91 protein-coding genes, 3 tRNA genes and 2 pseudogenes are annotated in these 103,858 nt (G+C 72.6%); 48 read left to right on the top strand and 48 right to left on the bottom strand.

The features are described from left to right. Positions 1-683 precede the first annotated feature (683 nt). From ACWGKT_RS15240 to ACWGKT_RS15310, 15 genes and pseudogenes are all read left to right on the top strand, one after another. Complete coding sequence (locus ACWGKT_RS15240) at positions 684-1,154, top strand: hypothetical protein (protein WP_453273953.1); 471 nt, start codon at positions 684-686, stop codon at positions 1,152-1,154. Between the two features lie 65 nt (positions 1,155-1,219). Further along, positions 1,220-1,654, top strand: a complete 435-nt coding sequence (locus ACWGKT_RS15245) for a roadblock/LC7 domain-containing protein (RefSeq protein WP_453273954.1) — start codon at positions 1,220-1,222, stop codon at positions 1,652-1,654. A 2-nt stretch (positions 1,655-1,656) separates the two neighbouring features. Further along, positions 1,657-2,028, top strand: a complete 372-nt coding sequence (locus tag ACWGKT_RS15250) for a DUF742 domain-containing protein (protein ID WP_453274027.1) — start codon at positions 1,657-1,659, stop codon at positions 2,026-2,028. Then, positions 2,006-2,605, top strand: a complete 600-nt coding sequence (locus ACWGKT_RS15255; RefSeq protein ID WP_235459241.1) for a GTP-binding protein — start codon at positions 2,006-2,008, stop codon at positions 2,603-2,605. The genes ACWGKT_RS15250 and ACWGKT_RS15255 overlap by 23 nt, the downstream gene beginning before the upstream one ends. Before the next feature lie 63 nt (positions 2,606-2,668). Continuing rightward, positions 2,669-3,244, top strand: coding sequence for a GAF domain-containing protein (locus ACWGKT_RS15260; RefSeq protein ID WP_453273955.1), 576 nt, complete (start codon positions 2,669-2,671; stop codon positions 3,242-3,244). A 30-nt stretch (positions 3,245-3,274) separates the two neighbouring features. Then, a complete protein-coding gene (locus ACWGKT_RS15265; RefSeq protein WP_453273956.1) occupies positions 3,275-3,658 on the top strand; it encodes a hypothetical protein in 384 nt (127 codons plus the stop codon). Between the two features lie 243 nt (positions 3,659-3,901). After that, a complete protein-coding gene (gene tdh, locus ACWGKT_RS15270; protein WP_453273957.1) occupies positions 3,902-4,930 on the top strand; it encodes an L-threonine 3-dehydrogenase in 1,029 nt (342 codons plus the stop codon). A gap of 52 nt (positions 4,931-4,982) precedes the next feature. Further along, positions 4,983-6,182 (top strand): glycine C-acetyltransferase, encoded by a 1,200-nt coding sequence (locus tag ACWGKT_RS15275; RefSeq protein ID WP_453273958.1) that lies wholly within the window; start codon positions 4,983-4,985, stop codon positions 6,180-6,182. A 37-nt stretch (positions 6,183-6,219) separates the two neighbouring features. Beyond that, positions 6,220-7,122 carry a LysR family transcriptional regulator gene (locus ACWGKT_RS15280; RefSeq protein ID WP_235459246.1) on the top strand — a complete coding sequence of 301 codons (903 nt, stop codon included), beginning with the start codon at positions 6,220-6,222 and terminating at the stop codon, positions 7,120-7,122. Between the two features lie 46 nt (positions 7,123-7,168). After that, a pseudogene (locus ACWGKT_RS15285) lies at positions 7,169-7,751 on the top strand (helix-turn-helix domain-containing protein). Continuing rightward, positions 7,748-8,269 carry a GNAT family N-acetyltransferase gene (locus tag ACWGKT_RS15290; RefSeq protein WP_453273959.1) on the top strand — a complete coding sequence of 174 codons (522 nt, stop codon included), beginning with the start codon at positions 7,748-7,750 and terminating at the stop codon, positions 8,267-8,269. The pseudogene ACWGKT_RS15285 and the gene ACWGKT_RS15290 overlap by 4 nt, the downstream one beginning before the upstream one ends. Before the next feature lie 47 nt (positions 8,270-8,316). After that, positions 8,317-8,676 (top strand): MmcQ/YjbR family DNA-binding protein, encoded by a 360-nt coding sequence (locus tag ACWGKT_RS15295; RefSeq protein ID WP_356157712.1) that lies wholly within the window; start codon positions 8,317-8,319, stop codon positions 8,674-8,676. 76 nt (positions 8,677-8,752) lie between these two features. Beyond that, positions 8,753-10,045, top strand: a complete 1,293-nt coding sequence (locus tag ACWGKT_RS15300; RefSeq protein WP_453273960.1) for an MFS transporter — start codon at positions 8,753-8,755, stop codon at positions 10,043-10,045. 99 nt (positions 10,046-10,144) lie between these two features. Further along, positions 10,145-10,218 (top strand) — tRNA-Pro (locus ACWGKT_RS15305). Between the two features lie 304 nt (positions 10,219-10,522). Then, positions 10,523-12,265 (top strand): ABC transporter ATP-binding protein, encoded by a 1,743-nt coding sequence (locus tag ACWGKT_RS15310; RefSeq protein ID WP_453273961.1) that lies wholly within the window; start codon positions 10,523-10,525, stop codon positions 12,263-12,265. 27 nt (positions 12,266-12,292) lie between these two features. On the opposite strand, the gene ACWGKT_RS15315 is transcribed toward ACWGKT_RS15310, so the two are convergent. Beyond that, the gene (locus ACWGKT_RS15315; RefSeq protein ID WP_453273962.1) at positions 12,293-12,949 is read right to left on the bottom strand and encodes a TetR family transcriptional regulator; all 657 of its coding nucleotides are present in this window, start codon (positions 12,947-12,949) and stop codon (positions 12,293-12,295) included. A gap of 57 nt (positions 12,950-13,006) precedes the next feature. On the opposite strand from ACWGKT_RS15315, the gene ACWGKT_RS15320 reads away from it, so the two are divergent. Together ACWGKT_RS15320 and ACWGKT_RS15325 are read left to right on the top strand one after the other, a co-directional pair. Further along, positions 13,007-13,693, top strand: a complete 687-nt coding sequence (locus ACWGKT_RS15320; protein ID WP_453273963.1) for a class II aldolase/adducin family protein — start codon at positions 13,007-13,009, stop codon at positions 13,691-13,693. Then, positions 13,690-14,619: a carbohydrate kinase family protein gene (locus ACWGKT_RS15325; protein WP_453273964.1), complete on the top strand. Its 930-nt coding sequence runs from the start codon at positions 13,690-13,692 to the stop codon at positions 14,617-14,619. The genes ACWGKT_RS15320 and ACWGKT_RS15325 overlap by 4 nt, the downstream gene beginning before the upstream one ends. 10 nt (positions 14,620-14,629) lie before the next feature. On the opposite strand, the gene ACWGKT_RS15330 is transcribed toward ACWGKT_RS15325, so the two are convergent. From ACWGKT_RS15330 to ACWGKT_RS15345, 4 genes are read right to left on the bottom strand one after another with little or no spacing between them, the layout of a single operon-like run. After that, a complete protein-coding gene (locus ACWGKT_RS15330) occupies positions 14,630-15,157 on the bottom strand; it encodes an NUDIX hydrolase family protein (RefSeq protein ID WP_356157752.1) in 528 nt (175 codons plus the stop codon). A gap of 42 nt (positions 15,158-15,199) precedes the next feature. Then, on the bottom strand, positions 15,200-16,339 hold the full coding sequence (locus ACWGKT_RS15335) for an amidohydrolase family protein (protein WP_453273965.1): 1,140 nt from the start codon (positions 16,337-16,339) through the stop codon (positions 15,200-15,202). Between the two features lie 2 nt (positions 16,340-16,341). Continuing rightward, entirely contained in the window at positions 16,342-17,745 is a 1,404-nt protein-coding gene (locus tag ACWGKT_RS15340) for a glutamine synthetase (RefSeq protein ID WP_453273966.1), read from the bottom strand. Between the two features lie 37 nt (positions 17,746-17,782). Then, entirely contained in the window at positions 17,783-18,580 is a 798-nt protein-coding gene (locus tag ACWGKT_RS15345) for an SAM-dependent methyltransferase (protein ID WP_356157735.1), read from the bottom strand. Positions 18,581-18,734: 154 nt separating this feature from the next. Between ACWGKT_RS15345 and ACWGKT_RS15350 the strand changes: the two genes are divergently transcribed. Further along, on the top strand, positions 18,735-19,598 hold the full coding sequence (locus ACWGKT_RS15350; protein WP_453273967.1) for a Cof-type HAD-IIB family hydrolase: 864 nt from the start codon (positions 18,735-18,737) through the stop codon (positions 19,596-19,598). Between the two features lie 25 nt (positions 19,599-19,623). Here ACWGKT_RS15350 and ACWGKT_RS15355 read toward each other — a convergent pair whose 3' ends face one another. After that, positions 19,624-20,430, bottom strand: a complete 807-nt coding sequence (locus tag ACWGKT_RS15355; RefSeq protein WP_453273968.1) for an SAM-dependent methyltransferase — start codon at positions 20,428-20,430, stop codon at positions 19,624-19,626. Positions 20,431-20,749: 319 nt separating this feature from the next. Beyond that, entirely contained in the window at positions 20,750-21,562 is an 813-nt protein-coding gene (locus tag ACWGKT_RS15360; protein ID WP_453273969.1) for an alpha/beta hydrolase, read from the bottom strand. 135 nt (positions 21,563-21,697) lie between these two features. Here ACWGKT_RS15360 and ACWGKT_RS15365 point away from each other — a divergent pair, with 135 nt between their 5' ends. Next, a complete protein-coding gene (locus ACWGKT_RS15365; RefSeq protein WP_356157746.1) occupies positions 21,698-22,882 on the top strand; it encodes a thiolase family protein in 1,185 nt (394 codons plus the stop codon). A 75-nt stretch (positions 22,883-22,957) separates the two neighbouring features. Then, positions 22,958-23,731: a sulfite exporter TauE/SafE family protein gene (locus ACWGKT_RS15370; RefSeq protein ID WP_453273970.1), complete on the top strand. Its 774-nt coding sequence runs from the start codon at positions 22,958-22,960 to the stop codon at positions 23,729-23,731. Here the strand turns inward: ACWGKT_RS15370 and ACWGKT_RS15375 are convergent. Continuing rightward, on the bottom strand, positions 23,728-24,519 hold the full coding sequence (locus ACWGKT_RS15375) for a TIGR01458 family HAD-type hydrolase (RefSeq protein ID WP_453273971.1): 792 nt from the start codon (positions 24,517-24,519) through the stop codon (positions 23,728-23,730). The genes ACWGKT_RS15370 and ACWGKT_RS15375 overlap by 4 nt on opposite strands. A 98-nt stretch (positions 24,520-24,617) precedes the next feature. Between ACWGKT_RS15375 and ACWGKT_RS15380 the strand changes: the two genes are divergently transcribed. Then, positions 24,618-25,376 (top strand): cobalt-precorrin-6A reductase, encoded by a 759-nt coding sequence (locus ACWGKT_RS15380; RefSeq protein WP_453273972.1) that lies wholly within the window; start codon positions 24,618-24,620, stop codon positions 25,374-25,376. 10 nt (positions 25,377-25,386) lie between these two features. On the opposite strand, the gene cobF is transcribed toward ACWGKT_RS15380, so the two are convergent. Both cobF and ACWGKT_RS15390 read right to left on the bottom strand, forming a co-directional pair. Then, positions 25,387-26,160 (bottom strand): precorrin-6A synthase (deacetylating), encoded by a 774-nt coding sequence (cobF, locus tag ACWGKT_RS15385; RefSeq protein WP_453273973.1) that lies wholly within the window; start codon positions 26,158-26,160, stop codon positions 25,387-25,389. Between the two features lie 90 nt (positions 26,161-26,250). Next, positions 26,251-26,784, bottom strand: coding sequence for a DUF309 domain-containing protein (locus tag ACWGKT_RS15390; protein WP_453273974.1), 534 nt, complete (start codon positions 26,782-26,784; stop codon positions 26,251-26,253). A gap of 105 nt (positions 26,785-26,889) precedes the next feature. On the opposite strand from ACWGKT_RS15390, the gene ACWGKT_RS15395 reads away from it, so the two are divergent. Continuing rightward, positions 26,890-26,963 (top strand) — tRNA-Pro (locus ACWGKT_RS15395). 155 nt (positions 26,964-27,118) lie between these two features. After that, positions 27,119-27,784, top strand: a complete 666-nt coding sequence (locus ACWGKT_RS15400; RefSeq protein ID WP_453273975.1) for an NUDIX domain-containing protein — start codon at positions 27,119-27,121, stop codon at positions 27,782-27,784. 33 nt (positions 27,785-27,817) lie between these two features. Here the strand turns inward: ACWGKT_RS15400 and ACWGKT_RS15405 are convergent, their stop codons facing one another. The 6 genes from ACWGKT_RS15405 to iolD form a co-directional block, all read right to left on the bottom strand. Then, the gene (locus ACWGKT_RS15405; protein ID WP_453273976.1) at positions 27,818-29,836 is read right to left on the bottom strand and encodes a beta-galactosidase; all 2,019 of its coding nucleotides are present in this window, start codon (positions 29,834-29,836) and stop codon (positions 27,818-27,820) included. A 118-nt stretch (positions 29,837-29,954) separates the two neighbouring features. After that, positions 29,955-30,851 (bottom strand): carbohydrate ABC transporter permease, encoded by an 897-nt coding sequence (locus ACWGKT_RS15410; protein ID WP_356157799.1) that lies wholly within the window; start codon positions 30,849-30,851, stop codon positions 29,955-29,957. Next, the gene (locus ACWGKT_RS15415) at positions 30,848-31,828 is read right to left on the bottom strand and encodes a carbohydrate ABC transporter permease (RefSeq protein WP_453273977.1); all 981 of its coding nucleotides are present in this window, start codon (positions 31,826-31,828) and stop codon (positions 30,848-30,850) included. Before ACWGKT_RS15415 ends, ACWGKT_RS15410 begins: the two co-directional genes overlap by 4 nt. Before the next feature lie 8 nt (positions 31,829-31,836). Beyond that, positions 31,837-33,150, bottom strand: a complete 1,314-nt coding sequence (locus ACWGKT_RS15420) for an ABC transporter substrate-binding protein (protein WP_453273978.1) — start codon at positions 33,148-33,150, stop codon at positions 31,837-31,839. Positions 33,151-33,419: 269 nt separating this feature from the next. Further along, positions 33,420-34,205 carry a GntR family transcriptional regulator gene (locus tag ACWGKT_RS15425; protein WP_356157808.1) on the bottom strand — a complete coding sequence of 262 codons (786 nt, stop codon included), beginning with the start codon at positions 34,203-34,205 and terminating at the stop codon, positions 33,420-33,422. A 91-nt stretch (positions 34,206-34,296) separates the two neighbouring features. After that, positions 34,297-36,168 (bottom strand): 3D-(3,5/4)-trihydroxycyclohexane-1,2-dione acylhydrolase (decyclizing), encoded by a 1,872-nt coding sequence (gene iolD, locus ACWGKT_RS15430; protein ID WP_453273979.1) that lies wholly within the window; start codon positions 36,166-36,168, stop codon positions 34,297-34,299. A gap of 381 nt (positions 36,169-36,549) precedes the next feature. On the opposite strand from iolD, the gene ACWGKT_RS15435 reads away from it, so the two are divergent. The 6 genes from ACWGKT_RS15435 to ACWGKT_RS15460 all read left to right on the top strand — a co-directional run bounded on the left by ACWGKT_RS15435 (position 36,550) and on the right by ACWGKT_RS15460 (position 42,362). Beyond that, the gene (locus tag ACWGKT_RS15435; protein WP_453273980.1) at positions 36,550-37,569 is read left to right on the top strand and encodes a sugar ABC transporter substrate-binding protein; all 1,020 of its coding nucleotides are present in this window, start codon (positions 36,550-36,552) and stop codon (positions 37,567-37,569) included. Continuing rightward, entirely contained in the window at positions 37,569-38,645 is a 1,077-nt protein-coding gene (locus tag ACWGKT_RS15440) for an ABC transporter permease (protein ID WP_453273981.1), read from the top strand. Before ACWGKT_RS15435 ends, ACWGKT_RS15440 begins: the two co-directional genes overlap by 1 nt. Before the next feature lie 4 nt (positions 38,646-38,649). After that, the gene (locus ACWGKT_RS15445; RefSeq protein ID WP_453273982.1) at positions 38,650-39,558 is read left to right on the top strand and encodes an ATP-binding cassette domain-containing protein; all 909 of its coding nucleotides are present in this window, start codon (positions 38,650-38,652) and stop codon (positions 39,556-39,558) included. A 2-nt stretch (positions 39,559-39,560) separates the two neighbouring features. Next, positions 39,561-40,463: a sugar phosphate isomerase/epimerase family protein gene (locus ACWGKT_RS15450; protein ID WP_453273983.1), complete on the top strand. Its 903-nt coding sequence runs from the start codon at positions 39,561-39,563 to the stop codon at positions 40,461-40,463. Positions 40,464-40,762: 299 nt separating this feature from the next. After that, positions 40,763-42,070 carry a serine hydrolase domain-containing protein gene (locus ACWGKT_RS15455; protein WP_453273984.1) on the top strand — a complete coding sequence of 436 codons (1,308 nt, stop codon included), beginning with the start codon at positions 40,763-40,765 and terminating at the stop codon, positions 42,068-42,070. A gap of 49 nt (positions 42,071-42,119) precedes the next feature. Beyond that, positions 42,120-42,362 (top strand): hypothetical protein, encoded by a 243-nt coding sequence (locus ACWGKT_RS15460; RefSeq protein ID WP_453274031.1) that lies wholly within the window; start codon positions 42,120-42,122, stop codon positions 42,360-42,362. Positions 42,363-42,470: 108 nt separating this feature from the next. Here ACWGKT_RS15460 and ACWGKT_RS15465 read toward each other — a convergent pair whose 3' ends face one another. The 3 genes from ACWGKT_RS15465 to ACWGKT_RS15475 form a co-directional block, all read right to left on the bottom strand. Then, entirely contained in the window at positions 42,471-43,475 is a 1,005-nt protein-coding gene (locus ACWGKT_RS15465) for a Gfo/Idh/MocA family protein (RefSeq protein WP_453273985.1), read from the bottom strand. Between the two features lie 99 nt (positions 43,476-43,574). Next, the gene (locus ACWGKT_RS15470; protein ID WP_356157830.1) at positions 43,575-44,351 is read right to left on the bottom strand and encodes an SDR family oxidoreductase; all 777 of its coding nucleotides are present in this window, start codon (positions 44,349-44,351) and stop codon (positions 43,575-43,577) included. A gap of 15 nt (positions 44,352-44,366) precedes the next feature. Further along, positions 44,367-45,548, bottom strand: coding sequence for a phytanoyl-CoA dioxygenase family protein (locus ACWGKT_RS15475; protein ID WP_453273986.1), 1,182 nt, complete (start codon positions 45,546-45,548; stop codon positions 44,367-44,369). 128 nt (positions 45,549-45,676) lie between these two features. Here ACWGKT_RS15475 and ACWGKT_RS15480 point away from each other — a divergent pair, with 128 nt between their 5' ends. Further along, on the top strand, positions 45,677-46,699 hold the full coding sequence (locus tag ACWGKT_RS15480; RefSeq protein ID WP_453273987.1) for a LacI family DNA-binding transcriptional regulator: 1,023 nt from the start codon (positions 45,677-45,679) through the stop codon (positions 46,697-46,699). Positions 46,700-46,972: 273 nt separating this feature from the next. Here the strand turns inward: ACWGKT_RS15480 and ACWGKT_RS15485 are convergent, their stop codons facing one another. Next, positions 46,973-47,317 (bottom strand): cupin domain-containing protein, encoded by a 345-nt coding sequence (locus ACWGKT_RS15485; protein ID WP_356159533.1) that lies wholly within the window; start codon positions 47,315-47,317, stop codon positions 46,973-46,975. Between the two features lie 212 nt (positions 47,318-47,529). On the opposite strand from ACWGKT_RS15485, the gene ACWGKT_RS15490 reads away from it, so the two are divergent. Next, positions 47,530-48,705, top strand: a complete 1,176-nt coding sequence (locus ACWGKT_RS15490) for a serine hydrolase domain-containing protein (RefSeq protein ID WP_453273988.1) — start codon at positions 47,530-47,532, stop codon at positions 48,703-48,705. A gap of 2 nt (positions 48,706-48,707) precedes the next feature. Here the strand turns inward: ACWGKT_RS15490 and ACWGKT_RS15495 are convergent, their stop codons facing one another. After that, positions 48,708-49,286 carry a TetR/AcrR family transcriptional regulator gene (locus ACWGKT_RS15495; protein WP_453273989.1) on the bottom strand — a complete coding sequence of 193 codons (579 nt, stop codon included), beginning with the start codon at positions 49,284-49,286 and terminating at the stop codon, positions 48,708-48,710. A gap of 167 nt (positions 49,287-49,453) precedes the next feature. Between ACWGKT_RS15495 and ACWGKT_RS15500 the strand changes: the two genes are divergently transcribed. Continuing rightward, the gene (locus tag ACWGKT_RS15500) at positions 49,454-50,881 is read left to right on the top strand and encodes an MFS transporter (protein WP_453273990.1); all 1,428 of its coding nucleotides are present in this window, start codon (positions 49,454-49,456) and stop codon (positions 50,879-50,881) included. A gap of 43 nt (positions 50,882-50,924) precedes the next feature. Continuing rightward, positions 50,925-50,998 (top strand) — tRNA-Pro (locus ACWGKT_RS15505). Between the two features lie 100 nt (positions 50,999-51,098). Here the strand turns inward: ACWGKT_RS15505 and ACWGKT_RS15510 are convergent. The 9 genes from ACWGKT_RS15510 to absR1 all read right to left on the bottom strand — a co-directional run bounded on the left by ACWGKT_RS15510 (position 51,099) and on the right by absR1 (position 59,251). Continuing rightward, positions 51,099-51,791: a GntR family transcriptional regulator gene (locus tag ACWGKT_RS15510; protein ID WP_453273991.1), complete on the bottom strand. Its 693-nt coding sequence runs from the start codon at positions 51,789-51,791 to the stop codon at positions 51,099-51,101. Between the two features lie 46 nt (positions 51,792-51,837). After that, positions 51,838-52,839: a proline racemase family protein gene (locus tag ACWGKT_RS15515; protein WP_453273992.1), complete on the bottom strand. Its 1,002-nt coding sequence runs from the start codon at positions 52,837-52,839 to the stop codon at positions 51,838-51,840. Positions 52,840-52,854: 15 nt separating this feature from the next. After that, entirely contained in the window at positions 52,855-53,751 is an 897-nt protein-coding gene (locus tag ACWGKT_RS15520) for a dihydrodipicolinate synthase family protein (protein ID WP_453273993.1), read from the bottom strand. 110 nt (positions 53,752-53,861) lie between these two features. Then, a complete protein-coding gene (locus ACWGKT_RS15525) occupies positions 53,862-55,262 on the bottom strand; it encodes an FAD/NAD(P)-dependent oxidoreductase (protein WP_453273994.1) in 1,401 nt (466 codons plus the stop codon). Continuing rightward, a complete protein-coding gene (locus ACWGKT_RS15530; RefSeq protein ID WP_453273995.1) occupies positions 55,255-55,554 on the bottom strand; it encodes a (2Fe-2S)-binding protein in 300 nt (99 codons plus the stop codon). Before ACWGKT_RS15530 ends, ACWGKT_RS15525 begins: the two co-directional genes overlap by 8 nt. Then, entirely contained in the window at positions 55,551-56,711 is a 1,161-nt protein-coding gene (locus ACWGKT_RS15535; RefSeq protein ID WP_453273996.1) for an NAD(P)/FAD-dependent oxidoreductase, read from the bottom strand. The genes ACWGKT_RS15530 and ACWGKT_RS15535 overlap by 4 nt, the downstream gene beginning before the upstream one ends. Before the next feature lie 38 nt (positions 56,712-56,749). Next, positions 56,750-57,553, bottom strand: a complete 804-nt coding sequence (locus ACWGKT_RS15540; RefSeq protein ID WP_453273997.1) for a hypothetical protein — start codon at positions 57,551-57,553, stop codon at positions 56,750-56,752. A 92-nt stretch (positions 57,554-57,645) separates the two neighbouring features. Beyond that, the gene (locus ACWGKT_RS15545) at positions 57,646-57,897 is read right to left on the bottom strand and encodes a hypothetical protein (protein WP_453273998.1); all 252 of its coding nucleotides are present in this window, start codon (positions 57,895-57,897) and stop codon (positions 57,646-57,648) included. A 226-nt stretch (positions 57,898-58,123) separates the two neighbouring features. Beyond that, a complete protein-coding gene (absR1, locus tag ACWGKT_RS15550; protein ID WP_453273999.1) occupies positions 58,124-59,251 on the bottom strand; it encodes a beta-glucuronidase AbsR1 in 1,128 nt (375 codons plus the stop codon). 76 nt (positions 59,252-59,327) lie between these two features. On the opposite strand from absR1, the gene ACWGKT_RS15555 reads away from it, so the two are divergent. Beyond that, positions 59,328-61,190: a LuxR family transcriptional regulator AbsR2 gene (locus tag ACWGKT_RS15555; protein ID WP_453274000.1), complete on the top strand. Its 1,863-nt coding sequence runs from the start codon at positions 59,328-59,330 to the stop codon at positions 61,188-61,190. Positions 61,191-61,200: 10 nt separating this feature from the next. On the opposite strand, the gene ACWGKT_RS15560 is transcribed toward ACWGKT_RS15555, so the two are convergent. Then, entirely contained in the window at positions 61,201-63,804 is a 2,604-nt protein-coding gene (locus ACWGKT_RS15560; RefSeq protein ID WP_453274001.1) for a CHAT domain-containing protein, read from the bottom strand. A gap of 132 nt (positions 63,805-63,936) precedes the next feature. On the opposite strand from ACWGKT_RS15560, the gene ACWGKT_RS15565 reads away from it, so the two are divergent. From ACWGKT_RS15565 to ACWGKT_RS15575, 3 genes are read left to right on the top strand one after another with little or no spacing between them, the layout of a single operon-like run. Then, entirely contained in the window at positions 63,937-65,376 is a 1,440-nt protein-coding gene (locus ACWGKT_RS15565) for a S8/S53 family peptidase (RefSeq protein ID WP_356152027.1), read from the top strand. Beyond that, positions 65,373-66,011, top strand: coding sequence for an RNA polymerase sigma factor (locus ACWGKT_RS15570; RefSeq protein WP_356152029.1), 639 nt, complete (start codon positions 65,373-65,375; stop codon positions 66,009-66,011). The genes ACWGKT_RS15565 and ACWGKT_RS15570 overlap by 4 nt, the downstream gene beginning before the upstream one ends. Positions 66,012-66,016: 5 nt before the next feature. Then, positions 66,017-66,553, top strand: coding sequence for a hypothetical protein (locus ACWGKT_RS15575; RefSeq protein ID WP_356152077.1), 537 nt, complete (start codon positions 66,017-66,019; stop codon positions 66,551-66,553). 31 nt (positions 66,554-66,584) lie between these two features. On the opposite strand, the gene ACWGKT_RS15580 is transcribed toward ACWGKT_RS15575, so the two are convergent. The 3 genes from ACWGKT_RS15580 to ACWGKT_RS15590 form a co-directional block, all read right to left on the bottom strand. Then, on the bottom strand, positions 66,585-67,811 hold the full coding sequence (locus ACWGKT_RS15580) for a cytochrome P450 (RefSeq protein WP_453274002.1): 1,227 nt from the start codon (positions 67,809-67,811) through the stop codon (positions 66,585-66,587). Positions 67,812-67,873: 62 nt separating this feature from the next. Next, the gene (locus ACWGKT_RS15585; RefSeq protein ID WP_453274003.1) at positions 67,874-68,671 is read right to left on the bottom strand and encodes an N-formylglutamate amidohydrolase; all 798 of its coding nucleotides are present in this window, start codon (positions 68,669-68,671) and stop codon (positions 67,874-67,876) included. A 125-nt stretch (positions 68,672-68,796) separates the two neighbouring features. Next, positions 68,797-71,016, bottom strand: a complete 2,220-nt coding sequence (locus ACWGKT_RS15590) for an NADP-dependent isocitrate dehydrogenase (protein ID WP_453274004.1) — start codon at positions 71,014-71,016, stop codon at positions 68,797-68,799. Positions 71,017-71,322: 306 nt separating this feature from the next. Between ACWGKT_RS15590 and ACWGKT_RS15595 the strand changes: the two genes are divergently transcribed. Further along, a complete protein-coding gene (locus tag ACWGKT_RS15595; protein ID WP_453274005.1) occupies positions 71,323-72,897 on the top strand; it encodes a M1 family metallopeptidase in 1,575 nt (524 codons plus the stop codon). Between the two features lie 34 nt (positions 72,898-72,931). Here ACWGKT_RS15595 and ACWGKT_RS15600 read toward each other — a convergent pair whose 3' ends face one another. Both ACWGKT_RS15600 and ACWGKT_RS15605 read right to left on the bottom strand, forming a co-directional pair. After that, entirely contained in the window at positions 72,932-73,363 is a 432-nt protein-coding gene (locus ACWGKT_RS15600) for a DUF4186 domain-containing protein (protein ID WP_453274006.1), read from the bottom strand. Positions 73,364-73,441: 78 nt separating this feature from the next. Then, positions 73,442-74,569 (bottom strand): mechanosensitive ion channel family protein, encoded by a 1,128-nt coding sequence (locus ACWGKT_RS15605; protein WP_453274007.1) that lies wholly within the window; start codon positions 74,567-74,569, stop codon positions 73,442-73,444. Positions 74,570-74,660: 91 nt separating this feature from the next. Between ACWGKT_RS15605 and ACWGKT_RS15610 the strand changes: the two genes are divergently transcribed. Then, positions 74,661-75,197, top strand: a complete 537-nt coding sequence (locus ACWGKT_RS15610) for a hypothetical protein (protein WP_453274008.1) — start codon at positions 74,661-74,663, stop codon at positions 75,195-75,197. Here ACWGKT_RS15610 and ACWGKT_RS15615 read toward each other — a convergent pair. Both ACWGKT_RS15615 and ACWGKT_RS15620 read right to left on the bottom strand, forming a co-directional pair. Next, positions 75,184-75,948 (bottom strand): crotonase/enoyl-CoA hydratase family protein, encoded by a 765-nt coding sequence (locus ACWGKT_RS15615; protein ID WP_453274009.1) that lies wholly within the window; start codon positions 75,946-75,948, stop codon positions 75,184-75,186. The genes ACWGKT_RS15610 and ACWGKT_RS15615 overlap by 14 nt on opposite strands. Before the next feature lie 160 nt (positions 75,949-76,108). Then, entirely contained in the window at positions 76,109-77,083 is a 975-nt protein-coding gene (locus ACWGKT_RS15620; RefSeq protein ID WP_453274010.1) for a lysylphosphatidylglycerol synthase transmembrane domain-containing protein, read from the bottom strand. 210 nt (positions 77,084-77,293) lie between these two features. Here ACWGKT_RS15620 and ACWGKT_RS15625 point away from each other — a divergent pair, with 210 nt between their 5' ends. Beyond that, the gene (locus ACWGKT_RS15625) at positions 77,294-79,177 is read left to right on the top strand and encodes an ABC transporter ATP-binding protein (protein ID WP_453274028.1); all 1,884 of its coding nucleotides are present in this window, start codon (positions 77,294-77,296) and stop codon (positions 79,175-79,177) included. A 59-nt stretch (positions 79,178-79,236) separates the two neighbouring features. Here the strand turns inward: ACWGKT_RS15625 and ACWGKT_RS15630 are convergent, their stop codons facing one another. The 5 genes from ACWGKT_RS15630 to ACWGKT_RS15650 form a co-directional block, all read right to left on the bottom strand. Further along, on the bottom strand, positions 79,237-79,422 hold the full coding sequence (locus ACWGKT_RS15630; protein ID WP_453274029.1) for an InlB B-repeat-containing protein: 186 nt from the start codon (positions 79,420-79,422) through the stop codon (positions 79,237-79,239). Positions 79,423-79,693: 271 nt separating this feature from the next. Continuing rightward, a complete protein-coding gene (locus ACWGKT_RS15635; protein WP_453274011.1) occupies positions 79,694-80,293 on the bottom strand; it encodes a flavin reductase family protein in 600 nt (199 codons plus the stop codon). Positions 80,294-80,368: 75 nt separating this feature from the next. Beyond that, positions 80,369-81,568, bottom strand: coding sequence for a serine hydroxymethyltransferase (locus ACWGKT_RS15640; protein WP_453274012.1), 1,200 nt, complete (start codon positions 81,566-81,568; stop codon positions 80,369-80,371). Positions 81,569-81,612: 44 nt separating this feature from the next. After that, positions 81,613-82,068: a nuclear transport factor 2 family protein gene (locus tag ACWGKT_RS15645; RefSeq protein WP_356152051.1), complete on the bottom strand. Its 456-nt coding sequence runs from the start codon at positions 82,066-82,068 to the stop codon at positions 81,613-81,615. A gap of 170 nt (positions 82,069-82,238) precedes the next feature. After that, positions 82,239-83,234, bottom strand: a complete 996-nt coding sequence (locus ACWGKT_RS15650; protein WP_453274013.1) for an aldo/keto reductase — start codon at positions 83,232-83,234, stop codon at positions 82,239-82,241. Between the two features lie 413 nt (positions 83,235-83,647). Here ACWGKT_RS15650 and ACWGKT_RS15655 point away from each other — a divergent pair, with 413 nt between their 5' ends. The 5 genes from ACWGKT_RS15655 to argJ all read left to right on the top strand — a co-directional run bounded on the left by ACWGKT_RS15655 (position 83,648) and on the right by argJ (position 90,280). Beyond that, positions 83,648-85,372, top strand: a complete 1,725-nt coding sequence (locus tag ACWGKT_RS15655) for a thiamine pyrophosphate-binding protein (protein ID WP_356152055.1) — start codon at positions 83,648-83,650, stop codon at positions 85,370-85,372. Position 85,373: 1 nt separating this feature from the next. Then, positions 85,374-86,897, top strand: coding sequence for an asparagine synthase-related protein (locus ACWGKT_RS15660; protein WP_453274014.1), 1,524 nt, complete (start codon positions 85,374-85,376; stop codon positions 86,895-86,897). 42 nt (positions 86,898-86,939) lie between these two features. Then, complete coding sequence (gene speB, locus ACWGKT_RS15665) at positions 86,940-87,968, top strand: agmatinase (RefSeq protein WP_453274015.1); 1,029 nt, start codon at positions 86,940-86,942, stop codon at positions 87,966-87,968. Beyond that, entirely contained in the window at positions 87,965-88,939 is a 975-nt protein-coding gene (cs1, locus tag ACWGKT_RS15670) for a clavaminate synthase Cs1 (protein WP_453274016.1), read from the top strand. Before speB ends, cs1 begins: the two co-directional genes overlap by 4 nt. A gap of 159 nt (positions 88,940-89,098) precedes the next feature. Continuing rightward, on the top strand, positions 89,099-90,280 hold the full coding sequence (gene argJ / locus ACWGKT_RS15675; RefSeq protein ID WP_453274017.1) for a bifunctional glutamate N-acetyltransferase/amino-acid acetyltransferase ArgJ: 1,182 nt from the start codon (positions 89,099-89,101) through the stop codon (positions 90,278-90,280). Positions 90,281-90,376: 96 nt separating this feature from the next. Here the strand turns inward: argJ and ACWGKT_RS15680 are convergent, their stop codons facing one another. Both ACWGKT_RS15680 and ACWGKT_RS15685 read right to left on the bottom strand, forming a co-directional pair. Further along, positions 90,377-91,381: an alpha/beta fold hydrolase gene (locus tag ACWGKT_RS15680; RefSeq protein WP_453274018.1), complete on the bottom strand. Its 1,005-nt coding sequence runs from the start codon at positions 91,379-91,381 to the stop codon at positions 90,377-90,379. A 27-nt stretch (positions 91,382-91,408) separates the two neighbouring features. Next, the gene (locus tag ACWGKT_RS15685) at positions 91,409-92,593 is read right to left on the bottom strand and encodes an LLM class flavin-dependent oxidoreductase (protein ID WP_453274019.1); all 1,185 of its coding nucleotides are present in this window, start codon (positions 92,591-92,593) and stop codon (positions 91,409-91,411) included. 245 nt (positions 92,594-92,838) lie between these two features. On the opposite strand from ACWGKT_RS15685, the gene ACWGKT_RS15690 reads away from it, so the two are divergent. The 3 genes from ACWGKT_RS15690 (at position 92,839) to ACWGKT_RS15700 (ending at position 96,892) form a co-directional block, all read left to right on the top strand. Then, entirely contained in the window at positions 92,839-94,203 is a 1,365-nt protein-coding gene (locus ACWGKT_RS15690) for an aminotransferase family protein (RefSeq protein WP_453274020.1), read from the top strand. A gap of 152 nt (positions 94,204-94,355) precedes the next feature. Next, complete coding sequence (locus tag ACWGKT_RS15695; protein ID WP_453274021.1) at positions 94,356-95,627, top strand: ATP-grasp domain-containing protein; 1,272 nt, start codon at positions 94,356-94,358, stop codon at positions 95,625-95,627. Between the two features lie 59 nt (positions 95,628-95,686). Next, positions 95,687-96,892 carry an MDR family MFS transporter gene (locus ACWGKT_RS15700; protein ID WP_453274022.1) on the top strand — a complete coding sequence of 402 codons (1,206 nt, stop codon included), beginning with the start codon at positions 95,687-95,689 and terminating at the stop codon, positions 96,890-96,892. A 65-nt stretch (positions 96,893-96,957) separates the two neighbouring features. Here the strand turns inward: ACWGKT_RS15700 and ACWGKT_RS15705 are convergent, their stop codons facing one another. From ACWGKT_RS15705 to ACWGKT_RS15715, 3 genes and pseudogenes are all read right to left on the bottom strand, one after another. Further along, on the bottom strand, positions 96,958-100,038 hold the full coding sequence (locus ACWGKT_RS15705; protein ID WP_453274030.1) for a BTAD domain-containing putative transcriptional regulator: 3,081 nt from the start codon (positions 100,036-100,038) through the stop codon (positions 96,958-96,960). Between the two features lie 563 nt (positions 100,039-100,601). Next, positions 100,602-103,502 (bottom strand): BTAD domain-containing putative transcriptional regulator, encoded by a 2,901-nt coding sequence (locus ACWGKT_RS15710; RefSeq protein WP_453274023.1) that lies wholly within the window; start codon positions 103,500-103,502, stop codon positions 100,602-100,604. A 155-nt stretch (positions 103,503-103,657) separates the two neighbouring features. Continuing rightward, positions 103,658-103,858 (bottom strand): annotated as a pseudogene (locus tag ACWGKT_RS15715) (sulfate ABC transporter substrate-binding protein); the annotation flags it as partial.

A 103,858-nucleotide genomic window follows, 5' to 3' on the forward strand; every position in this document is an offset into this window, starting at 1 on the left:
TGGGTGGGTCGGTCGGTTCTCTCGGCGGATCTACCGGTTCCCGTGGCGAGTTGGCCGGTTCGTTGGACGGATCTACGGGTTCCTTGAGTGGGGCCCTTGGTTCGCAGGGCGGGTTCGTCGGCTCTGAGGGAGGATCTGCCGATTTCCTGGGTGGGTCGGTCGGTTCTCTCGGCGGATCTACCGGTTCCCGTGGCGAGTTGGCCGGTTCGTTGGACGGATCTACGGGTTCCTTGAGTGGGGCCGCCGGTTCGCAGGGCGGGTTCGTCGGCTCTGAAGGCGGACCTGCCGGTTCCCTGGGTGGGTCGGTTGGCTCTCTAGGGGGACATGCCGGTTTCCAGGGCGGTCCCGGCGGCTCTGAGGGCGGACCTGCCGGTTCCCTGGGCGGGGCGGCCGGTTCCATGGGCGGAGCCATCGGTTCCCAGGACGCACTCGGCAGTTTCCTCGGTGGATCTAGCGGTTCGCTGGGTGGGGCGGTCGGTTCTCAGGGTGGACGTGGCGGTTCCCCGGACGGGGGCGCCGGCGTCGATTCCCACGGGCGTTCCTCGGTGAGTTCCGGGGGCGGTTCCCGGGACGGGCTGCGTGAGGGATCGGCGGACGCGTCTTCCGGTGAGACCACGCCGTACGGGCCGGCGCCCCTGCCCGTGCGTGGTGCTCGGCAGGCGCGGGCGAATCCCTCCGACGCGGTGCCCGGTATCAGGCCCGAGGAACGGCGGACCGTCGCCGAGAACGCCGTCGCGCCGCCCACCCCGCGCGTCCCCGGCGCCGTACGCGGCACGATGGGCAAGCCCCAACTGCCCCGCCGCCGCGCCCAGGAGCACATCGTGCCCCAGCTGCGGGGCGGTCCGGCACCCCGGCAGGAGAGCGACACCCTCGTCGGCCACGACCCCGGACTGATGGCGGCCTTCCAGCGCGGTGTCGGCCTGGCCGAGGCCCAGCAGCACCTGGAGCAGGAGCCCGCCCGTACGGCCGTGCCGGACACGACCCACACGTCCGCCGACGAGCCGCGTGCGGCATCCGTGGCCCTGCCGTCCGCCCTGGACATACCGCACCCGGACCTACCGCGCCGGGACGCGGCCCGCAGAGCGGAGGCCCGCGTCCATGCGCCCGGATCCGACCTCACCGCCCGGCCCGACGGGAGCGCACCGGCCGGATGACCACCCCCGTTCACACCCCCACCCGCGCTCCCGCGGACCTTCGTACCCCAAGGAGTCGATCCACCATGGCGAGCGATGCGCCGACCGCCCAGGTATCCGACCTCGACTGGCTGATGAGCGGCCTCGTGCAGCGTGTACCGCACACCATCAGCGCGGTGCTCCTGTCCTGCGACGGACTCGTGAAGTCCGTCCACGGCCTGGACCCCGACAGCGCCGACCACATGGCCGCCCTGGCCTCCGGCCTCTACTCCCTCGGCCGCAGCGCGGGCGTCCGGTTCGGCGACGGCGGCGACGTCCGCCAGGTCGTCGTCGAACTCGACTCGACCCTGCTGTTCGTCACCACCGCCGGCTCCGGCACCTGCCTCGCCGTGCTCGCCGGCCGCGAGGCGGACGCGGCGGTGCTCGGCTACGAGATGGCGATGCTGGTCAAGAGCGTCCGCCCGTACCTCGTGACCGCTCCCCGACAGCACGGCGTCGAACCCCCGGCGATGAGGCCTTGAGCGTGCCGGCACTCGGCGACGGGCCCTGGCTCGACGACGCGGCCGGACGGCTCGTGCGCCCCTTCACGGTCAGCAACGGCCGCACCCGGCCCAGCATCGCGTTCGACCTGATGTCGCAGGTGATGGGCACCGGAGTCACCCCGCTCGGCTACCTCGGTCCCGAACACGCCCAGGCGCTCGACCTGTGCCGCGGGCCCGTCTCGGTCGCCGAGATCGCCGCCCAGCTCAAGCTGCCGGCGGTGGTCACCAAGGTGCTGCTCTCGGACCTCGTCGACTGCGGAGCGTTGACCGCCAAGCCCCCCGCGTTCCCACACAACCCCACCGACCGGGCCCTTCTGGAGGCAGTGCTCGATGGACTACGACGACAGCTCTGACCCGTTCCCGACCGCGCTCAAGATCCTTGTGGCGGGCGGGTTCGGCGTCGGCAAGACCACCCTCGTGGGCGCGGTGAGCGAGATCGCGCCGCTCAGCACGGAGGAGCTCCTCACCACGGTCAGTGCCGCCACGGACAGTCTCGACGGCATCGAGAACAAGGTCGAGACGACCGTGGCGATGGACTTCGGCCGCATCACGCTCGATCCGCAGCACGTCCTGTACCTGTTCGGCACGCCCGGACAGGAGCGGTTCTGGTTCATGTGGGACGAGCTGTCCGAGGGCGCGCTCGGCGCGGTCATCCTCGCCGACACCCGCCGCCTGGAGGACTGTTTCGCGGCCGTGGACTTCTTCGAGGAGCGCGGCCTCGGCTTCATCGTCGCGGTCAACGACTTCGACGGGGCCTACCGCTACGACACGGAGGAGGTGCGCGCCGCCATCGACCTGGACCCCGAGATCCCCGTCGTCCGGTGCGACGCCCGCATCTCCAGCTCCGGTGTGCAGACGCTGCTCACCCTCGTACGCCATCTCATCGCCCACGCCCCGGCGCCCGCGCCGAGCCACGGCGCCCACAGGTGATCTGCCCGCACACCGCCCACGGAGCCCGCACATGAGGTACGTCCACAGCCACGGAGCCCGGCCATGAGCTACGAGCCGCCGCGGCCGGCCAGGGGTCTGCTGCTCACCCCCGAGGACCGGGAGGCCCCCGCCCGCACCCACCGGCTGCGCCGGCTCGGCCTCGGGGAGCGTGCAGAGCCCGCCCTGGACGCCTTCGCGGACCGCCTCGCCCGGCTCACCGGCGCGCCGTACGCCATGGTCAACTTCATCGACGAGGAACGGCAGTTCTTCGCGGGCCTGCGGATCCCGACCATCGGGCCGGTGGTGAAGGCCGACGGCTCCCGGCCTCAGGTGGGCCGCTGCATGCCCCGCGACCACGGCTTCTGCCCCCATGTGGTGGTCCGGCGCAAGGCGCTGGTGCTGGAGGACGTGTGCGACTACCCGCGGTTCGCCGGCAATCCGGTCGTCGACGAGTACGGCATCCGCTCCTACCTCGGCGCCCCGCTCATCGACAGCACCGCGATGGTGCTCGGCACCGTCTGCGTCGCCGACGTCGAACCCCGCCCCTGGGGAAGAACCGGCCTGGACACCATCAAGTCCATGGCCGCGGACCTCGCCGTACGACTGGAACGAGGCGAGGACACCGGGATCCCGTGGTGAGACACCTGGGCGGGGTGGGACGATCGCGGCGTGCGGACTTCTGATCCCGCGTGGCCCCGTCGCCTCCTGATGGAGGCACTGACCGTGCTCGCGGCGCCCTCGTCGGTCCAGACGGCATGGCTGGAGAAGCACGGCGTCGCGCCGGACGAGATCGCCCTCGACTTCGACGACGGATTCCGCATGGCCGAGCACCTGGTGGAGCGGGGGCTTCTCGGCCCCGACGCGCTGCCCGACCTGCGCATGATCGATTCGGTCTTCGACGAGATGACCCGCGATCCGTCCCCGGGCCGGTGGGAGACGGCGGCTCTGATCAGCGACACGGGATGGAGCCGGGCCCGCGCGGCGGCTCGGCGGGTTCTCGTGCGCGAAGGAGCCGACGCGGCGGCGCTGCCGGACATTCGCGTGGTGCGCTAGCGGGTCCCGGTGGTCCGGGCGGGGTCCGTCGGTGTGGGCCGTGGTGGTGAATCGAGGAGCGTCGAGGTCCGGGGCGGGTGGGGGATCAGGGGGTGTGAAGGAAAGCTGAGGCGGTGGTTAAGAAAACCTCGATGGACCCCACCTCGTTCAGTACGGCAGATTGCAAGGGATTCCACCCCCTGTCCCCGGTGCGGGCGCCTTCGGCATGCCCGGAACCTGGACCTCACCCACAGGAGCCGTAGGTTGAAGGCGCTGGTCAAGGAGAAGGCCGAGCCCGGGCTCTGGCTCGCGGACGTCCCCGAGCCGGTCATCGGGGCCGGTGACGTACTGATCAAGGTCCTGCGCACCGGGATCTGCGGCACCGACCTGCACATCCGGTCCTGGGACGGCTGGGCCCAGCAGACCATCACCACCCCGCTGGTCCTCGGGCACGAGTTCGTCGGCGAGGTCGTCGAGGTCGGCCGGGACGTCTCCGACATCAAGCCGGGCGACCGGGTCAGCGGCGAGGGCCACCTGGTGTGCGGCAAGTGCCGCAACTGTCTGGCCGGGCGCCGCCACCTGTGCCGCGCCACCGTCGGGCTGGGGGTCGGCCGGGACGGCGCCTTCGCGGAGTACGTCGCGCTGCCCGCCACCAACGTGTGGGTGCACCGGGTCGATGTCGACCTCGACGTCGCCGCGATCTTCGACCCGTTCGGCAACGCCGTGCACACGGCGCTGTCCTTCCCGCTGGTCGGCGAGGACGTGCTGATCACCGGCGCCGGCCCGATCGGTCTGATGGCCGCCGCGGTGGCCCGCCACGCCGGCGCCCGCAACGTCGTGATCACCGACGTGAGCGAGGAGCGGCTGGCGCTGGCCCGCAAGATCGGCGCGAGCCTCGCCCTGAACGTTGCCGAGGGCACGATCGCCGACGGGCAGCGGGCGCTCGGGCTGCGCGAGGGCTTCGACATCGGCCTGGAGATGTCCGGCCGCGCCGAGGCCATGCGCGAGATGATCGCCAACATGACGCACGGCGGCCGTATCGCCATGCTCGGCCTGCCCGCGCAGGAGTTCCCCGTCGACTGGGCGCGGATCGTCACCTCGATGATCACCATCAAGGGCATCTACGGCCGTGAGATGTTCGAGACCTGGTACGCGATGTCGGTGCTGCTGGAGGCCGGCCTCGACCTCACCCCCGTGATCACCGGCCGGTACGACTACCGCGACTTCGAGGCGGCGTTCGCGGACGCGGCGAGCGGCAAGGGCGGCAAGGTCATCCTGGACTGGACCGCATAAGCCGCGGCAGGCACAACTCCCTTTCCGCGCCAGCACTTCTAGGAGCTTTTCGATGTTCGACTCCGTGCGCGACGACCTGCGCGCCACCCTCGACGAGATCCGCGCCGCCGGACTGCACAAGCCCGAGCGGGTCATCGACACCCCGCAGTCCGCGACCGTCACCGTCAGCGCCGGCGGCCGCCCCGGCGAGGTCCTCAATTTCTGCGCCAACAACTACCTGGGCCTGGCCGACCACCCCGAGGTCGTCGCCGCCGCCCACACGGCCCTCGACCGCTGGGGCTACGGCATGGCGTCCGTGCGCTTCATCTGCGGTACGCAGGAGGTGCACAAGGAGCTGGAGGCGCGGCTGTCCGGGTTCCTCGGCCAGGAGGACACGATCCTGTACTCCTCCTGCTTCGACGCCAACGGTGGCGTGTTCGAGACGCTGCTCGGCCCCGAGGACGCGGTGATCTCGGACGCCCTCAACCACGCCTCGATCATCGACGGCATCCGGCTGTCCAAGGCCCGCCGCTACCGCTACGCCAACCGCGACATGGCGGACCTGGAGCGGCAGCTGAAGGAGGCCTCCGAGGGTGGCGCCCGCCGCAAGCTGGTCGTCACCGACGGCGTCTTCTCCATGGACGGCTATGTGGCGCCCCTGCGCGAGATCTGCGACCTGGCCGACCGCTACGACGCGATGGTCATGGTCGACGACTCGCACGCCGTCGGCTTCGTCGGCCCGAGCGGCCGCGGCACCCCGGAGCTGCACGACGTCATGGACCGGGTCGACGTCATCACCGGCACCCTCGGCAAGGCGCTCGGCGGCGCCTCCGGCGGCTACGTCGCCGCCCGCGCCGAGATCGTCGCCCTGCTCCGGCAGCGCTCCCGCCCGTACCTCTTCTCCAACACCCTCGCCCCGGTGATCGCCGCCTCCTCGCTCAAGGTGCTCGACCTGCTGGAGTCGGCGGACGACCTGCGGGTGCGGCTCGCCGAGAACACCGCGCTGTTCCGCCGCCGGATGACCGAGGAGGGCTTCGAGATCCTCCCCGGCGACCACGCCATCGCGCCGGTCATGATCGGCGACGCGGCGCGGGCGGGCCGGCTGGCGGAGCTGCTGCTGGAGCGCGGCGTGTACGTGATCGGCTTCTCCTACCCGGTGGTGCCGCAGGGCCAGGCCCGTATCCGCGTCCAGCTGTCCGCCGCGCACTCGACGCAGGACGTGAACCGCGCCGTGGACGCCTTCGTCGCCGCACGGGCCGAACTCGACGCCTGAGCCGAAACGCAAGGGCGCGTTTGAGACAATCGGTCTCATGATCGAAGCGCGGCGGCTCCACATCCTCCGTGCGGTGGCCGACCACCGTACGGTGACGGCGGCTGCCGCCGCGCTCTATCTCACCCCGTCGGCCGTCTCCCAGCAGCTCGCGGCCCTGGAGCAGGAGACGGGCCACCGGCTGGTCGAGCGCAGCGCCAAGGGCGTACGGCTGACCCCGGCCGGTGAGATCCTGCTCGGCCACACCAACGCGGTCCTCGCCCAGCTGGAGCGGGCCGAGGCCGAGCTCGCCGCGTACGGCTCCGGCGCGGCCGGCACGGTCACGGTCGCCGCCTTCGCGACCGGCATCGCCCAGGTCGTCGCGCCCGCCGTGGCCCGGCTCGCCCGGTCGGCGCCCGGCATCCGCATGCGCGTCCAGGACGCCGAGGGCGACGCCAGCCTCCCCATGGTCCTGGACCGCCAGGTCGACGTCGCGGTCGCCGTCGAGTACCGCGGCGCCCCGTCGGCCGACGACCCGCGCCTGACCCACGTCCCGCTCTACGCCGAGCCGTTCGACGCGGTCGTCCCCGTCAGCCACCGTCTCGCCGACGCCGGCGAGGTCCCCCTCGCCGAGCTGGCCAAGGACACCTGGATCAGCCCCTACCCCGGCAACCCCTGCCACGACGTGGTCGTCCTGGCCTGCGAGAGCGCCGGATTCCAGCCCCGGCTCGAACACTCCTCGGACGACTTCCGCGCGGTCGTGGCCCTCGCCTCGGCCGACGCGGGCGTCGCCCTCGTCCCCCGCTCCGCGCTGCGCGGCATGGATCTGACCGGTGTGGTCGTCCGCCCCGTGGACGGCGTCGCCCCCACCCGCAGGGTCTTCGCGGCGGTACGGCGCGGAGCCGAGGAGCACCCCTTGATCCGGCCGGTGCTCGACGCGCTGGGCGAGGCGGCGCAGGCGTGAGCCTTCCGTAACACGGGCGTCTCATGTTCGGGATGGCGTCCCGGATATGAGACACCGAGGTGACGTCGGCGCACCGGACCCCGTGGATGCCCGGCTCGGCGCCCGCCTGACCGAGCTGCGGGCCGAACGCGGCTGGTCGCTGGGGGAGTTGGCGGAGCGCAGCGGGATCAGCAGGTCGACGCTGTCCCGGGCCGAGATCAGCCCCACGGCCGCGCTGCTCAACCGGCTCTGCGCGGTCCACGGACGGACCATGTCCCAACTGCTCAGCGAGGTCGAGGCGGAACCCGCCCCGCTGGTGCGGGCCGCCGAGCAGACGGTGTGGGAGGACCGGACCGCCGGGTTCGCACGACGTTCGGTGTCGCCGCCGCACGCCGGGCTGCGCGGCGAGCTCGTCGAGGGAACGGCTCGCGGCCGGCGCGGACCTCGCCCACGACCGGCCGCCCGTGCCCGGCCTGGAACAGCACCTGTGGGTCCTCGACGGGGCGCTCGACGTGACGGTGGGGCAGGCGGCGCACCACCTCGACGCCGGTGACTGTCTGCGGATGCGGGTGTGGGGGGCGACGCGCTTTTGCTCCACCGGGCCGGGAGAGGCGCGCTATGTGCTGGCGGTGGTGCGACCGTCGGGGTGAGCCGCTGGGACGCGGCCCAAGTGCACGGCGGAGCCGAGGAATTGGCCGAACTGCTTGTCGACACCGTGGCGGGCGGGGCGTCTGTCGGCTTCCTCGCGCCTCTCGACCGCGCCGAGGCCGCCGCCTGGTGGGAGGAACGGGCCGCCGCCGTGGCCGCCGGACAGCTCGCCGTATGGGTGGCGCGGGGCGAGGACGGGCGGGTGGCCGGAACGGTGAGCCTGGCCTTCCCCGACAAGCCCAACAGCCGGCACCGCGCCGAGCTGGTCAAGCTCATGGTTCACCGAAGCGGGCGCGGCCGGGGCCTCGGCCGCGGGCTCCTGGCCATCGCCGAGGAGGCCGCCGCCGCGGCCGGGATCACCCTGCTGCACCTGGACGCCGAGACCGGCAGCCCCGCCGAGAACCTGTACCGCTCGGCCGGCTGGACGAGGGTCGGCGGCATCTCGGACCACGCCGCGAGCCCGGCCGGGGTGCTGCGCCCGACCGCGCTCTACTACAAGCACTTGGGCACGGGCGCATGACCACGCTGACCAGGTGAGTGTCAGTGGGACGGGCTACGGTGCCTGTCATGCCGGATGCCGAAGACGTACGTCGTATCGCCCTGTCCCTGCCGGACACCACCGAGAAGGTGGCCTGGAACATGCCCACCTTCCGGGTGGCCGGGAAGATGTTCGCCACGCTACCCGAGGACGAGACCTCCATCGCGGTGCGCTGCCCCAAGGAGGAGCGCGACGAACTGGTGCTGGCCGAGCCGGACAAGTTCTGGATCGCCGATCACGAGGCCCAGTTCGCCTGGGTCCGGGCCCGGCTCGGCGCGCTGGAGGGCGAGGACGAGCTGCGCGACATCCTCGCCGACTCCTGGCGGCAGGCGGCCCCGCCCCGGCTCCTGGACGCCCACCCTGAGTTGGGGTTGCCGGGCGGGGCGTAAAACCCGTCGAGCACGGTCGGCGGCCGTGGCATGATCCGGCCGCGGAGGCGGCAGTGGGCGGGAGGAACGGGCGGGGATGACCGGGACGTCAGCACGGGGTGCTGCCGTGGCCGGCACCCGGACCGGCAGGCGCGGCGGTGGCCGGGCCCGCCCCGTGTGGTCGCGGAACTTCGCGCTGTTCTTCGTGGCGCGAGCCGTCGCCAGGCTCGGGGACAGCATGCTCACCGTGGCGCTCGCCGCCGGCTTGGTGCAGCACGGGTACGGCGCGGGCGCGGTCGGCCTCGCCATGGCCGCGAAGGCCGCCGCCTTCGCCGGGCTGGTCGTCCTCGGCGGGGTGTTCGCCGACCGGTTCGACACCCGCAGGCTGATGCTCGGCGCCGATCTGGTCCGGCTCGTCGTCCAGTCCCTCATGGCCGCACTCTTCTTCGCCGGGCACGTGGTCCTGTGGGAGATCTGTGTGATCGGCGTGGTCAACGGCGCGGCGGGCGCCCTCTTCCAGCCCGGCGTGGCGAGCACGGTGCCCCGCGTCGCCACCGACATCCAGGGCGCGAACGGCGCGATCCGCATCGCCGAGTCTGCCGCCCAGCTGGCGGGCCCCGCCGTCGCCGGCGTGCTGGTCGCCTTCGCCTCACCCGGCGGCGTGTTCGCGGCCGACGCCGCCACGTACGTGGTGAGCGCCCTGTGCCTGCTGCTGCTCCGCCTGCCCCCGGCGTCCGAGAGCAGCAGCGCGTCCGGGCCGGGTGCCAAGGCCTTCAAGGCCGATCTCGTCGAGGGCTGGCGGGAGTTCAGGGCGCGGACCTGGCTCTGGGGTGTCATCGCCGTCTGGTGCGTCTACATGATCGCCGTATGGGGGCCGACCGTCCCGCTGGTGGCCACGCAGGTGGTGCACCAGCACGGCCCCCGCGCGTACGGCCTGGTCAACTCCGCCCTCGGCGCGGGCACCGTGGTGGGCGGCCTGCTGGCCGTGCGGCTGCGGCCCCGCCGCATGCTGCGGGCGGGCGCGATCGCCCTGTTCGCCTTCGTCGGCTTCCCGGCGACCGTCGGCGCCGGTCTCGGCGTACCGGCCATGGCGGCCGGGGCCGCGGTCGCCGGGGCCGGGATGTCGTTCTGGGGCGTGATGTGGTCGACCAGCGTGCAGACCCAGGTCCCGGCCGACGTCCTCAACCGCATCCACGCCTACGACGTCGCCGGCTCCCTGGCGATGATGCCCGTCGGCCAGGCCCTCGCCGGCCCGGCGGCCGGCGCGCTGGGCGCGGACCACGTGCTGCTGGCCGCCGGCGTGGTGAGCCTCGTCGTGGCCGCCGCGCTGCTCGCCGTCCCCGCGATCCGCGACCTGGCCAGGGTCGACGCGCCCGCGCAGGGCCACTGAACGTCGCCCCGCGGGGAAAAGGGGGGCGCGACCACCGACCCGAGTGCGGTATTGTTTCCCTGCGCGTTTCGACCAGGGAAACCCCAGGTCAAACGGCATCGGGACGTGGCGCAGCTTGGTAGCGCACTTGACTGGGGGTCAAGGGGTCGCAGGTTCAAATCCTGTCGTCCCGACGGTGCGAAGGGTCTTCGCGGGCAATTGCCCGCGGGGCCCTTTTTCGCGTTCTTCGTGATCGGCGACCTCGGGACGATCCCCGGTCGCGGCACACCCGTGCGGGACCGGCCACTGGCCGAGAAAAACGCGTGGACCGAGCGCTCGCCGGCACGCGACACTGCAAGGCCTGACCTGCCTGTACGCGTACGTCGGTGCGAACCGACGCTCCAGGGACACGGGGTGGGAATGGGATCGCCTGAACCGCGCGGGACCGCGCCGCGCAGGGGCGCGGTGCTCCTCGCACTGCGTCATTACGGACGGGAGATGGCCCGGCAGCGGCGCATGGCGGTGCCCGCCATGCTGCTGCCCGCGCTGGGCAACATCGGCCTCAACTATCTGGCGCCGCTCTTCGTCGCCAAACTCGTCGGCCGCATCGCCGATGACCACGGCCACGGCCTCGGGCTCGGCGCGACGCTGCCGTACGTCCTCGCCTTCGCCGGGGTGCTGCTGTTCTCCGAGGCGCTGTGGCGCGTCGGTCTGCACTGCATGAACCGGCTCGACGCGCGGGGCATGGAGCACCTGTACGTCGTCGGCATGGACGAGCTGTTCGCCAAGGACGCCGCGTTCTTCCACGACAACTTCGCCGGCTCGCTGACCAAGCGGGTACTGAGCTTCGCCTCCCGCTTCGAGGAGTTCGTCGACACACTGATTTTCCAGGTCGTGGGCAGCCTGGCACCGCTGGTGTTCGGATCGGTGGTGCTGTGGGGCTACGAACCGCTGCTCGTCGTCGGGCTCCTGACGATGATCACGCTGACGGCGGTGTGCGCGGCGCCGCTGATCAGGCGCCGCCAGCAACTGGTCGCCCAGCGAGAGGAGGCGATCGCCCGGGTGTCCGGCCATGTCGCCGACGTCCTGATGAACATGGACACGGTCCAGGCGTTCGCCGCCGAACACCGCGAGGCCGCCGAACACCGCTCCCGCGTCGCGGAGTCCCGGCGCCTGACGCTGCGTTCCTGGGACTACGGCAACCTGCGCATCGACACGTTGGTCGCGCCGATGTCCGTGCTGACCGGCGCGCTGGGCCTGCTGCTCGCGGTCGCGCTGGTCGGCGGCGGGAACAGCGTGGAGGCGGTCGTGGTCGCCTTCACGTACTACACCAACGCGACCCGCATCATGTTCGAGTTCAACCAGATCTACCGCCGTCTGGAGAGCTCCATGACGGAGGCCGCGCAGTTCACCGAACTGCTGCTGACGCCGCCGACCGTGCTCGACGTGCCGTCACCGGAGCCGCTGCTCCCCGGGGCCGCCGACGTCCGCTTCGAGCGGGTGACCTTCGCCCACGCGGGCGCCGAACCACTCTTCGAGGGCCTGGACCTGGCCGTCCCCAGCGGGGCCAGGATCGGTCTCGTCGGCCGGTCGGGCGGCGGCAAGACCACGCTCACCCGGCTGGTGCTGCGGATGACCGACATCGACGGCGGCCGGATCCTGATCGGCGGTCAGGACATCAGCCGACTGCGCCAGGCCGACCTGCGCAGCCTGATCGCCTATGTGCCGCAGGACCCGGCGATGTTCCACCGCTCGCTGCGGGACAACATCGCGTTCGCCCGCCCGGACGCCACCGAGGCGGAGATCCGCCGCGCGGCCGAGGCGGCGCACGTCTCGGAGTTCGCCGACGCGCTGCCGGAGGGCTTCGACACGCTGGTGGGGGAGCGGGGCGTCAAGCTGTCCGGCGGACAGCGGCAGCGGGTCGCCCTGGCCCGGGCGATCCTGCGCGACGCGCCGATCCTGCTGCTCGACGAAGCGACCAGTGCCCTGGACTCGGAGAGCGAGGTCCTCGTCCAGCAGGCGCTGTGGCGGCTCATGGACGGGCGGACGGCGCTCGTGGTGGCGCACCGGCTGAGCACGGTCGCCGGCATGGACCGGCTCGTCGTCCTGGACCGCGGCCGCATCGTCGAGCAGGGCACGCACCAGGAACTGCTCTCCTCGGACGGCACCTACGCGAGGCTGTGGCAGCACCAGTCGGGCGGCTTCCTCGGCGACAGCCCGGCCCCGGCCGACCTGCATTGAACACACGGGCCCTCGTGCTCGGGCCGGCTAGGCCCGCCGATAGCGTGCGGTGACCTGCGTGAGATAGGCGCGGAGCATCGTCTTGGCCTCGTCGAGGAGCGCCGCGTCGCCCTCGGCGTCGCGGCGGAACGCCTCCTGGGCGAGGGCGTCGGCGGCGAGGAACGCGGCGTGGCAGGCCCGGCCGAGCGCCTCGTCGTCCTCGGCCAGGTCCAGGGCGAGCAGGAGGCGGCGCACCCCGTTGGCCATCCGGCGCTTGTGCTCGCGGTCCGCGGACCGGGCCCGCTCGGTCAGACCGCTGCCGAACCACAGCGCGCGGAAGCCGTGTTCGGTGCGGTACAGCGTGGCGAAGGCGTCGATCAGCGTCCCCACCGGGTCGTCCCGGTCCCGGGCCGCGGCGGTCCGTACGAAGTCGTCCATGACCGCTTCGAGCCGGGCGAAGTAGCCCGCCGCCAGGGCGTCGATGATCGCGTCCCGGTCCGGCAGGTACTGGTACAGCGAGCCCACCGACACCTTCGCCGCCGCCGCGACGCGCGTCGTGGTGAGCGCCTCGACGCCCTCGTCGACCAGGACGCGCTCCGCCGCCTCCAGGACCCGGGCGAGCCGGGCCCGGCTGCGCGCCTGCCGGGGTGTGCGGCGCAGCGGGACGGCTCCGGGCCGCTCCGGCTCCGTGGTCGGCTCGCCCACGTGTGGCCTCCGAAACTGAACGTGACATTGTTTCAGGTTTACGTTAGCGTCGCGTACATGACGGACTCAAGCTCCGCGCTGGGTCGGGAGAGGGCCGCCGTCGCGGACGCCTGCCGCCGTCTGGGGGCGGCGGGCCTGCTCATCGGCACGGCCGGCAACGTCAGTGTGCGCGTGGGGGACCGGGTCGCCGTCACGGCGACCGGAGCGGTGCTCGCCCAGCTGACCGCGGGTCAGGTGACCGTGGTCGACCTCGACGGAAACGTCGTCGGCGGGAGGCTGCGGCCGACCTCGGAACTGGACCTGCACCTGGGCGTCTACCGCCGCTACGGCACCGGCGCGGTCGTCCACACCCACGCCCCCATGGCCACCGCCCTGTCCTGTGTCCTCGACGAACTGCCTTGCATCCACTACCAGTTGCTCGCCCTCGGCGGCACCGTGCGGGTGGCCCCGTACGCCACCTTCGGCACCCCGGAGCTCGCCGAGTCCGTACTCACCGCCCTCGACGGCCGCGGCGCCGTCCTGATGGCCAATCACGGAGCGGTCACCCACGCGACGACGCTCGACCAGGCGGTCGAGCACGCCCTGCTGCTCGAATGGGCCTGCGGCGTCTACCAGCACGCGGCCGCGCTCGGTCGGCCCCGCGTCCTCGACGAACAGCGCCAACGCGCGGTGATCGAGGCCGCGCTCGCCCGTGACTACGGCACCACCCACCCCGTACCACCAGCTCAGGAGGAGAGCCGATGAAGGCCGTCACGTTGGGCGTGCACGTACTGGACGTGCTGGTACGGCCGGTGGAGGCCATACCCGAGGGCCAGGGCGCGACCCTGGTCGAGGACATCCGGATGACCGCCGCCGGGACGGCCGGCGGCACCGCGCTCACCCTCGCCAAACTGGGCGCCGCCGTGCGCAGCGCCGGGGCGATCGGCACCGACCCCACCGGCGACATGCTGGTCGCGCTGCTCGACCGGGCGGGCATCGACACCGCGTTGCTCGTCCGCCGCGCGGACACCCCCACCTCCGCCAGCGTCCTGCCCATCCGGCCGAGCGGCGAGCGGCCCTCGCTGCACCTGCTCGGCGCCAACATCACCTACGGCCCCGACGACGTGCCCTGGGACGCCATCGCCGAGGCCACGCATCTGCACCTGGGCGGCCCGGAGCTGATCGGCGTCGACGTTGCCGCGCGCATCCTGGCGCACGCCAAGGAGCACGGCGTGGTCACCTCGGTGGACCTCCTCGCGCCCGGCGTGCTCGGCGGCTTCGAGCAGATCGCGGCGGCCCTGCCGTACGTCGACCACTTCCTGCCCAACGACGACCAGGTGCTGGGCTTCAGCGGCGAGGACGACCTGGTGGCCGGCGCGAGGAAGTTCCTCGGCGCCGGCGCCGGACTCGTCGCGGTCACCCGCGGCGGCGACGGCGCGCTCCTGGTCAACGAGGAGGGCACCGAGACGGTCCCCGCCTTCGCCGTCGACGTCGTCGACACCACCGGCTGCGGCGACGCGTTCTCGGCCGGCTTCCTGCGCGGTGTCGCGCTCGGCCGCACCCCGCGCGAGTCCGCGGTCCTCGGCTGTGCCGCGGCCGCGCTGGTCGCGCGGGGGCTGGGCAGCGACCACGGGGACTTCGACCTCGCCGCCGCCGACGCCTTCGCCGCCACGCACGCGACCCGCGACTGAGCCCTCCGGTTCAGGCCACGTGGCCCATGTGCGCGAGCGCCTGCTTCAGCAGCACCCCGTGCCCGCCCGGCATCTCGCTCTGCACCGCGGCGGACACGGCCTCCTGCGGGCTGAACCACACGAGGTCCAGCGCGTCCTGCCGGGGCCGGCAGTCGCCGGTCACCGGGACGATGTAGGCGAGGGACACCGCGTGCTGGCGCGGGTCGTGGTACGGGGTGATGCCCGCGGTCGGGAAGTACTCGGCGACCGTGAAGGGCTGCAGCGAGGTCGGGATCCGGGGCAGGGCCACCGGGCCGAGGTCCTTCTCCAGGTGACGCATCAGTGCGTCGCGGATCCGCTCGTGGTGCAGGACACGGCCCGAGACCAGGGTCCGGTTGACCGTACCGTCCGGTCCGATGCGCAGCAGCAGGCCGATGCTGGTGACTTCGCCGCTGTCGTCGACGCGCACGGGCACGGCTTCGACGTAGAGGATCGGCATGCGGGCACGGGCCATCTCCAGCTCGTCCGGGGACAGCCAGCCGGGCGTGGTTTCGGTCATGTCAGACATTGCTTGATCATACTTTCCGGGTGGGGCGCGCGCTCAGTCGCGGGCGGGGTCGGATGAGGGAAGTCCGTAGAGGCGGCGGGCGTTGTCACGCCCCGTCCAGGCGGCGATCCGCAGGGCGTCGGGCAGGCTCAGTTCGTCGGCGTCCACCCGGTCCTGGAGCAGTGCGCCCAGCCCCTGCCGGAAGGACAGCGCGCCGAGGTGGTGGAACTCGGTCACACCGTAGGCGTCCGAGCTGTACAGGAGTTTGCGGAACGGGGTGATCTCCAGCGCCTCCTCCAGGATCGCCCGGGACCGGGCCGGGCCGGTGAAGTGCAGGGCCAGACCCACGTCCAGGTACACCTGCTCGAACACGGCCGCCAGGTAGGAGGCCTGGCGCTGGAAGGGCCAGCAGTGCAGCAGGAGGACGGGGACGGTGCCGCGCGTCAGGTGCAGCCAGTCCGTCAGGAGGGCGGGGTCGGCCCGGTGCAGCCGGATGTCGTCGTCGCCGAAGCCCGTGTGCAACTGGAGCGGGAGCCCGAGATCGACGGCGGTCCACAGCAGGTGCCGTACCAGCACCGGGTCGGCCAGCCGGCCGCCCGCCGCCGACCAGCGCCCGACGGCCTCGGTCACCTCGGCGTCCGTGGGCCGCGCCGGGTCCAGGGCGAAGCCGGTGCGGTAGGCGGCCACCGACTTGACCGCGACCACGCCCGGCCGCCGTACGGCCTCCTCGGCGGCCGCGCGGAACACGCGCGCGTACTCGCCCGCCTCGACGCCCCGCGCCGCCACCGCCTCGGCGACGCCCTCCAGCCGGACGACCTCGTACGTCGTGGCGCCCGCCGCCTCGGCCAGCTGGGCCGCGGTGGTGACGGGGTGCGGGGCGTACCCGGTGTCCACGCAGTACACCTCGGTCCCAGCGGCCTCCAGGAACCGCCGGTTGACCTCCCGCCAGCCCAGCTCGGCGCGCCGGGCCGTGTAGTCGGCGGCGGGGGCGTGCCGGGGCAGGTCCAGCAGGGGAGCGCAGTGCCGGCGTACGGCCACTCCGACGGGACTGTCGAAGGGGGAGATCCCGGGCCACGCCGCGCCCTCGGTGAGCAGCGACTCGAACGCGGCGGGACCGAGGTCGGCCGTGACCGCGCCGTGGCAGTGGTGGTCGACGAGCGGCAGCCCGGCGAGGGCCTCCTGGACCGGCCCCACCGTCAGTACTTCCAGCGGTAGGCCGCCGCCACCCGCGCGTCGTCCAGACCGTCCACGGCCGCGGCCTCCCCGAGGCGTACGGCGGTCACCGCGTCGGCGAGGACCGGGCCCAGCGCCGAACGCAGGACCTCGTCCCGGCGGAACTCCTCGACCGCCTCCGGCAGCGAGGCCGGCAGCCGCCGCACGCCCCGCGCGGCCGCCTCCTTCTCGCCGAGCCGGGCCGGGTCCCCGGTGATCTCCTCGGGCAGCGTCGCGCCGGACGTCACCCCGTCGAGCCCGGCGGCGATCACGCAGCCGAGGGCGAGGTACGGGTTGGCGGCCAGGTCGACCGGCTTGACCTCCAGGTTCGCGTACCGCTCCTGGCGGCCCGCCGTGCCGGTGACCACCCGCAGGGCGGCCTCGCGCGTCTCCCGGCCCCACGCGGTGAACACCCCCGCCCACTGCGACGGTTTGAGCCGCAGATAGCTGGCCGGGCTCGGCGCGGTCAGGGCGGTCAGCGCGGGCAGGTGCGCGAGCACCCCGGCCGCGAACGACTCGGCCTCGGCCGTCATGCCGTACCGGCGCATCCCACCGGTGTGCAGGTTCGCCCCGTCGCGCCGGCAGGAGAGGTGGAGGTGGCCGCCGTTGCCGACGCCCTCGGCGAGCACCGCCGGGGCGAAGGAGGCCCGCAGGCCGTGCCGTTGGGACACCGCGCGGACGGTCTGCCGCACCAGCACGCTCCGGTCGGCCGCCGCCACCGGGTCCAGCGCGCCCACCGAGAGCTCGAACTGCCCCGGCGCGTACTCGGGGTGGATCTGGTCGACGTCCACGCCCTGGGCCGCGCAGGCCGCGAGGAGGTCGGCGGTGTAGTCGCTCAGCTCGATCTGCCGGGTGGCGCCGTAGGCCGGGCCGGACACCGCCGGGACGAACTCCCCGTCGGGCGCCGAGGCGAGCCCGACGGCCCACTCGATCTCGACGGCCGCGAGAAAGGTCAGACCGTGCCGTTCCTCGGCGTCGGCGACGGTCCGGCGCAGGAAGGTGCGGCCGCACCCGGGGTGCCGCTCGCCCTCCTGGGTGATCCGGTCGACGGGGGCCCAGGCCCAGCCGGGCTGCCCGGCCAGCTCCACCAGCCGGTCCAGCGCCGGGTACAGGCGCAGGTCGCCGTCCGGCGAGCCGAGGACGTCGGTCGTGACGATCGAGTCGTCGGCCAGGAACGTGTCGAAGACGGGCGACATCCCCACGCCCCAGGCCGCCGCGGTGGGCAGCCGTGCCGTCGGGATCGCCTTCACCCGGCCGATGCCCGCGGTGTCGACGTAGGCCAGCACGATCCCGCGCACCCCCCGCCCGCCCAGCTCCGCGGCGAGCGCGGTGGCCCGCGGAACGTCGCCGGGTCGCCCACCGGGCACGGGGTCGGCAAGGGTGGTCATGCGTCCTCCTCGACGGGCTCGCCGTACGTGCTCGGGGTCAGGGTTTCACGGCCACCGCGCCGAACTGCGGTACCACGGCGGGGCTGTCGGCCCCTGCGCGCCAGTGCGAGCACGGCACCAGGCCGGGCTCCAGCAGGTCGAGCCCCTCGAAGAAGGCGGCGATCTCGGCGCGGCCGCGGGCGGTGATGGGCGGGGTGGCGTGCTCGTTCCAGTAGCGCATCGCCTCGACGTTGCCCTCGCCGCCCAGGTCCGCGTCGAAGGTGGGGTGCGTGACGGCGAGGAAGCTGCCCGACGGGACCGCCGCCATGATCCGGCGCACCACCTCGCGCGCATGGTCGGTGTCCAGCACGAAGTTGAGGATGCCCAGCATCATGACCCCGACGGGCCGGCCGAGGTCGAGGGTCTCGGCGGCGCGCCGGACGATGGTGTCCGGGTCGTGCGCGTCGGCGTCCACGTAGGCGGTGGCCCCCTCGGGGGAGCTGGTCAGCAGCGTACGGGCGTACATCAGGACGACGGGGTCGTTGTCGACGTACACGATCCGTGCGTCGGGCGCGATCCGCTGGGCGATCTCGTGCGTGTTGTCCACGGTCGGCAGGCCGGTGCCGATGTCCAGAAACTGCCGCACGCCGCGCTCGGCCGCCAGGTACCGCACCACCCGGCCCAGGAAGTCCCGGTCCGTGCGGGCCACGTCCCGTATCACCGGGAACATGGCGGCTACCTCCTCGCCGACCCGCTGGTCGGCGACGTAGTTGTCCCGGCCGCCGATCCAGTAGTTCCAGACCCGCGCGTTGTGCGCCACGGACGTGGTCGGCCCCGCCGGTCCGCCCTTGCTCACGTCGCTGCCCTTCCCCCCTGGTGCGGCTGTTGGCCGACATTGTGCCCTCCGGTGATCGGCGTGTCCCGGGAATCGGCACAGCGGTCGGTTCCGGAGCCGGGCGCCCCATGAGGAACACTGGTTCGAGTACGCCCGCCCCGACCGGAAGCAGCACATGTCCGTCTCCCCAGCTCCCCTCCGCACCGGCGCCGACCCGTCGGCCGGCCCCGCCGACATCCGGCTCGTCGTCACCGACATGGACGGCACGCTCCTGGACGACGCGAAGCGGCTCCCGGCCGGGCTGTGGCCCGTGCTCGCCGAACTGCGGCGGCGCGGAGTGCTGTTCAGCCCGGCGAGCGGCCGCCAGTACGCGACGCTGGTCCGGGAGTTCGCCGAGGTGGCCGAGGGCATGGTGTTCATCGCGGAGAACGGCACGTACGTGGTGCGCGACGGGGTCGAGCTGAGCTCCGACCCGCTGGACGCGGAGGTCGCCGCCGGGGTCGCGCTGGCGGTACGGCGGCTGGCGGCGGACGGGGTGGACGCGGGCGCCGTCGTCTGCGGCAAGCGGTCCGCCTATGTGGAGCGGAGCGACGAGGCGTTCCTGGCGGAGGTCCGCAAGTACTACGTCGAGCACCGGATCGTCGAGGACGTCACCGCCCTGGACGACGAGGTCATCAAGGTGGCCGTGTTCGACTTCGGCCCGGCCGAGCGGACCACCGCGCCCGCCCTGGCGGCCTTCTCCGCCACCCACCGGGTCGTCGTCTCCGGCGAGCACTGGGTCGACGTGATGAACCGCACCGCCGACAAGGGCGCCGCCCTGCGCGGCCTGCAGCGCGAGCTCGGCATCACGCCCGCCCAGACCATGGTGTTCGGCGACTACCTCAACGACCTGGAGATGCTCGACGCCGCCGAGTGGTCCTTCGCCATGGCCAACGCCCACCCGGAGGTCATCGCCCGGGCCCGCCACCTCGCCCCGTCCAACAACGACAACGGGGTACTGAGCACCATCACCCGGGTCCTGGGGATACCGGAACTCTGAGAACCCTGAGCGGCTTCGGCCGGTCTCAGCCCGCGGCCTTGCGCCCCACCGCGCCGTACAGCGAGACCGGCCCCTGCGGGTCCCCGGCGCCCTCGGGACGCCAGTCCGTCACCGAGACGACGCCCGGCTCCAGCAGGTCGAGGCCCTTGAAGAAACCGGACACCTCGGTCTCGGAGCGGGCCACCAGGGTCACTCCGCCCGCGCCGTACGCGGCGATGCCGCGCCGGACGTTCTCGGGCTCGAAGTCGGCGGTCATCGCGGACAGGACGAGACAACTGCCCGGGGCGAGGGCGTCGACGAGGGTGTCCACCAGGTCGAAGGCGCCGTCGTCGTCCGCGACGAAGTGCAGCAGGGCGATCAGGGAGAGGGCGACCGGCCGGTCGAAGTCGAGGACACGGGCCGCCTGTTCGAGGATCGTGCGGGGGGCGCGGGCGTCCGCCTGGACGTACTCCGTCACACCCTCGGGGGTGCCCCGCAGCAGGGCGCTCGCGTGGGCCAGGACGATCGGGTCGTTGTCGACGTAGACGACGCGGGCGTCCGGGGCGACCGACTGGGCGATCTGGTGGAGGTTGGGCTCGGTGGGTATGCCGGTGCCGATGTCCAGGAACTGGCGGATGCCCTGCTCGCGGGCCAGCAGACGGGTGGCCCGCCGCATGAAGGCGCGGTTGGCGCGGGCGGCGCGCGGGGCGCCCGCGTCGATCGACATGATCTGCCGGCCGAGCCCCTCGTCGACCGGGTAGTTGTCCTTGCCGCCCAGGAACCAGTCGTACACCCGGGCCGGATGCGGCCGGGTCGTGTCGATCTCGTGGACGGCCGGATCGCTCCCGGTCACGCGGTGCTCCTCTGCTCGACGCGCCCCGGTGGTCACTACGGGGCGTGCGAGCAGTCTGGCACGCCCACGCGGCGCGGCGCAGACGGTCTTCGGCCACCTCCGCGACCGACCGCGCACGGTTCAACTCGGCTGCGGGCGGCGCGGGTTCGGCCTCGCCGACGGGAAGGAGCGGCAGGCGCCGCCCTCCGGCGGTCCGCCGCGCTGGGCGCCGGACCGGGCGTCCCCGGCCATGTCGTGGTGGGGCTTCCGGCCAACCGCGTCGCGTCGGCCGTCGCTCATGTTCGCGGGGGCGCCGGCTCATGGCTGCAACGGCACCGGCTCAGTCGGGCGGCAGCACGTCGTCCAGGAAACGGGTCAGGTCCGCGAAGACCTCAGTCCTGTTCGTCTCGTTGAACACCTCGTGTCGGGCACCCGCGTAGACGTGCTCGGTCAGTCGGCCGCCGCTCAGCCGTTCCACGCCGACACGGCTGCCGGGCAGCGGCACCAGCCGGTCGTCGGCGCCGTGCAGCCACAGCAGCGGCAGCGGTCCGAGGGCGCCGCCCCGCGCGACGGTGTCCAGGGTCCGTACGAACGCCTCCAGCGTCGGCCGCTTCATCGGGCCGTGCCAGACCAGGGGGTCGGCGGCGTACGCGGCGCCCACCGCGGGGTCCCGGGAGAGCGCGGCGGGGCTGAGGGGGGTGTCCGGGATCTCGTCGAGGGCGAGCAGTCGCCCCGGCAGCTCCCACGCGCCGATCACCGGCCCGGACAGGACGAGGGCGGCGAGTCGATCGCCGTACCGCTGGGCGTACCGGGCCGCGATCAGACCGCCCATGGAGTGACCGATCATGACGACCGGCAGGCCGGGGTGCGCGGCGCGGGCCGTCCCGACCACGGCGTGCACATCGGTGACCACGTCCTCGAAGTCCTCGATCACCACCCGCTCACCGGCCGACGCCCCGTGGCCGACGTGATCCGGCCCGTAGACCGCCGCGCCGTGCCCGGACAGGACCTGGGCCAGCTCCTCGTACCGGCCGGCGTGCTCGCCGTACCCGTGCACCACGAGGGCCACGTACCGTGGGCCCGGATGCGGCCACACGCGTGTCGTGATCATGCCCCGGGTCCCGGTCAGGACGTGCTCGCGGGCCTCGGTCATGTCGCCTCCGGTTGCGTCGGGGAAGGGCCCGAGGGATCTTCCCAGGGCGCCGTTCCGCGGTCTATAGTCCAAAACTAGCGGTGCTAATTAAGAGTGTCGCGCCGATCCTCAGCGTCGTCGGTCAGGAGTCCTGTCGTGCGTCCCGTCCACTTCGCGGCCGCCCGCCGCACCCCCATCGGCAAGCTGCGCGGGGCCCTGTCCTCGATGCGGCCCGACGACCTGGCGGCAAGCGTCGTCCGCCGGCTGGTCGCCGACGTGCCCGCACTCGACCCGGCCCGGATCGACGACATCTACTGGGGCGCCGCCAACCAGGCGGGCGAGGACAACCGCAACGTCGCCCGGATGGCCGCGCTGCTCGCCGGACTGCCCGACTCCGTGCCCGGCGCCACCGTCAACCGCCTGTGCGCCTCCGGCCTGGAGGCGGTCACCACGGCCGCCCGCACCGTCGCCGCCGGTGAGGCCGACATCGTGATCGCCGGCGGCTCCGAGTCGATGAGCCGCGCCCCCTTCGTGCTGGCCCGCCCCGACGAGGCCCTGCCGCACCGCATGGAGACCGTGGACACCCGCCTCGGCTGGCGGCTGGTCAACCCCGCGATGAAGGAGCTGCACGGCCTGCTGTCCATGGGCGAGACCGCCGAGGAGGTCGCCGGGCGGTACGGCATCACGCGCGAGCGCCAGGACGAGTTCGCCCTGCGCAGCCACCAACTGGCCGCCGCCGCCCGCAAGAACGGCCACTTCGACGACGAACTCCTGCCCGTGGAGCGCCCGGACGGCATCGTCGTCGACAGTGACGAGTGCGTCCGCGAGGACACCTCGTACGAGAAGCTGTCCCGGCTCAAGCCGGTCTTCCGGCAGGGCGGCACGGTCACCGCGGGCAACGCCTCGCCCATGAACGACGGCGCGGCCGGGCTCCTGCTGGTCAGCGAGGGGGCCCTGACCGAGCTCGGGCTGGAGTCGCTGGGCCGGTACGTCGCCGGCGCGTCGGCGGGCGTCCACCCCGACGTGATGGGCATCGGTCCGGTGCCCGCCACGCGCAAGGCCCTGGCCCGCGTCGGCTGGGAGATCGGGGACGTCCAGGAGGCCGAGTTCAACGAGGCGTTCGCCGCCCAGGCCCTCGCCTGCGTCGACCAGCTCGGCATCGACCCGGAGCTGGTGAACCCGAGCGGCGGCGCGATCGCCCTCGGCCACCCCCTCGGCTGCTCGGGCGCCCGCATCCTGACGACGCTGCTGCACCGCATGCGGCGCACGGGCGCGGAGCGGGGGCTGGCGACGATGTGCGTGGGCGCCGGCCAGGGGTCCGCGGTGCTGGTCGAGCGGTAGGAGTCGGCGCCGGGGGTCAACTGGCGAGACACTCCTTACCGGTGTCGGTTGGCTGCACATAGCATCGGTTCCCGCATGAACACGATGACGCTCTGGCACATAACCCACGCGGAGTTCGCCGCGCTCGCCTGCGCGGCGCTGCTCGTCGGCTTCTCCAAGACCGCGGTCAGCGGGGCCAACACGGTCAGCCTCGCCGTCTTCGCGGCCGTCCTGCCCGCCCGCGCCTCGACGGGGGTCCTGCTCCCCGTGCTGATCGCCGGCGACCTGCTCGCCGTCGCCACCTACCGCCGGCACGCCCACTGGCCCACGCTGGGGCGGCTGTTCCCGGCGGTCGCGGCAGGCGTGGTGGTCGGCACGCTGTTCCTGATGTGGGCCGACGACGGGGTCGTACGCACCTCGATCGGCGCGATCCTGCTGCTGATGGCCGCCATCACGGTGTGGCGGCGGCGCACCGAGGAGGCGGCCCCGGAGCCGGACGCGGTCACCACCCGGGCGGGCCGGGTCAAGGCCCGCTCCTACGGCGTCCTCGGCGGCTTCACCACCATGGTCGCCAACGCCGGCGGCCCGGTGATGTCGATGTACCTGCTGTCGGCGGGCTTCAGGAAGCTGGGCTTCCTGGGCACGTCGGCCTTCTTCTTCCTGATCGTGAACGTGGCCAAGGTGCCCTTCAGTGCGGGACTCGGCCTGATCGACGGCCGCTCGCTGCTCCTCGACGCCGCGCTCGTGGTGTTCGTCGTGCCCGGGGCGTTGTTCGGCAAATGGGCTGTGAACAGGATCAACCAGCGCTTGTTCGAGCAACTGGTCATCGCGGCGACGGTCGTGGGCGGCGTACAACTGCTCCTGCCCTAGCCCGCTCGCCCCAGGCCCAGCAGACCGGGCAGGTCCGCGAACGAGTCCACGACGTGGTCCGGGGTGCCGCTCGCCTTCTCGTGCGTCTCCGGCAGGTACTTGCCCGTCCTCACCAGGACGCCGGTGATCCCGGCGCGCTGTGCCGCCAGCACGTCGGACTCGATGTCGTCGCCGACCATCAGGGCCCGGTCCGCCGTCACGCCCAGCCGGGCCAGCGCCGCCCCGAAGAACGCCGGTGACGGCTTGCCCGTGACCTCCGCCTCCACGCGCGCCGCCTTCTCCAGCCCGAGCAGGAACGCCCCCGTGTCCAGCTGCAGCCCGGCCTCCGTGCGCCAGTACAGGCCGCGGTGCACGGCCACCAGCCGCGCACCCCGCTGGAGGTGCCCGAAGGCCCGGTTCATCGCCGCGTAGTCGAACTCGGGACCCGCGCCGCCCACGATCACCACATCGGGGACCGTGTCGTCGTCCACGAGCGTGATCCCACCGAGGTCGTCCGCGATGTCCCCGCTGTTCAGCAGCGTGCAGCGGGCGCCCGGGAAGTGCTCGGCGAGATGGGCGGCGGTGGCGGCCGGCGCGGTGAGGACGTCCTCGGCGGTCACCTCGAAACCGGCTCCCGACAGGGTCTCGGCGATCGACGCCCGCGTACGGGACGTCGTGTTGGTCACCAGGACGACGCCCAGCCCGGCCGCCCGGATCTCCCGCAGCGCCTCCACCGCACCCGGCAGCGGCTGCCACGACACCGTGAGCACCCCGTCGATGTCGATCAGCACGGCACGCACGGATTCCATGACTGGACGATAGCGATCCGGGCCGCGGAACGGTCGGCGAACTGCGCCGGTGCCTGACCGGATTGGGTGATCCCCGGACGGTCTCCTACGCTCACCCCATGTCCCCGCACGTCCTGATCCTCGGCGGCACCACCGAGGCCCGTCTGCTGGCCGCAGAGCTGTCGGCCCGCTCCGGTGTCCGGGTCACCACCTCGCTCGCGGGCCGGGTGGCCCGGCCCGGGGCGCAGGCCGGGGACGTACGGATCGGCGGGTTCGGCGGGGCAGAGGGGCTGGCGGGGTGGCTGCGCGAGCAGCGGGTGGACGCCGTCGTCGACGCCACGCACCCCTTCGCCGCCCGGATCACCGCCAACGCGGTGCTCGCCGCGACGGCGACCGGGCTGCCGCTGGTGGTGGTGCGCCGCCCGGGCTGGCATCCCGTCCCGGGCGACCGCTGGCACACCGTGGCGTCCCTGAGCGCGGCGGCGGACGCGCTGCCGGGCCTCGGCCGCCGCGTCCTGCTCACCACCGGCCGCCTCGGCCTCGCCGCCTTCGCCCACCTGACGGACCTGCACTTCGTCGTACGGTCCGTGGAACCCCCCGAGCCGCCGATGCCGCCGGACGTCGACGTCGTCCTGGCCCGTGGCCCCTTCACCCTCGCCGACGAGCGGGCCCTGCTCCGCGAACACCGCGTCGACGTGCTGGTGACGAAGGACAGCGGCTCAGAGGCGACGTCGGCCAAACTGACGGCCGCGCGTGAACTCGGCCTGCCCGTGGTCGTCGTCCGGCGCCCTCCGCTGCCGCCCGGCGTGACGGCGGTGACCGACCTGGCGGACGTACCGGAACGGCTGGGCCTCACCCCGCCGCCATCGGGCTCCTGACCCCCGGGCGCTACTCCTGACCGGGGTTCCGGCGGAGCAGATACGTGTCCATGATCCAGCCCTTGCGGTCGCGGGCCTCGGCGCGGACGCGTTCGATGCGGGGCGCGGCCTCGGCGATCGGGCCGGAGACGAGGATCTCGTCCGGGGTGCCTATGTAGGCGCCCCAGTAGATGTCGATGTCCTCCTGCGCGTACTGCCGGAAGGTCTGGTGGGCGTCGAGCATCACCACCACGTCGTCCACCCCCTGAGGGAAGCCCTCGGCCAGGCGCCGGCCGGTCGTGATCTGCACCGGACGCGCCACCCGGTTCAGGCCCGTGCGGTGCCGGGCGACCAACGCCGAGACGCTGCTGATGCCGGGCACGACGTCGTACTCGAAGGACACCGCGCCCCGGGTCAGCACCTCTTCGAGGATCCCGAGCGTGCTGTCGTACAACGCGGGGTCGCCCCACACCAGGAAGGCCCCGGTCTCGTCCTCACCGAGCTCCTCGGCGATCAGCCGCTCGTAGATCCCGGCGCGGGCGCTGCGCCAGTCCCCGACCGCGGGGGAGTAGTCCGCGCCGCCCGCGCGGCGGTCCCGCTCCGGGTCGCGCGCCTCCACCACCCGGTACGCCCCCTGCGGCAGGTGCGCGTCCAGCATGTCCCGGCGCAGCCGCGTCAGGTCGCTCTTCACCTCGCCCTTGTCGAGGATGAAGAACACGTCCGTGCTCCGCAGCGCCCTGACCGCCTGCAGGGTCAGCTGCTCGGGGTCGCCCGCGCCGATACCGATGACATGAATCTTTCGCACGTCATCGAGTCTGCCCCATCCCACTGACAGTCCGTGCACCGCCTCCACACCCACCGCGACGGGGGGCCACGACACCCACCGCAACGGGGTCTACGACGCCGCGGGCCCCCGCAGCCGGGGCGCCCGCGCGCCGGCGTCGACCGGCTCGCCGCCCCGCTCCACGGCCTGTGCCAGCTCCCGCGCCCAGGCCGCCAGCCCGGCGAGATCCATCCCGTACGGACGCGGCTCGCCGCTCCGCGCCGCCCAGTCCTCCACGGCCCCCGCGCCGCGCCGCAGCAGCCGCGCGCCGCCGGTGACGTTCCCGCGGGCCGCGTGCGTGAGTCCCACGGCCACCTGGGCCAGCCCCCGCCACAGCGTGCGCTCGGTCTCGGGACCCGATTTCCAGGCGTCCTCGAAGACCTCGTGCGCGTGGAACGGCTTCCCCGCGTCCAGCAGCGCCTGTGCCTCGGTGACGGTCCGCTCCGGGGCGCGGACGACCCCCTCGGGCTGCCGTGCCACCCCGTCCGCGCCGTACGGCAGCGGCCGCCCCAGCCCGTCCCGCGGCCGCGCGTTGCGCGCCCGTCCCTCGTTGTCCCGGTCCCGGTTCTCCACCGGCCGCCCCGGCGATGCGCCTGTGCTCCCCATAGGACCGATTCTCCACCGCCCCCGGGGTGCCCCCTTCGGCCCACCCCGGTACGTGGGGTAAAGTTCTGTTCGCGCGATCAAGCGGGTCACCGCGAGTGAGCGCACCGGGACGTGGCGCAGCTTGGTAGCGCACTTGACTGGGGGTCAAGGGGTCGCAGGTTCAAATCCTGTCGTCCCGACTTGCGAAGACGCAGGTCGCAGCCCGTGCGGGAGCAATCCGGCACGGGCTTTCGCCTGTGTCGGCGTCCCGCGTGCGGCCACCGGGGCGCGGCCGCGGGTGGTAGAGAGGTTCCATGACCACCTCGTACGCCAACCGCCGCGCGGCGGGCGCCCGATGACCGCCGGCATCGACACCCCGGACCGGCGCGGCCGCACCGGACTCGACCGGACCGGCCTGGACCTCACCGGCAATCCCCGGGTCAAGGTGCGCGACGTCAAGCTGCTGTCCAGCCACTGGTACGTCGAACGCGCGACCACCTTCGACTACCGGCACACCGACGGCACCTGGCACACCCAGCAGCGCGAGACGCACGACCGGGGCAACGGGGCCACCCTGCTGCTGTACGACGCCGAACGCGAAACCGTGCTGCTCACCCGGCAGTTCCGCTTCCCCGCGTACGTCAACGGGCACCTCGACGGGATGCTGGTCGAGACGCCGGGCGGGGTGCTCGACGACGAGGACGAGCACCCCGAGATCGCCGTCCGGCGCGAGGCGGTGGAGGAGACCGGGCACACCGTCGGCGACGTCCGGCACGTCTTCGACGTCTACATGAGCCCGGGCTCGGTGACCGAGCGGGTCGGCTTCTACGCGGCCGCCTACGGTCCCGCCACCCGCACCCACGAGGGCGGCGGCCTGGACGAGGAGGGCGAGGACATCGAGATTCTCGAACTGCCCTTCCGCCGGGCCCTGGAGATGATCCGCACCGGCGAGATCGCCGACGCCAAGACCATCATGCTGCTCCAGTGGGCCGCGCTGGAAGGGCCGTTCGCCAAGACCTGACCGCGGGTGCCGGCCGGCCCGCCCGGACGGGGCTCACCGACCCCGCGGCTCCCGTACGACGGCGATGTCGCCGGGTGCGACGCCGACCGTGCCGATGAGCTCCTTGCCGGAGAGGAGTTCCGTGGCGCCCTGGGCCACCGGGACCGCCGCGCCCTTGCCGGAGTGGTCGATCACGAACACGTAGTCCGCGTCCGGGCCGCGCCGCCGGACCACCTCGACCCCGGGCGCGGCGGTGCGGACCGGCTCCACGCCCGCCTCGCCGCGGATGCGGGCGAGCAGGTCGGCGAGGGTGTCCGGGTCCGGGAGCGTCGCGACGTACCAGGCGGAGCCCGCGCCGTGCGGGTGCCGGGTCACGGCCGGGACACCGGCCAGCGGGCCGTCCGTGTACGACGCGACCGCCTCGGCGCCGTCGAGGCGCACCCGCTCCGACCAGAGCGTGCCCGAGGCGCCCTGAGGCACCTCGCCGCCCAGCCCGACCGGCTCGCCGGGCAGCAGCGGGAACAGCTCGTCGGTGCGCACTCCGAGGGCCTCCCGCAACGCCCCCGGGTAACCCCCCAGCCGCACATGACAGTTCTCGTCGACCGCCCCACTGTGGAAGCCGACGGCCAGCGTGCCGCCGCGCTCGGCGTACGCGGTGAGGTTCGCCGCGCCCGCGTCGTCGACCAGGTAGAGCGTGGGGGCGAGGACCAGCCGGTAGGCGGACAGGTCGGCGTCGGGGCGGACGAAGTCCACGGCCACGCCCGACCGCCACAGCGGCTCGTACCAGGCCCGCACCAGGTCCTGGTAGCGCAGCTCGCCGCTCGGCTGCGAGGGCAGCTCCACGGCCCAGCGGGCGTCCCAGTCCCAGACGACGGCGACCTCGGCGGTGCCGGTGCTGCCGCGCACCTCGGCCAGGGCCTTCAGGTCCGCGCCGAGCCGGACCACGTCGCGCCAGATCCGGCTGTCCGTGCCCGCGTGCGGCAGCATCGCCGAGTGCCACTGCTCGGCGCCCGCCTTGGCCGCCCGCCACTGGAAGTAGGCGATGCCGTCCGCGCCGTGCGCCACATGGGCGAGGGCGTTGCGGCGCAGCTCACCGGCGCGCTTGGCGCGGTTGACCGGCTGCCAGTTGACGGCGCCGGTGGAGTGCTCCATCAGCAGCCAGGGGCCGCCGGCCAGGGAGCGCATCAGGTCGCCGCTGAGCGCCACGTCGATCTCCGACTCGGGGTCGGCGGACATGAGGTAGTGGTCGTTGGAGACCACGTCCAGCTCGGGGGCCCAGCGCCAGTAGTCCAGCGCGTCGAAGTTGTGCATCACCATGAAGTTGGTGGTGGCCGGGATCGCCGGGGCCGCCGCGCGCAGCAGGTCCCGCTCCGCCGTGCACAGCGACAGCAGCTCGTCGGAGCAGAAGCGCCGCCAGTCCAGCTGGTGCGTGGGGTTGGGCACGGCGCCGGTGGCACGGGGCGGGAGGATCTCGTCCCAGTCGTAGTACCACTGGCTCCAGAACGTGGTGCCCCAGGCGTGGTTGAGGGCCGCCAGGTCGTCGCCGTACCGGGCCCGCAGCCAGCGGCGGAAGGACTCCGCGCTGGTGTCGCAGTAGCAGGCCGCGTTGTGGCAGCCGTACTCGTTGTGCACGTGCCACATCACGACGGCCGGGTGGTCCGCGTACCGCTCGGCGAGCGCGCCCGTGATGCGCAGGGCGGCCTCGCGGTAGGCCGGGCTGCTGGGGCAGAACGTCTGGCGGCTGCCGTAGGAGAGGGTCCGGCCTTCCCGGTCGACCGGCAGGGCCCCCGGGTGGGCCCGGAAGAACCAGGCGGGCGGCGCCGCGGTGGGCGTGGCGAGGTCGGCGGCGATGCCGTTCTCGTGCAGCAGGTGCAGGATCCGGTCCATGCGCGAGAAGTCGAAGGCGCCCTCGGAGGGTTCCAGCAGCGCCCAGGAGAAGATGCCGACGCTGACCATGTTCACACCCGCCTCGCGCATGAGGCGTACGTCCTCGGCCCACACCTCCTCGGGCCACTGCTCGGGGTTGTAGTCGCCGCCGTAGGCGATGCCGGGGACGGACAGGGTGCGCTTCATCGGGTGGCTCCGGACTGCCGGCCCTCCTCGTGGGCCCGGGCGGAGCGCGGGTCCACGAGGATCGGGGCGACGGAGATGAACGGGTTGTGCACGGGGTTCTCTTTCGGGTGGAGCCGGGTCAGCCCTTGTTGGAGCCCAGGGTCAGACCGCTGACGAACTGCCGCTGGAGCACGAAGTACACGACCAGCGTGGGGATCGCGGTGAGCAGGGCACCGGCGGCGACCAGGTTCGGGTCGGTGAAGTACTGGCCGGAGAGGTTGTTCAGGGCCGAGGTGATCGGCATGTTCTCGCCGGTCGAGATCAGCACCAGGGCCCAGAAGAAGTCGTTGTAGATCCAGATCGACAACAAGGTGGCCAGGGCCGCCATCGCCGGCTTGCACAGCGGCAGCGTGATCTGCCAGTACAGCCGCCACGCCGAGGCGCCGTCGACGAGCGCGGCCTCGGTCAGCTCGTGCGGCAGCGAGCGCATGTAGTTGCTCAGCACGAAGGCGCAGAAGCCGGACTGGAACGCCACGTGGATCAGCACGAGCCCGAGCGCGGAGTCGTACAGCTTGCCGCTAGCGGTGACGCCCGGCAGATCGGTCAGCAGGTACATCCGGTACAGCGGGGTGATGATGACCTGCTGCGGGAGCAGGTTGCCGGCCGTGAAGACCAGCAGCAACGCGAGGTTGAGCCGGAAGTCGAAGCGGCTGACGTAGAAGGCCACCATCGACGACAGGAACAGGGTGAGCAGTACGGCCGGCACCGCGATCAGCAACGTGTTGCCGAAGTAGTGCATCATGTCCGACTGCTTGAACGCGTTGGTGAAGTTGTCGAAGTTCAGCGTGTCCGGCCAGGACACGTATCCCTTCTCGCTGGTCTCGCCGTACGGCCGCAGGGCCGAGAAGATCGCCCACAGCAGCGGGGCGAGCCAGGCCAGCGCCGTGCCCGCCAGGAAGACGTGCAGCAGGATGCGGGCGGGGCGGACGGGCGCGCGCTTCTTGAGCGCGCCGGCCGCGAGGGTGGGGGCGCTCACGATCGACGCTCCTTCCGGAAGGTGGCCACCAGGTACGGGATGATCACCGCTAGGGAGATGACCAGCAGGACCACCGCGATCGCCGATCCGTAACCGATCCGGCTGGACTCGCCGATGATGTTGTTGGTCACCAGGATCGACAGCAACTCCGTGCCCTGGGCGCCCTTGTTGAAGACGAAGACCAGGTCGAAGGCGCGCAGGGCCTCGATGATGGTGACGACCAGGACCACGGTGTTGGTGGGCCGCAGCGTCGGGAAGATGACGTTCTTGAACGTCTGCCACTCGTTGGCGCCGTCCAGGGCCGAGGCCTCGCGCAGGGACGGGTCCACGCTCTTCAGGCCGGCCAGGTAGAGGATCATCATGTAGCCGGTGTGCCGCCAGGACGCGGCGACGAGGACGGCCCAGAGGTTGAGGTCCGGGTCGCCGATCCAGTCGATGTAGTGGCCGGGCTTGTTGGCCCCGATCAGGCTGTTGATCAGGCCCGTGTCCGGGTTGTAGACCAGCTGCCAGACGAAGCCGATGCACGCCATCGAGATGACGACCGGCAGGAAGAACGCCGTCTGGTAGACCCGGCTGAAGCGGATCTTCTTGTCCAGCTGGACGGCGAGGAAGAGGCCGAGCGGCGTCGGGACGAGGATGAGCGCCACGAACCAGATGACGTTGTGCTGGACGGCCGGCCAGAACTGCGGGTTGTCGTTGAAGAGTTGTTGGAAGTTGTCGAGGCCCACCCACTTGATCGAGTCGAACCCGATGCCGTCCCAGGTGGTGAAGGCGAGCAAGATGGAGGCGAGGGCGGTGACCCAGACCAGGGCCACGTGCAGGACCGTGGGCACGCCCGCCATCAGGGCGAGCGTGATCCGGTCACGGCGGGTCAGCAGGCGCCGGTGGCCCTGCTGGGCCCGCTTGGATGCGGAGGCAGCGCCCGGAGGCGGCACGGCGGCCGCCTCCGGGGTCTTTGTCGTCATGTCGGTCGTCATGCCGCTGCTCACGAGGACGCGAAGATCTGCTTCTTCTGGCGCTCGATCGACGACAGCAAGCCGTCCACGCCCTTGGGGTTCTGGAGGAACTTCTGCAGTCCGGGCTGCATCACCGTCGAGGTGAAGTCCGGCCGCGAGTCGCGGTCCATGAACTGGGTGAGGGTCTTGGCGCCACTGATCATGTCGAACGCCTTCTTCTGCAGCGGCGAGTAGGAGGAGGTGTCGGCCTTGCTGGAGGCGGCCACCACGCTCGGGTCGACCTTGAGGTAGCTCTGCTCGGCCTCGGGGGAGCCCAGGTACTCCAGCAGCTTGACGACGCCGTCGTGGTTCTTGGGGGCCTTGCTGACCATGAAGCCGTCGGTGGGCGCCTCCACGGTGTCCTGGCCGTACGCGGAGTTGATCTCCGGGAACGGGAAGAAGTCGAGGTCGTCCAGGTCGGCCTTGTTGGTGAACTGCTGGGCCACGAAGGAGCCGAGGAGGTACATGCCGGCCTTCTTGGACACCAGGCTCTGGGCGGCGTCCTGCCAGGTGCGGCCCATGAAGCCGTCCTGGTGGTAGGGGAGGAGCTCGGCCCAGTGGTCGAAGACGGCCTTCACCTTGGCGTCGGTCCAGGCGGCCTTGCCGCCCATCAGCTCGACGTGGAAGTCGTAGCCGTTGAGGCGGAAGTTGATCTGGTCGAAGGTGCCCATCGCCGGCCAGGCGTCCTTGTCGCCGAAGGCGATCGGCACCAGGCCGTCCTTCTTCATCTGCTTGCACAGGGCGACCAGTTCGTCCCAGGTGGCGGGGACCTTGTAGCCGTGCTGCTGGAAGACGCTCTTGCGGTAGAAGATCGCCCACGGGTACGTGGTCAGCGGCACGAAGTAGTACTTGCCGTCCTCGCCCTTGCTGAGCTTCTTCATCGCCTCGGGGAAGTTGTCCCCGATCTTCGCCCACACGTCGTCGATCGGCGTGGCGAGCTTCTTGGCCGCGAAGAACTGCATCCGGTAGCCCGCGAACCAGTTGAACACATCGTCCGGCGTGCCCTGCAGGTAGGAGTTGATCTGCTCCTGGAAGGTGTTGTGGTCCTTCGTGTTGACATCGACCGTGATGCCGGACTGCTTCTTGAAGGTCGCGTACACGGACTCGAAGGCCTTCTTCGGCACGGCGTCGGACGCGTTGGAGCCGAGGGAGACGGTCTTCGGGTCGGACGAGGTGCCGCTGCCGCCACAGGCGGACAGCAGGGGTATGCCGGCGCCCGCGAGGAGGGCCGCTCCACCGACCCCGCGCAGCAGGGAACGACGGCTGGGACCCGGGACGGCGAGGCCGGAAGGGGTGAGGCGCATGGCGGCTCCTGAAGGCAGGGGTTCGGTCAAGGGAGCGAGCCGACTCCCGAAAGGTCCTCGAAACCGATCAGAAACCAACTCGACCGAACATCGTGGCGTAATAACAGCCCCATGTCCCACCATGCGTCAATAGCCCACGTCCCCAGAACATCGTCTCTTGCCCGAAACGTAATCGACACGATCACCAGCAGGTTCGTTCAGAAACCAACAGCGCGCGGAGCCCGCACGGCAGGGGTGCCGTGCGGGCTGGGCGGAGCGGGTGAGTCCGGTTACGGTCTGACCAGCAACTGGAAGTCGAAGGCGTACCTGGACGCCCGATAGATGTGCGATCCGTACTCGACCGGACGGCCCGTGTCGTCGTACGCCGTGCGCTGCATGGTGAGCAGGGCCGCGCCCTCCTTCTCGTCGAGGCACACGGCTTCCTCGGCGGTGGCGCTGCGGGCGCCGATGGTCTGGCGGGCGCTGTGCAGGGTGACGCCCGCCGAGCGCATCATCCGGTACAGGCCCGTCGACTCCAGCCGGGCCGTGTCGAGTTCGAGCAGCGTGGTGGGCAGGTAGTTGCACAGGAAGGCCACGGGCTGGCCGTGGGTGAAGCGCAGCCGCTCCAGGAGCGTGACCTCGCCGCCCTCCGCGATACCGAGGGCGGCCGCGACGTCGGCGGTCGCGGGCACGCGCTCGTTGCGCAGCACCTGGGTGGTCGGGCCCTGTCCGGCCGACTCCAGGTCGTCGTAGAGGCTGCTGAGCTCCAGCGGTCGCTTGACCTGACTGTGCACCACCTGGGTGCCGACGCCGCGCCGGCGCACCAACAGGCCCTTGTCCACCAGGGACTGGATGGCCTGGCGGACCGTGGGCCGGGACAGGCCCAGGCGCACGGACAGGTCGACCTCGTTGCCCAGGAGGTTGCCCGGGGCGAGGACCCCGTGGTCGATGGCCGCCTCCAGTTGCCGGGCGAGCTGGTAGTACAGCGGCACCGGACTGCTGCGGTCCAGGTCGAAGTCGACGGAGTCGAGGGCGGGGCCGGTCACGGGACGAGAGTGGTCACCGGTTCTGGTCACCGGGACACCTCCTTCCAGGGCTCGGTGCGGGGTCAGGAGCGGCGGGGAAAGCCGGGGTTCATGGTCGTGCGGGCCTTTCGTCGGGGGAAGTTCACAGGTGCCGGCGGCGGTCGGCGACCTGACGGTCGTAGGTCTCGCGGGCCCGTACGGCGGCCTCTCGGGTGGCGGTCTCGGCGACGGGTACGTCCCACCAGGCCTCGGCCCCGGGAGCGCTCGGGGCGGTATCGGTCTCGACGTACACGCAGGTGGGCCGGTCCGACGCGCGGGCGGTGGCGAGCGCCTCGCGCAGCTCGCGCACCGTCTTGGCGCGCAGCACGTGCATGCCCAGGCTGGCCGCGTTGGCGGCGAGGTCCACGGGCAGCGGGGCGCCGGAGAAGGTGCCGTCGGCCGCGCGATGGCGATAGTCGGTGCCGAAGCGCTCGCCGCCCACCGCCTCGGACAGGCCGCCGATCGAGGCGTACCCGTGGTTCTGGATCAGGACCAGCTTGACGGGCAGTCCCTCCTGGACGGCGGTGACGATCTCGGTCGGCATCATCAGATAGGTGCCGTCGCCGACCAGCGACCAGACCACGGTGTCCGGGGCGGCCTGCTGGACGCCGATGCCGGCCGGGATCTCGTAGCCCATGCAGGAGTAGCCGTACTCCAGGTGGTACTGGCGCGGCGAACGGGCCCGCCACAGCTTGTGCAGGTCGCCGGGGAGCGAGCCGGCTGCGTTGATCACCACGTCCGCGTCGCCGACCACCGCGTCGAGGGCGCCGAGCACCTGCGTCTGGGTCGGTACGGCGTCCTCGTCGGCGGCGCGGTAGGCGGCCTCCACGACCCGGTCCCAGCGTTCCTTGCCGCCGCGGTACTCCGCCTCGTACGCCGCGTCCACGCGGTGCCCGGCCAGCCCCTCGGCGAGTGCTTCCAGGGCCGTGCGCGCGTCGGCCACCACGGTGCGGGCGGCCAGCTTGTGGGCGTCGAAGGCGGTGATGTTGAGGTTCAGGAAGCGGACGCCGGGTTGCCGGAAGAGCGTTCCGGAGGCGGTGGTGAAGTCCGTGTACCGGGTGCCGACCCCGATGACCAGATCGGCGGTGCGGGCCAGGTCGTCGGCGACCGCCGTGCCGGTGTGCCCGATGCCGCCGAGGTCGGCCGGGTGGTCGTGGTGCAGGGAGCCCTTGCCCGCCTGGGTGGAGGCGACCGGGATGCCGGTGGCGTCCACCAGGGCCCTCAGCGCGTCCTCGGCCTCGCTGTGGTGCACGCCGCCGCCCGCCACGATCAGCGGCCGCTCGGCGGCCCGGACGGCGCGCAGCGCCTCGGCCAGCTCGACCGGGTCGGGGGCGGGACGCCGTACGAGCCAGACGCGGTCGGTGAAGAACTCCTCGGGCCAGTCGTACGCCTGTGCCTGCACGTCCTGCGGCAGCGCCAGGGTGACGGCGCCGGTCTCCGCCGGGTCGGCGAGCACCCGCATGGCGTTCAGCGCGGACGGGATCAGCGCCTCGGGCCGGGTGACACGGTCGAAGTACCGGGACACCGGACGCAGGGTGTCGTTCACGGAGAGGTCGGCCTCGACCGGGTGCTCCAGCTGCTGCAGCAGCGGGTCGGCGGGGCGGGTGGCGAAGTAGTCGCCGGGCAGCAGGAGGACCGGCAGGCGGTTGATGGTCGCCAGCGCGGCGCCGGTGACCAGATTGGTCGCGCCGGGGCCGATGGAGGTGGTGACGGCCTGCGCGGAGAGGCGGTTGAGCTGGCGGGCGTACCCGACGGCCGCGTGCACCATGGACTGCTCGTTGCGGCCCTGGTGGTACGGCATCACGTCGCCGTGCTCCAGCAGCGCCTGGCCGATCCCGGCGACGTTGCCGTGGCCGAAGATGCCCCAGGTGCCGGCGATCAGCCGGTGCCGTACGCCGTCGCGCTCCGTGTACTGGGCGGACAGGAACCGCACCAGGGCCTGGGCGACGGTCAGGCGGGTCGTGCTGGGGCTCATCGGGGACCTCACTGGGTTTCCTCGGACGGGGCGGTGTACTTCCCGGACGTCTGCGCCGGGCTCAGGGGTACGCCTGTGCGGAGCGGGTAGAGATCAACTCCGACACGGCCCCTCGTGACGGGGGCACAGGACCGGGCTGCTGACGTGGCCATGCGCTCAGGTGTAGGTCCCCGGGGCCCCTGCTGTCAATGGTTTGTACTTACATTCGGACCTGCGTGTGAAATGATGTCTTAACAAAGTATTGACAGCGGGCGCGGCAGGGACTTGGATCCCGTCCCAACGCACAGCAAACAACCCGGATCGCCTCCCGGCCCCGGGCCCATGGATCTTCGTCTTCGCAGATCCCCCTTTCTCCTGCTCGCACAGTGAGGTGCCGGAAAGATGGACCGCTCTTCGTACTCCCGCTCCCGCAGACTGGCTCCCGTCGTGGCCGTTGCCGCAGTGGCAGCACTCACCCTCGCCGGCTGCTCCAGCAGCTCCGGCGGCAAGAAGTCGGAAGAGGGTGGGGCGAACGCCTCCGCGGGCAAGGCCAACACCCCCCGGATGACGGTCGCGCTGGTGACCCACCAGGCGCCCGGCGACACCTTCTGGGACATCGTCCGCAAGGGCGCCGAGGCCGCCGCCGCCAAGGACAACATCAAGCTCGTCTACTCCGCCGACCCGAACGCGGGCAACCAGGCCAACCTGGTCCAGAACGCGATCGACCAGAAGGTCGACGGCATCGCCATCACCCTCGCCAAGCCCGACGCCATGAAGGAGGTCGTGAGCAAGGCGAAGACGGCGAACATCCCCGTCGTCGGCCTCAACTCCGGGGTGAGCGACTGGCAGAAGCTCGGCCTGATGGAGTTCTTCGGCCAGGACGAGAGCGTGGCCGGCGAGGCGCTCGGCAAGCGCCTCAACCAGGAGGGGGCCAAGAAGGCCGTCTGCGTGATCCAGGAGCAGGGCAACGTCGGTCTCACCCAGCGCTGCGACGGCGTGAAGAAGACGTTCTCCGGCACGACTGAGACGCTGTACGTGAACGGCACCGACATGCCGTCGGTGAAGTCCACGATCACGGCCAAGCTCAAGAAGGACAGCGACATCGACTACGTGGTCGCGCTCGGCGCCCCGTACGCCCTGACCGCGGTCCAGTCGGTGGACGACGCGGGCAGCAAGGCGAAGGTCGCCACCTTCGACCTCAACAAGGAACTGACCGGCGCGATCTCCAAGGGGTCGATCCAGTTCGCGGTGGACCAGCAGCCGTACCTGCAGGGCTACCTGGCGATCGACTCCCTGTGGCTGTACAAGAACAACGGCAACTACATGGGCGGCGGAGAGCAGCCGGTGCTGACCGGTCCGGCCTTCGTCGACAAGACCAACGTCGACAAGGTCGCCGCGTTCGCCGCGAAGGGCACTCGGTGATGAGCATGACCCAGCAGGGTGGGCCGGCGGTGACCACACCGCCGGCCCCCGGCCCCAAGGAGACCGACGGCCGCACGGCGCGACGCCCCCTGGCGCTGCGCCTGCTGGCCCGGCCCGAAGTCGGCGTCTTCCTCGGCGCCGTGGCCGTCTTCGTCTTCTTCCTGATCGCGGCGCCGGCGGTCCGCCAGGGCAGCTCGATGGCCACCGTGCTCTACCAGTCGTCGACCATCGGCATCATGGCCCTCCCGGTGGCTCTGCTGATGATCGGCGGCGAGTTCGACCTCTCGTCCGGTGTCGCCGTGATCACCTCGGCGCTCACCGCGAGCATGATCAGCTACCAGCTGACCATGAACGTGTGGGTGGGCGTGATCGTCGCCCTCCTCGCCTCCCTCGGGGTCGGCGCGTTCAACGGCTGGATGGTGGTCCGTACGGGCCTGCCCAGCTTCCTGGTCACGCTGGGCACCTTCCTGATCCTGCAAGGCGTGAACCTCGCGGTCACCAAGTCGATCACCGGCAACGTCGCCACCGACGACATCAGCAACATGGAGGGCTTCGACCAGGCGAAGAAGATATTCGCCTCCTCGTTCGACGTCGGCGGCGTCGAGGTGAAGATCACCGTCGTGTGGTGGCTGGTCTTCGCCGCGCTCGCCACCTGGGTCCTGCTGCGCACCAAGTACGGCAACTGGATCTTCGCCGTCGGCGGCAACAAGGACAGCGCCCGCGCGGTCGGCGTCCCGGTGAGCTTCACCAAGATCACGCTCTTCATGACCGTCGGCTTCGGCGCCTGGTTCCTCGGCATGCACCAGCTGTTCTCGTTCAACACCGTCCAGTCCGGCGAGGGGGTCGGCCAGGAGCTGATCTACATCGCGGCGGCGGTCATCGGCGGCTGTCTGCTCACCGGCGGCTACGGCTCCGCCATCGGCCCGGTCTTCGGTGCCTTCATGTTCGGCATGGTGAACCAGGGCATCGTCTACGCGGGCTGGAACCCCGACTGGTTCAAGGCCTTCCTGGGCGTGATGCTGCTCGGCGCCGTCCTCATCAATCTGTGGGTCAGTCGCACGGCGACCCGGAGGTGACTTCATGACGACCAACGGAACCCACGGAGCCGTCCTCAAGGACGCCACGCCCGACAGCGGCGACCGACCCATCGTCGAACTGCGCAACGCGGGCAAGTCGTACGGCAACATCCGCGCCCTGCACGGCGTCGACCTGACGGTCCACCCGAACAAGGTGACCTGCGTCCTCGGCGACAACGGCGCCGGCAAGTCCACCCTGATCAAGATCATCTCCGGGCTGCACCAGCACACCGAGGGCGATTTCCTCGTGGACGGCGAGCCGGTGCGCTTCGGCAGCCCCCGCGAGGCGCTCGGCAAGGGCATCGCCACCGTCTATCAGGACCTGGCCACCGTGCCCCTGATGCCGGTGTGGCGGAACTTCTTCCTCGGCTCCGAGATGACCAAGGGCCCCTGGCCCGTGCGCCGTCTCGACATCGACCGGATGAAGAAGACCGCGGACCAGGAACTGCGCAACATGGGCATCGTGCTCGACGACCTGGAGCAGCCCATCGGCACGCTCTCCGGCGGCCAGCGCCAGTGCGTGGCCATCGCCCGCGCCGTCTACTTCGGCGCCCGCGTGCTCATCCTGGACGAGCCGACCGCCGCCCTCGGCGTCAAGCAGTCCGGTGTCGTGCTGAAGTACATCGCCGCCGCCCGCGACCGCGGCCTCGGCGTCATCTTCATCACCCACAACCCGCACCACGCCTACATGGTCGGCGACCACTTCAGCGTGCTGCGCCTCGGCACCCTCGAACTCAGCGCCGACCGCAGCGAGGTCGGCCTCGAGGAGCTGACCAACCACATGGCCGGCGGCGCCGAACTCACCGCGCTCAAGCACGAACTGTCGCAGGTCCGCGGCGTGGACGTGGACGAGCTCCCCGAGGAGAAGGACCTCACCGCACCCGTGGCGGCCCACCCCGAAGGGACCTCCTGACCATGGCGAACGCCCTCGACCGCATCCGGGTGGGCTCGGCGCCCGACTCCTGGGGCGTCTGGTTCCCCGAGGACCCCCAGCAGGTGCCCTGGGAACGCTTCCTGGACGAGGTGGCCGAGGCCGGCTACTCCTGGATCGAACTGGGTCCCTACGGCTACCTGCCCACGGACCCGGCCCGCCTCACCGACGAGGTGAACAGGCGGAACCTCAAGGTGTCCGCGGGTACGGTCTTCACCGGCCTGCACCGCGGCCCCGCCGTCTGGGAGTCCACCTGGCAGCACGTCGCCCAGGTCGCCACGCTCACCCGGGCCATGGGTGCCGGACACCTGGTGGTGATCCCCTCCTTCTGGCGCGACGACAAGACCGCCGAGCTCCTGGAACCCCCGGAGCTGACCGGCGAGCAGTGGGCCCACCTCACCAAGGGCATGGAACGGCTCGGCCACGAGGTGAAGGAGACGTACGGGCTGGACATCGTCGTCCACCCGCACGCCGACACGCACATCGACACCGAGGAGCACGTCGAGCGGTTCCTCGACTCGACCGACTCCGGGCTGGTCAACCTCTGCCTGGACACCGGCCACTACGCGTACTGCGGCGGGGACAGCGTCAAGCTCATCGAGACGTACGGCGAGCGCATCGGCTATCTGCACCTCAAGCAGGTCGACCCGGCGGTCCTCGCCGACGTCGTGGCGAACGAGATCCCGTTCGGCCCGGCGGTCGAGCGCGGCGTGATGTGCGAACCGCCGTCCGGAGTGCCGGAGTTGGAGCCGGTGCTGGCGGCGGCACAGCGGCTCGGCGTCGATCTGTTCGCGATCGTCGAGCAGGACATGTACCCCTGCGAGCCGGACAAGCCGCTGCCGATCGCGGTGCGCACCCGCCGGTTCCTGCGGTCGTGCGGGGCGTGAACGGGGTGCCGCTCACCGAGCGTTGACCTGCGGTCACCGTGCGCCAGGAGCGCCCGCGGCACCGCCGCCCGCCGACAGGCGGCGGCACGCGGGCGCTCCTATGCTTGTGCTCCACAAGGCCGTCCGGCCTCGACTCCCGGCACGGCGGTGACCGCGGCGCGACGTGCGGCGCGGGAACCCGCCCCGAGGTTTCGCCCAGGACGCGAGAGGCGCCTGGACGTGCCGACCGGCCGCGTCCCGCCGCCTTCCACGGCATCGGCGGGGCGGTCCTCCGGTGTCCGCATTGGGGAGTTGGGGCCATGTCGCACTCGTCCGCACGCTGTCGCAGTGGGGCCGTCCTGGTCACCGCGGTGGGGATGCTGGTGGTGCCCGCCGCGGGCACCTCCGCCGCGGCCCGGCCGCTGTCGTCCGCCACTACCGGCACGACCGCCACGTCGGCCCCGTCCGCCACGACCGGCATGGCCGCCTCGGTGGCCTCCGTCGCCGAACCCACCCCGCCGTCGCCCTCCGGGAACGAGGTCCGTGACCTCACCCCCGCGGTGCGGCAGCAGGTGGACGCGGCCGTGCGGCGGGTCATGCGGGAGGCGAACATCCCGGGCGTGACCGTCGGTCTGTGGACCCCCGACAAGGGGGAGTACGTGAAGTCCTTCGGCGTCGCCGACAAGAGCAACGGCGCGCCGATGCGCCCCGACCTGTACATGCGGATCGGCAGCGAGACCAAGACGTTCACGGTGACGGCGCTGCTGGACCTCGTGGACCGGGGGAAGGTGAACCTGGACGACACGATCGACCAGTACGTCAGCGGGGTGCCGAACGGCGATCGGATCACGCTGCGCCAGCTGGCCGGCATGCGCAGCGGGCTGTTCAACTACTCGGAGGACGACGGCTTCTTCAAGGCCCTGACCTCCGATCCGCAACGCCCGTTCACCCCGCGGGAACTGCTCGCCTACTCCTTCAAGCACCCCGTGCTGTTCCCGCCGGGCGAGAAGTTCGACTACTCCAACACCAACCTCATCCTGCTCGGTCTGGTCGTCGAGAAGGCCGGCGGCCGGCCGCTCGGGGACTACATCCACGACCACGTCCTCGCCCCGGCCGGGCTCGCCGAGACCCTGTTCCCGACCGGCAACGAGTTCCCGACCCCGCACGCGCAGGGCTACACCGACCAGACGGCGACCGGCCGGGTGGAGGACTCGGCGAACTGGAACCCGTCCTGGGGCTGGGCGGCCGGCGCGATGATCTCCACCCTCGACGACCTGCGGGTCTGGGCGCCCACCGTGGCCACCGGCCGGCTCCCGGACGGCAACTTCCTGATCAGCCCCGCCACCCAGAAACAGCGCCTCACCACGCCGCCGACCTCCATCCCGGGCGCCGGATACGGACTGGGCATCTTCAACGTCCAGGGCTGGATCGGGCACAACGGCTCGCTGCCCGGTTACGAGTCCCTGACCATCTACCTCCCGTCGGCCAGGGCGACGCTCGTGGTCCTGCTGAACACCGACATCAGCCACAAGGGCCAGGAGCCCAGCACCCTGCTGGGCGACGCGATCACGTCGATCGTCTCCCCGGACCACGTCTTCGACCTGCCCGCGGAACCGGCGGCGAGGTGAGCGCGTTCTCAGGGTGACGGGGCGCGAGTGCCGGAGCGGGGAGGACGAGATGACCGAGTCGACGGACAGGACGTCGCAGACCGAGCAGCGACAAGGGCAGGAACAGGGACACGGGCAGGGGGAGCGGACCCCGGACGCCACCGAGGCCGCGGAGCTGCGGCGGGCCCGGTTCGGGGCGCTGCCGGAGCGGGTCCGCCCGCAGGACACGGTGGAGGAGCGCCCCGCCGCGCCGCGGGATCCGGCACGGGACGCCTACAACCCCGACGAGTGGATGGTCCGCTACTGTCTCTGAGCCGAGGCGCGGGCCGACGCCACGTGCCGGTTCGGTCCGGCGCGGGACGACGACGAGGCGAGGGCCGTCAGGTTCCCCTCGCCTCGTCGTCGCCGGTCCGCGGGCGGCTCAGGCGCCGCGTACCTCCGCGATCGTCACCGGGCGGTGTTCGTGCAGGGACAGCGTGCAGGCCTCCGCGATCCAGCCCGCCTCCAGGGCGTCCGCGACCGTGCAGGGGGAGGTACGGGTGCCGGCGACGACCTCGGTGAACGCGGTGAGTTCGGCGCGGTAGGCGGCCGTGAACCGGTCCATGAAGAAGTCGTGCGGGGTGCCGGCGGGGAAGGTGACTGAGGGCTCCACGGAGCGCAGCGGGAGCTTGTCCTCCAGGCCCACGGCGATGGAGTCCTCCAAGCCGTGCAGCTCCATGCGGACGTCGTAGCCCCGGGCGTTGTGGCGGCTGTTGGAGACCACCGCGATCGTGCCGTCGTCCAGCGTCAGGATCGCGCCCGTGGTGTCGGCGTCCCCCGCCGCCTTGATGAAGTCGGCACCCCGGTTGCCGCCGACGGCGTACACCTCGGTCACCTCACGGCCGGTCACCCAGCGGATGATGTCGAAGTCGTGCACCGAGCAGTCGCGGAAGATGCCGCCCGACGCGGCGATGTACGCGGCTGGCGGCGGGGCCGGGTCCAGCGTCGTCGAGCGGACCGTGTGCAGCTTTCCCAGCTCACCGGCGTGCACGGCCGCCCGCGCGGCCACGAAGCCCGCGTCGAAGCGACGGTTGTAGCCGATCTGGATGGGTACGCCGCTGCCTTCGACGGCCCTGAGCACCTCGACGCCCTCCGCCATGGTGCGGGCGACCGGCTTCTCGCAGAAGACCGGGACGCCGGCCTCGACACCGGCCAGGATCAGGGCCGGGTGGGCGTCGGTGGCGGCGGCCACCACGAGGCCGTCCACGCCGGCGGCCAGGACGGCCTCGGGCGAGTCCGCGACCTCGGCCCCGAATCGCTCGGCGGCGGTCTTCGCGGCGTCCATGAACGGGTCGGCGACGACGAGGGACTCGACGGCGTCGAGAGCGGACAGGGTCTCGGCGTGAAAGGCGCCGATGCGGCCGAGGCCGAGGATTCCGATGCGCATGTGCTCCGCTGCTCCTTGTGCGTGTGATGACTGTCCGGACCTGAGCCGCCGGACGGGCTGTTCACTCCGGGTTCGAGTGGCCGGACGGACCCGATGTCCTCAGTCCAGCCCGCCCAGTACGTTCTGGTCCCAGTCGATGACCGAGCCCGTGACCACGCCGGAGCGGTCCGACAGGAGGAAGACCACGAAGTCGGCGATCTCGTCCGGCCGGCCGAGCTTGCCCATCGGAAGGTGGGCCGCGGCCCGGTCCTGCCAGTCGTCCCCGGCGTCGTGGAAGGCCCGCTGCGTCGCGTCCTCGCCCTCCGTCGCCGTCCAGCCGATGTTCAGGCCGTTGATCCGGATCCGGTCCCAGCGGTGGGCGTGCGCCGCGTTGCGGGTCAGGCCGATCAAGCCGGCCTTCGCGGCGACGTACGGGGCGAGGAACGGCTGCCCGCCGTGCGCCGAGGACGTGATGATGTTGACGATCGTGCCGGACGCCTTGCGCGCGACCATGTCGGTGACCGCCGCCTGCATGGCGAAGAACGGGCCCCTGAGGTTGATCGCGATGTGCGCGTCGAACAGCTCGGGCGTGGTGTCCAGCAGCGTGCCCCGCGAGGTCAGCCCCGCGGAGTTGACGAGGCTGTCGACACGGCCGTACGCGTCGACCACCTCGGCCACGGCGGCCTTCGCCCGGTCGGCGTCCGACAGGTCGGCCTGAACGTACATCGCCGTGCCGCCGGCCGCCGACAGCTCCGCCACCAGGGCCTCGCCCGGCTCGGGGCGGCGGCCGGTGACGGCTACCGTGGCGCCCTCGCGGACCGCGGCCCGCGCGATGGCGGCGCCCACGCCCTGGCTGCCCCCGTTGACCAGGACGACCTTGTCGTCGAGAAGTCCCATGAGTTCCTCGCCCTTTCAGCTCTCGCGCCGTTCGGCGCCGGCCCGCAGCTCGTCGCGCAGCGCCCGCGCGGTCCACCCCTCGCGCAGCGCCCGCCGTACGAGGTCCGCCTGGGAGGGCGGGGCCAGGCCGTCGACCGGCGGGTCGCTGTCGAGGTTGGTGGGGAAGGGGTAGCCCTCCGCGCTAGCCGCGATGACGTTCTCCAGCCATTCCTCGCCCACGCCCGCGGCCCGCCGCCTCAGCAGCACGGGGTAGACCGCGTTCGCCACCGCCTCCCGGTCCACCGTCTCCATCGCCCGCCCGAACGCGGAGGAGACCTGCAAAAGGTTGGCCATGCGCCGGATGCCCGCCGAGCGGTTCGCCCCGGCCGCATGGAAGAGCGCCGGGTTGAAGAAGGCCGCGTCGCCCTTGGCCAGGGGGAGCTGGACGTGGTGCGCGTCGAAGTAGGCCTGGAACGCGGGCAGCCGCCAGGCCAGGTAGCCGGGCTCGTACCGCTGCGAGTACGGCAGATACAGCGTCGGCCCCGACTCCACGGGCATGTCGCAGTGGGCGACCGCGCCCTGGAGCGTGAGCACGGGGGAGAGGCGGTGCACATGGGCGGGATAGGCCGCGGCGGCCTCGTTCGAGAGGAAACCGAGGTGGTAGTCGCGGTGCGCGGTCTGCGCGGCGCCGCCCGGGTTCACCACGTTGATCTGGGAGGTCATCTGGTACGCCGGTCCCAGCCAGGCCCGCGCGACCAGGGCCAGGATGTCGTTGGCGTAGTAGTCGGCGAACGCGCCGGGGTCGTACAGCGCCGCCTTCTCCAGCGCGTTCCACACCCGGTCGTTCCACACCCGGTCGTTCGCGCCCGGCGGCGCGAAATGGTCGCCGGCCGCCGCGCCCGCGGCACGCTGCTCGGAGATCAGTGCCTCGAACATCGCCGTGGCCCGGTCGACGACCGCCGGGTCCGTGAACGCGTGCTGGAAGACCACCACGCCTGGGCCGTCGGTCAGCGCGCGGACCAGTTCGGCGCGCAACCCACGGCCGAGGCCGGCCGCGCGCAGCCGCTCGCTGTCGTAGACGAGGACGCCCCGCTGAACGGCCGTGGCGTACGGGTAGTCGGCGGGGTCGGTGGTCCGCTCGACCAGCGCGCGGAAGGTGTCGAGGTCGCAGTCCTGTTCGGACAGCCAGGCACGCCCCTGGGCGGCGGTGAGGGACATCGTCGTCCTTCTTTCGGTCACGGTCGCGGCCTCGTTCACGGGAGCGACGCGGCCCTGTCATTCTTGTCAGTACAAACCCCTCCAACAACCAGCAGGAAGCCATCAAAAACCCCTCAAGGAGCGCCGTCGTGGGTCATCCCTTCCCGATTCGCGAGATCGCACGTCAGGCAGGTCTGAGCGAGGCCACCGTGGACCGTGTGCTCAACGGCCGGGGAGGAGTGCGCGAGAGCACCGCCCAGGAGGTCCAGCGGGCCATCGCCGACCTGGACCGGCAGCGCACCCAGGTCCGGCTGGTGGGCCGTACCTTCATGGTCGACATCGTGATGCAGGCACCCGAACGGTTCACCACGGCCGTCCGCGTCGCCCTGGAGGCCGAGCTGCCGGGGCTGCACCCGGCCGTGCTGCGCTCCCGCTTCCACTTCCGCGAGACCGTGCTGGTGGAGGAGCAGGTCAGGACGCTGGACCTGATCGCGCGGCGGGGTTCGCAGGGGGTGATCCTCAAGGCACCGGACGTCCCCGAGGTGACCGCCGCCGTCGGCCGCCTCGCCGCCGCGGGCATACCCGTCGTCACGCTGGTCACGGACCTGCCGGCCAGCGCCCGGCTGGGGTACGTGGGCATCGACAACCGGGCGGCCGGGGCGACCGCCGCGTACCTCATGGGGCAGTGGCTGGGCGACCGCCCCGGCAACGTCCTCACCAGCCTGAGCAGCGGGTTCTTCCGCAACGAGGAGGAGCGCGAGATGGGCTTCCGCGGCGCCATGCGGGCCCGGTGCCCGGAGCGCGCGCTGGTGGAGATCGCCGAGGGGCAGGGACTGGACGCCACGCAGTACGACCTGGTCCGGGCCGCGCTGGAGCGCGACCCGGAGATACGGGCGGTCTACTCGATCGGCGGCGGCAACATCGCCACGCTGCGGGCCTTCGCGGACCTGGGCCGCGAGTGCGCCGTGTTCGTCGCCCACGACCTCGACCACGACAACACCCGGCTGCTGCGCGAGCTCAGGCTGTCGGCCGTGCTCCACCACGACCTGCGGCACGATCTGCGGGAGGCCTGCCACCTGGTGATGCGCGCCCACGGCGCCCTGCCGCCCGCCGGACCGACCCTGCCGTCGGCGATCCAGGTGGTCACGCCCTACAACATGCCGACGGTCTAGGCCCTGTCGTCAAACTCCCGTTTGCCCCGCGACGCCATGCCCATGCACGCTCCCCCAAGCTCTTCGAGCAGGGGGACCCCCACTCGCCGCACCGGGCCCCGACCCAAGTACGGTCCAGTACGAGGGACGAGGCCCGGCACTCCCCCAGCCTTCGGCCGGGGGGACCCCCAGAGCACGCTCCCCCAAGCTCTCGGCTCCGCTCGAGCAGGGGGGACCCCCATGACGCCGCGAGGCCCGCCCTTCGGGCGGACGACGGGAGTTTGACGACAGGACCTAGAGATTGATCGCGTACGCCTTGCGCAGGGTCTCGTGCACCGTCCACGTCGTGCGGTCGCCCTCGCGCAGGACGGCCATGTCGCCGGGGCCGACCTCCAGCGTCGGCCCGTCCTCGACCTCGATGGTCGCCGAGCCGCTGATCACGACGAACAGTTCGTCCGCCTCGGTGTCGGTGACGACCCCCGGCGTGATCTGCCAGATCCCGCGGATCTGCCGGCCGTCCGGCGACTCCCAGACCACCTTGCCGGACACCTCCGGCGTGCCGGAGACGATCTGGTCCACGGCGATCGGCTCGGGTTCGAGGTCGGCGTCGGGGATGTGGAGAGCGAAGCTGTGCGTCATGGGACGACCCTAGCGAGATCGTCCGGCATCCGGCCGTCGACAGAGTGTGGGTCATCGGACCTGGTGGAAGGACACTTCGTCGGGCCGGGCCGAGGAATACGTGGACGCTGAGCCTGGTCACCACCCGCCGGAGTCCACCTGGAAGGCGGGCCGTCGCAGCCGGTGCCACCATGGGTGCCATGTCCCGAATGCCGGGAGCTCGTCAAGTCTTGGTGTGTGCCGCCGTCCTGATCGCGGCGACGCTCCACACCACGGCGGTGCCGGCCGCCGAGCACCACCGGCAGGGCTGCGTCGTCGGCGGACAGAGCACGGACGGGCGGGTACGGCAGGTGCGCGACCTCGTGCGGAAGGCCCAGCGCGAACTCGACCTCAAGGCCGTACTGGTACGCGTCACGGTGGACGGCCGCGAGCTGGTGACCGACGCGGCGGGCGAGTCGATGAGCGGTGTCCCGGCCACCCCCGCCCTGCACTTCCGGGCCGGTTCCGTCGCCATCGCGTACCTCGGGACCATGCTCCTGCAACTCGTCGACGAGCACCGGGTGAGTCTGGACGACCCCGTCTCCCGCTGGCTGCCCGACCTGCCGCACGGCGACCGGATCACGCTGCGGATGCTCGGCGACTCCACCTCGGGCCTGCACGACTACGTCACCGACCCGGCGTTCGTGAAGAAGTACTACGCCGCCCCCTTCCGCCACTGGACCCCGCCCGAGGTGCTCGCCTTCTCGCTCGCCCACCCCCCGTGGTACGCGCCGGGCTCCAACTGGAGTTACTCGCACGCCAACTTCGTCCTCCTCGGCCAGGCCCTGGAGAAGATCACCGGCACCCCGCTGGACCGGCTGCTGCGCGAACGCGTCCTCGATCCGCTGGGGTTGGGGCAGACCGCCAACGGCTTCACCCCTCAGATCCCAGGGCCCGTGCTGCACTCCTACGACGCCGAGCGCGGCACCTACGAGGAGTCGACGTTCTGGAACCCGTCCTGGACCACCGCGCCCGGCGCCGTCCTCACCACCGACATCTGCGATCTGGCGGGCTCGGCCCGGGCCATCGGATCGGGGCAACTGCTGTCCCGGCAGTCCTTCCGGGTCCAGCTCGACCCGGGCACACCCGGGCTCGGCACCCGGACCGCCACCTGTCCCGCCACCGTCTGCCTGAAGCAGACCGATGCCTTCCACTTCGGGGTGGGCGTCATCGTCAAGAACGGCTGGGTCGTGCAGAACCCGTCCTTCGCGGGCTTCGCGGCGGTGCAGGCGTACCAGCCCGACGGGCGCCTCGCCATCGCCGTGTCCTCCACCGTGGGCCCCAAGGCACCTGGGGGCAACACGGCCCAGACGATCACCGAGCGCATCGCGGCCGCCCTGGCACCGGACCACCCGCTCGGTACCGGCTGACGTCAGCGGGTCGCGCGCACGCCGTCCAGCGCGATGGCCAGCACGCGGTCGCGCTGCTCGTCGTTCTCGAAGGACGTCGCCGTGATCCCGGCGACCATCCGCAGCAGGTCGCCGAAGTCCATGTCGGCGCGCGCCTCGCCCGCCCGCTGCGCCCGCTCCAGCAGCGGTCCGCCGGCGGCGTACATCGAGACGCGGCAGGCCTGGAAGATCTCCGACTCGTCGTTGAGGGCCTCCCGCACGGCCCGCTTGGTGACCATGTAGCCCGAGAACCGGTCCAGCCAGGTGGTCAGCGCCTGCCACGGCGGCAGCTCGGCAGCCTCCACGGCGGCCCGGCACAGGGCGTTCACATCGTCCGCGTAGACGCTCTCGAAGAGGTCGCGGCGGGTGGGGAAGTTCCGGTACAGCGTGCCGATACCGACGCCCGCGCGGCGGGCGATGTCCTCCAGGGAGGCCTCCGCGCCGTGCTCCGCGAACGCCTCGCGGGCTGCCGCGAGCAGGGCGTCGTAGTTGCGGGCGGCGTCCTTACGGTGCGGCCGCTGGGACGCGACGATCTCGCTGACGGGGAACGGCTGGGCCGTCACTGCTGCCTCCCGGGGAGAGGAACGGTTGAACCGGAGGTGTGCCTCCGTTATGGTGGAGGGGTACCTCCACTTTAGCAGTCCGGGGGCTCCGGCCGTGGGCGGACGTGTGCCCGCGGCGACCCCGGACGCCCCTCATGCTTCGCGCTCCGATCCGGAGAGGCTCTGTCATGCCCCGAAAGTCCACCCGCCTCACCTTCGCGGTCCTCGCGACCGGTGCGGGCGTGTTCTCCATGCTGCAGTCGCTGATCGCGCCGGCCCTGCCGACCGTCCAGCACGCGCTGCACACCTCGCAGTCCACCGCGACCTGGGTGATGACGGCGTATCTGCTGTCCGCCTCGGTCTTCACGCCGATCCTCGGCCGGGTCGGCGACCTCGTCGGCAAGAAGCGCACCCTCGTCGCCGTCCTGCTGACCGTGCTGGCCGGCTGCCTGATAGCCGCACTGGCGCCCAGCATCGGCGTCCTGATCGTCGCCCGGGTCGTCCAGGGCGTCGGCGGCGCCCTGTTCCCGCTGTCCTTCGGCATCATCCGGGACGAGTTCGCCCCGGGCGCGGTGAGCCGCAGCATCAGCAACCTCTCCGCCGTGATCGCGGCCGGCGGCGGCGTCGGCATCGTGGCCGCCGGACCCATCGTGTCCGCGCTCGACTACCGCTGGCTGTTCTGGATCCCCGTCGCCGTCGTCGCCGCGACCGTGGCGATCGCCGCGCGCTATGTACCCGAGTCGCCCAAGCGGGCCCAGGGCAGGGTCAGTTGGCTGGGCGCCGTACTGCTGTCGGCCTGGCTCGTGGCCCTGCTGCTCCCGCTCAGCCAGGCCGGACAGTGGGGCTGGGGCTCGCCGAAGGTGATCGGGCTGTTCGCCACCGCCGTGCTGCTGTTCGCCGTGTGGCTGACCGCCGAGTCCCGCTCCCGCACCCCGCTGATCGACCTGCGCGTGATGCGGCTGCCCGCGGTGTGGACCACCAACCTCGCCGCCCTGCTGTTCGGCGCGGGCATGTACGCGATCTGGTCGTTCCTCCCCGGCTTCCTGCAGACGCCCGGCTCGGCCGGCTACGGCTTCGGCGCGAGCGTGACCGAGTCCGGACTGCTCATGCTGCCCATGCTCGTCGCGATGTTCCTCTCCGGTGTGCTCGGCGGCCGGCTGGCACCCGTCATGGGCGCCAAGGCGCAGCTCACCGCAGGGGCCGCGCTCGGCGCGTTCGCCTGTGGCTTCCTCGCCCTGTGGCACGACGAGCGGTGGCAGATCGCCGTCGTCGCGGGCGTGTTCGGCCTGGGCATCGGACTGGCCTTCGCCTCCATGGCCAACCTCGTCGTGGGCAGCGTCCCGCCCGAGCAGACCGGCGCCGCGACCGGGATTAACGCCAACATCCGCACCATCGGCGGCTCCATCGGCGCCGCGCTGACCAGCGTCCTGGTCACCAGCCGGCTCCAGCCCTCCGGTCTGCCGTACGTCTCCGGCTACACCCACGGCTTCACGCTGCTCGCCCTGCTCCTGCTGGCCGCCGCGGGCGCCGCGCTCCTCGTCCCGGTCCGCCGCGCCGCCCGCCCGAGCGAGCCGGCCGAGCCGCTCCCGGCACCGGCACCCGTGCGCGTGCGGTAGTGTTGACCTGCGCGATCACACGGATAGCTGTGTGAGACCGCAACGGGACGTGGCGCAGCTTGGTAGCGCACTTGACTGGGGGTCAAGGGGTCGCAGGTTCAAATCCTGTCGTCCCGACGTGTGAGAACGCGGCGAGAGGCTGTTTCGGAGACATCCGAAGCAGCCTCTCGGTCGTTGCGGGGCCGTGCGGGGTGGTCGTCGGTCCGTGGTCGGGTGGTCAGTCCTGGGCGGCCCACAGGCCGCGGACATGCTCCAGGTGGCGGGTCATGACCTCGCGCACGGCCCGCTCGTCGCGCTGCAGCAGGGCGTCGAGGAGTTCCAGGTGCTCCTCGGCGGAGGCCAGCAGCCGGCCCGCCTCCACCAGCGCGGTGAGCCCGTAGAGCCGGGAGCGGCCCCGCAGGTCGGCGACCACCTCGACGAGGTGGGCGTTGCCGGCGAGGGCGAGCAGGCCGAGGTGGAAGCGGGTGTCCGCCTCGACGTACGCGATCAGGTCGCCGGCGACCGCGGCGGCGACGATCTCCCGGGCGGCCGGCCGCAGCGCCTCCAGGGAGACCCGGTCGGCCGTGCGGGCGAGGTCCACCACCGTGGGGATCTCGATCAGCGCGCGGATGTGCGTGTACTCGTCCAGCTGCTCGTCGGAGACGGCGGTGACCCGGAAGCCCTTGTTGGGCACGGTGTCGACCAGGCCCTCCTTGGCCAGGTCCAGCATCGCCTCGCGCACCGGCGTCGCCGAGACGCCGAAGCGGGCGGCGAGCGAGGGGGCCGAGTAGACCTCGCCCGGTCGCAGTTCGCCCGCGATCAGCGCGGCCCGCAGGGCCTCGGCGACCCGCTCGCGGTAGCTGCTCCGTCGGCCGCCCAGCCGGGGCAGCGCGGGGGCGGCAGACGGCGGGCTGCTGCGCTGGGCGGTCATCGGGTGTCTCCTCGGGCGGCCGGGTGCCATGTCACGTGCCATCAATCTAGAGGACGAACCCCGCCGGGAAGGGGTCGGTCGGGTCGAGCAGGTACTGGGCCGTGCCCGTGATCCAGGCGCGGCCGGTGAAGCTCGGCAGCACGGCCGGGATGCCGGCGACCTCGGTCGTGCCGAGCAGCCGGCCGGTGAACCGCGTCCCGATGAAGGACTCGTTCACGAACTCGGTGTGCAAGGGCAGTTCGCCGCGCGCATGCAGTTGCGCCATGCGCGCGCTCGTACCCGTGCCGCAGGGCGAGCGGTCGAACCATCCCGGGTGGATGGCCATCGCGTGCCGCGAGTGCCGGGCGGTGGCGCCGGGCGCGTACAGATGGACGTGGTGGCAGCCGCGGATGGACGGGTCCTCGGGGTGGACCGGCTCCTCCTCGGCGTTGATCGCCGCCATCAGCGACAGCCCGGCGGCCAGGATGTCGTCCTTGCGGGCCCGGTCGAAGGGCAGGCCGAACTCCTCCAGCGGCAGGATGGCGTAGAAGTTGCCGCCGTAGGCGAGGTCGTACGTCACCGTCCGCCCGTCGGCCAGCGTGGCCTTGCGGTCCAGGCCCACCGAGAAGGACGGCACGTTGCGCAGCGTGACGTGCCGCGCGGCGCCGTTCTCCACAGCGACCTCGGCCACGACCGGCCCGGCCGGCGTGTCCAGGCGGATGGTGGTGACCGGTTCGACGACCTCCACCATGCCGGTCTCGACGAGCACGGTGGCCACACCGATGGTGCCGTGCCCGCACATCGGCAGATAGCCCGAGACCTCGATGTAGACGACGCCCCAGTCGCAGTCGGGACGGGTCGAAGGCTGCAGGATCGCGCCGCTCATCGCGGAGTGCCCGCGCGGCTCGTTCATCAGCAACTGCTTGATGTCGTCGCGGTGTTCACGGAAGTACAGCCGCCGCTCGTTCATGGTCGCGCCGGGGATGGTGCCGATCCCGCCGGTGATCACGCGGGTGGGCATGCCCTCGGTGTGCGAGTCGACGGCGTGCAGGACGAGTCTGCTGCGCACGGTCCGGTCTCCTTCTCAGGCGAGGCCCGACGCGAGGGCCTTCTCGGTGGCGGTGCGGACGGCGGCCTCCTGCTCCGGCAGCAACGGTACGCGCGGCGGGCGCACCGGGCCGCCGGGCCGGCCGGCGAGGTCCATGGACAACTTGATGGCCTGCACGAATTCCACCCGTGAGTCCCAGCGCAGCAGCGGGTGCAACCGGCGGTACAGGGGGAGCGCGGCGGCGAGGTCCCCCGTCATCGCGGCCCGGTACAACTCGGTGCAGGCGGCGGGCAGCGCGTTCGGGTAGCCGGCCACCCAGCCCCGGGCGCCCGCCGCGGCCAGTTCCAGCAGGACGTCGTCGGCGCCGACCAACAGGTCCAGCTCCGGGGCGAGTTCGGCGATCCGGTAGGCGCGACGGACGTCTCCCGAGAACTCCTTCACCGCGTGCACGAGCCCTTCGGCGTGCAGCCTGGCGAGCAGTTCCGGGACGAGGTCGACCTTGGTGTCGATCGGGTTGTTGTACGCCACGACCGGCAGACCCGCCAGGGCCACCTCGGCGTAGTGGGCGAGCACGGACCGCTCGTCGGCGCGGTAGGCGTTGGGCGGCAGCAGCATCACCGACGCGCAGCCGGCCTCGCGGGCCTGCTCGGCCCAGCGCCGGGCCTCGGCGGAGCCGTATGCGGCGACGCCCGGCATCACCCGTGAGCCGCCGACCGCGGCCACCGCCGTCTCGACGACGCGGGTCCGCTCCTCGGGGGTGAGCACCTGGTACTCGCCGAGCGAGCCGTTCGGTACGACCCCGTCGCAGCCGCTCGCGACGAGCCAGGCGCAGTGCTCGGCGTACGCGTCGTAGTCGACGGAGAGGTCGTCGCGCAGCGGCAGGGCGGTGGCGACGAGAACGCCACGCCAGGGACGGTTGGGCAGATCACTCATGAAGTCCCCCTCCAATGGGGTGTGACATAGTACTGATTCTCAACGGGATCGAGGGGATCGAGGGACTCGAACGGGATCGAAGGGATCACGGCGCCGGCGTCACCGCGGCGTCATTCCAGGTCCTCCTCCGACCCGGCGAGCACGCCCAGCGGCACCGGCCGGGCCAGCGGCCGGCGCGCCGCGGTGAGCGGGCAACCGGCGACCCCGGCGACCGCGGGGCCGCACATCCGGCCCTGGCACCAGCCCATCCCGGCCCGGGTGAGCAGCTTCACGGTCCGCAGGTCACCGGCTCCGAGCTCGTCCACCGCCGTCCGTACCTCGCCGGCGGTGACCTCCTCGCAGCGGCACACGACCGTGTCGTGCGTGACCCGGTCGGCCCATCCGGGCGGCGGCGCGTACACCGCGTCGACCGCCGCGAAGAAGGCGCGCAGCCGCGCACGGGCCCGGCCGGCGGCGGCCCAGGCGCGCGGGTCGGGCGCGGTGCCGCGCAGGCGGGCGGCGATCGACCGGCCGGCGATGTGGCCCTCGGCGAGCGCGAGCGCCGCGCCGCCGATCCCGGTGGCCTCCCCGGCCGCCCACACGCCCGGGACGTCGGTGCGCTGCTCGTCGTCGACGTACACGTCCGTTCCGGACAGCCGGCAGCCGAGCGTCTCGGCGAGGTCGGTGTGCGGCAGCATGCCGTGCCCGACGGCGAGGGTGTCGCAGGGGACGCGGCGCTCGCTGCCGGGCCCGACCCGGCCCTGTGCGTCGAGCGCCGCGACGGTCACCGCCTCCAGACGGTCCGTGCCGTGCGCCTCGACCGCGGTGTGCCGGACGAGGGTGCGCACCCGGTGGCGCAGCAGCAGGGCCGCGTACCACGCGCCTTCGGCGAGCTTGCCGGGCTGCGCGGCCAAGGCCGACGGCCGCCGCAGGACAGTGCGAGGGTCGGCGGACTCGACGAGCGCGGCCACCCGCGCTCCCGCCGCCGCGAGTCCCGTCGCCACGGGCAGCAGCAGCGGGCCGGTCCCGGCGACCACGGCCGTACGCCCCGGCAGCACCAGCCCGCCCTTGAGCATGGCCTGCGCCCCGCCCGCCGTGACCACCCCGGGCAGGGTCCAGCCCGGGAAGGGCAGCACCTTCTCGTAGCCGCCCGTCGCCAGCAGGACGGCGTCGGCGCGCACCACGACGCCCTCCTCCTGGGCGGGGTCCCGCAGCGCGTGCACCGCGAAGCGCCCGGAGTCCGACTCCCGTTCCACGCACCACACATGATGACCGGTCAGATGTGTGACGCGGCCCGCCGCCAGCTGCCGGTCCAGTCCCGAGCGCAGCCGCCGCCAGGTGCGCCACTGGTGATGCAGGGCCTGCGGGCGGCGCGCGCCGAGCGCGGCGGCGGGCTGCCGGTAGAACTGCCCGCCCGCCTCCTCGGCGGCGTCGACGAGGGTGACCGCGACGCCGTGCGCGGCCGCCGCCAGCGACGCGGCGAGCCCCGCCGGGCCCGCCCCGATCACCGCGAGGCGCGGTCGCTCAGTCATCGTGGCCCGTCCCCTCCTGGGTGCGGATCGTGTCGCCCGGCCGTACGGGAACCAGGCAAGCCCGTTGGTTCGGGCGGCCGTTGACGGTCACGAGGCAGTCGAAGCACACCCCGATCCCGCAGAAGACGCCGCGCGGGCGGCCCGCACCGCGTGTGGTGCGCCAAGAGGTGATCCCGGCCTTCCACAGCGCGGCGGCGACCGTCTGCCCGGGCAGCGCCTCGATCGTGCGGCCGTCGAACGTGACCGGGAAACCCGGGCCCGGTCGGGCGTCGGTCAACTCCAGTGGATTCACGCCGTGTTCCCCTCGTCCGCGGTGAAGCGTTCGGGCCGGAAGGGCGCGAGCTCCCGCTCCGCCGCCTTCCCGGTCAGCGCCCGCGCGATCAGGTGTCCGGTGGCGGTGGCCAGTCCGATGCCCGCGCCCTCGTGCCCGCAGGCGTGGAAGAGGCCGGGCGCGCGGGGGTCGGGGCCGATCGCGGGCAGATGGTCCGGCAGATAGGGCCGGAAGCCCACGTACGTGCGCAGCGCGCTCACCCGCTCCAGGAACGGGAACAGCCGCGTCGCCCCGGCCGCCAGCGCCCGCACGACAGGCAGCGAGAACGACCGGTCGAAGCCCACCCGTTCGCGGCTGGCGCCGATCAGGACCGGCCCGGCGGCGGTGCCCTCGACGACCGGTGAGGTCTTCAGCGCGGCCGAGTCGCTGGCCACGTCGGCCACGTAGTCCGCCGCGTACACCTTGTGCCGGACCAGCCGGGGCAGCGGCTCGGTGACCAGGACGAAGCCGCGCCGGGGGAGTACCGGCAGGCGGACGCCCGCCAGGCAGGCCAGCTCGCCGCCCCAGGTCCCGGCGGCGTTCACCACGGCGGGTGCGTGGATCTCCCCGTGGTCGGTGCGGACGCCGCGGACCGTGCCGTGCGCCGTGCGCAGCACGCCGGTCACGGTCCAGCCGGTGCGCAGGCGGGCGCCCGAGGCGCGCACCAGGTGCGCGGCGGCCAGCGTGGGCATGACCTGGGCGTCCTGCGGATAGCGCACACCGCCGGCGAGGCCGGGCGCCAGGTGCGGTTCCAGGTCGCGCAGGCGGTCCGCGGCGACCGGCTCCGCGACGACCCCGGCGGTCCGCTGTCCGGCCGCGAAGTCCTCCAGGGCGGCGAGCCCTTCGGGGGTGGCGGCGACGACCACGCCGCCCTTCGGCTCGTACTCGATCGCGTCCCCGACCTCCTGGGCCAGCTCGGTCCACAACCGGCCCGACAGCAGGGCGAGTTCGAGCTCCGGTCCCGGCTCCTTGTCGGAGACCAGCAGGTTGCCCTCGCCCGCGCCGGTGGTGCCGCCGGCGACCGGGCCACGGTCCACCACCATCACGTCGAGACCCGCCCGCGCCGCGTACAGCGCGCAGGCCGCACCCACCATCCCGGCCCCGACGACCACGACATCGCAGGTCAGTCGCTTCGCCACGTCAGTACTATGTCACATGACGCTGGCCTTGGGGAGGGTCAGTCGAACAGGCTCGGATTCGCGGTCGGGGTCTTCCCGGACAGCACGCCCGCGAGCCGCTCGGCGCCCTGCTGCACCGCCCGCTCGGTGCTGGCGTGATCGGCGCCCGACGGGCCGCCGTTGGTCACGGTGGCCGCGGCGGACCCGATCCGGAACGCCGCGACGTCCAGGACGAGGGTGGTCGGCTGGCCGTCCGCGGTGCCCTGCACCCGCACCGTCAGGCCGTGCTGCTCGTCGCCTCCCTCGGGCAGCGCGGACTCGATGACCTGCACCGTCCGCTCGCTGCCGTCGGCGGCGGTCGCGGTGAACTGGGCGCAGTCCTGCGGCAGCGTCTTGACCCAGTCCATGGCCTGCCGCAGGGGGGCCTGCTCGTAGTCGCCGACCTGGTAGAGCAGCCGGTAGTTCTCCGCGGTGAAGCCGGTGAGCGCCGAGGCGCCCTTCGGACGGCCGAGCAGCGTGTCGGAGTACAGGCTGTCGAGCAGCTTCTGGCACTCGGCCGCGCGGGTCTTGCCGCTGAGGAACTGGGCGGCGTCGACCTTGCCGACCAGCAGTTCGTTGCGCCAGGTCGCCGCGTTGTTGACCTGGGTCCAGCCGTCCTCGATGTCGGCCTCGGTGATCAGCGCGGCCTTCGCCCCGGCCCCGGTCAGGGCCGCGGTGGGGGAGGGGGTGGGACGCTGCGCGGCGGGCGAGACGGACGCGGCCTCCGGCGTGCCACCGTCCTGAGAGCAGGCCGCTGTGCCCAGCAGTGTCCCCGCGGCCAGAGCGGTGGCGAGAACACGCGCGGGGCGGGACGGACGGTTCATCGCGACGGCCTCCTCGAAGCGCGGCAGGTCCCTCCACGTCACCACCACGCACGGCGACCGACCAACCGCACCGGGCCGTTCGGGTGAGCGCCCTATCCGCCGGGCGCCGTCACCCGGACCCGCCGCCCGCCGCAGCGGGGGCACACCGCGTCGGTCAGGGGCGAGCGCATGGCCCGGCCGGCCTCGTCGATGTACTCCTGGGTGTACAGCGAGGTGGGGTCGGTGAAGAACACCACCTGGAAGACGGCCTGCCAGACGTAACCGCAGCCGCGGCACGCGAACACGAACGTCTCGGGCACGGCTCCGGGTACCTCCCCGGTCCCGGCACGTGGGTCCTCGGCCATGGGATCCGGCTCCTTCCCGGCGCGTCGGCCCACTTCCAGCGCACCGGTACACCGGCCGCCCGGCAACTCGACCGCTTCGGGAAGATCCCCGGCGGCGCGGGATTCCGTCCGTCGCCCCGCCTGTGGGGCCGAGCGTGGTCGAGGACGTCACCCTCCCCCGAAGGCGACGTCCTCGACCGCTCCCCCGGCGCCGGACAGTGGTCCCGGCATCCGCGTCGGCGTGCTGTCACCAGCACATGACGGCTGTCTCCCCCGACCCCCACGTGGAGTACAGCCGGACGCGGACGAAATAGCGGCGGCCCTTGACGAGCCGGACCTTGAGCGCGGCGTTGTGCGGTGTGCCCCCGTCGTCGCGGCCCGCGAGATAGCGCGGCTCGCCGTCGCGCTCCTCGAAGACCACCACGACGCTGTCCCCGTCCCCGAACGTGCCCACCGTGTACTCGCGGGTCTCCGGCGGCTCGACGGTGAAGTCGGCCTGTTCGCCCGGGCCGAGGCTGAGCGGCGCCGAGCGGAAGGGCGCCAGCGCGGCCGGCCGGTGCGGATCCCCCCGGTCCAGTCGCTTCGAGACCGGGTGAGGACCGGCGGGCGGATACCAGCGGAGCACGAACTCCTTGTCGGCCGGCGACAGGCCGCCCGGCGGGTGCAGACCCGCGCGGTACTGCTCCGGCTCCAGGATCAGCCCCGACCCGAAGGGGTACTCCATGATGGACTGCGGGTCCCAGACCGAGCCGTTCACCTCGGACGGGTTCAGCTTGCGCAGGATGTTGAAGAACGTCTTGTCCCGGCTCCAGAAGTTCGGCGGGCCCGCCAGATCGGCGTACACCGCCTCGTCGTCCCAGTGGATGCCGGCGAACGGGCTCTGGTGCTCGTGCAGCATGCCGAGACCGTGCCCGATCTCGTGCAGGGCCGTCCCGCGCTGCCCCGGGGTGGTCAGATCCCACCCGAAGTTCATCGTCCGCTCGTTCAGGCCGACCGAGAGCGCGTCCCGGCCCACCGTCGACCAGGAGCCGTCGCCGGGCTGGAACCCGATCCGCAGCTCCGCCTCCCGGCGGTCGGAGACCTCCGCGAAGGACACGCCGAGGCCGAGGTCGCTCCACTCCTGGAAGCACTCCCGCACGAGGTCCTGCTGCTCCTTGGCGCCGCCCCACGGCACCCTGCGGGTCTCACCCGTCCCCGGCACGGCGATCACCGAACCGTCGGTGTCGGAGCCCGCGTCGAAGAAGTAGTAGTGCAGGACCGTGCCGTTGACCCACATCTGCCGCCCGCACAACAGCGCGCTCAGCCGTTCGGCGGCCAGCCCCGGTGCGTAGGAGGGGGCGGGCCGCTGCGCGAGTGAGCAGTAGCGGGCGGTCATGCGCACAGCCTGCCGTCGGCCCTGCTCCGGCGCCTGAGTCGGGGGCTACTCAAGTCGCCCTGTATCAGGGGTGAGTATGCGCGCTCTCATAGACGTGACGACTTACGAACGGGACGCGAACACCCTCGAACTGCCCTGGCCGTTCACCGGCCGGGAGGACGAACTGGAGCTGATCCGGCGGTCCCTGACGGCGGGACGACACGGCATCGTGGTGACCGGTCCGGCCGGCCGCGGCAAGTCCCGGCTCGTCACGGAGGCGGTGCGCGGCACCGACTGCGCCCGGGTGACCGGCACCCCGCAGACCCGGGAGCTCTCCTTCGCCGCGTTCGCGCACCTGCTCCCCGAGACGGTCACGCTGCACCGCGCGGTCCAACTGCTGTGCGGCGTACGCCTTCTCGTCGTCGACGACGCCCATCTGCTCGACGAGGCCTCCGCCGCCCTCGTCCACCAGCTCGCCGTGCACGGACGCACCCGCCTGATCGTGATCGTCGCCGACGGCGCCCCGGTGCCCGGCGCGGTCTCCCGGCTGTGGACCGGCGAACTCCTGCCGCGCCTCGCCCTGGAACCGCTGCCCCGCGAGGAGACGGCCGCCCTCATCGCCACCGCCGGAGCCGCGGAGCCGCTCACCGTCAACCGCCTGCACCGGCTGTGCCACGGCGACCTGCGCATGCTGCGCGACCTGCTGGGCGCACTGCGCGAGTCCGGGCCACTCACCCAGGTCCCGGGAACGGACGAACGGGCCTGGCGCGGCCCCCTGCCGGTGACCGCCACCGTGCGCGAGCGCGTCGCGCCCCTGCTGGATCGACCCGAACGGGACACCCTGGAGCGCCTCGCCTTCGCCGAGCCCCTGCCGCCGCACCTGGACGGGCTCGACCTGGAGGCCCTCGAACGACTGGAGGCCGACGGCCTGATCCGCGTCGACGAGCGCGGCGGCGTCCGGCTGACCCACCCGCTGCACGGCCCGGCGCTGCGGGCCACCGCCGGAACGCTGCGGGCCCGGCGGCTGGCTCGCACCCCACGGGAGTGCGCACCGGCCCTGGACGCCGAACGGGCCGTGCTGGCCCGCGCGATCGACGCGACGGACGTACGGGCCGTGCCGACTCCGGTGGGGGAGTGGCTGGCCGAGCAGGGCGCGCCGGTGCCGGCCCGGTACGCGGCCGTGCGCGCCCGGTTCTCGCGGCTTCGGGGGGAGCTGCGGGAGGCGGCGGCCTGGGCGAGGGAGGGACTGCGGACGACGCCGGGGGACGCGTCCTGCCGTACCGAACTCGCCCTGGCCGCCGCGCAGATGGGGGAACCGGTGACGGCGCCCGGCGGCCGGCCGGCGGCGGACGAGTCCGATGCCTCGCCGGTGCCGGTCGAGGCTCGGGTCTGGGCGGCGGCCGCCCGGGGTGACCTCGACGGTGCCCTGCACCAGCTCGACCCGGACAGCGGGGACGGCGCGTACGGCCTCTACGACGCCGTACGACTCGGCGCACCCGGTGCCGCCGCCGGGCGGCTCCCGGACGGTGGGCCGTTCGCCCGGCACGCCGACGCCCTCGCCCGGGGCGACGGCCCCGCCCTGGACCGGGCCGCCGAAGCCCTGGAGGCGCGCGGCTTCCTGCTCTTCGCGGCCGAGGCGCACGCCCAGGCCGTACGCGCCCACCGCGACCCGCGCGCCGCCCGCACCTCCCGCACCCGGGCGCTCGCCCTGGCCCGCCGCTGCCAGGGCGCCCGCACCCCGGCACTGTCCGGCCTGGTCCTCGGTGAACTCACCGCGCGGCAGCGGCAGATCGTCACCCTCGCGGCGGCCGGACTGAGCAACCGGCAGATCGCCGAGCGGCTGACCCTCTCGGTCCGCACGGTCGGCAACCACCTGTACGGCGCCTACACCCGCCTCGGCGCCGGCGACCGGGGCGCCCTGCCGTGGCTGGTGGAGCTGCCGGACGAGCAGTCGGCGTGACCGGGTCGCCTCAGGCCGCCCCGAACGCGGCGAACGCCCAGCCCGTCGCCTGATGCACGGCGTCGCCCGGGAGCGCGGCCCGGGCGTCGCGCAGGGCCTCGGCCAGGGACAGTCCCGCGCCGAGGCCCTTGTGCAGGGCGATCATCAGCGGCACGACCGCCTCGTCGTTGACCGGCGCGCTGCTGGCCACCACCCCGGCGGTGCCCAGCGGCAGCAACGCCGTGACCAGGCCCAGGAGTTCGTCGGCGCCGACCGAGGCGAGCCGGGCGGTGTCGCAGCTGGACAGGATGATCCGGTACGGGCTGCGGGCGAGGCGCTCGAAGTCGTGCACGATGAGCGGGCCGTCGACCATCCGCAGCGAGGAGAACAGCGGGCTGTCCGCGCGGAACGTCCCGTGCGCGGCGATGTGCGCCAGGGCGGCGCCGTCGAGCTCGTCCAGCACCCGGGGGACCTGCGCGTCGTCGTGTTCGAGGACCTTGGCCGTGCCGTACCGGTCGGCCAGTTCGGGGACCTCGGCGCCGCCGGTGGCCAGACCCGGGCCACGGACCAGGACGTGCCCGCCGCCGGGCGGTGGCTCGGTCTCCCGGGCGCGCAGCCAACTGCCCGCCGACGGCGACACGCTGAGCACCCGGTCCCGCAGCGAGGGCAGCAGCGCCCAGGTCACCCGGTGCAACGCGCCGGGCGGGACCACCACCACCGGCCCCGAGCCGAGATGCGCCACCGCCCCGCCGAGCAACAGCTCCTCCAGGCGCCGGCCCGCGGCCTCCACCAGCGGCAGTCGGCCCTCCGCGCCCGGGTGGGCGAGCCGCCGCAGCCCGGCCTGCACATGCTCGGCCTCGGCCACTGCCTCCTTCAGCGCCCCGCCCTCGAACCGCCGTACCCGCCCCTGCCCGCACAGCAGCACCTGCACGCGGCCGTCGAGCACGGCGAGTTCCACCAGCCGCCCGTCGCCCAGCCGGTCCAGCAGCCGGGCCGGGTCGAAGCGGTCCCCGCCGCCGGGCGCGTCACCGCGCATGTGGTGGGTGCGGGAGCGGATCTCCCGTTCCAGGCGCCGCTGTTCGCGCTCCAGCGCGGGCACCGGACGGCCGTCCATCCGGGCCACCTCCGCGCGGGCCGCGATCTCCCGGAACGCGGTCAGGCCCCTCAGCAGCGCCGGGTCGGCGGGCGGCCGGGTCGGCGGCGCCGACAGCACGGTGGCCCGCCAGCGCTCGCTCCACATCAGCAGTCGGCGCGGTCCGCCGTGGTCGAGGCTGGCCTGCTGGGCCAGCGCCGCGAGCTCCGCGCCCTGGGCGGTGGCCCGGGCCCGCAGCTCCGAGGCGCCCAGTGTCGTCCGGTGGTCGTCCAGGACGTCGAGCCCGCGCCGGCAGGCTTCCAGGACACCCCGTCCGGAGCCGGCGGCCCGCGCCCGCAGCGCCTGCGCGGCCCAGCCCGTCATCCGGGCCAGCGGCGGCCCGCCGTGTCTGCTGCGCGCGGCCACGGCCAGATGCCGTTCCGCGTCCGCCGTCCAGCCCAGGGCCAGCGCGATCCGGCCCGCGAGCAGCGAGGCCTCCGGCGCGGCCGGTGAACCGAAGGACGCCAGGCGCTCGGCGACCGCCGCCGCGTCGGCGACCAGCCGCCCCGACCGGCGCCCGGCCGCCACCCGGGCCTCTATGAGCACCAGTTGGGCATGGGTCTCCCACCAGGGGCGCCGCTGTCCGGCGAACAGCCGTACGGCGACGGCCGCGCGGGCGATTGCGGTGGGCGCGTCGCCCGCCAGCCGTGCGGCGCGCGCGGCGGCCAGCAGCAGTTCCGCCTTACGGGTGGACTGTCCGCCGATCTCGTCGAGCACCGCGATCGCCGCGTCCGCCTCGGCCAGCGCCTCCGGCGCCAGCCCGGCGGCCATCAGCACCTCGCAGCGCCGGATGTACAGCATGAACATCGGCGTGCCGAGCTTGGCGTACCGCTCCTCTGCCTCGTCCAGCAGCCGCAGCGCGGCCGGGATGTCGCCCGACCGGAACGCGGCCAGCCCCCGGCTCTCCACCGCGTCGGCCTTGTCGTGCTCCTGGCCCGTGGTCTCCCAGAGCCGCTCGGCCGCGGCGAAGTCGGCGTCCGCCCGGTCCACCGCACCCAGCGCCAGATGGACGGTGGCGCGCAGGGTCAGCGCGCGCGCCGTCCAGATCACGTCGGCCAGCTGCCGCAGCACGGGGATCGCGCGGCGTACGTCCTCCAGCGCCTCCCGATGACGGCCCAGCACCCACCAGACGTAGGCGCGCCGGTACAGCACGCGGGCCCGGGTGTGCCCGCTGCCGCGCGCGACACCCCGCTCGAACGCCGCCAGCCCCTGCCTCGTGCGCCCCGCGTGCACCAATGCGACCCCCAGCGTGGCGAGGACGTCCGCCTCCCGCTCGGGCTCCTGTGCGCGCGCCGCCAGGTCACGGGCGCGCCGCAGATGCCGCAGGGCGATGCGCAGGTCCCCGAAGTCCCGCTGCCAGATGCCGATCACCTGGTGGGCGACGGAGGCGTGCAAGGGCGACGGATCGGTGTCGAGCACCAGCTCCGCACGCGCCACGGCCTCGTTGGGGGCGGCGAACACCATCGGCAGCAGTTCGAGAACCGAGTCGCTTCCCGCTGTCACGTCTTGGATGGTAGTGGCCCTCCGCATACAGGTCATATGGGTTTGACGGGGTATCGGGTCGGTTCGACGCTGTATCAATTCAAAGCCACGCCGCTCTGACTGACGACCGCCGCCTCTGTGGGAGGACACGCCATGGCACCACAGCGATTCCACGAGCAGTTCGACCAGATCCAGCGCTCGATGCCGGACGTCCCCCTCGCGATGGGGCCGGACGACTCCGCCGAGTTCTTCTACGAGAAGGGCGTCGTGCTCGCCCGGGACGGAGAGGAGGCACGGGTCGTCGAGGACACCGTGCGCGCGCACTTCACCGCGGCCACCGGCCTGGTCGCGGACCATGTGCGCCGGGCGGGCCCGGAGACCAACCGGACCGGCGTCACCCGTATCCAGGTCGGCGACCCCGGCCACGGGGACCGCGGGGGCGACCGCGCCGTCGCGCACGCCCTGCGGGCCATGCGGGAGCCGGAGGGACGCGCGGGCCGCCGGCTGATCAGCCGCAACCACGTCGTGTCCACCACGGTCAACGCCTGCAACCCGGCCGAGCCCGTCCCGGCCCTGCTCACGCAGACGCCCAACCCGGCCCCGGCCGAGGCGACGTACGACGCCGACACGGCGGTCGGCGTGCTGGTCATCGACACCGGCCTGGTGCACGACTTCGGCTCCTACCCCCTCATGGCCCATGTCACGGGGGACCCGCAGGTCGACGAGGTCGACGCGGCCGGCATCCTCCAGCAGTACGTCGGCCACGGCACGTTCATCGCCGGGCTCGTGGCGGCCCTCTCGCCCAATACCGACATCAACGTGAGCAACACGCTCAACGACGCGGGCGCCATCCTGGAGTCCGAGTTCGGCGAGAAGCTCTTCGACGCCGTCGACCGGTACGGCTGGCCGGACATCATCAGCCTCTCCGCGGGCACGCCGAACGGCAGCGCCCACGGACTGCTCGGCGTGGAGAGCTTCATGCAGGCCCTGCGCGACGAGCAGAGCACCCTGCTGGTCGCGGCCGCCGGCAACAACGCCAGCGCCACCCCGTTCTGGCCGGCCGCCTACGCCGACGTGCCCGGGTACGAGAACGTCGTGCTGTCCGTCGGCGCGCTGCGCAGCGACGGCGAGTTCGGCGCCTGCTTCACCAACCACGGCGGCTGGGTGAAGGTCTACGCCCCCGGCGAGCAACTGACCAGCCCCCTGGCCGGTTTCGACGCGCCCGTGCCGTACGTGTACCAGCACACCACCTACGACCACTGCCGGTTCGGCTTCACCTACGCCTGCACCTGCCAGTACCCGCGCCATACCGGGGTGTTGAGCGAGCAGCGGATCACCACGCCCGGCAAGGCGGACCAGGTGATGTTCGAGGGGTTCGCGCACTGGAGCGGCACGTCGTTCGCCACGCCGGTCGCCGCCGGGCTGGTCGCCGCCCATATGACGGCGCACAAGGAGCGCGACCCGCGCGCGGCGCGCAAACAGCTGCTCGACACCAACACCGAGTACGCGGAAGTGCGCGGGGCGCACGTCCCGGCGCTGCGTCCGGCGACCTGGCGCCCGGTACCCGTCGTGCGACTGGCACCTCCCGCATGAGGTCCGGAACGGTCCCCTCCACGGCGTACGATGACAGGCCGTACACGAGGGGTGAGGCCGTGGACCGAGCAGAGGTCGGCGTGTTGGTCCAGTCCGCCGTCGACGGTGACGCGGCGGCCTGGAAGGCGCTGGTGGAAGGGCTGAGCCCGCTGGTGTGGTCCGTGGTGCGCGCGCACCGGCTCTCCGACGCGGACGGCCACGAGGTGTACCAGACCGTGTGGTTCCGCTTCGCCCAGAACCTCGGCCGGATCCGTGAGCCGGAGAAGGCGGGTTCCTGGCTGGCCAGCACGGCTCGGCACGAGTGCCTGAAGGTGATCAGGAGCCTGACCCGACTGATGCCGACCGACGACCCGCAGGTCCTGGACCGGGTCAGCGAGGACCGGACGCCCGAGCAGACGCTGATCGACTCGGAGGAGGCGGCCGCCGAGGCCGAGCGGATCCGCCGGCTGTGGCAGGAGTTCGAGGAACTGGGCGAACGCTGCCGCCAGTTACTGCGCGTTCTGATGGCCTCCCCGCCGCCGAGCTATGTCGACGTGTCGGCCGCGCTGGGGATCGCGGTCGGCAGCATCGGCCCGCTCCGGCAGCGCTGTCTGCGCAGGCTGAAGGCACGACTGGAAGCACGGGGGGCGCTGTGAGCGACATGAACCACCACAACCACGACGGCGTCGGCCCGGACCGGGGCCGTGACGCGGAGCGCGACGAGTTCGGCGAAGAGGCCTTCGACGAGGCCGCGTTCGAGGCCGACTTCGGGGCCGGTCTCCTGGAGGAGGAACTGCGCCAGGCTGCGGCCATCCTGGACCCCGTCCCGGCCGAGCTGCGTCAACTCGCCCTGGAGGCCTACGCGTTGCACGACCTCGACGCGCGGATCGCCGAGCTGACCTTCGACTCGCTGGTCGACGCCATCCCGGTGCGGGGGGCGACGGACCCGCCGCGGATGCTGACCTTCCGGGCCGGCGAGCTGACCGTGGACGTCGAGGTCACCGGCGAGGGCCTGATGGGGCAGGTGCTGCCGCCCCAGTCGGCCCGCATAGAGGTCCTCGGCGGACCGCAGGCGGCCGCTCCCGTCCCGGTGGACGACATGGGCCGCTTCATGAGCGACACGCCCCCCGCCGGGCCGTTCGCGCTGCGGCTGCGCGCCGGCGGCGACGTGATCGTCACGGAGTGGCTGCGGGCCTAGGAGTCGGCCCCGAGCCCGGCCGTAGACCCTGCTACCAGCTGACCGGCAGGGTCTGCGGGCCCCGGATCATGGTCTTGCGGCGCCAGGCCACCTCGTCCGCCGGGACCGCCAGGCGCAGCCCAGGCAGCCGGTCCAGCAGGGTGTTGATCAGCAGCTCGGTCAGCAGCCGGCCGAGGACCGCACCCGTGCAGTAGTGCGGGCCGTTGCCGAAGGCGAGGTGCGGATTGGGGGCGCGGTCCGGGTCGATGCGGTCGGGGTCCGGGAAGACGTCCGGGTCGCGGTTGGCGGCCAGGTAGGAGACGTAGACCGGTTCGCCCGCGGCGATGCGCACGCCGTGCAGTTCGACGTCCTCCAGGGCGATGCGGGCCAGCCCGACGGTGCTGCGGTGCGGGATGTAGCGCAGCAGCTCGTCGAGGACGGTGTCGCGGGCCTCAGGGCGGTCGCGCATCCGGTCCATCAGCTCGGGCCGGGTGAGCATCAGGAACAGCATCTGGCCGCAGTTGTGGATGACGGCCTCGCCGCCGATCTGCAGCGGACCGGCCAGGCCGACCGCTTCCTCCTCGCTGATCCCGCCCTGCGCCACGGCGCCGCCGAGCAGTGTGTACACGTCGTCGCCGATGCCGTGGGCGCGGGCCCGGACGGCCTCGGTGATCCAGCCGTACAGGCCGTTCTTGGCGCGGTCGGCGGCATCCGCCCCGCCGGAGGTGGAGATGATCTGCCGGGTCCAGGCGTGCACCCGCTCCCGGTCGGCGGCCGGCACGCCCATGACCTCGCTGACCACGACGATCGGGAACGGCTCCAGCACGCGCTCGACGAGATCGGCGGGCGGCCCGTCCCGTACGACCCCGTCGACCATGCCGTCGAGGATCTCCTGCGCGCGGGGCCGCAGCCGCTTCATCGCCCCCTGGGTGAACATGCCCGCGACCGGCCCCCGCAGCCGCTTGTGGTCGGGCTGGTCGGCGAAGGCCAGCGAGCCGGGGCGGGGCTTGAAGTGCGGGGCGAGCCGGGTCACCTGACGCCGGGCGACCTCCGTACGGCTGAACCGCGGATCGTTGGTGATCGCCCTGACGTCCTCGTGGCGGGTGGCGAGCCAGGCCCAGCCGTCCCCGTACGGGAGGCGGATGCGGGTCAGCGGACCCTCGCGCATCAGCTCCGCGAGGACCGGGTCGAAGTCCGTGCCCTCCAGGTCCAGGGCGGGCCAGTCCCGTACCGGCGGCGCGGCCTGGCCGGTGAGCGTGCCTATCTCCTCGGTCGTCATGCCTTCACCCTGGTACGGCGGCCGTCGGCTGTCCTGCCGGAGTGCTCCAGCCGGAGGGGCGGTCAGCGGGTGACGCCGTCGACCAGGGCCGCCAGCGCCGACGCCAGCCGGGACAGGCCCGGCCCCGGGGGGCCGCCGGGCTCGGTCATGTAGGTGTCCCGGCGGATCTCGATCATCAGGGCGCCGACCCGGGGCTCCCGGCCGTAGAACTCCAGCGGCACGTACGTACCGCTGAAGGGGCTGTCCAGCCCCGTCTCCCCGCACCCGGCGAAGGCCTGCCGCGCCAGTTCCGTCAGCTCCGGCGGGGTGTGGAAGGCGTCGGTGCCCAGGCAGACCGGCGGCCTGGGGCCTGAGCCGTGCAGCTCGTACGGGAGCCCCTTGGTGGGGTAGGAGTGCACGTCGATCACGACGGCCCGGCCGGTGGCCGCGAGCCGGTCGGCGACGGCCTCGGTCATCGCCCGCGCGTACGGCCGGAAGTACCGCTCGATCAGGGGCTCGGGATCGGTGTCCGCGGGCCGCAGCTCAGCGCGGTGGGTGGTCCGCGTGTACACGGCCCCCATCCCCACCGAGAGCATCTCCTCCCGCTCGTCGGGGAACCGCTCCGGGTCCACCACCAGCCGGGACAGCCGGTTGACGAACCGCCAGGGCACGAGCCCGCACAGCGCGGCGGCCCGCTCGGCGAGCTCCGCCGTGTGCGCGTCCGTGATGTGGTCCAGCTCCCGCTCCAGCGCGGCGTCGTCCAGCACGATGCCCGCGCGCACGGCGGCCGGTACCTCCCGCGCCGAGTGCGGCACGTGCAGGATCACGGGCGAGTCGTCCGCGCCGGGCAGAACCTCGAAGGACGATGCGGGACGGGACACGGGCCGCTCCGGAGGGTGGTGTCGGGGGACGGGCGCACGGGTGGACGGGTGAACGACCCCGCCCCGGTCGGGCACTGCCGACCGGGGCGGGGGTCATACGGGGGAACGGCCGTCGGCCGCTCGCGTCAGCTCAGGGACGCGAGCACCTCGTTCCAGGTGGCCGACGGGCGCATGACCGCGTCCGCCTTGGCCTTCTCGGGCTGGAAGTAGCCGCCGATGTCGGCCGGCTTGCCCTGGACCGCGATCAGCTCGTCGACGATCTTCTGCTCGTTGGCCGCGAGGGTCTCGGCGAACGCCGCGAACTCCTTGGCCAGGTCCGCGTCGTCGGTCTGCCGCGCCAGCTCCTGCGCCCAGTACAGGGACAGGAAGAAGTGGCTGCCGCGGTTGTCGATGCCGCCGACGCGACGGGTCGGGGACTTGTCCTCGTTGAGGAAGGTCGCCGTGGCGCGGTCGAGGGTGTCGGCGAGGACCTGGGCGCGGGCGTTGCCGGTGGTCTTCGCGTACTGCTCGAAGGACGGCACCAGGGCGAAGAACTCACCGAGGGAGTCCCAGCGCAGGTAGTTCTCCTTGACCAGCTGCTGGACGTGCTTCGGCGCGGAGCCGCCGGCGCCCGTCTCGAACAGGCCGCCGCCCGCCATCAGCGGGACGACCGACAGCATCTTGGCGCTGGTGCCCAGCTCCAGGATCGGGAAGAGGTCGGTCAGGTAGTCGCGCAGCACGTTGCCGGTGACCGAGATGGTGTTCTCGCCGCGGCGGATGCGCTCGACCGACAGCTTGGTGGCCTCGACCGGGGCGAGGATACGGATGTCCAGGCCCTCGGTGTCGTGCTCGGCCAGGTACTCGTTGACCTTGGCGATCAGGTTGGCGTCGTGTGCGCGGGTCTCGTCCAGCCAGAACACGGCCGGGTCGCCGGTGGCGCGGGCGCGGGTGACGGCGAGCTTCACCCAGTCCTTGATCGGGGCGTCCTTGGTCTGGCAGGCGCGGAAGATGTCGCCGGCGGAGACCGTCTGCTCCAGGACCACGTTGCCGGCCGCGTCGACCAGGCGGACCGTGCCGGTGACCGGGATCTCGAAGGTCTTGTCGTGGCTGCCGTACTCCTCGGCCTTCTGCGCCATGAGGCCGACGTTCGGGACGGAGCCCATGGTGGCCGGGTCGTAGGCGCCGTTGGCGCGGCAGTCCTCGATGACGGCCTGGTAGACGCCGGAGTAGGAGGAGTCCGGCAGGACCGCGAGGGTGTCGGCCTCCTGGCCGTCCGCGCCCCACATGTGGCCGGAGGTGCGGATCATGGCCGGCATCGAGGCGTCGACGATCACGTCGGACGGCACGTGCAGGTTGGTGATGCCCTTGTCGGAGTCGACCATCGCCAGGGCCGGGCCCTCGGCGAGCTCGGCCTCGAAGGAGGCCTTGATCGCGGCGCCCTCCGGCAGGGCCTCGATGCCCTTGAAGATGCCGCCCAGACCGTCGTTCGGGGTCAGGCCGGCCGCGGCGAAGGTCTCGCCGTACTGGGCGAACGTCTTCGGGAAGAAGGCGCGCACCACGTGACCGAAGACGATCGGGTCGGAGACCTTCATCATCGTGGCCTTCAGGTGCACGGAGAAGAGGACGCCCTCCTCCTTGGCGCGGGCGACCTGCGCGGTGAGGAACTCGCGCAGGGCGGCGACGCGCATCACGGAGGCGTCGACGACCTCGCCGGCGAGGACGGGTACGGACTCGCGCAGCACCGTGGTGGAGCCGTCGTCACCCTTGAGCTCGATGCGCAGCGAGCCGGCCTCGGAGATCACGGCGGACTTCTCGGTGGAGCGGAAGTCGTCCACGCCCATGGTCGCGACGTTGGTCTTGGAGTCGGAGCTCCAGGCGCCCATGCGGTGCGGGTGGGTCTTGGCGTAGTTCTTGACCGAGGCGGGGGCGCGGCGGTCGGAGTTGCCCTCGCGCAGGACCGGGTTGACGGCCGAGCCCTTGATCTTGTCGTAGCGGGCGCGGATGTCGCGCTCCTCGTCCGACTTCGGGTCGTCCGGGTAGTCCGGCAGCGCGTAGCCCTTGCCCTGCAGCTCGGCGACCGCGGCCTTCAGCTGCGGGATCGACGCCGAGATGTTCGGCAGCTTGATGATGTTGGCCTCGGGAGTCTTGGCCAGCTCGCCCAGCTCGGAGAGCGCGTCCGGGATGCGCTGGTCCTCGTTCAGGTACTCCGGGAAGACGGCGATGATGCGCCCGGCCAGCGAGATGTCACGGGTGTCCACGGCGACACCCGCCTGCGCGGCATACGCCTGGACCACCGGCAGGAACGAATGCGTCGCCAGGGCCGGGGCCTCGTCTGTGTAGGTGTAGATGATGGTCGAGTCAGTCACCGGGTGCTCCGCTCCACGTCTGCAACATTGCTCGACATCAAGATATCTCGTGATCGACCCACGCTCGACAGGGGTCCGCGAGTCGGGAGCGTCCCGTACCCGGGGCGACCGGATGTCGTCGCCACGTGACCGGATCCCCGGGTCCTGCGCCCCCGCTCCGCCCGAGCCGCCGGGCCTTCCTGCCCGCTTGTACGGAATTCGTACTTCTGTGCAACCGAATCCGCGATTCAGGTGGTCATGTCAAGCGAGCGCCCACTGAACCGGCGGCCGGATCTGACCACCCGGCCGCCCGAGCGAAAGCGGACCATGAGATATCGCAGCAGAGTGACGGCCCCGGCGGCCGCACTGATCGGCACGGCGGCCGCACTGACCCTGGGCCCCACGGCCCAGGCCCTGCCGACCACGGGCCGGGCCACCGGCCGCGACGGGGGAGAAGGCGACGGCATCGCGGGCCCCGAGACCCTCGGCGACCCCGTCTTCCCGGCCCTGGGGAACGCCGGCTACCGCGTCTCCTCGTACCACCTCGACCTCGCGTACGACGCCACGGCCAAGCTGGTCGACGCCACCGCGCTCCTGCGCATCCGCACCACCGTCGACCTCACCCGCCTCTCCCTCGACGCGCTCGGGCTGGACATCCGCGCCGTGCACGTCGACGGCCGCACCGCCGCCTTCGAGCAGGCGGACGAGAAGCTGCGCATCACGCCCGCGACCCCGCTGCGGGCCAAGGCCCACGCCGTCGTGTGCGTCGAGTACTCCGCCGACCCGCGCCGGGCGCTCCCGCACACCGCCTGGGTGCCCACCCCGGACGGATTCGCGGTCTGCCCCCAGCCGAACTCGGCGCACACCGTCTTCCCGTGCAACGACCACCCCTCGGACAAGGCGGACTTCACCTTCCGCGTCACCGTCCCCCAGGGGCTGCGCGGCGTCGCGAACGGCACCCTCGTCGACGCCGAGACCCTGGACGACGGCCGCACCGCCTACGCGTACCGCTCCCGCTCGCCGATAGCCACGGAACTCGTCCAGATCACCGTCGGCGACTACCAGGTCAAGGACCGGCAAGGCCCGCACGGGCTGCCGCTGCGCGACGTCGTCCCGACCGCCCGCGCCGCCGCCCTGGAACCGGCGCTCGCCCTGACCCCCGGCCTGGTCGAGTGGCTGGAGGCGCGGCTGGGCGCCTTCCCGTTCGAGACGTACGGTCTGCTGCCCTGCAACTCCGACGACCCGAACGCCTTCGACTTCACGGGCCTGGAGACCCAGACGCTCACCCTCTACAAGCCGAACTTCCTGCTCCAGGAGGAGAAGAAGATCGGCTCGCACATGATGCACGAGCTGGTCCACTCCTACTTCGGCAACCTGGTCAGCCCCGCCACCTGGGCCGACCTGTGGCTGAACGAGGGCCACGCCGACTTCTACGGGCTGCTGTACCGCTACGAGCGCGGTTGGGCCGACTCGCTGGGCCTGACCTCGCTGGAGGCCCGGATGAAGGACACCTACGCCCGCGGCGACCAGTGGCGCCGCGACTCGGGTCCGGTCGCCGCTCCCAACGCGGTCAACCTCTTCGACAGCCAGCGCTACCTCGGCGGCGTCCTGGTCCTGTACGCGCTGCGCCAGCTGCTGGGCGAGGACGTCTTCCACGCCGTCGAGCGCACCTTCCTGGACCGCTTCCGGGGCTGCTCGGCGTCGACGGAGGACTACATCGCCGTCGCCTCGGAGGTCTCCGGCCAGGACCAGTCCGGCTTCCTGCGGGACTGGCTCTACGGCACGAACACCCCGCGGATGCCCGGGCACCCGGACTGGACCGTCACCCCGGTGGCCACGTCGTTCGCGGCGCCGCACAGCCTGCGCGGCGGGCACTACCACGACAACTCGGCGACTCTCTGACGCCGGGCGGAGCCACCGCTGACGCGAAGCGCCGTCAGCGGTGGCGGCCGGCGGGCTCCTCGCCCGCCACCTCGCGCTCGATCCAGCGGCAGATCACGGCGACCACGTAGACGCGTTCCGCGCGGCTCAGCTCCCGCCCCCGCGGGATCCCGTGCGAGCGCAGGAGGCAGCCGCGGCAGCACGTCGCCGTCGCGTGCTGGGCCACGAAGACCGGGTGGCCGCGGTACGGGGTCTGCCTGCCGTCCTTGTACGGCGCGGCCGGGGCCAGCCGCTCGGCGATCAGGTCGTAGGCCTGCCAGCGCAGCGCCGACGGCCCGGTCGACTCGGCGATGGCCCGGTCCCGTCCGCGCAGCCGGAACTTCGCGCGGAAGGGGTGGCGGGCGATGTCGTCCAGCCGTCGGTCCAGCGAGCCGGCCGCCCGGTCGGGCGCCGGATCGGAAGGCGAGGGGTCCGGGGGAAGCGTCATGCTGCTTCGAGCATACGACCGCCTCCCGCGGACCCTGCCGGACGGGCTCCGGGGGCCTTGCCAGAGGGCCCCGGTCGACTATCGGAGAGGGCTCCCGGTCGACCGGTCGACGTCGATGTCGACGACGGCCGGAGCCGGTGCGGCGTCCTCGCTGCCGCGCTGGTGCGGGATCACCACCGACCCCTGCTGCAACGCCACCGTCCGGGTGGGGGACGGGATGCGGATGCCCTCCTCGCGGTAGCGCCGGTGCAGGCGCTTGATGAACTCGTGCTTGATCCGGTATTGGTCGCTGAACTCGCCCACGCCGAGGATCACCGTGAAGCCGATCCGGGAGTCGCCGAAGGTGTGGAAGCGGATGGCGGGCTCGTGGTCGGGAAGGGCGCCGGTGACATCGGTCATGGTCTCGGCGATGACCTCCGTGGTCACGCGCTCGACGTGGTCCAGGTCGCTGTCGTAACTCACGCCCACCTGCACCAGGATCGTCAACCGCTGCTCGGGACGCGTGAAGTTGGTCATGTTCGTCTTGGCGAGCTCCCCGTTGGGGATGACCACCAGGTTGTTGGAGAGCTGGCGGACCGTCGTCTGACGCCAGTTGATGTCCACGACGTACCCCTCCTCGCCGCTGCTCAGCCGGATGTAGTCGCCCGGCTGCACGGTCTTGGAGGCGAGGATGTGGATGCCCGCGAAGAGGTTGGCCAGGGTGTCCTGGAGCGCGAGGGCGACGGCCAGACCGCCGACACCCAGGGCGGTGAGCAGCGGGGCTATGGAGATGCCCAGCGTCTGCAGCACCACCAGGAAGCCGATCGCCATGACCAGCACCCGGGTGATGTTCACGAAGATCGTGGCCGAACCGGCGACACCGGACCGGGACTGCGTGACGCTCTGCACCAGTCCGGCGATCACCCGGGCCGCCGACACCGTCACGGCGAAGATGAGCAGCACCTGGATGGTCTGGTTGACGTGGTTCTGGACCGTTCTTGTCAGCGGCAGTACGGCCGCCGCGGCGGCCGCGCCGCCCGCGATCGCCGCCCACGGGACGACGGTGCGCAGGGCGTCCACGACGACGTCGTCGCCGCTCCAGCGGGTGCGCTTGGCGTGCTTGGCCAGCCAGCGCAGCAGCATACGGGACAGGAAGGCCGCCACCAGGCCCGCCGCCACCGCGATTCCGGCGATGATCAGGTCGTTCACGGTCACGTCGCGGTTCATCGCTCACCTCCGGGACGGGAAGCTGCGGCGGACGAGGCCGCCGACGGCCGGATGTGAAGTCTCGTCACGTGTCACCTGCTCGTGTTGCGGGATGTGCGGTCGCACCGGTCCGTACGGGGTCGTCGGCCGGCGCGCCAGCTCATCCTGCCGTATCCGGTACGCGCGTTCGTACCCCGGACCGGCGCCGGGCACCCGCGGGGCCGGCCGCCCGGCCCGGGGCGCGATCCGCGCGGTCGCGATGGTCACCGAGTCGCGCCACCCGCGTACGTCCCCCGCCCGCGCCCTGGGCGCCCGCCACCCCCTGCTCACCGGGACGACCGTCACGGAAGTCCTGGGCCACGGACGTCTGTCCGGCGTCCGCATCCGTCACCGCGACGGCCGCACGGGGATCCTCCGCTGTGAAACGGGGGTCTTCACCGGGGACTTCGTCCCGGAGACCGAACTCGCCCGCCGAGCCGCCCTCACCCTCGGCCCGCGCACCTCACGCCCGGGCGTCTTCGCGGTCGGCGGCCTGCTCCAGCCCGGCGTGGACGCCCGGACGGCGGCCCGGGAGGGCGTACGGGTGGGCCGGGCCGTACTGGAGTGGCTCGCGCGCGACCCACCGCCGCCCGCGCTCACAGATCCCTGAACGACCCGTGCCGCCCCGCGCCGCCGGCGAACCGCGCCGCGCCCTCGAACGCCTCGGCCAGCACCTGCGTCCCGTACCGGAGCTCACCTCGCAGCGCCGCCGGCTCGTCCAGCCCCTCCTGGTCCAGGACCGACGCGCGGTCGCCGCGCAGGCAGTCCTGCGGGAAACGGGCCAGGGAGGCCGCCAGTTCCTCCGCCGCCGTGCGGGCCGTGCCGGTGGGCACGACGCGGTTGGCGAGCCCCATCTCGTACGCCTCGCGGGCCGGTACGGGACGGCCGGTCAGGATCATGTCCATCGCGCGGCTCCTGCCGATCAGCCGGGGGAGCCGCACCGTGCCGCCGTCGATCAGCGGGACGCCCCAGCGGCGGCAGAACACGCCGAAGACGGCATCCTCCTCCGCCACCCTGAGGTCGCACCACAGGGCGAGCTCCAGGCCCCCGGCGACGGCGTGGCCGGCCACCGCGGCGATCACGGGCTTGGACAGGCGCAGCCGGGTCGGACCCATCGGGCCGTCGCCGTCCTCGGCCACCCGGTTGCCGCGCTCCGTGCCCATCGCCTTCAGGTCCGCGCCCGCGCAGAACGTGCCGCCCTCGCCCCACAGCACCGCCACCCGGGCGTCGTCGTCGGCCTCGAACTCCCGGAAGGCCGCGGCCAGCTCGGCCGCCGTCGGCCCGTCCACCGCGTTGCGGACCTCGGGGCGGGACAGGACGACCGTGGTGACGTGTCCCGCGCGTTCCAGGCGGACCGGCATGAGCGGGTCTCCTTCCGTCCGACGAGGCGCCGGCCCCGTCCGGGCACGACGCGTTGGCTCGGAAGGTCACTGTGCCATCCGGAGCGCGGCCGGGACGGACGGGCCGGCGAGAAGCCGCCCGTGATCGTGGCCACGCCCGCCCGCGACGCGGGTTCCCGCGTCAGATGACCTTCAGGCGCACCAGCGCCCCGAGGGTCAGCGCCCCCGGCAGCAGCGGCACCCAGACGGTGATGATCCGGTAGGCGAGGACCACCGCGGTGGCGACCGCGGCCGGGCCGCCCGCCGCCACCAGGGCCACGATCAGCGCCGCCTCGACCGAGCCCAGCCCGCCCGGCGTGGGCACCAGCGCCACCGCCACCGTCGCCGCGAGGTACGCCAGCGCCATGTGGGCGGGCGGTATGGGCAGTTGCAGCGCGACGCCCACCGCGGCGAGACCGGCGGCCTGCAGCGCGGGGAAGGCCAGCGAACCGCCCCACAGGGCGAGCGCCCGGGACGGACGGGTGTGCACCGAGCGCGCCTCGCCGAGCGCGGTGCGCACGAAGGAGAACACGGCCGTGCGCACCCGCCTGATCAGCAGCAGGGCGCCCGCCGCGACCAGCAGGAGCACTCCCACGCCGAGCAGCAGCGGGCCGAGCGCCCCGTGCGGGAGGAGCGTGCCCACCTGCAGCGCGTCCGGGAAGGCGATCAGCAGCGCGGCCAGCAGACCGACCCGGCCGACGCACTCGGCGAGCAGGTACAGCGCGAGGGCGGCAGAGGAGCGGGCGAGCGGTACCCCGCACACGGTCATGAACCGCAGGTTCACGGCGCTCGAACCCAGCCCCGTGGGCAGCAGGTGGTTGGCCGCGCCCGCCGCGAACTGGGTGAGCAGCAGCCGTCGCTTGGGCAGCGGCTGCATCACGGCGCCCTGCCGGGTGAAGGCGGCCGCGACCCAGGTCAGGCAGGTGGCGCCGGCCGCGACCAGCAGCCAGGGCCAGGACGCCGTCCGCAGATGGCCGAAACCCTCCGCGAGCAGCGAGTGGTGCTGGACTGCCGCCAGGGCGACCAGCACGAGCGGTACCAGACACAGGATCTGGCGCACGGGGACGCGTCGGGGGAATCGTCCTCGGGGGAGCTGGGGGAGTTGTACCGCTGTCACATCCGGAGAGGTTTTCCGCGCCGCGTCAACTGCGGGTAGCGGAATCGGGGACACAGGCTTACGGACGGGCAGCGGCTGAGGGCTGATGGTCATCGAGTCCTTCGGGATCGGGAACCGCCGGCGGGCGACGCGGCGGTCCTGCGGAGGACGGGCGGTGGTCCGGCCATTGACCTCAACGATGCTTGAGGTTCTACGTTCTCTCCCATGAGCATGGAAACCACCGCGTGGACACAGCTGCACAGCGTGATGACCGCGCAACAGGAGCGCCGCCCCTTCGCCCGCGCCACGCTGCGCCGCATCGCCGCTTTCGCCCGCCCGCACCGCCGCCGCATCGCGTACTTCGTGCTGCTCGGGGTGGTGACCGCGCTGCTCGCCGTGGCGACCCCCGTGCTCGCCGGCCGCGTCGTGGACGCGATCGTGTCGCACGGCGACGAGGGCACGGTCGTCCGCCTCGCCCTGCTCATCGCCTTGATCGCGGTCGTCGAGGCGGCGCTCGGCATCCTCGGCAGACGGCTTTCGGCCACGCTCGGGGAGGGACTCATCCTCGACCTCCGGACGGCTGTGTTCGATCATGTGCAGCGCATGCCCGTCGCGTTCTTCACACGCACTCGTACGGGAGCGCTCGTCAGTCGTCTCAACAATGACGTGATCGGCGCGCAGCGGGCGTTCAGCAACACCCTCTCGGGCGTCGTCAGCAACGTGGTCACGCTGCTGCTCACGCTCGCCGTCATGCTCACCCTGTCCTGGCAGATCACCCTGCTGGCGCTGGTGCTGCTCCCGGTGTTCGTGATCCCCGCCCGCCGGATGGGCAGCCGGATGGCCCGCATGCAGCGGGAGGCGGCGGCGCTCAACGCGGCGATGGGCACCCGGATGACCGAGCGCTTCTCGGCCCCCGGCGCCACGCTGGTCAAGCTGTTCGGCCGCCCGGAGGAGGAGTCGGCCGAGTTCACGGCCCGCGCGGCCCGGGTCCGGGACATCGGCATCCGCACGGCGACCTCGCAGACGGTGTTCATGACCGCGCTGACCCTGGTCTCCTCCCTCGCCCTCGCGCTGGTCTACGGCCTCGGCGGCTGGTTCGCCCTGCGCGACACCCTGGAGCCCGGCGCCGTCGTGTCCCTCGCCCTGCTGCTGACCCGGTTGTACGCGCCGCTCACCGCGCTGGCCGGTGCCCGCGTCGAGGTGATGAGCGCCCTGGTGAGCTTCGAACGCGTCTTCGAGGTGCTCGACCTCAAGCCGCTGATCGAGGAGAAGGAGGACGCGCGCGAGGTGCCCGCGGGGCCGGTGGCGGTGGAGTTCGAGGACGTCCGCTTCTCCTACCCGTCCGCCGACAAGGTCTCCCTGGCCTCCCTGGAGGAGGTCGCCACCCTGGACGCCCGCGGCGGCGCCGAGGTCCTGCACGGGGTGTCCTTCCGCGCCGAACCCGGGCGGACGGTCGCCCTCGTCGGTTCCTCCGGCGCCGGGAAGTCGACCATCGCCCAACTGCTGCCGCGCCTGTACGACGTCGACGAGGGCGCCGTGCGGATCGGCGGCGTCGACGTCCGGGACCTGACCGCGGCGTCCCTGCGCGCCACCCTCGGCATGGTCACCCAGGACGGCCACCTCTTCCACGACACCGTCCGCGCCAACCTGCTGCTCGCCCGGCCGTCGGCGAGCGACGACGAACTGTGGGACGCCCTGGGCCGGGCCCGCCTCGACGAGGTCGTACGGTCCCTGCCCGACGGCCTGGACACGGTGGTCGGCGAACGCGGCTACCGCCTCTCCGGAGGCGAGCGCCAGCGCATGACCATCGCCCGGCTGCTGCTGGCCCGCCAGCAGGTGGTCATCCTGGACGAGGCCACCGCCCACCTGGACAACACCTCGGAGGCGGCCGTCCAGGAGGCCCTCACCGAGGCCCTGGCCGGCCGGACCGCCGTCGTGATCGCCCACCGCCTGTCCACGGTCCGCGCCGCCGACCTGATCCTGGTCGTCGAGGCCGGCCGCATCGTGGAGCGGGGCACGCACGAGGAACTGCTGGCGGCGGGCGGCCGGTACGCGGAGCTGCACCGCACCCAGTTCGAGAGACAGGACGCCGAGGCGCCGGCGCGGGCGACCTGACCGGGGGCGGGAAACGCAACAGCGGGGTCCGGGCCGTGGGACGGTCCGGACCCCGCCGCCTACCGGGGACGGTCACATCTTGCTGAACCGCGCGACGATGTTGTGGTTGGCGTCGATGGTGAGCTGATAGTCCGTCGTGACGTTCTTCTGTGCTGGCCGTCCACGGTCCAGCCGTCGAACTGGAAGCCGGCGGCGGGGTGGGCGCTGACCGTCACCTGCGTGCCGGGGTCGTAGGGCCCGGACAGAGCAGGGACAGCGCCTGGGCAGGGGCTTGGAACGGTGCCGTACCCCGCTCGAAGTCCAGCAGGCGGCGCTTGCGGTCCAGGCCGCCGTAGCCGGTGAGGTCAGGGCCAAAGGCACGGTCGTGAGGAGGGCGGATGCCGCTGCGCAGGCGGCGATCGAGGAATGGCGCATGAGGGAGCTGAGTCTCTCCATGGGGGGATTCATCTCATAATTCGACAAATCACGCGCACGGCCCCTCGAACGCGCGCGCACGCGTCCATGTCGCGGTGAGGTTCACCCGGTCACCCCCACGCCCGCCCCCGCCCCGGACGTGTCGGTGTGAAGAGCGCAGTGGCTGTAGCCGCCGCGCAGGAACACCAGGGGCGGCCCGACCCGGCGGACCCCGAGATCGCGGACGGCACCGGTGACGAACCAGTGGTCGCCCGCGTCCACTTCGTCGGCCAGCTCGCAGTCGAACCAGGCGAGGGCGTCGAGCAGCACGGGGGAACCGGTGCCCGTCTCGTGGTGGGGCACATCCCAGCGGCGGGGGTCCGCGGTGGCGAAGCTGCGGCAGACGTGCTGCTGGTCCGCCGCGAGGACGTTGACGCAGAAGCGGCCGGCCGCCCGGATGCGCGGCCAGGTGGTCGAGGTCCGCGCGGGGAGGAAGCCCACCAGCGGGGGGTGCAGCGACACCGAGGTGAAGGTGCCGATCACCATGGCGGGCGGGGCCTGCCGCGGCGAAGGGGCCGGAGCGGTGACCAGGACCACTCCGGTGGGGTAGTGGCCGGCCACCCGACGGAACCGGTCGGCGGTCACCGACGCCTGGCCGCCCGGCGTGGAACCGTTCGGCGTGGAACCGCTCTGCGGCGAACTGCTCTGCGTGGAAAGGGACATCGGGAGGTCTCCTTCATTCCGTTCCGGCCGGGGGAAGCGCCGCGGGGCGCCTCCGGGACGCTTCCCCGCGCAGGCTCAGCCGACGGCCACCGGGGCGGACTGCTCGGCATACGCGACCCCGGGGAAGGCACGGGCCAGGTCGGCGACGTCCGCGGCGACCTTGGCGGAGTCCTCGCCGCGCAGCAGCAGCCGGGCCAGCAGCTCGGCCACCGCGGTCATGTCGTCCTCCTTCATGCCCCAGCGGGTCAGCTCCTGCGTTCCCAGCCGCAGGCCGGAACGGGCGTTGCTGGGCAGCACCACCGTGGTCGTACGGATGTCGCTGCTGGTCAGCAGCCGGCCCCAGGCGTGGGGGGTGCTGTCCTCGGGCAGGTGCACCCAGACCTGGTGGGTGTCGGTGTAGCCGAAGTGCGCGCCCGCCACGTCGAAGCCCCGCTCGACCAGTTCGCGGGCCAGCCGGCGGGCGTTGGCGATGATCTGACGCGCGTACTCGACCCGGTGCGGCAGCAGTTCCTCCAAGGTGATCGCCAGGCTGCCGACCGACGCAGAGTGGGAGCTGGAGGCGGTGAAGGGGATCCGCGCGCCGACCTTCTCCGCGAGGGCGTCGCTGTTGGTCACCAGCAGGCCCTTCTGCGGGCCGGGCAGCGTCTTGTGCGTACTGCCGGAGATGCTGTCGAAGCCACCGTCCAGGACCAGGGTGTCGGGGGCCGCGGGCAGCAGGCCGAGCAGGTGCGAGGCGTCCAGGCAGATGGTCGCGTCGGGCGCGGCGGCCCGCAGTGCGCGGGCGTCGGGGAAGCGCAGCGCCGTGGACGCGTCCAGGTAGATGACGTCGACCGGCTGCTTCGCGACCCGTGCCGCGAGCGCGGCGTGGTCGATCTCCAGGCGCTGTCGGTCGAAGGGCACGAAGTCCACCTGGTGGCCGAAGCCCTCACAGATGGTCACGGTGGCGTAGTGGCCGCCGTCCTCGGGGGCCAGCACCATGACCCGGCCGCCCGGCGGGGTGAGCGCGGTCAGCACGGTGTGCATGGTGTGCAGCCCGGACAGGAACTGCACGAAGGCGTGCCGAGCGCCGTAGAACTCCTTGGTGAGGTCCACGCAGTAGTCGTAGACGTCGTTGAGCCCGGTGACGTCGCCGTAGACCGCCACCGGCGTCTCCGAGTACGGATAGCGGTTGACCGCGTCACTGGCGAGGGCGGCCGCGGCCCGCGGGGAGAGCCGGTTCTCGATGGGGAAGAGGTTGAGGCTGTCCTTGCGCCGCAAGGTGGCCAGGACGTCCATGGGTGCTCCTCGGCTGGGAAGTGGCGGGATGGTCCGGGGCGGCTTCACAGCCACGCGTAACGGGCGACGTCCTTGCCCGCGTAGTCGGGGTCCAGATAGATGAAGGCCCGCTGGACGAGGAAGTCGCGCACCTCGAAGACGCCGCACCAGCGTCCGGCACCCCACTCGGGCGTGCCCACCCGCCACGGGCCGTCACGGTGCTCCCCGTGCGTGGTGCCCTCCACCGCGAGCAGGTCGGTCCCGGTGGCGATCCAGTTGAAGGACCGCACATGGTGCTCGATCGCCTTGATGGTCGTGCCGAGGTCGCCGAACATCCTGGCTATCTCGGCCTTTCCGTGGGCCAGTCCCCACTTCGGAAAGAAGAAGTCGGCGTCCTCGGCGAAGAAGTCGAGGACGGGGGTCCCGTCGGCGCCGACTCCACCGTTGTCGAAGGCCTTGAAGTACGCGGTGATGACCGCCTTTCGCTGTTCGTCCGTCATAGGTGCCGGTGCCACGGTCATGTGACGACCTCCGAAGGTGCCGGGAATCTGCGGAAGGAACGTCGCCCGCACTCGACGGCGGCGGGGCCGCCCGGGGGCGGTGCCCACCGTCGCAGCGCGGGCTTGGCGCGGGCTTGACGTCCTTCTGCTCCCTCGCTTGCACCGAGCGCGGTCGCCCGTCCGTACCGGGGTCAGTTACCCGTCATGGCGAGCAGCGCGGGCGCGTAGCGCTCTCCCCGTACCGGTACGGCGGCGGCCTCGTCCACCGTCGCCAGATCCGCCTCGTCGAGCCGGACCGAGGCGGCGGCCAGGTTCTCGGCCAGGTGGGCCGGGTCGCCGGTGCCCGGGATGGGGACGACGTCGGCGCCGCGGTGGTGCAGCCAGGCCAGGGCGAGTTGGGCCAGGGACAGGCCGAGCCGGTCGGCGACCGGGCGCAGCCGGCGCGGCAGCGAGGCGTTCTGCGCCAGGCTCTCGGCGCTGAACCGCGGCTGACCGCGCCGGAAGTCCTCGGCGGCCAGGTCGTCGGTGCCACGGATCCGGCCGGTCAGGAAGCCGCGGCCCAGCGGGGCGTACGCGACGATGCCGATGCCCAGCTCGCGGCAGGCCGGTACCACCTCGGCCTCGATGTCCCGCGACCACAGGCTCCACTCGCTCTCCACCGCGGTCACCGGGTGCACCGCGTCCGCCCGGCGCAGCGTCGCCGCGGACGGCTCGGACAGCCCGAAGTACCGGACCTTGCCCTCCCGTACCAGCTCGGCCACCGCGCCGGCGGTCTCCTCCACCGGGACCGCCGGGTCGATCCAGTGCTGGTAGTACAGGTCGATGTGGTCCACGCCCAGGCGGCGCAGCGAGCGTTCGCAGGCCGCGCGCACATACGCGGGCTCACCGCACAACCCCTGGAACGCGCCGTCGGCCGACCGCACCATGCCGAACTTGCTGGCGATCACGGCCTCGGCCCGGCGGCCCGCGAGCGCCCTGCCGAGCAACTCCTCGCCCGCGCCCAGGCCCTGGACGTCCGCGGTGTCCAGCAGGGTGACCCCGGCGTCCAGGGCGGCGCGGATCGTGGCGATCGACCGGACCGGGTCGGGGCGGCCGTAGAAGGCCGTGGTCGGCAGACAGCCCAGCCCCTGGGCGCTGACCCGCAGATCGCGCAGCCGACGGACCGGTGGACGCAAGGACGAGGGCATGACGAAACCTCCAGCAAAGGACGGAACCCGGGAACCGGCGAAGGACAAAGGACGAGGGAACAGGAGGACAGCGCGCGGCAAGCGGGCGGCACGCGGCACATGGACGGCACGCGGCATGCCGAAGGCACGGATCAAGGGGCCGCGCGCATCCGTCCCGCAGCACAGTAGGCACCCCCGCCCGCCGTCCACAACGGCGCCCTTCCCCGTGGTTTGACGACTCGCTGGCATACGGCCCGGCACACGGGCGCGATCGCGTCCGGCCCCTGCAAGTGGGACGTCCACAGCCGTGCAAGACACGCTCCGCACAGTGGGCATCGCGTGCCGACCGGCCCGTTCCGGCGGTGCGCCGGCCCGGGGCAGCACAACCGCCCCGGCGCCGACGCCCCCACATCCGTACGCAACAAGGAGTTGTCATGTCGCGCGTGTCCGTAACCCCTGGAACCTCCGGCAACAACCCGACGACCGCCCACGCCCTGCTCCAGCGCCTGCGGGACCACGGGGTGGGGACGGTGTTCGGAGTGGTCGGCCGGGAAGCCGCCTCGATCCTCTTCGACGAGGTGGAGGGCATCGACTTCGTGCTGACCCGGCACGAGTTCACCGCCGGGGTCGCCGCCGACGTGCTGGCCCGGATCAGCGGCCGGCCGCAGGCCTGCTGGGCCACGCTGGGCCCCGGCATGACGAACCTCTCCACCGGTGTCGCCACCTCGGTCCTGGACCGCTCGCCGGTCATCGCGCTGGCCGCCCAGTCCGAGTCGCACGACATCTTCCCGAACGACACCCACCAGTGCCTGGACTCGGTCGCGGTGATGCGCCCGATGACCAAGTACGCGGTCGAGCTGCAGCGCCCCGACGACATCACCGACCTGGTGGACTCCGCGGTCGCCGCCGCGATGACGGAGCCGGTCGGGCCCAGCTTCATCTCCCTCCCGGTCGACCTGCTCGGCAGCGCCTCCGAGGCCGCGGCGAACCGCCCCGCGGCGATCACCCCCGAGAAGCCGGTCGGCGCGGTCGCGGACGGCTGGCAGGCCGCGGCCCAGCAGTCGGCCGAGCTGCTCGCGGCGGCCGAGCACCCGGTGCTGGTGGTCGGCGCCGCGGCGATCCGCTCCGGTGCGGTGGACGCGATCCGCGCCCTGGCCGAGCGGCTGAGCATCCCGGTCATCACGACGTACATCGCCAAGGGCGTGCTGCCGCAGGGCCACCCGCTCAACTACGGCGCGGTCACCGGCTACATGGACGGCATCCTGTCCTTCCCCGCGCTGGAGACCCTCTTCGGTCCCGTCGACCTGATCCTCACCGTCGGCTACGACTACGCCGAGGACCTGCGCCCGTCGATGTGGCAGCGCGGCGGCGAGAAGAAGACCGTCCGCGTCTCGCCGACGGTCAACCCGATCCCGCGGGTCTACCGGCCCGACGTGGACGTGGTCACCGACGTCCTCGCCTTCGTCGAGTACCTGGACACCCACACCGCCGAACTCGCCCCGAAGACCCCGCACGACGTCACCGCGCTGCGCGAGCGGGTCGCCCACTTCCTCTCCGACCCGGAGCAGTACGCGGACGGCATGCGGGTCCACCAGGTCATCGACTGCATGAACACGGTGATGGCCGAGACCGCCGAGGAGGGCGAGGGCACCATCGTCTCCGACATCGGCTTCTTCCGGCACTACGGCGTCCTGTTCGCCCGCGCCGACCAGCCGTTCGGCTTCTTGACCTCGGCCGGCTGCTCCAGCTTCGGCTACGGCATCCCCGCGGCGATGGGCGCCCAGATGGCCCGCCCGGGACAGCCCACCTTCCTCATCGCGGGCGACGGCGGCTTCCACTCCAACAGCGCCGACCTGGAGACCATCGCCCGGCTCAACCTGCCCATCGTCACCGTGGTGGTCAACAACGACACCAACGGGTTGATCGAGCTGTACCAGAACCTCGGCCACCGCCGCTCCTTCGACCCGGCGGTGAAGTTCACCGGCGTCGACTTCACGGAACTGGCCCGCGCCAACGGCGTGGAGGCGGTCCGCGCCGCCGACCGCGAGGAACTGCTCGCCGCGCTGCGCAAGGGCGCCGGCCTCGGCCGTCCCTACCTCATCGAGGTGCCGGTGAACTACGACTTCCAGGCCGGCGGCTTCGGGGCGCTGAGCATCTGACATGACCCATACGCTGCCTGCGGCCACGGGATTCCTGGCCGCCGTCCACCAGGACGGGAGCCAGGTCCCGCGGCCGGTCTTCGCGACGCTCGGGGCCCTCGCCGACGCACGGGAGGAACACGGGGGACACACCCTGCACACCAGCCTGCTGCACTCCGGGGCGCCGGACGGCGCCCGGGCCCGGGCGGGGGGCGTGGCGGTGGTGCTCGCCGGAGAGCTGTACAACCGGGCCGAGCTGTGGTCCCTGCTGCCCCCGGGCACCGAACCCGCCGGTGACGCCGAGCTCGTCCTCGCCCTCTTCGACCGCTACGACCTGCACGCTTTCCGGCTGCTCAACGGACGCTTCGCCGCGCTGGTGCACACCGGGGGGCGGGTCCTGCTCGCCACCGACCACGCCGGTTCGGTGCCGCTCTACGCGAGCGCCGCACCGGGCCGGGTGCTGGCCGCCACCGAGGCCAAGGCGCTGCGCACCGCGCCCGCCGGGCGGCCGCTGCCCGCCGCCCGCCCGGTCCGCCGCCTGCCCGGGGTCCACCAGGTCCCGGCCGGGACGGTACTGGACCTCGCGCTCGGCAGCGGGACCGGCACCGCCCACCGCACCTGGGCGCCGGTCCTGTCCCGGCGGATCCTGCCGGAGAGCGAGGCCGTGGAGACGGTCCGGCGGAGCCTGGAGCACGCGATCCGCGTCCGCCTGGGCGCCCAGGCGCCGCTGGTGGTGCTGTCCGGCGGCATCGACTCCTCCAGCGTCGCGGCCCTGGCCGACCGCCTGACCAGCGGCCGCGTCGACACCGTGTCGATGGGCACCGACGAGGCCGACGAGTTCCCGCAGGCGCGGATCGTCGCCGAGCACCTCGGCACCGCGCACCGCGAGATCACCGTCCCCACCGCCGAGTTGCTGCGCCGTCTGCCGCACGCGGTCTGGGCGGCGGAGTCCCTGGACCCGGACATCATCGAGTACCTGCTCCCGCTGACCGCCCTGTACCTGAGGCTGGACGGCCCCGGCCGACGCATCCTCACCGGGTACGGGGCCGACATCCCGCTCGGCGGCATGCACCGCGAGGACCGGCTGCCGGCCCTGGACACCGCCCTCGCCCACGACATGGAGACCTTCGACGGCCTCAACGAGATGTCGCCCGTGCTCTCCGGCGTGGCCGGCCACTGGTCCACCCACCCCTACTGGGACCGCGACGTGCTCGACGTGCTCGTCTGCCTGGAGGCCGGGCTGAAGCGCCGCTACGGGCAGGACAAGTGGGTGCTGCGGGCCGCCATGGGCGACCTGCTGCCGGCCCAGACCGTCATCCGCCCCAAGCTCGGGGTGCACGAAGGATCGGGAACCACCTCGTCGTTCAGCCGGCTGCTCGCCGGCGCCGGGGTGTCCGAAGGACGCGTGCACCAGGCCAAACGCCTGGTCGTCCAGGAGCTGTTCGACCTCGTGGTGGTGGCCGGCCGGCACCCCGACGACGTCGACACCGAGCGGACGGTGCACCAGGTCGTCGACCGTCTGGAGCGCACCGCGCAGCCCGCCTAGTGACGATCCGTCACCCCGCTCACACCCAAGGAGTCACCAGGCGTGGAACGCATCGACATCAACGTCTCTCCCCGCTACGCGCAGATACCCACCTTCATGCGCCTGCCGCACGACCCCGCGCCGCGCGGGCGGGACGTCGTGGTCATCGGCGCCCCGTACGACGGCGGCACCAGCTACCGGCCCGGGGCGCGCTTCGGCCCCCGTGCCATCCGCAACGAGTCCGGGCTCATCCACGGCATGGGCATCGACCGCGGACCGGGCACCTTCGACCTGATCAGCTGCGTCGACGCGGGCGACATCGACCTGACCCCGTTCAACATGCACATCGCGATGGACACCGCCGAGCGGCGGCTGACCGAACTGCTCGCCGACAACGCCGCGTTCCTCATGCTCGGCGGCGACCACTCGCTGACCCTGGCCGCGCTGCGGGCCGTGTCCCGCGAGCACGGGCCACTGGCCGTGCTGCACCTGGACGCCCACAGCGACACCAACCCCGCCTTCTACGGCGGCGAGTACCACCACGGCACACCCTTCCGGCACGCCATCGAGGAGAAGCTGGTCGATCCGCAGCGCATGGTGCAGATCGGCATCCGGGGGCACAACCCGAAGCCCGACTCGCTCGACTACGCCCGCGGACACGGCGTACGGATCGTCACCTCCGACGAGTTCGCCGACCTCGGCAGCGAGGCCACCGCCCGGCTGGTCCGGGACATCGTCGGCGACGCACCGGTCTACGTGTCGGTGGACGTCGACGTCGTGGACCCCGCCTTCGCCCCCGGCACCGGGACGCCGGCCCCCGGCGGACCCACCTCCCGGGAGGTGCTGGCACTGCTGCGCGGCGTCGGTGACCTGCGACCGGTCGGGTTCGACGTCATGGAGGTCTCGCCGCTCTACGACCACGGCGGCATCACGTCGATCCTGGCCACCGAAATCGGCGCGGAACTCCTCTACCAGTACGCCCGCGCCCGGCACCACGCCGAGAAACAGGCCCCGGACGACGCCCGGGGCCCTGCCCAAGACCAGGCCCAAGACCACGCCCGAGACCACGTCGACGAAAGGACATCCTCGTGACAGTCGTGGACTGCACCCAGTACGCCGGTGAACTGCGCGAGCTCAGCGCGCGGTTGCCACAGATCCCGCGCGCGGACCTGTACGCCTTCCTGGACTCCGCGGGCACGGCGGCCACCGCCCTCCCGGGTCCCCTGGCGAGCGCGCTGGACACCTTCAACGCCGAGGGCAGCCAGGACGGTCACCTGCTGCTGCGCGGTCTGCCGGTGGAGGACGACGCGGCCTTGCCGCCCACCCCGAGCAGCACCCCGGCGCCCGCAGACCGCCCGCTGCTGACCATGGAGGGCATGCTCGGCCTCGTCGGCCGCCGCCTGGGCCTGCACACCGGCTACCAGGAGCTGCGCTCGGCCACCGTCTACCACGACGTGTACCCCTCCCCGAACGCGCACTACCTCTCCTCCGAGACCTCCGAGACGCTGCTGGAGTTCCACACGGAGATGGCCTACCACCGCCTGCAGCCCAACTACGTGATGCTGGCCTGCTCCCGGGCCGACCACGAGCACCGCGCGGCCACCCTGGTCGCCTCGGTCCGCAAGGCGCTGCCGCTGCTCACCGCCGAGGTGCGCGAACGCCTCTTCGACCGGAAGATGCCCTGCTGCGTGGACGTCGCCTTCCGCGGCGGCGACCCGGACCCGGGTGCCATCGCCCGGGTCAAGCCCCTGTACGGAGATCCACGCGACCCCTTCCTCGGCTACGACCGCGAACTGCTCAGCCCGAAGGACCCCGACGACGTGGAGGCGGTCGCCGCGCTGTCGAAGGCGCTGGACGAGGTGACCGAGGCGGTGTACCTGACGCCCGGCGACCTGCTGATCGTCGACAACTTCCGTACCACGCACGCCCGTACGCCCTTCACCCCGCGCTGGGACGGCCACGACCGCTGGCTGCACCGCGTCTACATCCGCACCGAGCGGGGCGAGCAGCTCTCCGGTGGTGAGCGGGCCGGCGACGTGGTCGCCTTCACCCCGCGCGCCTGAGCCGCGGCACCGCTCCCGGAGCCGGGCGCGCGAGGGGAGTGGCCGTATCCCCTCGCCGCCCGGCTCCGCGCGCATGTCACCGCCACGGAACGTGGTATGGATCAACGGGACCGCGCCTCGGCGCACCCCGACACTCGGCACCCCGGGAGACGAACCAGCATGACGGACACGGAAGCCTACGAACCGAGGGGCTTCGCGGTACACACCGCGCCGGTGGGCCTGTTGGACGACGGACGGGACGACTTCACCGTCCTGCTCTCCACCGTCCCGGCCACGGTGAGCGCGGTCTTCACCCGGTCCCGCTTCGCGGGACCCAGCGTGGTGCTCAGCCGCGCCGCCGCCGCGGACCACAGCGCGCGGGGAGTGGTGGTGCTGGCCCGCAACGCCAACGTCGCCACCGGCGCGGAGGGCGAGCGCAACGCCCGCGAGGTGCGCGCCGCGGTGGCGCAGGCCGCCACCCTGGCGGAGGAGCAACTGCTCATCGCCTCCACCGGCGTGATCGGCCGTCAGTACCCGATGCCCGCCCTCCGCGACCACCTGAAGACGCTGACCGTGCCGGGGCCCGAGGGCGGCTTCGACCGGGCGGCCCGGGCCATCATGACCACCGACACCCGCCCCAAGCTGGCCCGGCGGCGGATCGGCGACGCGGTCCTGGTCGGCATCGCCAAGGGCGTCGGGATGATGGAGCCCGACATGGCCACCCTGCTGACCTTCTTCGCCACCGACGCCCGGCTGGACCCGAAGGAGCAGGACCGGGTCTTCCGCCGGGTGATGGACCGGACCTTCAACGCGGTCAGCATCGACACCGACACCTCCACCAGCGACACGGCGGCGCTGTTCGCCAACGGCCTGGCCGGCGAGGTGGATCCGGCCGACTTCGAGGAGGCGCTGTACGAGGTGGCGCTGGAGCTGGTGAAGGAGATCGCCCGGGACGGCGAGGGCGCCGGCCGGCTCATCGAGGTCCGCGTCACCGGGGCCCGGGACGACGCGCAGGCCAAGCGCGTCGGCAAGGCCGTCGTCAACTCGCCGCTGGTCAAGACCGCGGTGCACGGCGGCGACCCCAACTGGGGCCGGGTGGCCATGGCGATCGGCAAGTGCTCCGACGACACCGACATCGAGCAGGAGCGGGTGGTCATCCGCTTCGGCGAGACGGCCGTCTACCCGCCCGGGGCGTCGGACGCGCGGAGCGAGGACGAGGTGCGGGCCGCCGTGGCCGCCGAGATGGCCGGCGCCGAAGTGGTCATCGGCGTCGATCTCGGCATCGCGAACGGCGCGTTCACCGTGTACGGCTGCGACCTGACCGAGGGCTACGTCCGGCTGAACGCCGACTACTCGACCTGAGCGCGGCGCGGGACACGACGACGACAAAGGCGACCAAGACGACGGAGGCGGACGGTGCGATCGGCACCGTCCGCCTCCTTGTCGACCGGGGTGGGCTCAGGCTCGGGCCACGGCGGCGTCCGCCGTCCGGCGGGCCAGCAGCCGCCGCAGCGCCCCGCCGACGAAGTCCCGGTCGGCGGCGTCCGCGCCGGCTCCGGCCAGATGGCCCCACACGCCCGGGATCACCTCCAGGGCGGCGCGCGGCAGCAGGCTCGCGGCCCGCTCCTCGTCCGCGACCGGGAAGCACTGGTCCAGCGCACCCGGCAGCAGGACGGCCTCGGCCGCGACCGAGGCGAGCGCCGCATCGGCGCTGCCGCCGAAGCCGGGGGTCGCGCCCACGTCGGAGTGTTCCCAGGTGCGCACCATGGTCAGCAGATCCTCGGTGGCCGGGCCGCCGACGAAGAACTGCTCCCAGAATCCGGCGAGATAGCCCTCCCGCGAGTCGAATCCCAAGTCCTGGTAGGCCTGGCGGGCCCAGAAGGGGTGCGAGGCCCCCCATCCGGCGAAGACCCGCCCGGCCGCCCGCTTCCCACGCTCCGCGCCGCCGTCGGCGGTGAGCGCGGCGGCCAGCCCGGACAGGAAGACCCGGTTGTGCTCGCTGGTCACCGCGGAGCCGCAGACCGGGGCGATCCGGCGGACCGTCCGCGGGTGCGACACCGCCCACTGGTAGGTGTGTGCCGCGCCCATGGACCAGCCGGTGACCAGGGCCAGTTCCCGCACGCCGAGGTGCTCGGTGAGCAGCCGGTACTGGGCGGCCACGTTGTCCTGCGGCGTGATCAGCGGGAAGGCCGCCCCCGAGGGGTGGTTGCTGGGCGAGCTGGAGACGCCGTTGCCGAACAGTCCGGCGACGATGACGCAGTACCGTTCGGTGTCCAGCGGCAGGCCGTCCCCGATCAGCCAGTCGTAGCCGGTGTGGTCGCCGCCGAAGAAGGACGGGCACAGCACGGCGTTCGCGCCGTCCGCGTCCAGCTTCCCGTGCACGGCGTAGCCGATCCTGGCGTGATCGAGGATCCCGCCGCCGAGCAGCGGCAGTTCGGCGATCTCGAAGATGCGGTGATCCACCGCGAGCCTCCTTCAGGGGCTTTCGATTCAGAGCCAGTTGGGGGCGATCTCGGTGGCCCAGAGCTCCAGGCTGCGCAGCATCACGTCGTGCGGGATCAGGCCGGAGTACTGGCACTGCAGCAGGTACTCGGGGTCGTGCGTCTTCACCAGCTTCTCTATCTTGCGGTTGATGTCGTCCGGGGTGCCGACCCACTCCAGGCCCCGTTCGACCAGCGTCCCGTAGTCCGAGCCGATCGGACCGGTCTCGCCGACGTTGCGCAGCGCCTCGGTGAAGCCCATCGGGCCGAACCAGTTCTCGAAGATGAAGCCGCCGCCGCGCGACGCCCAGTGGTGGGCCTCGTCGGCGTCCCGGGCCACCAGCACGTCCTTCATCACGCCGATTCGCTCGCCGCGCCGCAGCGTGCCGTGCCCGGCGGCCTCGGCCTCCTCCCGGTAGAGGTCCATCAGACGGCCGACGATCCGGTCGTCGGTGTTCATCAGGATCGGCACGACACCCTCGCGGGCGCAGAACCGGAACGTGTCCTCGCTGAAGCTGAACGGCTGGAACACCGGGGGATGGGGCCGCTGGTACGGCTTGGGGGCGATGCCGACCTCCTGGACCACGCCGTTCTCGTCCACCCCGCGGCCGTACTTCCGCACCGCCTCGTAGGGGAATTCGAGGTCCTTCACCGGGATCGTCCATTGGTTCCCGGAGTGCGAGAAGGTCTCCGTCGTCCACGCCTTCTTGAGGATCTCCCAGTGCTCCTCGAAGAGCGCGCGGTTGCGCCGGTCGTTGTCGCTCGCGTCGGAGAGCGTGCCGCCCACCCCGTACACCTGGCCCATGACCTCGGCCCAGCGCTTCTGGAAGCCCCGCGCGATGCCGACGAAGGTGCGGCCGCGGGTCATGTGGTCCAGCATCGCCAGGTCCTCGGCGAGCCGCAGCGGGTTGTGGAAGGGCAGGATGTTGGCCATCTGCCCGACCCGGATGTGCTGGGTCTGCATGGCCAGGTACAGGCCCAGCATGATCGGGTTGTTGGAGACCTCGAAGCCCTCGACGTGGAAGTGGTGCTCGGTGAACGACAGTCCCCAGTAGCCGAGTTCGTCGGCGGCCTGGGCCTGGCGGGTGAGCTGCCAGAGCATGTTCTGGTAGTTCTGCGGGTTGACGCCCGACATGCCGCGGAGGATCTGGTCGTGGCTGCCGGCGGTGGGCAGGTAGAAGAGGATGGACTTCACCGTGGTCCTTTCGTTCGCAGCGCCGACGCGAGTCGTGGGCGGACGGCGACCCGACGGTGTCACCGGGCTCTTGGCATCCGTTTGACGTGCCGCCTGTCCGCTTGACGTGCCGCCTGCCCGCCGGGCCCGGCCGGCTCGCCCCGTCGGGGCCGCGCGGCCCCGGGGCGGCAGCGGGACGTCCAGCGGGCGCCAAGCCGCCGTGGTGACCCTGGGAACGAGCCCCAGCCGCTGCGAAGGAGCCCGCCTTGACCTCAGCAATCTCCCGAGCGTCCGGTGCCGTCGGCGCCGCGCTCGCCGACGCGGACCGCGCCACGCTCATCCACCCGACCCTGCCCGCACATCGCACCGACCGGACCCTGCTGGTCTCCGGCTCCGGCAGCCGGGTGCGCGACGCCGACGGCCGGGAGTACCTCGACGCCTCGGCCGTGCTCGGGGTGACCCAGGTGGGCCACGGGCGCGCCGAACTCGCCCGCGCCGCGGCCGAGCAGATGACCCGGCTGGAGTACTTCCACACCTGGGGGACTCTCAGCAACGACCGCGCGGTGGAACTGGCCGCGCGGCTGTCCGTACTGGCCCCGGAGCCGCTGCGCCGGGTCTACTTCACCAGCGGCGGCGCCGAGGGCAACGAGATCGCGCTGCGCATGGCCCGCCTCTACCACCACCGCCGCGGCGAGCCCGGACGGACCGCGATCCTCTCCCGCCGGATGGCCTACCACGGCATCGGCTACGGCAGCGGCGGCGTCTCCGGATTCCCCGTCTACCACGACGGGTTCGGACCCTCGCTGCCCGACGTGCACTTCCTCACCCCGCCGCACCCCTACCGCCAGGAGATGTTCTCCGGCGCCGACGTGAGCGACTTCTGCCTGGCCGAACTGCGCGAAACCATCGAGCGGATCGGCCCGGAGCGGATCGCCGCGATGATCGGCGAGCCCGTCATGGGCGGCGGCGGCGCGGTGGTGCCGCCCGCCGACTACTGGCCGCGCGTCGCCGAACTCCTGCGCTCCTACAGCATCCTGCTGATCTCCGACGAGGTGGTCACGGCCTACGGGCGCACCGGGCACTGGTTCGCCGCCGAGCACTTCGGCGTCGTTCCCGACATCATGGTCACGGCCAAGGGCCTCACCTCCGGGTACATCCCGCACGGTGCCGTCCTGACCACCGACGAGATCGCCGCCGAGGTGACCGGCGACCAGGGCTTCCCCGTCGGCTACACCTACACCGGGCACCCGACGGCCTGTGCCGTGGCGCTCGCCAACCTGGACATCATCGAGCGCGAGGGACTGCCGGCCAACGCCGCCGCGGTCGGCGACCACCTGGGGCGACGGCTCGCCGAACTGGCCGAGCTGCCCGTCGTCGGGGAGGTGCGCCGGCTCGGCCTGATGCTGGCCGTGGAGCTGACGTCCGATCGGGCGAGCCGCCGGCCGCTGCCGAACGGCACCGTCGAGGTCGCCGACGCGCTGCGCGAACAGGCCGGCATCATCCTGCGCACCAACCCGTACGCCCTGGTGATCAACCCGCCGCTCGTCTTCACCCGCGAGGAGGCGGACGAACTCGCCGACGGGCTGCGGTCGGTGCTCGGCCGGACCGGTCCGGACGGGCACGTGCGCTGACCGCCCGGGACGGACCGCCGGCCGGGCGGCGGGACGTCAAATGCTCTGCAAGCGGGTGCCAAGCCCGGCGGGACAGACTGGCGCGGGCCGTCCCGCCGGCCGCGCGCCTGCCGGGAGCCCCGTCCACACAGCCCGCACCGTTGGAGACCGCCATGCCCCAGCGCCCGAAACTCGTCCTCGTCGGACAGTTGTCCACGCTCCCCTTCGTGTTCGAGGCCGCCGAGCGCGCCGGTGTCGACCTGATCCTCGTGCCCCGCGGGGACGACACGGAGGAGTCCGCCCGGCGTGCCCGCGCGGTGGTGGAGGTGCTGCCCCTGGACATCGACGGGGACCCGGAGGCGGCGCTGGCCGCGCTCGTCGAGCGCCACCGGCGCGAACCCTTCGGCGGGATCATGGCGGGCAACGAGAAGGTCGTGCCGTGGGTGGCACGCGCCGCGCGCAGGCTCGGGCTGCCCGGACTGACCGAGGAGGCGGCCGCGGTCGTGCGCGACAAGCGCAGCATGCGGCGGCGGCTGCGGGACGCGGGCCTGGGCGCGCCGGGCTTCGTCGAACTGGACCGCCGGGACAGCTGGACGAGCGCGCTGACCCTGCAGTTTCCCGTGGTGGTCAAGCCGGCGAACGGCTTCTCCAGCCTCGGCGTGATCCGCGTCGACGACAAGGACCGGCTGGAGCGGGAGGTCGCCCGTACCTGGGACCTCGTCGAGACCCATCTGCGCCAGGGGGACGAACCGGCCGGGGAGGTCGGCGTCCTGGCCGAGGAGTACCTGGACGGACCCGAGATCTCCGCGGAGTCCCTGGTCCACCGGGGCCGGGTGCGGATCGGCGCCGTCAGCTGGAAGGGAGAGCTGACGGGGCCGTACTTCGAGGAGTCCACCCTGCGGGCCCCCGCCCGGCTGCCCGCCGAGATCCTGGCCGCCGTCGAGGCCGAGGTGATCGGCGCGCACCACGCGTTCGGCATCACCGAGGGCACCACCCACACCGAACTGCGCCTGGTCGGCGGGGTGCGCCCGGTGGTGCTGGAGATGGGCGCGCGCATCGGCGGCGGGGGCTTCATGCACCACATCGTGCACGTCGGCGGCGGAGTCGACCTGGCCGCCGAGGCGCTGCGCATCCATCTCGGCCAGGAACCCGACTGCTGGAGCCGGGAGCCGGAGCCCGACGGCAGGGTGGCCGCCTCCTACCTGGTGCCGGTCGGCAGCGGCGGACGGATCGTCCGGGTGCACGGCCTGGACGAGGTGGAGGCGGACCCGCGGGTGGACTACGTGGTGCGGACCGTCGGACCCGGCGACGTGCTGCGCCCCTACCCGGACTGGTCCGGGTACCCGGCCATCGTGCTCTCCCAGCACGCGTCGGACGCGGAGGCCGTGGAGTTCCGCGACCACCTCGCCCGGACGCTGCACGTCGAGTACGAGGAGCGGAACTGAGCACGCACGGCACGGCGCGGCGCGGCTCGGACCGGCTCACGAAGGCGCTGCGCGGCGCCGTGGGCGGTCTGCCGCGCCCGTACTGGTGGTTGTGGGCCGGCACGCTCATCACCTCGGCCGGCGGCTTCGTGTTGCCGTTCCTGGCGATCTACCTGACCCGCGAGCTCGGCTACTCCGTCTCCTTCACCGGGCTGACGCTCGCCGTGTTCGGCATCGGCAGTGGGATCGCCTCGCTGCTCGGCGGGATCCTCGCGGACCGGCTCGGCCGCCGCGTGGTCCTGCTGTCCAGCGAGGTCCTGACCGTGACCGGCATGGTGGGGCTCGGCGTGGCGCACACCAGGCCCCTCGTGCTGGCGGGCGCCCTGGTGGTGGGCGTGGGCCTCAACGCCACCCGGCCCGCCCGGGCGGCGGCCGTCGCCGACCTGGTGGACCGGGCCGACCTGCCGCGCGCCTACTCGCTGATCTACTGGGCCACCAACCTGGGGTTCTCCGCCGCCGCCGTGACCGCGGGAGCGGCGGCCGAGCACGGCTTTCTGACGCTGTTCGTGGTCAACGCGCTGGCCAACCTCCTCGCCGGGATCATGGTCTACCGGTGGGTGCCGGAGACCCGGCCCGAGGCTGCCGGCGGTGAGGCGGGGTCCACCGCCCGGCCGAACGGGTCCGTCCACCGTGACCGGCCGTTCCTGGTCCTGCTGGGTTCGGTGCTGCTGCTCGGGCTGGTGTTCCAACAGCCGTTGGTGGCACTGCCGTTGACGATGACGGCCGACGGGCTGTCCCCGGCGGACTACGGCACGGCCATGATGATGAACGGTCTGGTCATCGCCGTGTTCCAGCTGCCGCTGAGCCGGCTGGCGGGGCGGACACGGCCCGAGTTCGCGCTCGGCGCGGCCACGGTGGCCGCCGGAATCGGCATGGGGCTGACCCCGGTCGTGCACTCCCTGCCGGGGTACGCCGGGACCGTCGTGCTGTGGAGCCTGGGCGAGATCGTGGTCTGGCCGACCTGCATGGCTCTGGTGGCCGCCGTGGCGCCACCGGACAGCCAGGGCGGCTATCAGGGCTGGTTCCTGTCGGTGTGGAGCCTGTCCGTGGCCCTCGCGCCGCTGCTCAGCGGGCAGTTGATGCAGGTGTCCGGCACGGCCGCCGTCTGGGTGGCCTGTCTGAGCCTGTCGCTCGTGGCCGCCGCGGCCCATCTGCTGCTGGCCCGGCTGCGCCGGGCGGAGCGCTCCCCCGAGGAGTCCGAGAGCGCCGACGCGTCCATGACCTGACCGATGGCCGCAGGCGCCGCGCACCTCGCCGGACGGACGTTCCCCCGTTGCGACGTCCGGCCCCTCTAGCGCAGTACCGGCGACACGTCGGCGGTCGATCGGTCGGTCGGTGATCCGCCGGTGTGCTCCCCGAGGAGCGCGGCGTACGGCCACTGCGGCCGCGCGTAGGCGTGTTCGCCGCGCTTCTCGATCTCCTCGGCGGCGCACCGGAGGGCCAGTCGGGCCTCGTCGGCGCGACCCACGTGCCGCAGGGCGTCGCCCAGCAGGCCGAGGTGCAGGGTGCGGCGCAGCAGGGTCCGGTGCTGGGCGGCCTCGCACAGGGCGCGGCGGATCCGGTTCAGTCCGGTCTCGGTCGTGCCCTGGTGCACCTCGGCCCAGCCGAGCGGGACGGCCAGCATGCGGTGCCAGTAGGCGAGTTGGCACCGGGCCGCGAGGTCCACGCCCGCCCGGCCGGCCCGCCAGGCACCCTCCACATCACCTTCGGACACGGCGATCAGGGCGTCCACGTACCGGGCGAAGGCCCGGTCCCAGGGCCGGTCGTACCGGTCGGACTGGGTCAGCTGCAGCAGCTCCGCACGGTAGTGCTGCGCCTGGTCCCGGTCGTCGTTGATCCAGTGGGTGAGCGCCAGGTAGGCCCGGTAGTCGATGCGTTGGTCGTTCAGCAGCGCGCTCGACCGTGACGGCCCGTCCGAGGTGCCCAGCAGATCGTCGATGATGTCCATGCCCCGGTTGAGCGTGGCGAGCGCCTCCTGGGTGCGGCCGCTCACGTGCAGGGTGACCCCCTCGGTGTAGCAGGCCGCCGCCCTGGCCTCCTGACCGCCGCCGTGCTCGGCCAGCTCGTAGAGCAGCCCGCCGGTCTCGGCCGCCAGGGCGTACTCGCCGGCGGCGAGCGCCATGATGGCCCGGGTGTGCATCAGCTCGGTGGGCTGTGTGTTGTCGACGGCCCGCTCCAGCAGCTGGGCCTGTCCGAAGGCGTCCGCCACCCGCGGCGAGCTGTAGCCCTCCAGCTGGGCCCGCAGCCACATCATGCGTTTGCGCAGGTGGAGTTCGTCTGCCAACGTTGTCTCGTCCCGGGGCAGTTCGGCGATGACGGACGCGGCGTCCTCCAGGCGGTGCAGGGCCTGGGCATGGAAGAAGCGCTCCTGTGCCCGGTCTGCCAGAGCGACCAGGGGACGCACGCCCACGTGCGCGCCGAGCACCCGGGCGGATTCGAGACAGTGGCGGCGGATCTGCGCGGTGTCGTCCTCCGGCCGGAACTGCGCGGCCAGCACGTCGGCGACGTCCCGGTGCCACTGGGCGCGGGTGAGCGGCTGCGCGTCCTCGACCAGGAGCTCGCGCACCAGGCCATGGGTGAAGGACAGCTGGTTCTCGGCGGTGGGATCGGTGCGCAACAGACCGGTCTGCAAGGCGTCGTTGACGAGGGTCTGGGGCAGCCCGCGCGCCGACAGCACCTCGGCGAGCAGCGGCCGGCGGACCTCCGTGCCGATCACCGCGCACAGGGTGAGGACTTCGAGGGTGTCCGGCGAACAGGTGCTCAGCCGCTCGTGCAGCACCTCGCGCACCTCGAAGGGGATCGTCCGCTGCTCCCCGTACCCGCTGGTCGTCTGCGCGGAGAGCAGGCTGAGCAGCAGGAACGGATTGCCGTTGGAGGCGTGCTGCAGCTCGCGCGCCTCCTCGGGCGAGGGCGTCACCCCACGGACCGAGGCGATCAACTCCCGGCTCTCGCCGCGCGTGAGTCCCTTCAGCCGGAGCGTGCGGGCGGTGCTCTCCTGGAGGATGCGCCCCACCATCCGCCGCATCGCCGCGTCCTTCGCCAGTTCGTGGTCGCGCAGGGTGGCCAGCACGAGGACCGGGGCGTGGCAGATCTGCTTGGCCAGCACGTGGAGCACCTCCAACGCGGGCACGTCGGCGGCGTGCAGGTCCTCCAGGATCAGGACCAGCGGCGCCTCGTCCGCGGCCGAGAGCACGGCCTGACAGATCCGTATCTGGTGGGCGAAGTGCTGCTCGGGCGTCCACGCGGCGCGGGCCGTGGCATCGGCGGGGGTCAGCGCGCGCCCGCCGTCGCCGGAACCCACCTGCCGGAGCACCTGCTCCCACGTCCAGTAGGGCGGGGTGGACGGGGCGTAGATGGAGTAGGAGCGCACCACCCGGGCCTCGGCCGGTACGAGGCAGCGCGTCACCTTGCGCAGCAGTTGCGTCTTGCCGATGCCCTGCTCGCCGAAGACCAGCACGACGTGGCCGCTGCCGCCGCGGACCTCCTCCATGAGGCCCGCCAGCCGCTCCAGTTCCGCGCCGCGGCCCACGAGCCGGAAGCTCTGCGGCTCGCCCGGCGGCACGGGCGCCGACGGCGGGTTAGGGACCGGGGGAGGCGGGGTCACGGCGGTCTCGGGCGCAGGAGGCGTGGGGACTTCGGCATCCGCCACCGGCGACGCCGCGAGTTCCTGCCGGAGGATCTCGCCGTGCAGCACCCGCAGTTCCCGGCTGAGGTCGACGCCGAGTTCCTCGGCCACGGCCGTGCGCATGCGCTCGTACGTCTGCAAGGCCTCCGCGGGCTGCCCGGAGTGGTACTGCGCCCTCATCAGCCGGCCGCCCAACCGCTCCAGCGCGGGATTGAGCCGGAGTTCCTCACCGAGCCGGACCGCCACCTCCTCGTAGGCTCCCGTCCCCAGGCACGCCTGCGCCCATACGTCGAGCGCACGCAGGCGTACCTGCTCCAGCCGGTCCGCCTCCATGACCGCGAACTCGTACTCGTAGAGCTCGCCCATGGGCTTGCCGTTCCATAACTCCAGGGCGGACCAGGCGAGGGCGCGGGCGGCCGTCAGATCGCCGGACTTGAGTGCCTCGCGGCAGTCCCGGACCTGCGCCTCGAACACCGCGGCGTCGACCAACTGCGGTTCGGCGTCCAGAAGGTACCCGTTGAGGCGGTGGACGAGCTGGACGGACCGGTCATGGCGCCGAAGCAGTTTCCGCAGGCGGGAGACGTAGGCCTGGAGCGTCCCCATGACCCGGCGGGGCGGATCGGCCCCCCAGATCGCGGTGATGATCGTGGGGAGGGGAACCACCCGGCCCACATGGATCAGGAGTATGGCGAGCAGGGCACGCTGCCTGGGCGGGCCGAGATCGATGGGTATGTCGTCGTGGCTCACGGTCAAGGGGCCGAGCGTTTCGAAACGGAGGCCAGCAGCACGAAGTTGATCATTCATCATGTCACCCGAACTTGAGTGGTACCTGTTTTCTGCACGGCGATCCACATCCTTCTCACAGATGTATCGACCTATGCGGCCGGGACCGGGGCTCCGAAAGGGCGGTGGCGCGATCGATGTCGGCCGGTGCTCCACTGCCGGTGGTCTGTACCACAACCTCCCCACAGCTGGTGCGCTGCGCCGTTGTCCGTGCCCCTGGCATGGGCGTCCACATACTTGTCCCCCCGGACATTGACGCGAACGGCACGGGTGCCCGAGTTCTCCTCTGCCCCGAAGTCTGTCCGTGAAGTCCCCTTCGCTGCCCTTCCGTTCCCGACACCACCGCACCCCCGGCCGGGCGTCGATGACCCCTGGGGCACGCTCCTCTGCCACATCGGCTGGACGAAGTCCTCGACTGTCGATCCCTTTCGGTACGAGTGCCGGTCGACACCGCCATGCTCGCGGCCGGCGATCAGCGCCCGATCAACATCCGATAGACGGTCGGCCCGCCGACCCGGGGCGCAACGTCACGGGCCCGGCGCCGGGAGCCGCCGGAGGTCGGCACGCAGGGTCTCGGCGTCGGCGTGGCCGAGCCGTTCCAGGATCGCCAGGGCCGTCGTCCATTCGGCGCGGGCGGCGCCCGCACGGCCCATGCTCACGTACGTGTCGCCGAGCCGGCGCAGGGTCCCCGCCTCGGCGATCGGAAGGCAGCCGGTCTGCCGGTAGCCGGCGAGGGCCTTGCGGAAGCTCGCGACGGCCTCGTCGTACTGCCCGAGGTGGTGGTGGGCGGAGCCGATGCTGTTCCAGATGTGCCACACGCCGTAGCCGAGGCCGCGTTCCTCGTGCAGGGCCAGTGCCTGCCGGCAGTGGTCGAGGGCCTCCTGGTGCTGTCCGAGCAGGCCGTGGATCCAGCCGAGCGCGTTGAGCGCACCGGCCGTCGCCCTGCTGCCCCGCTCGTCGTCGGATCCGGGGGCTTCGGGGTCATGGACGGCGCGACGGATCGCGAGCGACCGCTGCGCGGCGCCGAGCGCGGATTCCAGATCGCCCTGGCACTCCGCCACCCAGCACAGCACGTGGTGGCTCTCCGCGCAGGCCCTCAAGTCGCCGGACCCGGTGAAGAGTTCCACCGACCGCTCGATGTGCGCCCGCGCCTCGTCGACGCGGCCCAGCGTCGTCAGGGCCTTGGCGAGACCGGAGTGGGCGTGGGCCCGCGCGATCGGGTCGCCCAGGCGCCGCGCCGCGTCCAGGGCCGTGAGGTGGACGGCCTCGGCGTCCCGCCACAGACCGCTCCGGTTCAGATGGATGTCCAGGGCCCAGGCGAGCTGCCAGGCGTGGACGTCGAAGCCGTGGGCCGCGGCCTGCTCGACGGCCGCGCGCAGCACCGACTGCTCGGCGGCGAACCAGGCCACCGCTTTCGCCGAGGCACCGGCGAACTCCTCGGCGCGCACCCCCGCCGCCGCGGGCGCGAGGGGGATCAGGGACCGTTCGGGGGAGTGCAGGGCGACCGCCTCCCGGGCGCTGTGCAGATAGTGGTCGAGCGCACGGCGGAGCGTGGCGCGGTGTTCGGCGGGCGGTTCCGTGGTGCGGGCGAGCTCGGAGCCGTAGGCGCGCAGCAGGTCGTGCGAGCTGTAGCGGCCCGCGACGGGTTCGTCCACGAGGTGGGCCCGCAGGAGTTCGGCGAGCAACTGACGCGTGTCGGCAGGGGGGAGCCCGACCAGGCTCGCGGCGGCCGGCAGCGAGGTGTCGGGGCCGGGGTGCAGCGAGAGCAGCCGGAAGAGGCGGGCGGCGGCGGGTGTCAGATCGTGGTACGACGACGAGAGCACGGCGCGCACGTCGGCGGCGCCGTCGGGCTCGGCGTCGTCGAAGGCGTCCAGGCTGCCCTGGCTGTCGCGGAGTTCGGCCGCGAGGGTCGCCAGCGGGAAGGCGCACCGGGCGGCCGCGCGGGCCGATGCCACCGCCAGGGCCAGCGGCAGCCGCGCGCAGCGCTCGATGATCTCCCGGACCGCCGCCGGTTCGGCGGCCACCCTCTCCTGGCCGAGGCGGCGGGCGAGGAAGGCATGGGCCTCGGCCACGGACAGCACGTCGAGGCGGAGGGGGTGGGCGCCCTCCACGGCGATCAGGCCGGAGAGCAGGTTGCGGCTGGTGACGATCGCCAGACACCCGGGAGCCGAGGGCAGCAGGGGCCGTACCTGCTGGGCGTCGCGGGCGTCGTCCAGCAGGATCAGCACCCGCCGGTCGGCGAGCAGGGTGCGGTAGAGGGCCGACAGGGTGTCCACGTCGTGCGGCAGGCTGTGCTGGGCGACGCCGAGCGACCGCAGTACGGTGCGCAGCGCGTGCTCGGACCCGACCGGCGGGCCGAACGGGTCGAACCCGCGCAAATTGACGTGGAGTTGACCGTCGGGGAAGCGGGCGGCGACCTGCCGGGCCCAGTGCACGGCGAAGGTCGTCTTACCGACCCCGGCCATGCCGCTGATCGTCACCGTGACGGGCGGCTCGTCGGCCTGCGGGAGCACCTCGTCCGCCAGGGCCAGTTGATCGCGACGGCCCACGAACACCGGCAGCGCGCCCGGAAGTTGCGCGGGAACGGGCAGCGGGGGAGCGGGCGGGGCGGTGCGCGCCGGGATCCGCTCGGCGGCGCCGGGGCGCGGGGCCGCCAGGAGCCCGGCGTCGGCGCGCAGGATGCGCTCGTGCATGCGCTGGAGTCCGGGGCCGGGGTCGATGCCCAGTTCCTCGGCGAGCAGTGTCCGCACCTCGCGGTACGTCGCCAGGGCGGCGGACTGCCGGCCGCACCGGTACAGCGCCAGCATCAGCAGCTCGCGGAAGCGTTCGTCCAGCGGATGCTCGGCGACCAGCCAGGCCAGCTCCGTGGCCGCCTCCTCGTGGCGGCCGAGGTCGAGCGTGGCCGTCAGCAGGTGCTCCAGCGCGGACAGTCGCAGCTTGCCGAGCCGCTCGCGCTGGGCCTGCGCGTACTCGCCCCGGATGTCGGCGAGCGCGGTGCCCCGCCACAGCGCGAGCGCCTCCCGGAGCCGCAGCGCCGTTCCCTCGGCGTCCCCCGCGCGGCGGGCCCGGTCCGCCCGGGCGAGCAGGTCCCGGAAGACGACCAGATCCAGCTCCTCCTGTACGACGGGCACCTGATAGCCGTTGCCCGCGGAACGGATCACGGACGGACCCAGTAGTTTCCGCAGCCGATGCACGTACGTCCGGATGGAACCCACCGCCGAGGCGGGCGGCTCGCCTCCCCACAGGGCGTCGACCAGTTCGTGGCCCTGGACCGGGGCGCCCTCCGCCAGCAGCAGCACCGCCAGCAGGGCGCGCTGCTGCGGCGGCCCGAGATCCACTTCGGAGCCCTCGCGCCAAGCGCCGACCGGCCCCAGCACCGCGAACCGCCACTGCTCCCGCACTCTGTTCTCTCCCCGGCCGTGGCTCACGTCTGAACTCCTCCGGCCCTTGCGGGGAGGTACTGAAGCCGTCCTGGACCGCCCATTCGAGCGTGGGGGAGACGCCCCGGCAATCCGGCGCTCCGAACCGACGGGCATGTCGTCAGGCCGTCGTGCGGTCCTGAACCCGTCGGTTCGGGGCGCCGCTACTTGGTGCCGAGGCCGGCGTCGGCGACCTCCTTGCCGGTCTCGGCCTTGAGGACCTTGTTGAGCAGCGTGAGGTCGTAGATGCCCTTCAGGTCGGCCTTGTCGAGCAGGCCGGCCTTCTGCGCGTGCTCCGCCTCGGTGTGGAGGGTCGAGGCCAGCGGGTCGTCGAGGAAGGTGACGGACTTCCAGGCCGGGTCGAT

This window comes from Streptomyces sp. NPDC054794 (genome assembly GCF_053611585.1).

Coding starts and splice junctions, on each gene's coding strand:
- ACWGKT_RS15245 (WP_453273954.1), top strand. CDS start 1,220: ATGGCGAGCGATGCGCCGACCGCCCAGGTATCCGACCTCGACTGGCTG.
- ACWGKT_RS15255 (WP_235459241.1), top strand. CDS start 2,006: ATGGACTACGACGACAGCTCTGACCCGTTCCCGACCGCGCTCAAGATC.
- ACWGKT_RS15260 (WP_453273955.1), top strand. CDS start 2,669: ATGAGCTACGAGCCGCCGCGGCCGGCCAGGGGTCTGCTGCTCACCCCC.
- ACWGKT_RS15275 (WP_453273958.1), top strand. CDS start 4,983: ATGTTCGACTCCGTGCGCGACGACCTGCGCGCCACCCTCGACGAGATC.
- ACWGKT_RS15280 (WP_235459246.1), top strand. CDS start 6,220: ATGATCGAAGCGCGGCGGCTCCACATCCTCCGTGCGGTGGCCGACCAC.
- ACWGKT_RS15295 (WP_356157712.1), top strand. CDS start 8,317: ATGCCGGATGCCGAAGACGTACGTCGTATCGCCCTGTCCCTGCCGGAC.
- ACWGKT_RS15300 (WP_453273960.1), top strand. CDS start 8,753: ATGACCGGGACGTCAGCACGGGGTGCTGCCGTGGCCGGCACCCGGACC.
- ACWGKT_RS15310 (WP_453273961.1), top strand. CDS start 10,523: ATGGCCCGGCAGCGGCGCATGGCGGTGCCCGCCATGCTGCTGCCCGCG.
- ACWGKT_RS15320 (WP_453273963.1), top strand. CDS start 13,007: ATGACGGACTCAAGCTCCGCGCTGGGTCGGGAGAGGGCCGCCGTCGCG.
- ACWGKT_RS15325 (WP_453273964.1), top strand. CDS start 13,690: ATGAAGGCCGTCACGTTGGGCGTGCACGTACTGGACGTGCTGGTACGG.
- ACWGKT_RS15330 (WP_356157752.1), bottom strand. CDS start 15,157: ATGACCGAAACCACGCCCGGCTGGCTGTCCCCGGACGAGCTGGAGATG.
- ACWGKT_RS15340 (WP_453273966.1), bottom strand. CDS start 17,745: ATGACCACCCTTGCCGACCCCGTGCCCGGTGGGCGACCCGGCGACGTT.
- ACWGKT_RS15350 (WP_453273967.1), top strand. CDS start 18,735: ATGTCCGTCTCCCCAGCTCCCCTCCGCACCGGCGCCGACCCGTCGGCC.
- ACWGKT_RS15360 (WP_453273969.1), bottom strand. CDS start 21,562: ATGACCGAGGCCCGCGAGCACGTCCTGACCGGGACCCGGGGCATGATC.
- ACWGKT_RS15370 (WP_453273970.1), top strand. CDS start 22,958: ATGAACACGATGACGCTCTGGCACATAACCCACGCGGAGTTCGCCGCG.
- ACWGKT_RS15375 (WP_453273971.1), bottom strand. CDS start 24,519: ATGGAATCCGTGCGTGCCGTGCTGATCGACATCGACGGGGTGCTCACG.
- ACWGKT_RS15380 (WP_453273972.1), top strand. CDS start 24,618: ATGTCCCCGCACGTCCTGATCCTCGGCGGCACCACCGAGGCCCGTCTG.
- ACWGKT_RS15390 (WP_453273974.1), bottom strand. CDS start 26,784: ATGGGGAGCACAGGCGCATCGCCGGGGCGGCCGGTGGAGAACCGGGAC.
- ACWGKT_RS15400 (WP_453273975.1), top strand. CDS start 27,119: ATGACCGCCGGCATCGACACCCCGGACCGGCGCGGCCGCACCGGACTC.
- ACWGKT_RS15405 (WP_453273976.1), bottom strand. CDS start 29,836: ATGAAGCGCACCCTGTCCGTCCCCGGCATCGCCTACGGCGGCGACTAC.
- ACWGKT_RS15415 (WP_453273977.1), bottom strand. CDS start 31,828: ATGACGACCGACATGACGACAAAGACCCCGGAGGCGGCCGCCGTGCCG.
- ACWGKT_RS15420 (WP_453273978.1), bottom strand. CDS start 33,150: ATGCGCCTCACCCCTTCCGGCCTCGCCGTCCCGGGTCCCAGCCGTCGT.
- iolD (WP_453273979.1), bottom strand. CDS start 36,168: ATGAGCCCCAGCACGACCCGCCTGACCGTCGCCCAGGCCCTGGTGCGG.
- ACWGKT_RS15435 (WP_453273980.1), top strand. CDS start 36,550: ATGGACCGCTCTTCGTACTCCCGCTCCCGCAGACTGGCTCCCGTCGTG.
- ACWGKT_RS15440 (WP_453273981.1), top strand. CDS start 37,569: ATGAGCATGACCCAGCAGGGTGGGCCGGCGGTGACCACACCGCCGGCC.
- ACWGKT_RS15445 (WP_453273982.1), top strand. CDS start 38,650: ATGACGACCAACGGAACCCACGGAGCCGTCCTCAAGGACGCCACGCCC.
- ACWGKT_RS15450 (WP_453273983.1), top strand. CDS start 39,561: ATGGCGAACGCCCTCGACCGCATCCGGGTGGGCTCGGCGCCCGACTCC.
- ACWGKT_RS15455 (WP_453273984.1), top strand. CDS start 40,763: ATGTCGCACTCGTCCGCACGCTGTCGCAGTGGGGCCGTCCTGGTCACC.
- ACWGKT_RS15460 (WP_453274031.1), top strand. CDS start 42,120: ATGACCGAGTCGACGGACAGGACGTCGCAGACCGAGCAGCGACAAGGG.
- ACWGKT_RS15465 (WP_453273985.1), bottom strand. CDS start 43,475: ATGCGCATCGGAATCCTCGGCCTCGGCCGCATCGGCGCCTTTCACGCC.
- ACWGKT_RS15470 (WP_356157830.1), bottom strand. CDS start 44,351: ATGGGACTTCTCGACGACAAGGTCGTCCTGGTCAACGGGGGCAGCCAG.
- ACWGKT_RS15475 (WP_453273986.1), bottom strand. CDS start 45,548: ATGTCCCTCACCGCCGCCCAGGGGCGTGCCTGGCTGTCCGAACAGGAC.
- ACWGKT_RS15485 (WP_356159533.1), bottom strand. CDS start 47,317: ATGACGCACAGCTTCGCTCTCCACATCCCCGACGCCGACCTCGAACCC.
- ACWGKT_RS15500 (WP_453273990.1), top strand. CDS start 49,454: ATGCCCCGAAAGTCCACCCGCCTCACCTTCGCGGTCCTCGCGACCGGT.
- ACWGKT_RS15510 (WP_453273991.1), bottom strand. CDS start 51,791: ATGACCGCCCAGCGCAGCAGCCCGCCGTCTGCCGCCCCCGCGCTGCCC.
- ACWGKT_RS15520 (WP_453273993.1), bottom strand. CDS start 53,751: ATGAGTGATCTGCCCAACCGTCCCTGGCGTGGCGTTCTCGTCGCCACC.
- ACWGKT_RS15525 (WP_453273994.1), bottom strand. CDS start 55,262: ATGACTGAGCGACCGCGCCTCGCGGTGATCGGGGCGGGCCCGGCGGGG.
- ACWGKT_RS15540 (WP_453273997.1), bottom strand. CDS start 57,553: ATGAACCGTCCGTCCCGCCCCGCGCGTGTTCTCGCCACCGCTCTGGCC.
- ACWGKT_RS15545 (WP_453273998.1), bottom strand. CDS start 57,897: ATGGCCGAGGACCCACGTGCCGGGACCGGGGAGGTACCCGGAGCCGTG.
- absR1 (WP_453273999.1), bottom strand. CDS start 59,251: ATGACCGCCCGCTACTGCTCACTCGCGCAGCGGCCCGCCCCCTCCTAC.
- ACWGKT_RS15555 (WP_453274000.1), top strand. CDS start 59,328: ATGCGCGCTCTCATAGACGTGACGACTTACGAACGGGACGCGAACACC.
- ACWGKT_RS15565 (WP_356152027.1), top strand. CDS start 63,937: ATGGCACCACAGCGATTCCACGAGCAGTTCGACCAGATCCAGCGCTCG.
- ACWGKT_RS15570 (WP_356152029.1), top strand. CDS start 65,373: ATGAGGTCCGGAACGGTCCCCTCCACGGCGTACGATGACAGGCCGTAC.
- ACWGKT_RS15575 (WP_356152077.1), top strand. CDS start 66,017: ATGAACCACCACAACCACGACGGCGTCGGCCCGGACCGGGGCCGTGAC.
- ACWGKT_RS15580 (WP_453274002.1), bottom strand. CDS start 67,811: ATGACGACCGAGGAGATAGGCACGCTCACCGGCCAGGCCGCGCCGCCG.
- ACWGKT_RS15595 (WP_453274005.1), top strand. CDS start 71,323: ATGAGATATCGCAGCAGAGTGACGGCCCCGGCGGCCGCACTGATCGGC.
- ACWGKT_RS15600 (WP_453274006.1), bottom strand. CDS start 73,363: ATGACGCTTCCCCCGGACCCCTCGCCTTCCGATCCGGCGCCCGACCGG.
- ACWGKT_RS15605 (WP_453274007.1), bottom strand. CDS start 74,569: ATGAACCGCGACGTGACCGTGAACGACCTGATCATCGCCGGAATCGCG.
- ACWGKT_RS15610 (WP_453274008.1), top strand. CDS start 74,661: ATGTGCGGTCGCACCGGTCCGTACGGGGTCGTCGGCCGGCGCGCCAGC.
- ACWGKT_RS15615 (WP_453274009.1), bottom strand. CDS start 75,948: ATGCCGGTCCGCCTGGAACGCGCGGGACACGTCACCACGGTCGTCCTG.
- ACWGKT_RS15625 (WP_453274028.1), top strand. CDS start 77,294: ATGGAAACCACCGCGTGGACACAGCTGCACAGCGTGATGACCGCGCAA.
- ACWGKT_RS15635 (WP_453274011.1), bottom strand. CDS start 80,293: ATGTCCCTTTCCACGCAGAGCAGTTCGCCGCAGAGCGGTTCCACGCCG.
- ACWGKT_RS15640 (WP_453274012.1), bottom strand. CDS start 81,568: ATGGACGTCCTGGCCACCTTGCGGCGCAAGGACAGCCTCAACCTCTTC.
- ACWGKT_RS15645 (WP_356152051.1), bottom strand. CDS start 82,068: ATGACCGTGGCACCGGCACCTATGACGGACGAACAGCGAAAGGCGGTC.
- ACWGKT_RS15650 (WP_453274013.1), bottom strand. CDS start 83,234: ATGCCCTCGTCCTTGCGTCCACCGGTCCGTCGGCTGCGCGATCTGCGG.
- ACWGKT_RS15655 (WP_356152055.1), top strand. CDS start 83,648: ATGTCGCGCGTGTCCGTAACCCCTGGAACCTCCGGCAACAACCCGACG.
- ACWGKT_RS15660 (WP_453274014.1), top strand. CDS start 85,374: ATGACCCATACGCTGCCTGCGGCCACGGGATTCCTGGCCGCCGTCCAC.
- argJ (WP_453274017.1), top strand. CDS start 89,099: ATGACGGACACGGAAGCCTACGAACCGAGGGGCTTCGCGGTACACACC.
- ACWGKT_RS15695 (WP_453274021.1), top strand. CDS start 94,356: ATGCCCCAGCGCCCGAAACTCGTCCTCGTCGGACAGTTGTCCACGCTC.